The sequence below is a fragment of the Streptomyces sp. NPDC058371 genome, from assembly GCF_042723265.1.
Classification (GTDB): Bacteria; Actinomycetota; Actinomycetes; order Streptomycetales; family Streptomycetaceae; genus Streptomyces.
Map to the genome: position 1 here is coordinate 163,647 of NZ_JBHXJC010000015.1, position 87,472 is coordinate 251,118.

The following is an 87,472-nucleotide window of genomic DNA, read 5'->3' on the forward strand; positions in this document are numbered from 1 at the left end:
TCTTCTCCTCCCCCCCCCCCCCCCCCCCGGCTGTTTTTCGGGACGGTTCCCTCCCTTGGGTTTTTCTTTCCTTTTTGTCCTTCCGTTCCCCTCCCCACCCCCGATCCCCTGGGGTCCGCCCACGGTCGCCTGGCGCTCCGGGGCAGTTGGTCATCCGCCGCACGGGATCGGAACGTTGCCCTCGGTGTTGGCGTAGGCGAAGCGGACGAAGCCCTCGTACGTGCCCCACCCGCCGTGGCCGTCGTCGTGCGAGGTCTGGACGACCCACGCCAGGGTGGGGTCGTTGGGGTGGCAGCCGAACACGGACGCTTCGTCCTTCTCGCCCATGAGGCCCTTGATGTGCCCCCCGGCATCGCGGAAGTAGAGCCCCCCAGTACCCGGCTTCGGGTGGATGTCGATGGTGGGCCCCTCGTAGCCGACGTGCGTCGGGTCGGCCGAGGCTGGCGCGGCGAGCGTGACCCCCATGAGGCCGAGGGCGGCGGCGGTCCCGGTGGCGACTGCCACGCGGCCACGGGTGCGCCTCCGTGTGACGGTGGCGTCCTTGGCAGGTTCAGCGAAGCCGAAGTAGCCGCGAACGGTCATGATTTCGCTCCTTAGGTGAGGTGCTGGAGTGGGAAGGGGGGATCGCGGGGCGGTCGGTCCTCGCGCTGGTTCCGGAGGTTGCGGATCGCAGGGGTCGGCCGGGGCATGGCCCGGCCTCTCTCCCGAATGGGTTGAGTTGTTGGCCGCCCAGCGCCGGGAGGGTCCCGGTTGCACTGGGCGCGGGCATCCTTCGGGCTGGTCACGCCGACGCGTTGCCGGCACGGTTGCGGGCGGCGCGGCGCTTCATCGCGCGACGCGCGTCCTCGCTGTGGCCACCCCAGACGCCGGAGTCCTGGCCGGACTCGAGCGCCCACTGCAGGCACTGCTCCATGACGGGGCAGCGACGGCAGACGGCCTTGGCTTCCTCGATCTGCGGTAGCGCAGGACCGGTGTTGCCAATGGGGAAGAAGAGCTCGGGATCTTCCTCTCGGCAATGGGCGCTGTGTCGCCAGTCCATGGCGTACCTCCTGGGATCTCGTCTTGGGTCCGGTGCGGGTGCGCCGGAGGGTGGGCGATCGTGCGGTTGGCGGGGTGGCAAGGGCCACCAGCAGCCGAGGCCGTCGGTGCTCGCCGAGTTGAGGGCGCGGCAGGCATCGGCGAGGTGGGTTGCTGGTTCGTGTACGGCGTTGCCGCGCGGTGATCTCTAAACGCGGGGCTGCTCATCCCAGGGAGACCGGCTGGGCGTTGTTGCAGCTTCGAAGGTGGTTGCGTCGTTCCTTTGAGCCGGTTGCGCGGTGCGTCGTGGGCGTGGGCCCCTTCTCGGCCGGCTGGTCTCCACTCGCCTCGGCCGTGCGGTCACGGCCGTCTTGCTGCGGTGGATCACGCTATGGAGTTGTGGTGTTCCGCGGGTGGACCCGCGGTGTGTTGGTGGTATGACCCCGCCCTTGGGTTCGTGCCGTGGCGCACTGGGGCGCTCCAGCCGGGCGGGGCACAGCAAACGGGTGCAGCCGCCGACTTTCGGGGCTGTCCCTCGGGCGATGACAGTCCAGCAGAGTTCCGTAAGGAACTCAAGTAGATCCTTACGGAACGTTTCGCCGCTATGGTTCACGCGCCGTGGTGCGGCTTTCATCCCATGCCGCTGAGCCCCGTACGATCAGTGCCCCGATCGGAGAACTGGGAGGAGCGGCATGACTGACGCGTCGAGCGCACAGCGCGTGTATGTGAACATCGCTGATCAGCTCCGGTCGGACATCGTGGGGGGCATCTACGAGGACGGCGAGCGTCTGCCGGGGGAGGATGAGCTCGCCGCGAGGTTCCAGGTGGCCAGCCGGACCATTAACCGAGCGATTGACCTTCTCAAGGCTGACGGGCACGCCGTCGGACGGCGGGGATCCGGGGTCTACGTTCAGCGGCCGCTGACAATCCGGCACGAGCCGTTTCGCGCCCCCGATGCGCCCGGGTGGAAGGTCGGCTCTCGGGGCGCGGTCGAGATTCGCGCCCTTGACATCGACCAGGTCGCCGTCATCTCCGACCGGCCGCCGGCTGCCATCGCGTCCGCACTGGGGCTCGACACCGAGCAGCCGACCGTCATTTGGACGGCACGGTATTCGGCACCCAGGCGGCCTGTGAAGCTCACGCGTACGTATGTCCCGGCAGCGCTGGTTGCCGAGAACTCGACGGCGGGGGAGGATCCGACACCGCGTCGCCTGACCACGCTGCTGTCCGACTTGGGCCTATGGCCCGAGCACGGTTTCGTGGAGACCCGGGGGCGGGCGCCCGGCAGCGAGGACTGCGAGCTGCTCGAGATTCCCGTTGGCCGCCCCGTACTCGATTGCCGCCTCACCGTCTGGGACGCCCAAGGGCGCGCGTTGGCCGTCGAGCAGACCGTGATGGACACCGCTGCGTATGTGGTGGCCCACGCTGTCGATCTGCATGGAGTCCGGTAGCGAGGCACCACGCTCAGCCTGTGCCGACCCTCCCGGTGCCCGGACCGGTGCGTTTGGAGGCACGGGCGGCGTCGGTGCCGATCCCGTGCAACCGCCAGCCGCCGCCAGCGGGGATGCGTCCGAGCTTCTTGATATCGAGGTGGACGAGGTCGCCGGGGCGCTCGTGCTCGTAGCGGACGACGTCGCGCTCCCGGTTCAGGACCCGGCGGACGAGGATGCGGTGCACGGTGGCCGCCGCGAGAGTGATGCCGTGCAGACGCTGAAGGTCAGAGGCCAGCCGGGCTGGTCCGTGCTTGGTCTGCCGCGGTAGTGCCTCCACCAGATCAGCGATGTCCTCCGCAGTGCGGGCTGGACTCACGATGGGGATCGAGGAGCGGTCGAGTAGGTCGTTCTCGCCGTGCGCCCGTCATCGGACGTACCACTTGGCCAGGCAGCGGGGAGATCCCGGCTTCCGCAGCGACGGTCGCGATCGGATGCCCGGCGTCCACGCGCTCACATAATCGACGACGCCCGTCCGGCGTCAGTGGGGCGTTGGAGTGCCTCGCCATGTCCCGCCGCACTGCCCTGTGCTGCTGAACTGGGCTATGCCGGGGACTTCACGTGCCCTTTCACGCTGACTCATCCGGTCCCCCACGTCACGGTGTCAAATCCGTCGGTGATGCCGATGGTGAACGATGCCACTGACAACAATCCTTTGGTGCAGGTCAGGCGCTGGCGTCTATGCGGCGGTGCCGTCCGTGGTGAAGCAGCCGCAGCCGCCTTCGAGGCCAGCGAGAGCGGCCTCGTGTCGCCGACGGTGAGGTCTCGGAGGATCGACACATCCGTGCCAAGGAGGGCGCGCATCTTCGCCTCCGCTCGCTCGGCGCGGGCGTACCGCTCGGGGAAGACCTCCAACAGGCGGGCCCATTGGGACTGGCCGCCCTTGACGCAGGCGCCGCCGCAGTTGTTGTGTGCGAATCCGAGCCGGTACAGACGCGGGTCGAGCAGTCCGGCTGTACGGGCTTCGGCACGCAGCCGCTGCTTGTCGTAGTACGGCGGCTGGGTCGTAGGCCTCGACTGGACCGAGCCGCACCGCATCCCCGGCAACCGCGCCGGGTGGGTTCCCTGGCGCGTCGAGTACCCGCCGGAGGGCTTGACTTTCAGCTCCAGCGGGCATTGTGCGAGGCGGGCGTTGCCGAGCCACCGCTTGTCTACGAAAACGTCCCAGGGATCGCGCTCCTGGGTGTCTGCGACCCGAGTGATCGGAACGCCGAGCTGCGCGCTGGCCTGCTCGTTGAACGTGTAGAGGTCATCGTCCTCGGCGTTGGTGTCAGCGAACAGCAAGGTGGTGCTGGCGGCGCCGTGCTCAGCGACGACGTGACGAGCGGCCGCCCAGGAGGTGAGGCCTCCGGACCACATGACCACGTGATGGGACGTCAATCGGGGCTCCTTACCCCAGGTCACCCCAGGGCGACGCGGCAGCTCATGACGAATGACGTTGCACGGCGATATCCTGCAGGCCACGGCGGGGCGGAACCTGCTTCAAGGCCCGGCGATCCCGTCGATCTTGACGGTGGGCGCGTCGCTGTCGGCGTCGCACTGCGACTGCTCGAGTGATCAGGCGCTGGCGCGCAGCCTTACGCAGCCGTTCGTCTACGGCGGCGTAAAGGAGCGCCTCCGGAAGGGAATGCATATGGACAATCCCGTTCTGTGGCCTGGGGGTTGGGCCACTGCTGGCATCGATGCGTTGATCCGCGATTGCTCTCGGACTGTGCGGCATTGGCCGGTCGGCGCAGCGGGATCCACTGCAGTACGACTGACTGCTGCCAGCCTGTGTGCACCAAACAGTCCGATCTCACCGAGGAGGCCGAAAGATCGCGTGACGCGGGAAAGTACCTAATGCGCCGTCCCGCGGCGAGGGAAGGCGCCGGAAGGACCAGCTTCTCGGCGCTCAGTCTGCGTTGCCGTCAGGTCAGGCCCTGTGGGAATCGACGCCATGGCCAAGGCCTATGGTGCGCATGCCCGGCAGGGCCACGAGGCGCGATGACGGCCGCCACCGTGCGACGGGCCGAGGTCCAGCGGACAGGAGCCCGAGGCGCCACAGCCCCTATCCCCGCTGAGCAGCTCGAGCGGTTCTCCTGTGGAGGCCTTGGCTGCATGGCCAGCGTTGGGCGGAGGTGGGGGACGGGATCGGCCTAGAGGATCTGTACGGCTATCTTGAAACTCCACTGGCAGCCCGCGGATTCGGCCGCCGCAGCGCCGGCCGGGCGCGGCGGTCGTTCCTGTTGCAGGTGGTGCCCGTCGATGCGCCTACGGGCGTCGTGAAGAGCTCCGCAAGATCGGTCCGTTTGTGGAGTACGCGGACACGCTCCGGGATGCCGTGGAGGCCCACGCGGCGGTGCCGCATGATTTTGCGGCAGGGATCTGGAAGTTTGCGAGCCTCTCTAGGCCCCCTGAGCATCCATGGAGCCGGTGCTCGTTGCCGAGACCCGGTTCAAGTTGCTAAAGGGCACCGCACGAGCCGACTGGCAGTCGACAACGGTCCTGAGCCGCCGTGACGATCAGAAGGGTCGAATACCCGCTTTCCGGGGTCGGGAAAGTCGTGTCCCGGCCCGCCCGCCCACGCCGCCGAAAGCGACAGAATTCCTGGACGCGGACCTTAAAGCAGGGAGGGATGTTGACGACTCCGCGTCACGGCTGGCCCACCGATGAACGCACCGACCGTACCGGCACGAGCACCTCAAGTCCTCGTGTGTGCATGGCCGGCTGTCGAAAACAGTACGGACCGAGGTGCTCCGGCGTACGACGGCCGGGCTGATGTCACTGCGTGACCTGCGGATGGTCCTGCTCATCGCCGGAGAGGAAGAGTCCTGGTCGTCGGTGCGGGAGATGGTGATGACGGCGGTGGCGGCGACCCCGGCACACCAGGTCCTCCAGTTGCACGTCCAGCTCGAGATGTGGCCGCCGCTTGCCTTCACCGACACTTCCGGCGCCGCGCAAGCCCGGGTCGGCCTGCCCGGCCACGAGGTCACCGGCCCCGAACGCTGGGGCCCGACCAAGCAGCAGGCCCCCGACGCGGCGATGACCAGCCTGCTGGCCTCCTTGGTCGGCGCCACCGACCCGTTTGACGCCTCCTCTGTGCCGCCACCGTGCCACGAGCGGTTGGGCCGGGGCGGACTATGCGTGGACACCTTCGAGGTCCTGCTCGCGGAGGACATCGCGCCCTCTCCCCGGCCCCTCCTCCTGGATGACCTCCTCGGGCGCGCCGAGTCCGCGCAGTATCAGCACCGCCACATGTACGCTCTGCTCTTCACCGCGTCCGGAAGCGTCCACGTCACGCCTCATGCCTTCCACACCGACACGTTTCTGCTGCCATCCCACCCCACACGGTGAGGCGCACAGCCGGGAACCGATCACCAGTTCTAGAATCGAGGACGTGCGGGATAGCCAATCCTGCGCAGCGAGGACAGAAGCCATGACCAGCCCCACACCCCCGAAACAGAGCGCCGCACTGCTGGACTGCGCCCCGGCTCAGGTGGGCCCGTGCGCGAAGTGCCACGGTCCGACCCATCGCTACGGCGTCGGCGCCAGCCCGCTGTGCCCCACGTGCCTTGAACCGGTCCGGGCCACCCAGAAGAAGTAGCCTCGCCGGCTTCCTGGGGGATTCCGGATGTGCGGGCTGCCCGGCTACCGGGCGGATCACGGCCGTGATGCAGGCAGAAGCTGCAGCGCCGATGTGGTGCCGGGAGCGGCGGCCGATCGTAGGCTGGCGTTCTCGGGGTACGTCGCGGAGGTCTGCCATGCCCCGAACCATCTGGTCAGGCGCGATCAGCTTCGGTCTCGTCACGGTACCGATCCACGTGGTGAGCGCTACCGAGGATCACTCGGTCCGCTTCCACCAGTACCACCTCGAAGACATGGCCCGCGTACGCGTACGAAAGTACTGCGAAATCGAAGACCGCGAGGTCACACAGGACGAGATCGGCAAGGGCTACGAAGTCTCGAAGGACCAGGTCATCCCCGTCCTGGACGAGGAGCTGCGGGAGATGCCGCTGCCGACGGCGAAGGCGATCGAGATCCAGACGTTCGTGCCGGCCGAGAGCATCGACCCGATCCGGATCGGCGAGGGCTACTACCTCCAGGCCGACGGCCAGGTCGCAGCCAAGCCCTACAAGCTGCTGCGCATGGCGTTGGCGAGGTCATCGAAGGTGGCCATCGCCAAGTTCGCCTGGTCCGGCCGGGAGCGCCTCGGCTTGCTGCGGGTTCGTGACGACGTCATCGTGCTGCACGCGATGAAGTGGCCCGATGAGATCCGTGACCCGTCGGAGCTGGCGCCGAAGGCGGTGGAGCTCACCGAGAAGGAGCTGGAGGAAGCGCAGCTCCTGGTCGACCGCCTGACCACCGACGTCCTCGAGGGGCCGGAGTTCACCGACCACTACACGGAGGCGCTGGAGAAGGTGATCGAGGCGAAGCGTGAGGGCAAGAAGCCGCCGGAGATGCCGGAGCAGGAAGCTCCGACGGGCAAGGTGATGGACCTGATGGCCGCTCTGGAAGCCTCCGTACGCAAGACGCGTGAGGCGCGCGGCGAGAACGCCGACGTCCACGAAATGCCGAAGAAGAATGCCGCGAAGAAGTCCGCGGCGAAGAAGACCGCGAAGAAGGAGCCCGCGAAGAAGTCCGCGGCGAAGAAGACGGCCAAGAAGGCGCCAGCGAAGAGGTCCCGCCACAGCGCGTAACTGCGTGGGAGTACCTGGGACGTAGGCCACCGGCGTGGGAGTGGCGCCTCGATCCCGCAGGGCCATGCCCCACTGTTCGGCGCGTACCTGCTCGACTCCCCATCACGGTCGACTGTCCTGTGCCGGCTCGGCGGTGTAACCGCATGGACCCGCCTGCCGTTGACAGCGCGTGGACGATTACGAGCACATCGACCTGGGAGCCGTGGACTTCGCTCCCGTCGCGCGCACTGTCGAGCGCAGCGTCTCCCGCTGAAGAACCGGCCGTGCTCCACCGATGCCCGGTCCCATACGGCGACTGCGGAGCCGGATTCGCCGTTGTCGTGGCGGTCGATCTCTGTGACGGGCAGGGGCCCTCAGACAACTTTGCGTAGTTCTCTGAGGTCACCGGTTTTCGTAACTGTGGATCTCCAACTCGCGGCTGTGAGCTGGCAGTTTGAGGCACCGGTGGCCGCTAAGGTGAGGGCTTCCCGCGACAGCCTCGGAGGTGCCTGCCCGGTGTCGGACAGCTTTGTACACCTGCACAATCACACCGAATACTCGATGCTGGACGGGGCGCAGCGGCTGAAGCCGATGTTCGCTGAAGTCGAGCGGCAGGGCATGCCCGCCATCGCGATGTCCGATCACGGCAACATGTTCGGTGCGTACGAGTTCCAGCAGGTGGCCAAGGGCTTCCAGGGCGTGAAGCCGATCATCGGGATCGAGGCGTACGTTGCCCCGTCCTCGCGCCGGAACCGAAAGCAGGAGTTCTGGGGCCCCGGCGGCGTGCGGGCGATGTCGGACGATGGTGAAGGCTCGAAGGATGTCTCGGGTGGCGGCCGTTTCACCCACATGACGATGTGGGCGCAGAACGTCACGGGTCTGCAGAATCTGTTCTATCTGTCGACGGAGGCGTCCTACACGGGACAGTTCCCGGCCGGCAAGCCCCGTATGGACATGGACCTGATCTCCGAGCATGCCGAGGGGATCATCGGGACGACCGGCTGCCCCTCGGGCGCCATCCAGACCCGGCTGCGTCTGAACCAGTACGACGAGGCCCTGAAGATCGCCGGCCAGTACCAGGACATCCTCGGGAAGGAAAACTACTTCCTCGAGTTGATGGACCACGCCCTGGACCTGGAGCGCAACGTCCGCGGGGACCTGCTGCGACTGGCAAAGGACCTCGACATTCCGCTGCTCGCGACGAACGATGCGCACTACGTCCTCGAAGAGCACGCGGACGCGCACGACAACCTGCTGTGTATCGGCGTGGGCAAGAACAAGGACGACCCGGGCCGGTTCAAGTTCAACGGCACCGGCTACTACCTCAAGACCGCCGCCCAGATGCGAGAGCTCTTCTCCGAGATCCCCGAGGCGTGCGACAACACTCTGCTCATCGCGGAACGCATCGAGTCCTACGCGTCGGTCTTCGAGAACGTCGACGAGATGCCGAACTTCCCCGGCGTCCCCGAAAGCGAGACGCAGGAGTCCTGGCTGCGCAAGGAATGCCTCAAGGGCCTCGCCATGCGCTACGGCGACCCGATCCCTGCCGAGGTCCTGGAGCGGTTTGAGACCGAGATGTCGGTTATCGGCCCGATGAACTTCTCCAGCTACTTCCTCGTCGTCGCCGACATCTGCCAGTACGCCCGTGACCAGAAAATCCCCGTCGGCCCAGGCCGTGGATCGGCCACCGGCTCGATCGTCGCCTACGCCACCCGCATCACCGAACTGTGCCCCCTGGAGCACGGACTGCTCTTCGAACGGTTCCTGAACCCCGAGCGCATCAACCCCCCGGATGTCGACCTCGACTTCGATGACCGGCACCGCGACCGCATGGTGCGCTATGTCGTCGACAAGTACGGCGACGAGTTCACCGCCATGGTGAACACCTTCGGCAAGCTCAAGGCCAAGAACGCGATCAAGGACACGTCGCGGCTCATGGGCTACCCGTTCTCACACGGTGAACGGATCACCAAGGCCCTGCCGCCGGACGTGATGGGCAAGTCCATCCCGATCAGCGGAATCTTCGACGAAAGCCACCCCCGCTATGGGGAAGCCGGCGAGATCCGGCAGATGTACGAGAACGAGCCGGACGTCAAGAAGGTCGTCGACGGCGCCAAGGGCGTCGAGGGCCTGATCCGCAACACCGGCGTGCACGCGGCCGCCGTCATCCTGTCCAAGACGCGTCTCACCGACCGCATCCCGCTGCACATGCGGGCCAAGGACGGCGTCAAAATCACCGGCTTCGACTACCCCAGTTGCGAGGACATGGGGCTGGTCAAAATGGACTTCCTCGGCCTTCGCAACCTGGGCGTGATCGACCACGCCATCCAGAACATCCGAGAAAACCGCGGCACCAACATCACCACCGACACCGTTCCGCAGGACGGCGCCCAGCCGATCCCGCTGGATGACGCCACCACATTCCAGCTCCTGGCGCGCGGTGACACCTTCGGCGTGTTCCAGCTCGACGGCGGCGGCATGCGCACCCTCCTCAAGCAGATGGAACCCAGCCGGTTCGAAGACATCGCAGCAGCCCTGGCCCTGTACCGGCCCGGCCCGATGGCGGCGAACGCCCACACGAACTACGCCTTCCGCAAGACCGGCAAGCAGGAGATCCAACCGATCCACCCGGAACTGGAAGGCGTCCTGGAGCCGATCCTGGGCAACACGTTCCACCTGCTCATCTACCAAGAGCAGATCATGGCCATCGCCCGCTAGCTCGCCGGCTACACGCTGGGCGGCGCCGACCTGCTGCGGCGTGCGATGGGCAAGAAGAAGCCCGAAGTGCTTGCCGCCGAGTGGGACAAGTTCTCCACCGGCATGATCAAACAGAATGGCTACTCCGAGGAATCCACCAAGGCGCTCTGGGACGTCATGCTCCCCTTCTCGGGCTACGCGTTCAACAAGTCCCACACCGCCGGATACGGCCTCGTCTCCTACTGGACCGCCTACCTGAAGGCGAACTACCCGGCCGAGTACATGGCCGCGCTCCTGACCTCCGTCGGGGACGACAAGGACAAGGCCGCGATCTACCTGGCCGACGCCCGCAAGCTGGGCGTTCAGGTCCTGCAGCCGGACATCAACGAGTCCGTCGCCAACTTCACCGCCATCGGCGACGACGTACGCTTCGGGCTCCGCTCGGTGCGCAATGTCGGTGAAGGAGTCATCGAGTCCCTGGTCGCCTCCCGCAAGGCCAAGGGAAAGTACACCTCCTTCCCCGACTTCCTCGACAAGGCCGACATAGGAGCACTCAACAAGCGGGCCGTCGAGTCACTGATCAAGGCCGGCGCCTTCGACTCGCTCCAGCACACCCGCAAGGGCCTGTCGGCTGCGCACGAGGACGCCATCGACGCCGTCATTCCGGTGAAGAAGCAGGCCGCGATCGGACAGGACGACCTGTTCGGCGACCTCAGCGCTGACAGCGACGAGCCGGCCTTCGGCCTGGACTTCCCCATCGACGACAGCGAATGGCCCCGCAAGCAACTGCTGGCCGCCGAACGCGAGATGCTCGGCCTCTACGTCTCAGCCCACCCACTGGACGGCACCGAGCACATCCTCTCCCGCAACCGGGACACCACCATCACCGAACTCCTGGGCTCCGGCCGCACGGAAGGCATCGTGCAACTGTCCGGCCTCATCACCAGCGTGGACCGCCGGATGACCAAACAGGGAAACCCCTGGGCGATCATCAACCTCGCCGACCGTGACGGCGAGATGGAAGTCCTGTTCTTCCCTGCCGTCTACACCCTCGTCCAGCACGCCCTGCTCGCCGACTCCGTCGTCTCCGTCCAGGGACGCCTCAACGACCGCGACGGCGCCGTCAGCATCTTCGGCCAGGAGATCCAGGTCCTCGACGTTTCCTCCGCCGAACACGGAGGCAAGCCCCCCGTGCAACTCTCCTTCCGCGCCCACAAGTTCAACGAGCACACGGTCCACGAACTGAAGCGCATCCTCACCGCACACAAGGGTGAAAGCCCAGTACGGATGCGTGTCCAATCGCCCGCCAAGACCGTCGTCTACGAGCTGGGCTTCCTAGTCGACGCAACCTCGGTCGCCTCCGACATCAAGGGCGCATTCGGCCCGGATGCCTGGATGGGCACGGCATGAGCCACCCGGAAAATGAGATCCTCCTGAAACTCGCCGATCCGCCGGACTGCACCCGCTGCGGCGGCCCCGCACTGCTGCATGCGAAGTTCACCCACTCGTGGAAGAACACCCGCGGGCAGGACGTGAACGGCCTTCGAGAAGCAGTCCTGTGCTCCCCTTGCGACGGCGGCGCGCGGGCCACCGACGGCCTGCTGGCACTACTCGCGGGAGCCGACCAGATGGGGCTGCCCAACATCCAGGTTATCGGTGGTCTCGCAGCGGCATGGGTCGAGTCTGTACGCGTGCCGCCTGCCTTCGTTCACCGGATCACGAAGTACGACCCCGCCGACCGTGACGAACACGGCAGCTACCGGGGCGCGGAGGAGGCGGCCAGCGACCACGGGCCGGTCGAGGCCGCGTATCTGGAGGCGATCTCCACGTTCGCGGAAGCTGCGGGCATTGACCGGGATGGAGATCCGTGAGCCCTCCGTTGCCGGGCTCGTCCACCTCGGTGCCCAGCCGGCGGTCGAAGGGCACGGTCTCGGCGGGCTCTTCCCGGCTGACCTCGCCAGTTACCACGACGGGGCCGAGGTCTCGGGGTGCATCAGCCGCAGCCGGAACAGGACTTCCTTCGCCGCGTCGCGGTCGGTCATGTCGGCCGGGGTGGGATGGCGTCGAGCGCGGCCCGTTCGGTGGGCCACGGCCCGGGTTCGGCGTCCCGGCTCGGGTCGGTCGGCAGGGCCCACCACTGGCGCGGCGCGCGGCGTACGACCCGGAAGCGCCTGCCGGACCACCAGCGGTCCCGGGGGAGGATCATCCAGGTGTCCCGGCCCCGCGTCCACTCCTCGGTGCCGACCGTCTGCGCGATCTGTTCCAGCAGGTCGCGTCGACGGATGTGCGCGAAGACGATCTCGCCGTCGGACTCTTCCTTGAGGTACTGCGTCCAGACGGCAGTGGCGCTGCTGTCCAGGAGGCCCATGTACGGCTCCGCCGACCATAGAGGGATCCGCGACCGGTGGGCGTGCGTGACGACGAGCACCACACGCCGAGGTAGGCGTACTGCGTCTCCCGGTACCGCGTGCTGCGCGGGGACTGCCCGGTCATCGGGTCGGTGTAGCTTCAGAAGGTCTGCCCCGGATGTGTCAGTGGGCTTTCACTAGCCGCGGTGGAGCTGCGTGGTGCGCGGACCATGCTCTCTCTAGGGGCGCCGATCTCACCGCGCCTGGTGTTAGTGACGAAGCCGAGGCGTCGGTAGAACGCGTGCAGCCGGTCCAGGTCCCCACCGAAGGTGTCGCTTGGGCTGAGCGTCATCGGTACTCCACGTAGATCTGCCGCCGCGATGATGTGCTTCATGACGCGGGTGCCGAGTCCCTTCCTTCGCTCGCTCTCTGTGAGGAGGATCCAGAACAGCACAAGGTACGGACCGCGATCGATTCCGAGTTGAAGCCGCACGCCCGGGTAGCTGGTCTGCATCCCCTCGGCCAGGGCATCGGCCCATGACGTCGATGGTTGGTCCATCAGTGTGTCGGCCGCGTGTGGATGGGGGATGTGGACTTCCCCGCCATCGCAGTCGAAGGGGGCCACGCCGAGGACGCGCAGAGACCAGTCCTCGGGCAGCGCGCGCACCTTCATCGCGAGCGCGGCGGCCACGGCGGGCTGGTTTTCGGTGAGGCGCTGCCACAGCGTGTCCGCCGTGGTCAGCGCGTCGGGCGATAACGTCATGCCGGTTCCTTCCGGACGGGGTGGGCGGGGGCGGCCGCAGAGGATGCACTGCTCGTCCGCGCGGAGGTCGTTGTTGGTGTCGCAGTCGGCGCACTTCCAGACCGCCGCGTCGGGGCCGTCGGACGCGTCATATCCGTTCCTTTCGTGGGCGGTTGGTCAGAACTGGCGGCGCATCCAGGCCGGGAAGGGGCTGTTCCGGAAGCGTCACGCTGCCGCCGCCATACGGATCTGGGAGACGTAGGCCAGGCAGCGCTGGCAGGTCGCCGGAGCGTCGATCGGGTCCTCGTCCAACGCGAGAGGCTTGGCGCGGCCGGGCGTCTCACAAAGGGCGCGGCCCGCCAGGTGGCGCCGGCGCCGCCCGGAGAAGACCTCGCCGAACGGAACGACGTGCCGCAGGTGCTCACGGGCACCGCCACGGACCCGGCCGTACCGGTTCTCGCGGACGACGACCTTGACCAGACAGGTACGGACCGCGGTGACCCATGCGGCGGCCTCGGCGCGGTGGCGCTCGGCGGTTCGCTGCTCCCGCAGGGCACGGTTCGCTTCCGCGCCCAGCGCCCGCTCCACGATGGCGGCATGCGCAGCGCGTTGGGCGCGGGTGACCGGCGGCTCGGGCTCAGCGTCCATCGCGATGGCCAGCAGGTACATGGTCGGCCAGTCACCCAGGGAGAAGGCCGTGTCACCGACGATCGCCGCCGCCCACTCGCGGTTGTGGAAGGGCCGGGGGGCATAGACGACCTTCGGGTCCACGAATGGCCCGGCTTCACGGCGGGCGCGCTCGCGAAGGGCGGCGATCTCCGTGTCACTCAGTCGCGTCGGCCGGTCCGTGTCCGTGGCAGCGAGCGCGTCCGGTGATGCCGCGGGATCAGACAAGGGGAGCATCACTGTTGGTCCTTTCTCGGTCGTGACGGGCCAGGGCCGCTTAGCTGCGCAGGGTGTGGTCGGCGTCGCGGCCGGTGTCCAGGTGGGAGGCGCCCTGCTCGTCCGCCTCGTACGGCTGGAGGCAGACGTGGCACTGCTTCGCGCCGTCGTCCTCGTCCTCGTCGGCCGGGAGTGAACCGCCGTCCACGTCAACGAGCTTGACGCCGGGGAAGCCCTTCTCGAAGACGGAGTCCGGGATCCAGGACATGGACGTCTTGCCCGCGCCGCCGGGGTGCAGCCCCGCTGCCCGAGCGGCTCCCTGCGTGTAGGCGAGACGAGCGAAGGCCTCGCGGAAGACGGGGACGAGGTCGCGACTCATCACGTACGCCTCCGCCTTCTGCCACGACGGGTGATCCGGGTCGTCCACCTTCTCGATGGGCGCCGGGGTGCCCTCCGGCCACCAGCCCTCGCGCACTCCGCGCGGGACGGCGCGGGACAGAGCGACGGTGGGGCCGTTGAGCCTGCCGAGGACCGCGCGCAGCGTCTCCGCCTCCGCACGGCCGTCGCCGTCGACCACGACGAGCTGAGCAAAGGTCCGGGCGCCGGCGGGGAGCGAGCGGAGGTAGCGCTCGGCGCGCTCGGCGGACCACCCCGTCTCGACCGTGCTGATGGTCAGGTTCGCGCCCTGCTGTGCGGCCAGGGTGAGCACCTTCTCGGCGAATTCCTCGCTCGCGCCCTCAATGGTGATCTTCATGCGGGCCTCCGACGGATTCTTACCCGGTTCTCCGGGGTCTGTGTGCCGAGTCTGCCCCCTCGGACCACCCTCCGTCTACATCCCGGAGAAACTGGCCAGAAATCTAAACACGTTCGGGTGATGTGGCGGAACGGGGCGTCTCGCCTCGGATAACGTGCCATATCCGAGGCGATAAACCGGACACGGGCCCTCGCTCCCTTGCGTAACTGCCTGTCCCGCCAACTACTAGGCGCGTCAGCGCCATTCGCCACTTCCGCTACTTGCTTTGAAGCAAGTCGACGTGTCAGGCTCTGTCCTGACAGACACTCAGTGAGGCGCGGCCTTGCGCCGAAGAGGAAGGGGGCGGCATGAGCCTGGATGAACTCTGCACCAGTCCGCAGATTGCCAAGCGGATGGGCGTGAGCCGTCAATGGGTCGACCAGCTGGTGGAGAGCGGCCAACTGCCGCAGCCGGTGGGCCGCTCCGGGCGGACCCGCTTCTGGCGGGCGGCGGACATTGAGCTGGCACTGGCGGGCAGCGACCCGTCGACCGGCCGGTTGCCGACGCCCAACTGGGACACGGTGACGGTGCCGGAGGCCCCGTTGCGCCTGGAGGTCGACGAGGTCCTGACGGTGCCCGGTGTCTGGATTGCCGAGGCGCCCCGGGTACACGTGCGGATCTGGCGCGGACCGGCCGCGGGCACCCACCGCACCGTGGTGCTCTACGGCGCCCTGGCCGAGTCGCACGGCATCATCGTCAACTACGCCGAGGACGTCGCCCGCGCCATCGCCGCCAAGCACCTCGGCGTCGGCGAGGCCCGCAACGCCTGGTACTTCGGCTTCTGGCCGCGCGGCTTCCCCCGGCCGGAACTGCAGGTCCACTACGTCTCGTTCGCCTTCCCCCGCGCCTCCAGCGGCGGCCTGCTGGACACCCTGCTGCGGCGCGGCAGCAAGGACGCCTGGAACGGCGAGTTCGAAAACCCGGTCTGGAAGAACGTCGACCGCGCGGGACTGGCTCGCATCCTGGGCACCGAGCCCGACCTCGACTTCCCGCCCGGCACCTACACCGCGGTGGTCGTCACCGAGCTGGCCGCCGGACGCCGCCCGGCCGTGCTCGACTTCGACCCCCACGGCCTGGCCGCCCTACTGCGCCGGGTGATGCGCCTGCACACCTACCGCGCCGCGCTGCTGGCCGGCGACTACACCCGCCCGGCGCTGCCCGCGCTCGGCCTGCTGGCCGGCACCGGGCACGACGATGCGGCCCGCACCGCCGAGGCCCTCGGCATCGCGGTGCGGGCCCTGGTGCCGGGCGCCCTCGGGGCCGTGGAGGACTACCGCCGTCTGATCACCGTCGACGACCCGGGCGCAGGCCTGGTCGAGCGCCGCGTCTACCGGCCCGGGCCCGCCGAGAACGAACTGCTGGAGCGCTACGCCGAGATGCCCGACCGCGACCTGTCTGCCGGCGCCGTGCACCGGGCCCTGACATCGGTGCGCACCCTGGTCAGCAGCCTGGCCAACCAGGCCGCGACGACCGGCCCGCACGCCGACCCGGCACTCGGGGACGCCCTGGCGGCCGCCGAACCGGAGTTGGTCAGCATCCGCCACCTGCTGGACCCCGCCCTCGTCGACGACCCCGGCCCCACCCCGAGGGTCATCACCCCCCTCGGCGAGGCGGAACAGGCCTACCTGGCCACCGTGTCCTGGTGGGGCCCAGCCGCCGGCGACGCCCACCGGGCCGCTGCGCTGCGCGGCCACCTGTGGGAGAAGGACCTGGAGGGCCTGCGCACCGGCTACGACCCGTTCGGCCGCCTGGTCCTGCACAACCCCGCCGCCGACACCGTGGCAGTCGAACGTCCCCGCGCGCTGCCCGCCGCCCCCTACCCCGACGACGCCGAGGTCACCGCCACCCCCGGCAGCATGACCGCGTTCGTCCTGCTGCCCGACGGCCGCTGCGACATCCTGCCCACCGATCCGCGCTACACCTACAACGACATCACCTGGGGATACGGCGGCTCCGGCCCGGAGACCCTGGCCCGCGCTCTGTCCTTCGCCGTCCTGCCGCATCCCGACCCGGAGCACCCGCTCACCCTGGAGGACCGCCCGCCCGCCGTCGGCGCCCACCTGCTGGACCAGGCCAGCGGCCACCCCCAGCACGAACCCCTCTCCCTCACCGTCCGCGCCCTGCGCACTGCCGGGCAGTGAGCGCGGCAGAGCCCCACCGGCTCGCCGACGGACCCGGTGGGGAAGAGAGCCACTCGGCGCGCGTCCGCCAGCGAATGCGTGACGCCGTATCGGTGTCAGTACCCAGCGCTACCGTTTCCGACCAACCGTCCTGTCAACGAGAGGCCACTACCCCCATGGACGCCCGGACTTGTCGGACCGCCTCCGTCACCGGCCGGACCGTGCCGCATCCGGGCTGGGCGAAGGCCAGCGACGCCAAGACGTTCACGACCGTCGCCGCGGCGACGAAGTGGATGAAGGCGGGGGTCGATGCGGCCGCCGCGACCGAGACCGGTAGGGAGCGGGCGTGAGATACGAGGAATCGGGGCGTGACGCCGACTTGCCCGGCGGCCCAGTCAACTTTCCGCCGGTGCAGAATGGGCTCGACTACCTGCTCAGCGTCGTCGAGCATCTTGCAACAGAGAAGCCGCCCAGGCACGGAGCGCCTCGGGCGCCCGAGGACGCGACACCCCGCAAGCTGAAGTACGCCGTGCTGCACCTGCAAGCTGCAGTCGAGGTGTTGCTGAAGTACCGGCTCCAGCTGGAGCATTGGACGCTGGTCGTGCAGAACCTCGATCTGGCCCGGGCCAGGCCGCACAAGAAGATGACCCGCGCCCTGTTCGACCAGGGCAGCTTCGTCAGCTGCGGACCGGAGGAGACCGTGGAGCGGCTCCGCCACGTCGTCGGGGTGCACATCACCGATGAGGAACAGGAACAGCTGCTGGCCCTGGCCAAGTCACGCAACGCGCTCCAGCACTATGGGCTGACCGACGCGGACGGCACGATCGAGGCCCGCACCGTGGCGGTGCTCGAATTCTTGATCCGTTTTCTCCACGCGGAGCTGCTGCCCCGCCTGGACGATGCGGACCGCGAGCAGACCGACTGGGACATGGAATTGATTCGCGCAGGCCTCCGGCGGATCGAGGCCTTCGTTGCGGCGCGCATGCACCGGTTGGAGGACGAACTCGCACCGCTGAAGGACCACACCGTGCGGTGCCCCGACTGCCGACAGTGGGCCTTGGTGGTGGGTAACCCCACCCGGTGCCTTTTCTGCCCCTCGACCCCGGGTCCCTGGCAGGTAGCAGTGGACTACGCGTCCTACGTACTCCGTCAGGAGTGGCGTAGTCCTCCATCGACCGGCGATCCGTTCAGCCAGCCCGACCGACCTCCGGTCGATCCGTGCCCGGCCTGCGGCACTGACGCTCTGGTCCGCAGCGTCGTCACCGCCGCCCAGCCCGACCGTCCCACCGACCTCTGCTTCAACTGCGGCGCCGTCCGGGAAGGAACTCAGCTGTGACCACCTGGTCCACCACCACCCTCGTCCGCGTCGCGGACGATTACGACCGCGAGATGGGCGACAGCAACGCCTCGCTCGACAGTCGCTTCGGCAGATACCTCACCCAGAGGTTCGACGGCCTGGCGTGCCATGCAGCACGGTTCAAGAACGCGAACCGGCCGCGCTCTTCCTGCTCTTCTTCAGACATCGAACCCCCCGGTGTCGTCCCCGGCCAGGAGGGCATCAGCACCCCCAGGAGCGCGGTCACTTCGCCGTCGTCGTCGCTCATCAGCCGGGTCGAAGGGCGGCAGGTGCCGGGCGGGGACATGCCGCGAAAGCCACCACCTGTCGGCGTACACGTGAACGTCCCCAGCCTCGTACGGATGAAAAGGGACAGTTGCTGATGCGGTGAGCCCGAGGGTTCCGGCCCCGCCTCTCCTGTTCGTGAGCGGGACCCGGCGCGGGGAGGATGCACGCCGCGGGGGACGGTCGTGATTACTCCCCCCCGCGCCGGGAGTAGGTCCGCCTGGTGGTCACGCCGGACGTCATCCGGGCCACCAGGCAGGGTCTATATGCCGTGCGGAGCCAGCTCCTTCGTGAGCTCATGCAGGTCGACGACGCGGAAAGAACTCAATCGGCGGATGAGCTGCGAGGCGAGCAGGGTGGGCACGTTGGGATGCCCAAAGGGCAACGGCTGGTCGGGCGTCGCGGCGACCTCCACCTTGCCGTGCGCGTCAAGGCCGTAGAGGACGCCGTGGACCCCATACAAAGGGACACTCCTGGCAACGAAGACCACCGGGTCCCTTCCCAGGTGTGGGCAGAGCGCGGCGGCCGCCAGGGCATGCGGTGGGCACACGGGTGGCTGATTGGTGAGGATCGTCGGCTGAGTGGCGTCCTGATCCTTCGGCCCGGCCAGGAAGATGAAACCCAGAGGACTCCGTGCGGGCCCTGAGCAGAATTGGCAGCGCAGGTTGAGCATGGTCATCATCTGCCGGTAGGGGTGCATCAGCTTCCACAGAGGAGCCCCTGTCGGCTGCCCGTGCTCGTCCGTGTCATTGAATCCGCAGCGCGCCCACAGCACACCCCGCAGAGGGAGGGGCCGGTCCCTGGGGTCCTCGTCCCCGTAGTACAGCCGGGGCCCGGCCGCGTGCCGGCAGATCAGGAGGTTGTCCGGCGCTGCGTCCTCCCCCTGCCTTTGGGTGACGAAGGGGATCAGGCCCGGATTGACCGAGGGGCTCACGAAACGGTTCTGCTCTCTCGTCTCTCGGGGCGGGCTGTACTGGAGCGGATGAACGATCACGCCGCCTCCTTGAGGCACTTGGTGGCTGCCGGCCAGATGTCGCCCGGCAGCTTCAACGAGGGCACCGTGCGGGCTTGGTGCATGCGGCGGCTGACCAGGGCGAACGTGTGGGAGTGGGTGCTCATACGAGGTCCTGCTCCATCTGCGCGCGCTCACCGGCGGTGCCGTACTCGCGTGTGCCGTACGTACGGCGGCCTCGCACTGCCCACATCACGGCGGCGAGTGCCAGTACGCCGAGCAGGGCGACGGGTGCGTAGTTGAACGTGTCGACGGTGATGGGGGTGACCGGCGGCAGGCAGAAGAGGACGGTGACGAAGACGACCCAGACCACCGCTATCCAGCCGATGGGCCTGCTCCAGCGGCCCAGGTGCCACGGACCGCGTACGAAGTGCCGTCCTGCACGCAGCCGCAGGTAGATCGGGATGGCGTACGCCGGGGTAATTCCGACCACGTTGACCGACGTGATGGCGATGTAGGCGGTGGTGGAGCCGAGCGAGGGAAGCGCCAGCAAGAACGGCACAGCAACCGAGAGCCACACCGCGGGTACCGGAGTTTTGGTCCTGGGACTGAGCCGCCGCCACGTACGGGAGAACGGCAGGACGCCGTCCCGCGAGAACGCGAACACCATCCTGGACACCGAGGCCAGCCCGGCGTTGGCGCAGAACAGCTGAGCCACGATGACGACCAGCAGCAGAGCTTTCGCGGCGGACATTCCGAGCGCGTCAAGGAAGATCTGTGCCGGCGGGACACCGGTCCCGCTGCTGACCGTGCCGGCGTAGTCCTGGATCGCGAATAGCATGCCTGCCAGCAGGAACCAGCCCACGATCCATGACCAGAAGATGGAGCGGACGATGCCGCGGGAGGCGGCGACCTGAGCGTGCACGGTCTCCTCCGACAGATGGGCGGAGGCGTCGTAGCCGCTGAAGGTGTACTGAGCGAGCAGGAGGCCGAGCAGTCCGACATAGAGGGGACTGGCCCAGCCGGTTGCGTTGGTGTATTCGCCGAACACGAAGCTGGCCGACTGGTGGTGGTCGGGCACGATTGTCAGCAGGCCGACGATGAGAGCGACCCCGCCCAGGTGCCACCACACGCTGATGCTGTTGAGCAGGGAGACCAGGCGCACGCCGAACAGGTTCAGGGTGGCGAGCAGCAGGAGGACGAGGGCGAAGATGCCCAGGGTTTTGCCGGGGGTGGGGGTGAATCCGAACTGAAGGTTGAGCCAGGCCCCGGTGAAGAGCGCGATGCCGTAGCAGCCGCCGGCCATCCCGCCCAGCAGGCCGAGCAGGTTGAACCAGCCGGTGACGTACCCCCAGCGAGGGCCACCGAGTTTGGTGGCCATGAAATACAGGGCACCGGAGACGGGGTAGGCGGAAGTGACTTCCGCGAGAGCGGCGCCCACAGCGAGGACCATCAGGCCCACGAACGCCCAGCCCCACATCATGACGGCGGGGCCGCCGGTGTTGAGCCCGAAGGCGAAGAGTGTCATGCACCCGGACAGCACCGAGATGATCGAAAACGACAGGGCGAAGTTGCCGAACCCACCCATGCGTCGGGCTAATTCGGGCTGGTAGCCCAGGCTGCGAAGGGTCTCGTCGTCGGTGAGGGAATGGGCGGATCGTGAAGGGGACAACGGAAGTATCTCCAGAGACTCACAGGGATGGCACCCACGGCACGGCCGTGGCGGACAGGGGGCGAGGCGGGAACCGACGGGTTACCGACGGTGTGCTGCTTGCCGCGGACGGCGCGGAGGGTCGGGAGGGTCCGGAGGATCGGGAGTTCGCAGGTGACGGCGGCGGGCCCGGAGGAACTCCTCCTGCCACCGGTGTGGATCAGCGGCGACGTACCGCCACGGCAACGGGGTGGCGCACTCGCCGATCGCTTCGAACACGGGGGCGGTCCCCTCGGTGAAGCCGCCGGAGTGCATTGCTTGAGCCAGGTAGTTGAGGTCAAGGGGTGACCAGGTGGCACGGTCCGCGTGGTTGAACCACCAGGTGCGTGCGTGGCTCGTGTAGTAGGAGACCGGATCGGTGGTCCAATACATCGCGGTTCCTGCCCCGGCGCGCTGCCTCCGCCAGCAGACCTGGGCGTAGACGTACAGCGGCAGCACGGCGAGCGGGGATCCCTGCGGAGCCCGGGAGGCCACCCACCGGCCGAAGTCGGTGACGTCCTCCCCATAGGCGGTCAGGGCCTGGAGCATGCGGTGCCAGCCCTCCCGGTTGTCGGGGTGACGTTGGCAGACCTCGGCCAGCAGCCCCCACGGCCCGTGCGGTAAGAGCGGCTCCGCAGACGGCAGCCGATGTTCGGGACGCCGCCAATGCAGCTGAACGTCATCGACCTGAGCCAGCGCCAGTTGCGCCACCCACGGAACCGGGTCCGCAGGCCAGTAGCGGGTCGCTGCCCGGCAAGCGGCCCGCGCCTTGTCCGCTAGCGCAGCAGCATGGCGTTCCTTGGCGCGGTGGGCGTTGATAGCACGCTGCACGAGCACCCGGGCCCACATCATCAGCCAGTTGTGATCAAGTACTTCCCGGCCCCACGCCTCAACTGCATCTCCCTGCGCAGCGGCCGCAGCCAGCACTTGGCTTCGCGCTGTCCGCAACTCCCACGAATCCGTCGTAGCCAGCAGGTCACCCATCGCCCGCCAGCGGCCCGCGCGCACCTCCTCCAGCGCCGCGCGTAACTCCTGGTCAAAACCCGCAGGGTGATACTGCGGCTCAACGTCCGACATCAGCAGGCCCCAGCGTGAGCGCCGGATCCGTGGACGACGGCCGTTGGGCCTGGGTCAGGGGTCCTACGACGCACCGGCGGCGTGGAGGGGGCCGGGCGGGCAGTGAGCGTGGTCATGTCGTGGGCCTTCAAGAGGTGGGGGGGCTGGGGCAGAGCATGCGCGCGATGACGGCGTGCGCGGCTAACTCGTCCTTCGGGGCGAGAGCCGGGCGCAGTCAGACAGCGTCGGCGGTGGATGTCGTCATGGCTGCTCTCCTGCCGGCAGCGGGAGGCAGCACCAGGTGATGGCTCCGGCATCGCTGATGCCCCACCGGCCGCCGTTCGCGTGCACCAGGTGACCCACCAGAAGAAGACCCCGGCCCGACTCGGCGGTGTCATCCGGGTGCTGGGGCTGCACGGCGCCCGGCATTCCGTCACGGACCGCGATGCGCAAGCAGCTGCCCCTGACGGCGATGCTCAGGCTGATCTCCGTGGTGCCGCTGTGCTGTATCGCGTTGGTGAGCAGCTCCGAGACGATCAGCATCACGTCGTCCGACATGGCCTCCAGCCCGCAGTACCTGAGCCGGGCGCCGGCGATGCGCCGCATGACGCCTACCCGGACGGCGTCCTCGGCGCTGGGCGGAGCATGGCCTTCACGGGGGGCGACCTTGAGTCGCTCGTCCATCACATCCCCGCTGCGGCGGTGGGCCGCGCGAGGCACCAGTACGGCTGTCGTCGTCATCACGTCCTCTGAGGAGCAGGAGGGAGCGAGCGAAAGGAACTTCACGCACCGCCTGCTTGCTCGCGTTCAGTCAGCTAACTCCCGCTTCGGTCACGTGGTTAGGACGGTTGAGGGGCAGAACCCCTGTCTTCCCTAGGGGGATTTGACGTCTCGTTTGCCTGACCGTCGACCCTGACGGCGCTACGGTTCGTGCATGACGCCCACGGACAATGCGGCGCTCAAAGCGTGGATGACCGAGCACGGATATAGCTCCAACCTCCTGGCAGATGCGGTGAATCAGGCCGTCGGCGAACTCACCGGGAGGGTCGGGGGCCACGACGGCTCTTCGGTCCGGGACTGGAAGGCAGGGCGGGTCCGGTGGCCGAAGTCAGCCACGCGTGCGGCCCTGGAGCAGGTAACCGGGTTACCGGCCACCGCCTTAGGGTTCGTGCCGCGGGGTCGCACTGCACAGACCCCGGCTCCACCGCAGGAGGACCCCATGAAACGCCGCTCGTTCGTCTCGGGCGTGACCGCATCCGCCCTCACCAACACCGCGGCCGCTCCGGCGAGCAGCGCTCCCCACCGCATCGGGATGAGCGATGTAGAACGCCTGCAACGGCGGTTCGCCGAGGTCATCGCCAGCGATCACCGCTACGGCGGTCAGCTCGGCATCGAGCAGGAAGCCGCCGCACTGGCGGACCGCGCCCTCGCCCTCCAGGAATCCGGCCACGCCACGCAGCGCGTACGCGGGTACCTGTACGGATGCGCGGCCGCCTTCCGGTCCTCGGCAATGTGGGCCGCCATCGACGGCCGCCGCTTCGACGATGCGGCGGTGCACATGCGCGAGGCGCAGGCCCTGGCGGAAATGGCAGGCGATCCGGCGATCAAGTTCAGGATCTGGAGTCACGCGGGCACCATGTACCGGCACATGGGGCGCCCCACGCAGGCCCTGGCCGCCAACAACGTCGCCCGCGGGCTGCACATCAACCGCCGTGACCCGATGTTCGCCTCCCTGGGCCTGGCCCGGCAGATGGCCATCCACGGCGCTGCAGGAGACAACGCGGCTACTCAGCGGGCCTACGACGAGGCACAGAGCGCCATGGACCGCGCCAACCCCGGCGTGCACCGGCCCGTCTGGTTGAACGCCTTCTACGACCAGGCCGAACTGGACTCGCTCGCCCTGTCCGCCTACCTGGCACTGGGCCAGCACGACAAAGCCGAGTACCACGCCTACCGCTGTCTTGCGGGACTACGGCCTCACATGCGCCGCTCGAAGGCCATCACCACGACCCGACTCGCCCACGCCCAGCTCGAACAGGGGGCCCTGGAATGCGCTGTGAACACCGCCATGTCCGTCTCGATCGACGCAGCCATCCAGCATCCACGCGTCGCCCTGATGCTGCGAGACTTCGGCGCGCGGCTCACAGAGGTCGCCCCACGCAGTGTCACGGCCGAGACCTGGAGTGAATACGCCCGCACCACCTGGGAGAGCGCTGCATGACGACCGCACACGCCACCACCCTGCGCTCTTTCACCGAGCTGAACCCGGTCCGAGACGACGTGATCGCGGTCTACAGCGACGTACGAGCGGAGCTGTTGCACCTGCCCAACTACGCGCTCCCCGCGTTCACCGAGCGGTTGGACCGGCACGGTAGTGATCCTGGTTGGGCCGCCGTGCTCGCCTACACGCCAGACGGACAGCCGGTCGGCTACGCCTACAGCAACATCATCGAAGCCGACAACCGCTGGTGGAAACGCATCACCCCCGCTCCATCCAGCGCCTATACGCAGCATCCGGCCGTGGCCCTGAAGGAGTTGGGCGTATGCGTGCCGTGGCGGAAGACCGGCACGAGCAAGCGCATGCACGACGCGCTGCTCGCTGAGAACGTCACGGCGAGGTACGTGTCGCTGATGGTGAACCCGGCCGCCGGCGACGGCAAAGTGCAGCGACTGTACGAGTCGTGGGGGTATCAGAGCATCGGCATCAGCCGACCCTCCCCCGAGTCACCGATTCTCACGGCGATGATTCGCCCGATCTAACAGGAGGCCGCCCTGGTCGGCGAGCGCGGTCGCCAGGGCGTCCTCCCGGGCGCGACGGGCGGGGGCGTTGAGCTTCGAACGCTCCGGGTAACCGAGATCGGGGTACCAACTGTTTAGCTGGCGGCCGTCCTGGGTCCAGTCGTGCATGTCCCGATCCAGGTGGCGCGGCCCTACGCTTCCGCACACTCGTACGGTCCGCCGACTCCGATGCGGAAGGGGGGCGGGCCGGGCCCCGGGACAGTCTCGGCGTTTTCATCGGCCGACTCACTCATGCCGCCCACCCCGTATCCAGACGTGCTGAGCAGCGGGTGTCGTCAACACGGCGCACCGTCACGAGGGCAGGCCGTCGTTCGCTTCCAGAGGGCTGATGCACAGGAGTGGGTGCGGGATTCATGACGTTCCTCCATCTGGGCGGTGAAGTGGCACTAGTGCTCTAAGAACGCGTCGGATCGGGCTCCGCCACGGCTCATTTCGTGAACGCACATTCTGATCGGGCCGTTGGGGTGGGCAGGGTGCGGCGCGGGCATTGAAATTTGTTCGACGCGGTCGGGTCACTCCTTCGGGGGATTGCCGTGCGGGCTGGGATCCCGGTGTGGGGCATGGCTGACCGGGCCGTGGCGAGGATGAGGCACGGCCCTGGTGAAGAGCGGTAGATCAGGTAGGAGGCCGGTCGCGGATCATGCTGGGACAACCGTGAACGGAACGGCGGGAAAGCGGCGGCCGTTGACCTGGATCGCGAGGGTGTACGGGCCGGGAGTGATCTTCGTGGTGGCCGTCGAACGCAGCTTGTGCGGCTTGGCCAGAGGGAGCGGCCGGTCGGGCTGGACGGTGTTGCGGTTGAGGAAGTAGACCTTCTCGCGCGGCTTGCCGGTGGGCGTCGTGGTGGAAATCACGAACATCACATGCACCGGGACAGCCACGGTGGCGGTGAGAGCGGCGGAGAAGCTGAGCACGTCGCCGTCGACAAGCTCGGTGCGCTCCAGGACGAGTGGTGTCAGCTCGACCGGTGCGTCATGCGGGTAGCCGAGGAAGGCGTAGGCGTCCGGCCAGCCCTTCTTGAGTTTGCTCCGCAGGGCGGTCCGGGCGATGAACGCGAAGTGCTTGTCGGTGGCGCTGTGGGTGTCCTTCCACCGCCTCAGGGTGGTCAGGACGAGTTCGGGCTGCGTGTCGGCGAGGTCGTGGAGGTGGTTGGCGACAGAGGTCCGGACGTAGGTGCTGGAGTCGGCGTAGAGACGTTCGAGAACAGGCAGCGCTACATCGGCGGGCAGGGAGATGCGGGGCGCACAAGGCAGGAGGGGGCGGGTGGCTTCACTCGCGAGCCGCCGGGTTCGGTGGTCCTCGTCGCGAGACCAGGCGTCGACAGCCTTCATCGTCTCGTCAGGGAAGTCGTTGAGAAAATCTCGCACGGCGACCTCTGCCGAGAAGTACCGGGTGAAGCGCGCGAGGGCGTCGAGGGCTTGGTCCAGGTACTCGCCGCTGCGCAGGTAGCGGGCGAGAAAGTCGGAGTGCGGCGAGTAGGTATGCCACCCAAAATCGTTCGTCACGCCGGCGGCTTCGGGAGTCGGCGGCAGCGAGCGCAACAGTACGTCGAGGGCTTCGAAGCCAGTGACCGGAAGGTGGGTGTGCAGGGCCTCGCTGGTGCGAGCAATACGATCTTTCAGCTCCAGCCTGGGCAGGTCGGACATCACGTCCCGCACGAAGGCGCCAGCGTCGAACGCCGGGCACACTGCGTGTACTTGGCCTCCGATCTGGGTGATGCGCTCGAGGTTGAGGGCGGATTCCTTCTGGGGCACCTTCACGGCCTTCACGGTCATGGGCAAACCCTAGGGCTGGCGACAGACGCAGACCGCGTGTTCTCGCCGCCGGTCATCCGGCGGAGCCACTGGAAGCTGCGGGCTGTCGAACAGCGGCGCGATACAGCAGTCGGGACTGGCGGGAACTGTCGCACGGGGAGGCAGTGTGAAGGGTGGCGAGGTTGTCCCACACGACGAGATCACCCTGACTCCAGCGGTGGCTGTAGAGGTACGGCGCGCTGGTCGTGTGCTCCAGCAGCTCGTCGATCAGGGCGCGGCTGGCCTCCTCGGAGAGTCCGGTGACGCACCGGATCACCATGGAGCCGAGCAGCAACGAGCGGGCTCCGGTGACCGGATGGGTCAGGACGAGCGGGTGCTCGACTTCCGCATGGCCGGCCAGGCTCCCGGCCGCGACCGACGACTGCCCGCCGCTGGCCTGGCTTTGTAACGCGCCGAGCTGCTGGATGGAGTGCACTGCGCGCATCCCCTCGATCCGCTGCTGTACCGCCGGGTGGAGGTCGGCGTAGGCGCGGGTAGCGTCGGCGAAGCGCGTCTCACCACCCAGCTCGGGGGTGATGACCGAATACAGCAGCGTCGCGGCGGTCAGCTCTGGCTTGAAGCTGTTGTCGGCGTGCCACTCTTCCTCGTCGTCCCCGTCGTAGATGCCGACGTGCTTGCCGCCCTCGACGATGTTGCTGATGACGGTCAGCCCGGGAAAGCCGCCGACGGCGTACCGGCGGTCAACGCTCGTGTCCACTGTTCCGAAACAGGAGGCGACCGTCAGGAGATCGGCGTGGGTCAGGTGCTGCCGGGGCACGACCAGCAGCCGGTGCTCGTGCAGAGCTCGCGCCAGTTGGGGCGCTAGGTCTTCGGCGTCGCTCTCGAGGTTGCAGTCGACGACTGCGCCGAAGCCGCTGTCGTCGAGCGGGCGCAGCGACAAGGACATCGCGGCTCCTTTCCGGACGGTGATGGCGGTCAGAACTGGGCCGACTGCTGGAAGACGCTGATGTCCTTGATGCCGGTGGCGGCCATGCACAGCCGCTCGATGCCGATGCCGAGCCCGACGCTGCCGGCCGGCACGAGGCCGGCGTCGATCGCCTTCCACGCCAGGGCCTGCTCGTCGTCGTACAGGTCCACCGCGCGGGCCCGCTGAACGAAGGCGGCCTGGTCGGGCTCATCCTCGTAGCCGTGAACGACCTCGATGCCGTCGACCACGAGCTCGAACCGGTTGAGGACCGCTGCCGTGCCCGGAGTGAGGCGGGCGCACGGCTCGTCCCCGCCGACCGGATACTCGGTCAGGAACAGCGCGGCGTCCGTGCTCTGGGTCTCCAGCTCGCCCTCCACGAACAGCCCGAGCACCGTCTTGAACGGCATATCGGCACCCAGGTTCAGGTGGGCGGCCATCCGCAGGGGCAGATCACCGAGGGGCTCATGGTGCAGGTCGATGCCGAACCGGTCGCGGATGTGGCCGGCGACGGAGACCCGCTGGGGGGTGTAGCGGATGTGTGGAACGATCAGCTTCTCGGCCAGCGCGAACAGGAACTCGAAGTCCTCGTCGGCTGCGTAGAGGTCGAGCATCTGGAACTCGGACGCGTGCAACTCGTCCGGCTTCTCGGGCCGGAAGCACGGACCGATCTCGAAGACCCGCCGGTGGTGCTCCATGTTCACCCGCAGGGCCGGGCCGATCATCGCCCGCAGGAACCGCCCCCCGTCGAGGTCGACCGGGAGACGGCGTCCCGTGCCGAGGTCGGCCTTGCGCATCGTCGGGGTGACCACCTCGACGAAGGTCTCCGCGCGGAGCGTGTCGCGCAGGCTGAACAGCAGGTCGGATTTCATGACGAGGGCATTGAGCACGTGTGCTCCTCAAGGTCGGTGTTTCCGACGGCAGATGGAGGGAAGCCGGGCGCCACGGGACCTCGTGCGCGGCTCCTTGGCGGGGCCACAAGCTAGCCGCGGCGACGCGAGCAGCAGAACCCCTTCCACCGGCCCCGCAGCGTCCGACGGGCTCGATCTGCCGCTCGTTCAGGAGCAGACTTCCGCGTTTCCGCAGCTCAGTTGACGTGTGTGCGCAACGGTCACGCAACGGTCCCGTGCAACCGGCGCAACGCTCAGAGCCGTTGCGGCTCTCTCCGGCGCAGCCCTAGCGTGACTGGCCAAGCGCCCAGCGCGACCGTGCCACGCATCGCTCCACGGATGGAGAGGACGTGCTCCGGCGCGACCTTCTCCACCGGCGTGCGCCTGCGCCCCCGGCGTGCCGAGCCGACGTTCAACACCTCACCCGACTTCGGCCCGGCAGCTCCATCGCCCGATCACACGGACTCGCGGGTCATCCGCGACCGAAGAGGGAGAACTTCTATGATCGCTACCGCCGGAATAACCCCGGACACCGGCCTGAAGGCCGGCATGCGCCCGGACGCCTCCGATCTGAAGCTCGGCATGCGCCCCGACGCCCCCGTGCTGAAGTTGGGGATGCGTCCCGACGCCGCCAGCCTGAAGGCCGGCATGCGCCCGGACGCCCCGGAGCTGAAGCTCGGCATGCGCCCCGACGCCGCCGACCTGAAGTCCGGCATGCGCCCGGACAGCGCTCTCATCGCCGCCTGACCTGCGGCTGAACCACCCTTCGTCGTGCTCCGGCGCGCCCGCTAACGGCAGCCTCGACAGTCCGCTGCCCGCCCGCGGGCGTGCCGGAGCCCGGCACACCCCCGCCCGCACCGCATCGACTGGAGGACCTGATGGGCAGCCCTGCCGCCGGCAGGACCCGCAACGGCACCGGGGCCTCCGGCCCCGTACGCAAGGCTCTCGGGCAGCGGCTCATCGCCGACCTGGAGAGGCTCTGCGGACGCCCGACCATCGGCCTGCGGGACGTCGCCTGCGACCTCACCGCGATCGCCGCCGCGGCGATCGTCGGCCACATCATCGGCCACGGCGTCGGCCCACTGCTCGCCGTCTGCTACATCGGCGTGCGCCAGCGCCACCTGTCCAACCTCGGACACGAGTGCGTGCACTCCAAGCTCATGGCCACCCGCCGCGGCAACCGGCTCATCGGCTACCTCTTGACCGGCCTGCTCGGCGAGAGCTTCGAGCCGTACCGCAGTAGCCACTACGTGCACCACGCCAAGCTCGGCTCCGACGACGACCCGATGTTCCAGTCCTACCGCGCCGGCAACATCCGTGCCGCCGGCCGGGCGCCCACTCGCCGCGCGTTCGTCCTGCGAGTCATCGTGCGCAACGCCCTGTGGCGGCTGCCGAAGACCGCCGTGCTGACCCTGGTCACCCGCGCGCCGGGGGAGACCATGCGGGCACTCGCCGCCCGGGCCGTGCTGTGGGCGGGCGTCGTCGCCGTGCTGTGGCCCGTGGGCGGCGTTCCCTACCTCCTGCTCTACTGGCTGCTCCCCCTTGTCCTGGTGCGGCCCGTCGTCACCTGGATCACCGATCTCGGCAACCACGCTGGCCTGATCGAGAACGACGATGTCCTCCTGCAGACCCGCGGCTGGTCCTCCCACTGGCTCACCCGGCACCTGCTCGGCGGCCACCTCGATGACATGTTCCACCCCATCCACCACTGGTGCCCGCAGATCCCCTGGCGGCGCCTGCCCGAGGCCCGCACCCTGACCTCCCAGCACCTGCCGCGTTGGGGCGAAGTGCCCTGGTGCTCCGGCTACTTCTTCCGCCGGTGCTCCACCCCCGACCAGCCGTGCGTGATCGAGGACATCATCACCCGGCTGAACGCCGCCCCCAGCGCCGCCTGCACCCCGCACCAGCACGCCTCGGCCGCCTGACCCACCCCGAGCCCGCCCATCGAACCCGCACGGCACCGACTCTCCGGGGCGCACGCGCGCCAGGACGGGAGTGCCGTCGCCCGCCGCCGAGGAGGCGGCCCACCATGCCCCAGCCCATCTCTGCCCCTCCACCGGCCCTGAACAGCTACGACGAGTTCACGCGACTCAACGAGGCCGTCCTCGGGCGCGCTGAGCATTACACCGACCACCACACCGACACCTCGTGGCGGCTGTTCTTCTACGACAATGTCGCTCCCGACCTCGGCCGGCACGCCAGCCCGTCGGGGGAGGAGCTCCTGCCGATCCCCGCGCAGCTCGTCGACGAGCTCAACGAGGACATCGCCGGCCTGGACGACGCCCTGACCGAGTGCGGGGTGAACGTCCTGCGCCCAGCAGCGCCCGGCAAGGACGTCGGCATCCGCTCTCCGCACTGGGACGCACGGGCCACCCCGCCGCTCAACGTCCGCGACCAGAGCATCATCCTCGGCAAGACCATCGTGGAGACCGCGCCCCACGTGCGCGCCCGGATTTTCGAGAACGACCTGCTCAAGCCGGTCTTCTACCGCTACTACGAGGCCGGGGGCGCGAACTGGCTGACCATGCCCCGGCCCGCCCTGGCCCGCGACTCCCTCGACACCGGCTACTTCACCCGCCAGGGTCTCGACATCGCCCGCGCCACCGACGGCGAGACAGCCGGCGCGATCGAAGGCCTGGGCCTGGAGATGGTTTTCGACGGCGCGCAGTGCATGCGGCTGGGCCGCGACGTCCTGGTCAACGTCGCCAACCACAACCACGAACTCGCCCTGCGCTGGCTCCGGGACAACTTGCGCGACCTGCGGTTCCACCGTCTGGACGCCATGGCCGACAACCACATCGACAGCGTCCTGGTCCCGTTGCGCCCGGGCCTGATGCTGCTGCGCTCCCCGGAGTACCTGAAGTATCTGCCCGAGGCCATGCAGTCCTGGGATGTGATTTACGCCCCCGAGGCCGACGACATCAACTTCCCGGACTACACCGACCTTGGCTTCGTCATCCCCATCGGCAGCCGGTACATGGACATCAACCTCCTGTCCGTCGACGAGGACACCGTCATCGTCAACTCCCTCTACCCCGAACTGATCGACGTCCTGGAGCGCCGCGGATTCACCGTCGTCCCGGTCCGCCACCGGCACCGGCGGCTGTTCGGCGGCGGCTTCCACTGCTTCACGTTGGACACCGTCCGCCGCGGCGGCCCCGAGGACTACCTCATCTGACCCCGGGGCCCGGCCACCCGGACCCCTCCCTCGCAACCCCGATCACGTCAGCCTGCCTGACCGTCAGGAGATCCCAAATGAACACCTACGCCTGGCCGCCCGACCATGCCTTCTGGACCGGCACGTTCCCCGAGCACACCGCCGCCCGGACCACGCCCTACCTGTTCAAGGGAATCATCCCCGCCATCGCGGCCACCGCGGAGGACGTCCTGGCGGGGTTCGAGATCATCCGCCGGGCCCATGCCGCCGGCGCCGACATCAAGGCGCACGCGCGCGTCTACGTCGGCAAGGAACGTCGCGACGACCTCCTCCCCAAAGCGCTGACCGCCACCGCCTGGAGCGGGGACGCCAATGCCTTCGTGCCGTGGATGCAGGACCTCGTTGGCGCCGACCGGTTCAGCCTGGTCATCAACAACCTCGAGACGGTCAGCCCCACCCTGGCCGCCGGCCTCGGCACCTTCCTGAAGAGCCTCATCGACGGGTGGGGTCTGCCGCTGGGCGGCGCCGAACAAGTCGCCTTCGCTGGCAACTACGCCGGCACCGCCTTCGGAATCCACGAGGGTTACGAGGACGCCTTCCTCGTCCATCTCGGCCCCAACGCCAAGAACTTCTACTGCTGGCCCGCCGAGCAGTACGAGAAGCTCACCGGTGGCAAGGAGCCCACCTTCGGTGACTACCAGGCGCTGCTGGAGCAGGCCGAGCACTTCCTGCTGGAGCCGGGCGACGCGCTGTTCCTGCCCCGCCGGGTCTTCCACGTAGGCACCCAGGAGACGTTCTCCGTCTCGGTGGCCATGCCGCTCTACACCTACCCGTACGCGCAGATCCTGCAGAGCCGCATCATCCCGGACGTCCTCGCCCAGCTGGCCGGTGACGGGCCCGACGATCCGCTCAACGAACCCTCCGAGATGGCGGACTCGGCCGCGGGACCCGGTGCCGTCGCCGAGCGCCTGGCCGCCGTCGGCACATCCCTGCTGCACGTCGCCACCGGTCGAGTCCGCGGGGAGGCCCGCGAGCACGCCGAACAGCGGTGGGCCACGCTGCGCAGCAACGGAGGCTGGGAGCTGGTCGAGGGCGACCTCGCCCGCCAGGAAGCCGCAGACGCCTTCGACCCCCAGCAGGTCACGCCCGGCGCCGAGATCACCCTGATCGCCCCTTACCAGGTGACCACCATCCACGACAGCGTCGAATCCGTCCTGCTGCGCGGCCACCAGACGGGCATCGCCCTCGACGTCGCGGCCCTGGACCGGGACACCGTATCCGCGCTCAACGACGGCGCCACGATCGTCCTGCCCGACAACCAGGAACTCCTCACGGCCGTCCGGGCCCTGGGAGCCACCGGCGGCCTGCACCTGACCCCCCGCTCCGCCGACACGGAGGACACCGACGCATGACCCCCGACAACAGCCTCATCCACGCCTACCTCAAGACGAACCCCGAGACGCAGAGCGCCGTCCACGGCACTCTGCTCGGCCGGTTCACCTCCGGCAACGCCCTGGTCACGGCGCATCTGTCCCCGATGATCGACTGGGTCTACGGGAAGATCGCCGACCAAGTCGGCGCCGCCGAGCTCAACGAAGCCCAGGCCCGCATGTACATCGAGGAACTCTCGGTGTTCGCCCGCTACAACGCCCAGTTCCTCAAGGCGGCCGCCACCGGCGTGGAGGGCTTCTGCCCCGAGCTCGCGCACGAGCTGCGCCGCAACCATCTGGAGGAGGGCGGCGAGCGCGGCAAAGTGCCCGCGCACTACGTGCTCTACACCAACGCGCTCCTGTCCGACCTCGGGCTCCTGGTCAACGGCCACGTCCCCGCCCCCGAGACCGAGACACTGGTCAACCTGCACCAGTGGATGGTCGGCTCGCACATGCCCAGCCACATCGCCGGCGCCTACTACGCGACCGAGGCCGTGGCCATCGCCGAGACCGAGATCCTGCGGGACATCACCAACCGCTACGGCGAGCTGACCATCCAGCGCAGCGGCAGCGAGCTGAAGGCCCTGCACTACTACTACGAGCTCCACCTCGACGACGAGCACGAGGCCGCCCAGGTCGGCGGCCTCAGCGTCGAGGCCGCTCATATCGAGGGCCTGGCGAGGTTCATCAAGGAGAGTGAACTCTTCCACATCGACCTGCCGCAGGCCCTCGACGGCTTCCTGACGATTGCCGAGGGGATGACACACTGGTGGGCTCAACTCGCCCACCGCGCCCGGGAGATGAACTGATGAACGCCACCCCCGACATCGTCGCCGCAGCCCAGGGGCGCTCCGGCGGATGCCTGTGCGGACGGATCCGCTTCACCGTCAAGGGCAAGGCCGTCTACCCGCACACGTGCAGCTGTCCGCACTGCCAGAAGCTCGGCGGCGGGCCGATGATGTGGTGGGCCGGCTTCGCCCCGGACGATGTCACCTGGACCGGCGAGAGCGAGCCGACCTGGTTCGAGACGTTCGAGGGCGAGGCCAAGCGTGGCTTCTGCCCCAACTGCGGCAGCCGCCTCGCGGCGATCGACAGCGACGTCCCGGAGCTCGGCATCGTCGTCACGGCCCTGGACGACACCACCGGTCCCGACCTCGTCCCGGTCAACCAGTCCTTCCGCGACAACTCCGTGCACTGGCTGCCCCAGGTCCCGGACACCCAGAACAGTCCCGTCGGCTGACGCACGCGAGACCTCCGGGGGCCGGCGGCCTGACCTGCCGGCCCCCGGACCCCGTCCAGCCTGGGACCGTCTGCGCCGCGTCCGGCTTCGCCGTCCGACCCGTCCAGCATCAGTCCCAGGAGGACTCATCGTGCTCACCCCGCATGCCACCAGCGAATACGGCACCCTGCGCCACGTCGCCATGCGCTACGCCGGCGACGTCACCCCCGACCTCGACGGCCCCGACGTCCATCCCGTCCTGGCCCGCCAGAAGGCCACCAGCACCTGGAGGCCGTACACCCCAGCCACCGTCCGCGCCCAGCAGGACACCCTGATCCACCTGCTGCGCAGCCGCGACACGAAGGTGACCCTCCTCGACGAGGCGCCGGGCTGCTCGGTCCAGCACTACCCCCGCGACATCGCCGTCGTCATCGACCACGTCCTCGTCATGGCGCGCCTGAACTCCGAACACCGCCTTCCCGAGGCCGACGCGCTCGCCCCGCTCCTTGCCGACGTTCTCCATGTCGTCCACCTGGACCAGGGCACCATCGAGGGCGGTGACGTCATGCTGCACACCGGCATGGTCCTGGTCGGCCTCGGCGAGGAGACGTCCCCCACCGGCGTCCGGGCACTGCAGCGGGCACTGGCCCAACACGGCGTCGAACGCGAGGTCCGCCCGGTCCGCTTCGCCGTCGACGGCATCGTCCACCTCGACGACCACTTCACCATCGTCGCCCCCGACACCGCGCTCATCCACCGCGGCGCCTTCCCGCCCGGCCAACTGCGCTGGTTCGAGCAGCACTTCGACCTGGTCGACGTCAGCGACAACGAGGCCCGGGCCGTCCAGGCCAACGTCTTGGCGATCGCGCCAGGCACCGTGGTCGTCGCCGCGGGCAGCGACCGCATCGCCGCGCAGCTGACGGCGCGCGGGCTCGAGGTCCTCACCGTCGACTACTCAGAGGTCACCCGGATCCCCGGCTCCCTGCGCTGCACCACCCTGCCGCTGACCCGCGCCTGATCCGCTCCACTTCGCCCGGCCGCCGCGGCCCCCGCGCGGCCATACGTCCCCGACTCCTGGAGCTGCCGTGTCCGACCCGCTGCTGCCCTTGCTCCTCGCTGTCCCGGTCGTGGTCCTCGCCTGCCAGGCCGGCGGCCGCGCCGTCAGGCTGCTCGGCCAGCCGCCGGTCATCGGCGAGATCCTGGCCGGGATCCTGCTCGGCCCCTCGCTGCTCGGCTGGCTCGCCCCCAGCGTCCAGCACCACCTTCTTCCGCCCGCGGTCCTGCCCATCACTTCCGCGATGGGCAACCTCGGCCTCTTGGCGTTCCTCTTCCTCATAGGCCTGGAACTCGATCTCCGCTCCCTGGGTACCACCCGAGGCGCGGTCGTCGCCGTCAGCCTCAGCGGTGTCCTGCTCCCCATGGCCCTCGGCGCTGGCCTGGCCTCGGCCCTCTACCCGCACTTCGCGCCCCCCGGGGTCGGCCAGCTGCCGTTCACCCTGTTCGTCGCCGTCGCCCTGAGCATCACCGCCTTCCCAGTTCTCGCGCGGATCCTCGCCGACCGCGGCCTGGAGACAACGCCCCTGGGAACCTTCGCCCTGGCCTGCGCCGCCACCGACGACGCCCTCGCCTGGTGCCTGCTCACCGCCGCCGTCGCCCTGTCCACCTCCGGCACCGTCCTGTCGGCCCTGACCACCCTCGCCCTGACCGCCGCTTTTGCAGTCGGCCTCGCTCTCCTGCGGCCCGTGCTGCACGCCCTGCTCAAGCGTGCCGGACGCACCTCCGACGACCTCGTCCTGGTCCTGCTCTTCGCCGGACTGTGCCTCAGCGCCTACACCACCGACCAGATCGGCGTGCACCCGGCTTTCGGGGCCTTCCTGTTCGGCGCCGCCGCACCCCGCGGCCTCCTGGTCATCGAGCGCAGCGCCGCCCGCATCCGCGCCGTCGTCCTGCCGCTCCTGCTGCCGCTGTTCTTCGTCGACACCGGGCTGCACACCGACTTCTCCACACTGTCGGCCGGACAGTGGGGCTGGGGACCAGCGATCCTCGCGGTCGCCGTCATCGGCAAGTGGGGCGGGGCGGCCGGCGCAGCCCGGCTCACCGGCACCGACTGGCGCTGGTCGGCTGCGGTCGGCACGCTCATGAACTGCCGGGGCCTGAGCGAGCTCGTCGTGCTCGGCATCGGCCTCCAGATCGGCGTCATCACCGAGCCGCTGTTCACCCTCCTGGTGATCATGACCGTCATCACCACGGCCGCCACCGCCCCGGTACTCAAGCGCGTTGCCGGCGACGACCCGCGGATGGCCCCACCGAACCCGGCTGCGGATCCGCAGCACGACACCGCCAAGGGGGTCGCCGGATGACCCCGCCGCCGAACCCGGTCCTCAAAGCGGTCCTCAGCCGGCGCACTGCCGCCCGCCTGACCGAGCCTGCGCCAGACCGCGACGAACTGGAGCGCCTCGTCCAGGCCGCGGCCACCGCACCCGACCACGGACGACTGCGGCCCTGGCGGCTGGTCCCAGTGTCCGGAGACGAGCGGGCCCGACTCGGGGACGCGCTCGGCGAAGCCGCCACCTCACCAGAGCAGGCCCGCCGCGCCGCCGCGAAGCCTCATCGCGCGCCCCTGCTCCTGTCGATCGTGCACTGCCCCTTTCCCGACCACCCGAAGGTCCCGGACTGGGCACAACTGGCCGCCACCACCGCTATGGTGACGACACTGTCGCTGCTCCTGCACAGCCACGGCTGGGGTTCGATCTGGCGTACTGGTGCGGGCGTGCATGCGCCCCAGGTCCGCAAGTACCTCGGCCTCGCCGACGGTGAGCAACTGCTCGGCTGGCTGTACACCGGCACCTGTTCCACCTCCGGCGCCGTCCCTGAACGACCGCCGCTCGACCCCACAACCAAGATCACCTGGCTCGACAAAGCCAACGGCTGAGACCTCTACACATCCCCCGGCTCGGCAGAACGACCTGACAGCCACGCCCTGGCGCAAACCGAGCACCGGACAGGCAGGAGTACCACGGCTGATGGGCAGGACCAGTCGCAAACGTATTTCGGCACGAGCTGACGTGCTCGCCCGGGGCCAGGACAGGCGACCACCCGCGGATCATGTCCTAGAACCCTCGACCGGCCACAAACTCCCGGGGCGACGAGCCAGGGCCTAGAAATCGTGGAGTGGCTCTTCGGCACTAAGTCGGCTGAGACGTTCAGTGAGCCGCCGACTCATCAAATGCTGCGAAAGCTGGGCGGCACGCCGCGCCAGAACCCCGTGCTCGGCGACATCACCGCGCTGACGAGCCAACTCGGCGCCGGTGATTAGGAGTTCGACGGTGTCGCGAGTTCGGTCAGAGGGAAGGATCGACGCTTCCTTTAGCGCCTGTACTCCCTGCTCAGCCAGCTCGGCCACTGAGAACGCCCACGCCGCCTGCCCCTCCAACTCGCGGCGGTCGAACCACTCCAGCCAGGCCGGACCTGTGCCGCTCTGAGCGCGGCTGAAGAATTCACGGGCCCGCTTCACCGCGGCCACAACATGGTCAGGTTTTCCGTTGAGCGCCCATGCGCGAGCCTCAGTCACGCACGCATAAGCCCTGACCAGCCCGGGGGCTCCCTCAGCTGCCAATACCGCACTCCGCGCATGAGCCAGGACATCCGCCTGGCCGCCCTGCGTGGCGGCCAGGCGGGCCTGGTGGATATGGACCCGGGTGATGCGGGAGCGGTCGCCGATCGCCTGGGCCAGCCGCATCGCCTGGAGGTCGTAACGCTGCGCCAACCCAGGGAGCTGATCGTCATAGGCCATCGAGGCCATCGCGAGGACCGCATCCACCACGCTGCCGTAGAGCCTACGCCCGGTCCGTGCGGAGAAGGTCCCGTTCAGCATTGGTGCAGCATGCGTGTCCATCATTGAAGCGAACACGCCGCGAAACTTGCCGCCGCCGTGCTGGGAGTCCAACTTGCCGTACAGCCGCGTTTGTTCGTCCAACAGGTCGATATCCGCAGCGGTGACCTTGTGCGGCCCACATCCACCGATGACGGCGTCCGCGGGCATCACGAGCGCCTCTCGCGAGGCGGGTCCGAACACGCTCGCCGAGAAGGCGCTCTTGACGACGCTGCGCCGGCGCATGGCGTCCAGGGCCCATAGCTTCGACAGCATTCGCACGGCGTGGCTTACATCTAGGTACTCCAGCGACTGTGCCGCGACCAGATCCGTGTCGGCTGGCCACCCAAGGCTCTCGGGGGTGACCTGCTTGAGAAGAGCGGAAGAGAGCACGTGACAAGCGACGGCCGCGAGGGCCGGGCTCGGTGTGGTCTCGCCCGAACACCATCTGGCAGCCGTGCTAGGGCTGACCGTGTTCGGCAGCCCCACTGCCTCGCAACGCTTGAACACCCGATGTGCGAAGCCCCTGATTGACCAGCCCAACTGCTCCAGATGCTTGGCCAGCGCCTCGTTGCGACTACAGTCGCTTGCCCCGCGGGAGTGCGCCATCACCTTCACCTTCGTCGTTGTGAGAGCTGTAGCCGAAGCGGCCGCGCGTTGGCTGCACACCCGGGCCGTGCGGAGTCGAACAGGAGCGGTAAGGGCCGAAAGGCGGGGCCCTCGGCTTGTTCGTCGTCCGATCGATGAGAGCTCCGGCATAGGAGGCGGTCTCCTTGAGCCGTCACGACGGGACTTCGTGATGGCGACGCTCGGCGCCCCGGCATCGCAGTTGGACCTCACAGCGCTTAAGCAGACTGTGAATTGCCCCGTAGGACCGGGTCGTTGCCGCACAGATGTCTTTGATCGCGGCCTTGCGCTCTTTGTAGGCTGCGACGACCTTCGTCTGGAACTCGTGAGCCTCCTGTCCCTGCAGGCGGCGGTGTTTTGGGACGACGGGCAGGTCGAGTGGAGGATCGAATCGGGTCAGGCGCTCCGTCCCAGCCGGGATGGACGTGTTCAATGGCACAGGGACTCCGCTGACGGATGCGCCGGGCAAGGGACAAACATCAGGTGTTGCTGCAGGCTGAGGGCTGGCCTGACGCGAGGGAGTGTTGCCTTGGGCGATCACGACGCCGGTCGAGGTGGTCATGTGCCTGTCTCCTTGGAGGTGTTCGGGACGGCAGATTGGAGCGGAACGGTGCAGCAGATCAGCGGCTCTAAATGGTGGGCTAGCGCTCGGAGCTGCAGGAGTGCCAGCTGCCGTCCACCCTTCTCCTTGGCGGGGCGAACGAACTGCCATCCACAGACGCTCATGAGGTGGTCGAGCAGGTGCATGCGCATCGTGTCGTTGCGCGAGGGTGCGCCCGACGGAACCTCGCAGCGCACCCACGCCACGCCGAGGCGGGCGGCAAAGTCCGTTGCCCACAGCGTCATGAGACGGCCGACCAGGTCGGTCTTGCGGTCGGGTGCGGTGTAGGCAAGGGATACCAGCAGGGTGGGTTCGTAGATGTCGGCTTCCCAGTGCGGGAGGGTCGGCTGGCGATTCAGCCGCATGCACCCGACGGGATGCCCGTTCTCAAACAGGGCAACCGAGTCCACCCCTTGTTCCCGGTACAAGGCGGCCGGATCGCCCGGGTAGGGCGGGGTAAGCCACCGGTCATTGAGCCATCTGATGCGCTGCTCGACGAGCTCGGCGACCGCGTCACGGTCTTGTTCGGTCAACAGTGGACGCATCTCGTATGGCGGGTGACGGGCGTCCTGTGTTCCTGTTACCACGACATTGGCACCGGAAGTCGGATGGTGCTCCGCATGGGTCGCGGTTCCGGTCACCGCGCCGCTCCGTCGGTCTCGTTCCGGGCGTCGCCGGCGCTGGCGGACTTGCTGTCGCGTGCGCCGAGAAAGCCCCACGCGTGGCAGAGGCCGATCAAGTGGGTGTCGTTGTCGGCCCCTGCCTTGGCAACCAGGACCTTGATCGACGGACGGACCTCGGCCTCAGGGAGCCTCGCCAACCGGGCGATGTCGTGGGTTTCTGGGTGCAGAGCGAGAGCTTGCAGGAGCCGCCGCTCGGCGAGGGTGAATTCGGGGCTATCGGCGCGTGCCGGGGGCGGGTCGATCTGCCCGCTGACCAGCACAGCATGTGCACGGGCGGGCCTGCCAGTTCTGCTGGTGATCTGGAACTTCCGGCCGATGCTGCCGACGTGGCCGGCGAAGGTGCTAGTGCTCATTCCTAGGTCCTGCGCGCCTTGGATGTTGGAAGCGCCTGTGAGGAGGACTTCAGCAACCCGCTTTTCAGCACGGGTGAGTTGGGTGAGCGCGGCAGTGGTCGGAATCTTGACAGGCATCAGGCACTTCCGGTCGTGGGCTGAAGCAGAACGGGAAGGCCGCCAGGATGTGTCCCCCGGCCCACGACCGTCGGGGGGCAGCCCACGGTCCGGGCCGGCCCACCACTCGCGGGCCCGTCTAAGGGGTGGGGAACTCGCTCACGCGACATGGAAACGGTCGAAGCCCCGTGGAAGAAGGGGGAATTGGCGGCCCCGGAACTGCGGGGAGGAGAGACGACAGCGGGGAAGTCGGCATCGTCGGGTGGTTGGAGCGTCTGAAGCGCGGCGTGCAGCAGCAGCGGCGCGGTGAAGGCGCGCAAGCGCTCGTTGCCCATCCGTGCCCAGCGCAGGTGCTGCCCGGCGCCTGCGGAGACCGGTGGCAGGCAGAGGAGACCGCTGTCCAGGTGCTGGATGGGCTGCGGCCAATTCAGCCCACACCCTGAGCCGGGAGGAAGGATCAGTACCCAGTTGCCCATGTGGGCGACCGCGGCCCCCACCGGATGCGGCCTGTAGCGGTCAAGGAGTTGGACGAGCCGGAGGGCTTGGATCATGGGTACAACTGCGGCATCGAAGCCGTCACCCAGTCGCACTTCCACGGGCTGGTTGGAGCGGTGGACGGTGGGAAACAACTGAGCCAGGGTGGGGTTCATGCAGCCATCACCGGAACCTTCGCCGACTCCAGCTGATGCAGCAAGAGGGCACTGTCGACGAGGCCGATGTGGCTGAACGCCTGGGGGAAATTGCCCAGTTGCTGACCAGCCACCGGGTCGTACTCCTCCGCCAGCAGGCCGAGGTCATTGCATAGGGACAGCAGCCGCTCGAACAGCACCCCCGCTTCGTCCAGGCAGCCGATCAGGGCCAGGGCATCCACCATCCAGAACGAGCAGATCAGGAACGTTCCCTCGCCCCCGGGCAGGCCGTCCAGGCCCGCTTGCGTGCCCTCGGTCGGGTAGCGCTGGACGAATCCTTGGGGTGTCGACAGCTCGCTCCGGACAGCGGCGATGGTGCCGACGACGCGTGGGTCATCCGGCGGGAGGAAGCCGACCCGCGGGATCAGTAGGAGGGAGGCGTCCAACTCGTCCGAGCCGTAGGACTGGGTGAACGTATTGCGACTCTGGTCGTAGCCCTTGGTGCATACGTCGTGGTGGATGGCGTCACGTAACACCACCAGCTCCTCCAGGTCTGCCAATGGCATCACGCCGGCCTGGATCAGCTTGATGGTGCGGTCGACGGCCACCCACGCCATGACCTTGGAGTGGACGAATTGCCGGCGTGGGCCGCGTACCTCCCAGATGCCCTCGTCGGGCTGGTTCCAGTGGTCTTTCAGGTACGTGACCAGCCGCAACTGGAGGGCGGCGGTGTCTCCGCATGGGGCAAGGCCGCTCTGGTGGGCGACGAACAACGCCTCGCAGACCTCGCCGTACACGTCCAGTTGAAGTTGGCCGGCGGCGCCGTTGCCCACCCGGACCGGGGCAGATCCCGCGTAACCAGGCAGCCACGGGAGCACGCGCTCGGTGAGGTCACGCTCGCCGAGGATGCTGTACATGATCTGCAATTCGTCCGGATCGCCAGCGACCGCCTTGAGTAGCCAGTTCCGCCAGGCGCGCGCTTCGTCGCGGTACCCGGTGCGCAGCAGGGCGTTCAGGGTGATCGCAGAGTCGCGCAGCCAACAGAACCGGTAGTCCCAGTTCCGTACGCCTCCGACCTCCTCGGGCAGCGATGTGGTGGGCGCTGCGACAATCCCCCCTGTCGGGGCGTAGGTGAGTGCCTTCAACGTGATTAGTGAACGGATCACGGATTCGCGCCATGGGCCGTCGTAGCTGCACTGTCCGGCCCAATCAGCCCAGAACTTCTCGGCGTTCTCCAGCTCCTCCCACGGGTCGAGCTTCGGGGGGACGCTCAATGTGTACGCGGACTGCCAGGTGAGAGTGAAGGTAACGCGCTCGCCGGGGCCCACCGCGAAATCTGCGAAGGTCGTCTTCCCGTCGTTGTACGTCTCGGCGTCCGTGTCGAGCCACATCGCGTCGGGCCCGGCGAGCGCGACCGGACGTCCGTCGATCTGCTGGAGCCAGGGGGTCACGCGGCCATAGCCGAAGCTCATCCGCAGGGCAGACTGCATGGCCACGTAGCCGCTGACACCCTCAACGATCCGGATCAGCTGCGGCGCGTGACCGTCACGAGGCGGCATGAAATCGATGATCCGGACCGTTCCGGTCGGTGTATCCCACTCCATCTCCAGAATGAGTGATTCGCCGCGGTAGCGGCGGCGGGTGCTGGGCGGTTGGGTCTCGTTCGTGTCACAGACGGGGCCTAAGCGCCAGGAGCCGTGCTCTTCGGTTCCGAGCAGTCCGGCGAAGACGGCGCTCGAATCGAAGCGAGGCAGGCATAGCCAGTCGGCTGTGCCATCCCGGCAAACCAGCGTGGCGGTCTGCATGTCGCCGATGAGCGCGTAGTCCTCGATGCGACGGCTGGTCATATGTTCCATCTCTGGGAGGAGGCGCCCGGAGAGCCCGGGCAGGCGGGCGGAAGTGCTCACGGCTGTCGTTTCCCGCTGGCGAAGCGCGGCCTGGTCAGGGTCGCGGGGACAGGTAGCCTCCCCGCGGATACCAAGACCATCGAAGCGTGGAGGCATCGCTGCCCCTCGCAGACGGCGGGGGCAACTTCAAGTCGTTCCCACCGTCCCCACCGTCCCCTTCGGCGTGGGCGTGCTGGGATTCGTGCTGGCCCGAGGGACGTGAAGGAGGGATCGGCAGGCCCCTCCGAGCCGAGCTGGTCAAGGACTTCCTCTACGGACTGCGCGAAGTGGCGCAGGTGGACCCGAGCGGTCATGTAATCCGCGGAGGCATCTTCTTCCGCCAGCCGTTGTGCTTCGGCAAGGGCTTTGTAGAGCGAATTGTTGGTTGTGCCCCGGACTGCTGTGAGCGGTCCGAGCTGCATGAGATGTCCACGTTGCAGCATCGCCAGGTCGGTGACGTCCTGTGCGCAGTCGAGGACGGGTGCCTCTTCATCAAGGACCAGCGCGACAGTCTCCTCAGCCGCACGTGTCGCGAGTCGGCGAGATGAACTGCCCGCGGAGTTGTGAGTCACGATCCTGCTGCATCGTCGGACGTTCATGACAGCGGCGCCCTTCGGCCGCGGGGAGCGTCGAGCTCGAGCCAGACCGTTTTGCCAGAGCCGTCGGGTTCCGTGGTGGCCCCCCAGCGGTCCGCGACCGCGTCAACGAGGCGAAGTCCGCGTCCGTCTTCGCAGTCCACGCTGGCGTGCCGGCGGTGCGGAACCTCGGGCGAGGGGTCCGTCACGGTCACCCACAACTCGGTCGGGGTGCACCAAGCCGTCAAGGTCACTTTGTGCGTGCCGGAGGCGATGCCCCGGCAGCCATGCTTCACCGCATTGGTGAGGAGTTCCTGGGCCGCAAGCGCTACATCGTCGGCGATGGGCTCAAGCCCCCAGTCCAGGAGTCTCGCGCGAAGATCGCGACGTGCTGCCCGGACAGCAGTCAGGTCTGCCGCCAGCGTGGTCTGCAAATGTGGAGAGGATCCGCTCGGATGGACTGAGTCGGAAGTCGTCCTTCCGCCGGCGTCATAATCCATCAACACCGCACATCCTTCTCGGGAGTCGAGGTAGACCCCGTAGCCAGGGCCACTGCGGGCCGCAAGGGACCGCCCAGCATCCGGCGAGCGCCTCGTCCGCTGTTGGAGTTGGTTCATCAGCAGTTCCTCCTCGCCGCGATCGAAAGCGACGTGGGTACGCAGAGGGGCGCCGGCCTGTGGTGATGAGTGGCCGATTTCCTAGCTGCGTACGGCTGTTGGGGAATATCGTCTTGCAGAGCGAACCGTGAATTGAGGCCTGCGGGTATCCCGCCGATGCCACAGGCACTGCTAACGCTGCTAAAGATCGTTTCCTGAACGGGGGCCGCGACATGGCGCGGACACGTAACAACTTGTTGGCAGCCGTCATCCGCGAAGTGGGCTGGTCGCAGGAACAAGTGGCCGCCCACTTCCGACGCGTGGCCGCCGAGTGTGGCGCCCCTGATCTGCTGCGAGTGACTCGCTCGCACATCTCTCAGTGGGTCCTGGGGTCCATACCGGAAGGCCAGGCGCCCCGTATCTTGAGCGAGACGCTCTCGCGAGGAGTGGGGCGCGTCGTCACACTGGCGCAGATCGGGCTCGCCCCGGCGGAAGCGGTGATGCCGACGACGCCCGGCTGGGACGTCGAGACGGTGGCCGCGCTGGTAGACCTCAGGGACAACATGAACATGAATCGTCGACAGGTGCTGACCACGTCGGCCTACTCTGCCGTCGGGACCGCACTGCCCCCAGAGAGCTGGTGGAACGAGACCCTTCGACGCGCCCAGAGCCGCGGTTCGGTTTCCCGAACGACCGTCACAGCCACACATGTTGAAGCCGTTCACGAGGCCATGCGGTTCTTTTCCCAGCAGGATCAGCGCCTGGGCGGCCAAGCCGGCCGAGCAGCACTGATCACCTATATCAAGAACGACGTCGCTGGCTACCTCGCACGCCGCTTCCCATCCGAGACGGTGCGATGCGCGCTCTTTGCCGCAGCTGCTGAACTGGTCTACCTCGCCGGCTGGACGGCATTCGATTCCGGCGACCATGGCGCGGCCCAGGCCTACTTCAACCTCGCCTTCCGCATGTCCGCCGAGGCTGATGACGCCCCCCTTGCCGGGCACATCCTTCGCGCCGCAGCCCACCAGGCCGTCGACCTCGGTCACCCCACGCGCGCACTCGAGCTGGCCGAAGGGTCTCTCGCACAGCGCCGCTACACATCGGCTAGCCCCCGCGAGAAGGCCCTCCTTGGAGTCGTTCACGCCCGGGCCCTCGCTGCGGCGCAGAGGAAGCCAGAAGCTCGAGCAGCACTGCGCCGAGCCGAGCACGACCTGAGCAACGCCAACGCGGCGGAGGCTCCGGCCCGCGTCTTCTTCTTCTCGGAGGCGAGCCTCGCCCACGAGACCGCCTGCACGCTGCGCGACTTGGGCGACTTGAAGAGCGCACAGACCGAATTTCAGCGCAGCGTTCGAACCCGTGCGCTTCCCTTCGCACGAACGCATGCCGTGACGCTCGGGTACCTGGGAGACGTCCAGGTGCGTCAGGGCAATGTCGAGGCAGCGTGCGCAACCTGGTCCCACGCCCTCGACACGATGGACGGCATCCAGTCCGGCCGGGTCCGCGACACCGTGGTCCAGATGCGTCGTGCTCTCTCTCCGGTACGGGCCCGCGGCGGCCGCACGGCCACCGAGCTCGACCAGCGCGCTCAGGCAGTCCTCCGCGGCGTAGGCTGACCGCGCCATGGCGAGTGAGGTGCCCGACACATCTCCTCGCGGAGCATCACGACCAAAGAGAACGAAGGGGAATCTGTGTCTCCACACTCCATCGAAGTCCCAGTGATCGGCAGAGTCGTTGGCGGCCACGCCGGACGCCTGGACGACTACAAGGGAGACGTGGAGTCGATCATCCGTCTCCGACCGGAGTACCCCGTCGAGACGCTGAAAGGAATCGAGGAATTCTCGCACCTGCAGGTCATCTGGTTCTTCAGCGAGGGGTCGCCAGACGATGTTGCGCTGCATGCACGTAGCCCTCGCGACAACCCGGCTTGGCCAGCAACGGGAACCTTCGTGCACCACAATCATCGTCGCCCGCCGCGCTTGGGAACGTCGTTTCCCAGGCTGCTGCGCGTCAACGGTCTCGATCTGCATGTGACGGACCTGGACGCAGATGACGGAACACCTGTTGTTGACCTTGTAGCTGTGTTCAAGGAGATGCTTCCGCGCAGCGTCGTTACGCAGCCGACTTGGCCGACCGAGATGCTGGAGAAGTACTGGGCACCGGCAAGCGACCGACCGCAGTAGACGCACATCGCCACGCACCCTCGCGCAACTGGACGCAGAGCACATGACTGCTGCCAGCAACCTGCCTCTTCCTCGCCTCACCGCGGCAACGCAAACGCGATCGACTCCGAGCTCGTACTCACGAAGAGGCCGCGAGGCGCCAAGGAAACTTGCTTCGTCGACGGTTGCCGCCGCGCTTCGCACCGTCGGCGCATCGCGTCCGACCAGGAGCACGGGCGCTGGCACGGTTCCAAACACCAAGGCCCCCTGCAAAGTTGCGTCGGCGGACATCGCACTCAGGCCGCTGTCTGATCGTTCTGCGGCCGTGGCAAGAGTCTGGGGTCGACATAGATCGACATGCATCGCTGAGGCGATATCGCTACAGCGATATCGATCTGCGCATAGCTCGAACTATGAGTGAGTTCGCCTAACTCGGTACGACAGGTGCTGCCATGAAGATGCCGATCCGCGTGTGCGGCAGGTGCGGGAACGCACTGAGTCAGTACAACCCCGACCTTGTGTGCGCGCCCTGCTCACGGGCCGGAACCGTGCCCACGGTCCCTGACCGGGCGTGGCGCGACGATCAGGTACAACGAGCCCTGGCTGCTTGGGACTTCGGTGAGCTACTTCGCTTGCTACGTCGTCGTTCTGGGCTGTCCCAGATGGACTTACGCGCCCTAACCGGGCTCACTCAGTCCTACATTTCCGACCTTGAGAACGGCCGCAAGCAGCTCGGAAGCCGCGACTCCATCATCGATCTGCTCAACGGACTTGGCCTTCCCTCGGACTTGCGACCGCTTCTCCTCACGCCGCTTTGGGACCGGGATCGGTCAACGGTTTCGGACACACTCGATCCCGCGATGCCGTGGACAGCGGACCGTATGGTGACGTCACTTGAAGTTGCTGTCGGAGGTCCCATGAAGCGTCGAAGCGTGCTGACCGCCTTGAGCGGAGCCGGTCTTACTCAAAGCATCCTGCAGTCGGCCATTGCCCCTAGGGAGGCGCTGGCCGCGGGCCCTCGCGACGGAACGCGGGTGACCATTCCGCTCCTCGCCTCACTGCAGACCACTACAGACGCACTGAGGCAGCTGGACGCGAGCAGCGGCAGCGGAACTCTGGCCAGTACTGCCAAGCAGCACCTGCAGGTCCTGCTAGGGCTGATGAAGACCGGAACTTTCGACGAACGGACGGGCCAACGGCTCGCGGCAGTAACCGCCGATACAGCCATCCAGACCGGCTGGTACACGTTCGATGGCGGCAAGCACGAAGAGGCCCAACGCTTCTTTCTGGGCGCACTGCGTGCAGCTCACGCATCGGCGGACTCAAGACTCCGCGCGGCCGCACTCTCCTTCCTGGCCATCCACGGCTACTCGGTCGGTGACCCCCGCGAAGCGGTAACCGCGGCGCGGACAGCGCGCCAGATCATCAGTGATCAGGACGCGCCAGCGCTTCACGCCATGCTCCTTACACGGCAAGCCAGGGGCCACGCTCGCCTCCGCGAGGAGCGCCACGCGCTGGCGGCCTTGGAGGAAGCGGAAGCGCTGTGCGCCAAAGGACCCGGCGAGGACGACCCGCACTGGCTGTACTGGATCAATCCCGGCGAGATCCTCGGCCAACGTGGCAGCTGTTTCCTTGAACTAGGCCGTCCCATCGATGCCGCCACCGCCTTCGCGGCAGCCCGCGGCATGCTAAGCCGAGACGAAACGCGCACGAGGGCCCAGTTCCTCTCCCGCGCAGCAACAGCGCAGATGCGAGCGGGTGACGCCGACGCCGGCTGCGCTACCGGACAGGAGGTACTCACCATGGTGGACGGAATCCAGTCCGCTCGTCTCGACGAACACCTGGGCTCGATGCTGCGCGAGGCTCGGCAGTTCAACAGCGCGGCGCCCGCAGGTCAGCTCCTCGACCGGGGCGAAGCTCTCCTCAAGGATCGGGCTCGCGTGTGATCTTGGTTCTCTGGGACATCGATCGGACGCTGCTATACGTCGGTGACACCGACCGCTTGGTGTACCGCGAGGTGTTCCGCAAAATAGTCGGCCGTAGCGCACAGCAACTCCCCGCCAGAGGGACCGGCGTCACCATGCCGCTTGCGGTGCGAGAACTCCTATCCGCCAACGGAGTCCCCGAATCGGAGATCGATCACCTCGCCGACCTGATGGTTGACCACCTGCCCGGACAGCTCAATCGGCATCGCGAGGCATTGCGTTGCGACGGACACCTGATGCCAGGAGCTGTCGAAGCCCTCGTGGCCGTTCGTCACGCGCAACTACTCGTCCCGACGGTTGTCACCGGCAACCTCAGAGCGAGTGCAGAGATCAAACTGTCCGCTTTCTCCCTCCAGGACTACGTCGACACGACCGTAGGAGGGTATGCCTCCGACGACTCCCATCGGCCTGCCCTGGTGCGCATTGCCCAGGCCAGGGCGGAGGCGGTTTACGGCCACGCTTTCAGCCGTGAGAACACTGTCATCATCGGTGACTCTCTCCAGGACGTCCGTACTGGACAAGAGGGAGGGGCGAGAGTCGTCGGGGTTGCTTCGGGAACGACCTCGGCTGAGCATTTGATCGCCGAAGGAGCCGACCACGTGATGCCGGATCTGACGGATGCAGGACGACTCGTGGAACTGATCCACGCGATCGCAGGGCGTGTCGCGTAGTAGAGGTTGGCTGGGCAAGCTCGCTCGTGACCCTTCATGGTCTGCCCGCAGGCGAACGACTGGCTGGACAACTCGCTTGCTGTGCTCGCTGTTGGGAGCCTGGTTCCCGAACCTCGAGAAGAGCAGCCGCTTCCCGCGCCCGAGTCGCCGCCAAGGTGGTGACGCACGGCTGTGAAACGCCCCAACCCCCCGCTGCGACCAGCAGGAGGGGGGAGAGGCCGGAAGCCGCCTGACCAGTGAGTGAGCCATACGCCCGGCCTGGTCACGGGCTTTGTTACAAGCCGTTGGCCAGCCACGATTACAAAGGCCCGGTCTGGCCTTGTCATATGAGCGTTCCCTACGCTGAGACCGGACTGGGCAGCAGAACTATGAATACAGCGCCGGTGGAACACCCGTCCCCGGTGAGCAGCTAGTCGAAGTCAGGAGCCGAGCATGGTGATGGCCACCCTTGGGGAGGTCGTCGCGGTCTACCGGACCCGAGCCGCTCTCGATCCCTCACAGGTGGCAGAGCGGGCAGGAATCTCCGTAGCCCAGTACCTGGCTCTCGAACGGGGCACCGCTTGGCCGGGCATCGCCGTGGTCGAGGCCGTGGTCGACGCCCTCGAAATCCCCGACAGCCAGCGTGCCCGCCTGGCGCTGGCCAGCGCTCCACTGGACAAGTACCTGCAGCGCATGCTGCATGGCTATGACATTCCTGCACTCATCGTGGACAGCACATGGTGCACGGTGGAGGCCAACAGTTTCGCCCGGGCACTGCTGCCCGACTCGGCTCTGCCGGGGTGGAACCTGATGCGCTGGATCCTGCTCGATCGCAATGCACAGCGACGACTAGCCAACTGGGACGACGTTGCCGGAGGCTTCGCCAGAGTGCTTCGCGATGGCAGCACAGCTGCTCCTGACAACGCGGAGCTACGCCACATCCGTGATGACGCCGACCAACTACAGCTGGTCGGCGCGCCCTCGACGGACTGCCTCGACGGGCAGGTATTCGTCTGGCGCACGGACAGCGGTCGCTACGCGATCTCCGCCTGTCTGGTCACCGTTCCCAGCGGGCGACCGGACCTGAGGCAGCTCACCTTCGTTCCCAGAAGCACCCAGTCCGTGCCTGTCTTCGTGAGCGCACAGGCGCCTCCCACACCCTGGGAGGGGCTCCTGCTCGCAGATCTGCTGTCCTGCGGCCTGTGCGGTCTGCTCCTGACGGGCGGCGGCCAACCAACTGCCTTCAGCTGTGCCACGGGGTGCCTGCCTGAGCTCCCCGCGGACGAGCTGGAGATCCGCATCTCCGAGCAGGTGCTGCCGCGTGCGTTCCCGCCTCAGGCCTGTCGCGAGCTGGGTGTCGCACAGGAGATCCTCGCGGCCGACGGAGTCGAGATGGACCTGAATGTGCCCGTCTCACCCAAGCACGCGCTGCATCAGTGGCAGCGCTCGATGACCAGCACTCAGCGCCGGGGCATTCTCACCACGACCTTGAAATCAGTGAAGGTCTACCCGGCATTGATTTCAGCGGCATCCCCCGAGGTTGACCTCGCTTACACCTGGCGGGACCCAACCTGCCCGTGACAGTGGACCTGCCGGCATGTGATCCCCAGTTGTCAGTATGAATCCCGGTGACAGTCGTATCCCTATTTCGCTGCCGCGGATCGAGGGAGACCAGCAGCGCCTGCAGGACTGTGGTCGGCCCGGCCGCCGCGCTGCGCGTCGCGCCTGTTGCTCGCGCACCCACCTCTCGAAGCAGGCCACCGCCTTTCCCCACCTCAATCGCGTGTCCGCTGCAGCAGCCCGGAGGAGCCCCGCGGCGCGGCAAGCCACCGCGCCCCATGCCTGCGGAACTCGCGGGCCGTGCGACCGTCGGCGCTAGCGCTGCGCTGGCGAGGTCAGGATGAACCTGACGCTAGCGAAAGGGAGTTGCACCGCTCGTGATCCGGGCGCGTGATGCTGCACAGTGCAGCGGCCCTCACATTCCCAGCTGGATCTGTTCGTATTCGTGGAGCACGGTGGCGTAGCCGTCCTGCAGCGTGCGGGTGAGCCGGTGGAGGCTGTTGACCTTCTCGTAGAACTGCACGTTCTCCTGCACCGGCCGTGCGAGCGTGCTGTTGGAAGCATTGCCGATCAGGGCGTACCGGTACGCGTCGCCGTACTCGTCCTCGCTGTCCAATTGGACCAAGACGCTCATGGTCTTTGAATCAAGAGATCGTTCCTGACAGCCGTCCAAGTGCCCCACATAGGTGTTCAGGCGTTCAGCCAGCTTCTTGATGTTGTGGGTCTGGAGCTTCTTGTTCACCTTGTCGGCTCTGAGGTTCTCGTCACCGTCATAGCCGCAGCGCAGGGCGCAACGTGCCGTCAGGCGGATCAGCCACTTCAGTGTGAGTTCGATGCTGTGCCGGTAGAGGTAAAGGGTGGGGATGACCAGCCCGTCGTCCGGCTGTGCCAAAAAGCTCCGGGCCGTGGTCTCAGCCGCCGCGGCGTAGCCGCAGGCGATAGTGAAGTCGTCCTCGCTTGTACCGCCGAGTACAGCGATCTCGTGGGCCGGCTGGGCTGGGCGAGGCAGGTTCAATACATCGTCGTCACTGTCGTTCATGCCCGCCAGGGTGCGGTTGCCCAGCTATGGGCGGCAAGCGAATAACCTGACCATATGTTCGCTGTAGCGCCATGGGGTGCGGATCGAACACTTGCGCTAATACCGGGGTATGGTGGATACCTGAAGAGGTGCAGGCCGGGCAGGGGGTGCGCGAGCGACAGGAGGTGCGAGGCGATGGATTTACTCACGTGCACACCGCCTCCGGGTACTCGGCGCGCTACGGGGCCTCTCATCCCCGGGACCTGGTGGCCCGGGCGGCGGAGCGCGGGATGAGCGCCCTCGCGCTCACCGACCGCGACTGCGTCACCGGGGCGATCCGCTTCGTGAAGGCCTGTGCCGCCCACGGCGTGCGGCCCATCTTGGGCGTCGACCTCGCCGTCGACGCCCAAGCTCCTGCCGATCCTGACCGCAGGCGTCGTACGCCGGTGAGGGGCGGGGCGCACGTCGTCGAGCCGCTTCTGCGGGTCACCCTGCTCGCGCAGACGAAGGAGGGCTGGGCGCGGTTGTGCCGGCTGGTGTCCGCCGCGCACGCTGCGGCCGCGGGCGGTCCTCCGGTGCTGCCCCTGTCCTCGCTCGCAGAGCACGCCGGGCCGGGCCTGGTCGTGCTGCTCGGCCCGATGTCCGAACCGGTGCGCGCCCTGATCGCCGGCCGGCCGGACATCGCTGAGCAGCTGCTCGTTCCGTGGCGGGCGCTGTTCGGCGAGGGGCTGCGCCTGGAGTGCGTGTACTACGGACTGTCGGGGACCGGACCCGGGTCGCTGCGGCTGGCGGCGCGCACGCTGCAGCTGGCCGACCGTACAGGCGTGGCGGCGGTGGTGACCAACGCGGTCCGGTATGCCGACGCCGCCCAGTATCGGCTCGCGGACGTGCTGGACTCGGCCCGGCTGCTGCGGCCGATTGACTTCCGTCGCCCGGGCCGGCTCGATCCGGGCGAGCGGTGGCTGAAGGGGCCCGCGGCCATGGCCGAGGTCGCCGGGCAGATCGCGGACGCGGTCGGCGCGGGAGCGCAGCGCGCAGACCGGCTGCTCGCGGAGACTGCGGCGACCGCCGCGTCCTGCACTCTCGATCCGGTGGCCGACCTCCAGCTGGGGCAGCCTCACTTCCCCGAGCCCGAGGTCATCGGTGCCGGCGGCGGCGCGGGGGAGGCGGACCGGCTGCTGCGCGAGCGGTGCGAGGCCGGGCTGATCCAACGCGGCCTGGGCCGGGACCCTGCCGCCCGGGAGCGGATGGGCGAGGAACTCGCGGTCATTTCTCAGCTCGGTTATGCCACCTACTTCCTCACCGTCGCCACGATCGTCGCGGACGTGCGGGAGATGGGTATTCGGGTCGCGGCGCGTGGCTCCGGTGCCGGGTCCATGGTCAACCACCTGTTGCATATCGCCACCGCCAACCCACTCGATCATCACCTGTTGATGGAACGCTTCCTCAGCGTGCGGCGTACGTCGTTGCCGGACATCGACATCGATGTGGAGTCCGCTCGCCGATTGGAGGTCTACGACAAGATTTTCGACCGGTTCGGAGCCGAACGGGTCGCGGTGACGGGCATGCCGGAGACCTACCGTGCCCGGCACGCCCTGCGGGACACCGGGCTGGCCCTGGGTATCGCGCCGCAGGAGGTGGACCGGGTGGCGAAGGCCTTCCCGCACATCCGCGCGTGCGACATCCGGGCCGCACTAGGCGAATTGCCCGAGCTGAAGAAACTGGCCGCGGAGGCCGGCCGGTTCGGGATCCTGTTCGAGCTCGCCGAGGGCCTGGACGCGCTACCACGCGGAATGGCCATGCATCCTTGCGGCGTCATCCTCAGCAACAGCAGTCTGCTCGACCGGCTGCCCGTGCAGCCCACGCCCGGCGGCGCGTATCCGATGGTTCATGCGGACAAGGAGGATGTGGAGCTTGACGGTGGTTTCGGCTTCGGCCTGGTCAAGCTGGACGTCCTCGGTGTGCGCATGCAGTCGGCGATGGCGCACGCCGTCACCGAGATCGAGCAGGCAACCAGCCGCCGCATCGACCTCGATGACCCGAAGCAGGTGCCGCTGGATGACTACTTCGCCTTCAAGCTCATCCAGGACTCCCGAACCATCGGCCTCTTCCAGCTGGAGTCATCCGGGCAACAAGATCTTTTGTCCAGGCTGCAGCCGCGCGACGTACAAGACGTGATCGCCGACATTTCGCTGTTCCGTCCCGGGCCGGTGGCCGGCGGCATGCCCGAGCAGTACATCGCGGCCCGGCACGGCGCGACGCCCGTCTACCCGCATCCGGACCTGGAACCGGTCCTCAGGGATACGTACGCGGTGGTCATCTGGCACGAGCAGATCATCGACATGATCAGCGTACTGACCGGCTGCGACCGGGCGCTCGCCGAACTCGCCCGCCGCGCCCTCAGCGACGCCGAACGCCTGCCCAAGCTCCGGGCCTGGTTCCTCGCCAAGGCGACCAACCGCGGCTACGACCTCGCCATGCTCAGCGGAGTGTGGGAGACCATCGAGGCCTTCGGCGCATACGGATTCTGCAGAGCGCACGCGGTCGCCTTCGCAGTCCCGGCCCTCCAATCGGCCTGGCTCAAGGCCCACTTCCCAGCCGCCCTCTACGCGGGCCTGCTGGAACACGACCCTGGCATGTGGAGCAAAAGGATCATCGTCGCGGATGCCCGCCGCCACGGCGTGCCCGTCCTCGGCGTCGACATCAACCACTCCCGCCCGCACCACACCATCGAGCAGACCGACGACGGCACCTTCGGAGTGCGTCTGGCGCTGAGCGCCGTAAAGAACATCAGCGAAGCGGACATCACCCGCATCGCCGACCACCAGCCCTACACCTCCCTGCAAGACCTGTGGCACCGCGCCCGCCCCGCCCGACCGACGGCCGAACGCCTCGTCCAGATCGGCGCCCTCGACGCCCTACGCGGCACCCAGACCCGCCGCGACCTCCTGCTCCAAGTCACCGAGCTGCACCGACACGCCCGCACCCGCACCACCACCGGCCAACTGCCCATCGACCACGGCCAAGACCACACACCGGCCCCGTCCGGCCTGCCCGAGATGACCAGCCGCCAGGCCCTCGGCGCCGAACTCGAACACCTCCAAATCGACGTCACCCAACACCTAATGGACCACCACCATCAACTCCTGCGCGAACTCGGCGCCGTCCCCGCCGCCCACCTCGCCCGCCTGCACCCGGGCCAGCAGGTCCTCGTCGCCGGCGTACGCGCCTCCACCCAAACCCCGCCCATCGCGAGCGGCAAGCGCATCATCTTCGTCACCCTCGAAGACGGCACCGGCATGACCGACCTAGCCTTCTTCGAAGACAGCCACGACACCTGCGCCCACACGATTTTCCACTCCGGGCTGCTCCTGGTCCGCGGACAAATCCAGCGCCGCGGCCGCCGCAACACCCTCACCGGGCAACGAGTCTGGGACCTCGACGAGCTCGCCGCCGCCCGCCGCGACCACGGACCCGAAGCCGTCACCCGCTTCCTAGGCGACGACCTTCCGCCCGCCACGCGCCCCGCCCGCCCACGACCGCAGCGCACGCTGCCCGTGGAAACCGGCGCCACACTCCACCCCTGGGCAGACCTACAGCCCGCCGGCACCCGTTCCGCCGACCTCACCAAACTCGGCCACACCAGCCCGGGAAGCGCGGGATGAACCCCATGACCACCCCAACCACGCCACCACCACGGCACATCGCGCACGTCCACTACCACGGCCTCACCCCGGCCGATCCACGCTACCCACAGGTTCTTGACCTCCTCGCCACCATCAGCGCCCGCCTCCAGGCGCTCGCACCCGACGCCGCGCTCGCCGACATCAGCGGCGCGGAGAAGTACTTCGAGCGCGGCCCCGAAGGCCTCACCCAACTCATCCGGCTCCGCACCCTGGCCTGGACCGGCGTGACCACCACGATCGGCGCCGGCTCCAGCGTCATGCTCGCCGCCATGGCGGCCGCGGTCACAGAGCCCGGCGGAATCACCGTCATCCCCGACACGGACGAGGCAATCGTGGCCTTCCTCCACCCACGCCCAACCGCCGCATTGCCCGGCGTCGGACCTGCCACCGCGCGCACCCTCGCCCACCACGGCCTGGAGACCGTCGGCGACATCGCCCGCACCCCGCTCGCCACCCTGCAGCGCCTCCTTGGCGCGGCCGCCGGCCGCCAACTTCATGAGCACGCCCACGCACACGATCCCCGGACCGTCGTTCCACACTCCCTGCCCAAGACCACCAGCGTCAGCCACGGCTTCGACCGCGACGAACTCGACCCGGACCAGCACCACCGCGCCCTGCTCGCCCTCACCCACCAGCTCGGCGCCCGCCTGCGCGACGATCAGGTCGTCGCCCGCACCCTCACCCTCACCGTGCGCTACGCCGACCGCACCACCACCAGCCGCACCCGCACCCTGGCAGAGGCCACCGCACACACCCTCGCCCTGACCCGCATGGCCACCAGCCTCTACGAGGCCCTCGGCCTCCAACGCGCCCGGGTGCGCGGCCTGTCCCTGACCGCCGAGCTGACCGACGCGGCGGCCGCCGTCCATCAACTCACCTTCGACCCGGGCGACACCAAGGCCCGCTGCATTGAGTCCGCAGCAGACCGTGCCCGCCAGCGCTTCGGCACAGACGCGGTGGTTCCTGCCGCCCTCGCCGGACGCCGTGGCCGACGATGAACCGAGAGACAACGGTGCAGACCAGCTACCTCGCCCGGCTGCAGTTCGAGGCTGACGGCCCCACCGTGGAAGGCGAATGGGCCCTACGGAAGAACGCACACGACCGGTACACGGAGTGGGGCGAGCTCTACAGCAAGGATCCAAAGGTCGTGGTCTGCCTCATCGAAAGATCAGGCAGCCGGGAGCGCGTGCTTCGTACGTGGACGCCGCAGGGCGACACCGGAGCCTAGAACAACGCCTGTCCACCCGGACGAGCCGGTCACGCTGTCGAAGTGGACCATCACAAGCGGCAAGGGATCGAGTGATCTAGACCTGTCCAGGTGCCATCGGGCCTGGCGACAAAGCCGGGTGCCGGCGTTCGGTTCCGCGGACGTCGGACGGGATTACGCAGTCTCAGGTTTGGCCGGTCCACCGGTGCTGGCTCCAGGCGGGCCGGCCTCGATGATCTTCTTTCGGTAGGCGGGGTCGGTGCCCCAGACCGTGCGCGACTTGGTCTGGTGGTATCCGTTGGTGCACTCGCCGAGCCAGCTGCGGCCGATCCGTTCGATACCGCGTGACCAGGCATCATGCCAAAGGTAGGGGCCGGCGGCCGCGTCCTCCTCACTGCCGTAGGCCGACTCCCAGCCGGTCCACAGCGCAGTCAGCTCCGCCACTACGGCGCCGTGCTCCCACCAGCAGGCATGCGGGAGCTGCTCCGTGGTCAACTCGTACACGTCGGCCATGCGAATAACCCATGCGGTGAACTCACCCCACAGCTCCGCGCGTTCGTCCTCCTTGACCTTGTGCCACACGATGGGCGCGCCCGGGACGCGCTTACTGTCGCTGTCGCCGTCCTCACCGGACGCGCCCTGTTTCGATGCACCGCGCACGGCCCCGGCATCCTCAAGTCGGGCCAGGCGGGCGGCGAATCCGGTGAGTTCGCCGTTGATGCTCTCCAGAGCGTCGAAGAGCGGGCCGAGAGGATCAGGCACGGGGCTCCGCCCTTCGCACCCGGCGGCTTCGCACAGCACAGACTGCCGCAGCGGAGGTCCTGGGTGAGATCACCAGCAGGGGGATACGGGGCCCGCAGTCCTCGAGCTGGGCCGGGCGCTCGGCGAAGGCGGTGACTTCGTCCGGACAGTGGGGCCGCGCAGGACCGGGGTAGCGGACGTCCTCGAGGCGGATGGGGCAGGCGTGGAAGTGGTGTCGCTCGCGATGGAGATCGAGGACGTCGCAGAGAGGCCCGAACGCATCCTTGTCCTGGCGGAGGGGCTGACCGGGCTTGGATGAGGAGTCTTCCTCCAAGCGGGCATTGCGTTGCGCGAGGCTGAGCAGCCCTTCACGGATGGACTGCAGGACGCCTTTGGACCACTCAGCTGGTGGCGGCATGGCTGTTCACCTTCTTCAGGGCTTCCTTTGTGGCCTCGCTGATCTCCTTCGCACGGGGACCTTCGTGGATCCGCTCGAATTTGACCCGGGTGACCGGTGTGCGGCGGTGCACGACCAGGCCCTCGCGCTCCTTGATCTGCCGGATGTCGCCGGGCTCGAGCACGGCCCGGCGCCGGGTGGAGATGCTGATCGAGGCGCGGTCGCCGTCGTCGGACACACTCTCGGTGTCCTCCTCGAACTCGCCTGCGAGCTGGGAGTAGGTTTTCAGCTCCTGCTCGTCCGAGACGCCACCCAAGATGACCTTGATGGTGGCGGCCGCGAACATTTTGCGGACGCCCAACTCCCCCCAGCGCTCGTGGGCTTGAGCGAGGTTCTGCAACACGGCGACCAGGAAGATGTTCTGCGAGCCGGAGACGGACATGAGGCTGGGAATCTGAGGCAGCGGCGCAACATTGGCCAGCTCGTCGCCGAGCAGCGCGAGGGGCGGATCGAGGCGGCCATTGGGCATCCGGGCCGCGATCACCTTGGCGGTGTCGAGGATGGCCCGCGAAAAGGCTGCCAGGATGGGCGCAAGGCTGGAGCCCTCGTCTTCCTCGCCGATGAGGAAGACGGTGCCGCCCTCGATGAGCCACTTCGTGATGGAGAAGTTCTTCTCGTCGCGGGCCGATTCGCCGAAGATCGCGGCGACCTTCTGGTCGTAGAGGGCGAGGATGCTCTGCTCAGCCGTGCGCCAGCTGGCCGAGCGCTCTTCGGGCGCCGCTGCATGCTGGGCAGCCAGGGCGCGAGCGAGGTTGGGCTGGTTGTGGGAGGCGAGGATGTCTACCGGCTGGCGTTCGGTGGGGGCGGTGGCCCAGCGCAGGATGTCCATCCCGCTCAGGCCCTCGAGCGCGGCGGCGTGGAGCCAGCACGTCATGAGCATCTGGGCGTTCATGACGAAGTAGCCGCCGTTCTTGGTACCTTCATCCGATTTTGCAGTTCCGGTGAGGGTTTCTGCGCGTTTGCGGGCGACGGTGAAGTCCTCGCAGCCGTCCGTGATGGCCCACTGCAGCTGGAGCGGCCAGTTCGACAGGCCTGTCGGATCCAAGACCATGACGGGCCCGTACTTCTCGCGGCTCTTGGCCGTCGCGTACAGGACGTCGGTCTTGGAGGAGGTGGCCAGCACACTGCCAGGGAAATCGAGGATCCAGGGCATGATCAGCTGGGATGTTTTGCCCTCACGGGGAGGGGCGACGATCAAGACGGTCTCCTCCAACGGGATGTACAGCTTGATGCCCGTGGGAATCGCGGTGCCGCAGAACACCGCGACCTCGGTCACCGGCACATCGGTCGCCTTCACCGGCGCGCTGGAGCGCCACGGCAGTGCCCGGGCGGATCCGGCCGTCTTATCGAGGGAGGGCCTTGGTGTGGCCAGGCTCGGGCGCAGCGCCCCGAGTCGGGAGAGGGCCTTGGCCTCGCCCATGGCCTCCTCCAACTGGTAGCTGGTGGCCAGTCCGTCGGTGCCCTCGTCCCGCATCGAGCGCCAGCGCCGCCATCCGACGCGGGCTCCCCAGCAGGTGCCGACAGCCGCGGCGAGGAAGGGCGGATAGAAGGCGAACGGGCCGCCCACCCCGGCCCGGGCCTGGTAGGCATTCTGCGGTTGCAGTGGATCGGCCAGCAGGGCGGGAATGGCAGCCGCCGTCTCGTTCCACGACACCAGGGCGGGGCTGGCGTGCGCGAGCAGACCGGAGAGGACGGCGGCCGCCCAAGTCCAGAGGGTGAGGGCAACTGCGGTGAAGCATAGGGCAATCCACCAGGCGTCCTTGTAGACGTGCATGCGGTTGCCTGAGTGCGGGGTGACGACCTTGGCCACTACGGTGCACCCCCACGGGTGGCTATCGCGCGGCCCCCGGCGGAACGGACCACGCTGGGAGTCGTGCTTCGGCGCCAGGTGCGGAGATGAGTTGGAGGGAAGGGCCGCCGCTGGCGGACGGTGAGGATCGAATCGGTCATCGCGCGGCGCTCTTTCGCATCGAGATGAGTGGTGCCGCGGGTGATTGGCCCCCCGAACTGGCCTCGGTCATCTTGAGGTTGGTGTTGGTCAGCTCGGACTCGGCGGCGCTGCGGATGTGTTCCACCAGGTGTATCCGGTTGCCCACCTGCCACACGGCCCGGCCCGGCGAGCAGCGGCTGGCGCCGTCGACCAGGGCTTCGCGTGCCCAGTCGGCCAGCTGTAGGTAGTCGGCCGTGATATCGGCCTCGGCTTTGTCCATGTGGTACAGCACCCGGGTGGCGGTGAGCTTCAAGATCGCTGCCGCTTCGGGGGCCTCCTCGACCATCAGGTCGCCGAGGTGATGCAAGATCGCCCAGAACGACAAGCCGAGGCGCCGACCGTAGCGAACGAATTCCTCAAAGAGCCTGGCTACAGGGCGGTGAGAGAGGATGTGCCAGGCCTCTTCAACAATCAGCGTGCGTTTGATGCTGTCACCGGTCTTGATCCAGGCGTAGCGCAGCCAGGGGCCGATCACACTCATCAGCAGCGGCATGGCCTCGCCTTCACGCGGAAGCCGCGTGAGGTCGAAGACGATCAAGCGTGCATCGAGGTCGATCCCCTCGGTGGTGGGCCCGTTGAACAGCCCGGCCATGTCCCGGCTCGGGCTGCACAACTGGTCCATCGCCAGGCTGACCGGCTGTCCCCAGACGACCATCTCCTCGACGCCGATCTGGCGCTTGCCGAGCATGGCCGGCTCGGGATTGGTGAGCGCATCGTGGATATCGGACAGAACCGCGACGCGTTCTTCCGCCCCGGCGCGCACCTGGGCGGCGCTATGGGCAACAGAGAGAGCAAACTCGCTTTCGGAGGTGAGCGGGCCGCCGATGATCTCGACCATGGAGCAGAGGATCTTGAACTGGTACTGCCCCGGGATCCGTGGGTCCAGCGGGTTAAGCCGCACTCCCTCGCCGTCCTCACCGCCATACACGAGACGGATCGGGGTGACACCCAGGGCTCGCGCAATGCTGTCCCACTCTCCGACGCCGTCCTCGCCCTGGGCATCGAGAATGCAGAAGGACCGGTCCCGAAAGCGCAACTGCCGTAGCACGTAGCACTTTTCGAGGCTCGACTTACCAAAACCCGACTTGCCCAGGACGAGCGCGTGGCCACTGGGTAGCCGCTCGCGGGCGCTGGGGTCGTAGAGTACGAACGGGTCGTAGATGTAGGCCTTGCCGGAGTAGATCTCTCGACCGATGATCACCCCGCGCGGATCCGAGGACGGAGCTCCGACCGCTGGGTACAGGCTGGACGCGGTGGCCGTGGTGGTGCGCAGTGCGCGGCGCCTGGTCTGGGACTGGCGGCGTACGAGTTCGAGCATGGCGCCTCAGTCCTTCAGCAGTCCGGTGACCAGGGGCAGGGTGTTGGCGAAGGCGCGGTACTGCTCGGAGTCGCACCACTCCAGGGCCAGCTGTGCCTTGACCGCGGCCGCCCGGACGGTGTTGCGGTGCTGCACCAGAAGCTCAGGGTCGGGCGCCGTGACGGTGACCCACCCCGTCAGCCGGATACCTGCGGCTCCATTGGCCAAGGCGTGCATGGTGGAGGCCGCCGCCCCCAACTCGCGCTCCTCACGGGGGTCGGCGATCTTCCCGGGGGTGTTGTCGGCCTGGCCTGCCTCGTTGGTCACGTCAGCCATCGCGTCCCCGAGGGCCTCGTCCGCGGGCAGGAGCCGCATCGTCACGCCGACCGTCAAGATCACGTCGGACACGTAGAGCAGCAGCGGGGCCAGGAAGTTGATTCCGACGGGCAACACCGGGAACTGTTTGATCCACGCGGTGCTCGTGTACCAGGGGTCGGCGCCCTCCCAGCTGCGGGCAGCCATGCGGGTGGGCTCTCGGGCGTCCATTTCGGCAGGCCAGCACGTCGCGCGGTCCATGCCCCGGGTGTCGTTGATCCAGTGGTCGGGTGCGTATGTGTGGTGGATGAGTGAGGCGAGCCCGGCTTCGTCCAGGTTGCGGACCCACCGCAGCTGCGCACTGGACAGGGCCCGGATGAACTGCTCGACCTCCTTGCCCAGGACCTCGGCGTACCCGGCGTGCAGGGTCTGGTAGTGAAGGGCTTCTGCGGCCAGATCCTGCGTGTAGGGGATGCCGAGCACGAGGAAGAGGCGCCGGTCCTCTGCGTAGACCGAGACCATGTCGACCAGTTGGTCGTAGGAGTCGCTGAGCCAGGACGGCGCTGCCGGCTCCCGCCGGGCGGCGGCGTCGTGGGCGTGCGCGTTGGGGTCGGTGGGAAGCAGCCGTGCCAGCCACTGCACGTACTGAATGCGGCCGCCGGACTCGGCGGTTTCCTTGAGGAGGTACTCGTAGGCGCCGATCAGTGCTTCCTTGTCCGCGCCGTCTAGCCCGCCGAAGTTCTTGGCGCCCTCCACCTCGATGCAGGTCACGAACATGCTCTCGGTGGGCTGGAGCAGCACCGCGATGTCGCCGTAAGCGGTCTTAGCCGTGATCCATTCCAGGGACTCAGGCACACCCACGGGCTGGGCGACCGGCGCCGGTGTGCCGTCTCGGCGCCGGCCCGACAGCGGGGCCGTCGACTGGTAGAGGAGCTTGCCGTCACGCAGCAGGCGCCGGTAGGAGCGGCGGATCTCAAACCAGCGCAGGAAGGTGCGTCCCTTGTAGGGGACCATCGTTGCCCAGACGCAACTTCCCGCGGAGCCGAGGCATCCGAGGATCTTCAAGGGGACCCCGGGCAATGCGGCAAGTAGGCCGACAGACAGGGCGATCCCGCCGAGGAGCACCAACTGCTCGTCCATCTCGAAGCGGCGCCCCAGCAGACCGCGTGGACGCGGTCGGGGGAACGAGAAGACGCGGTCCATCGTGATCCCTTTCATGGAGTGTGGGAGGAGGGGCCGCTACCGCCCTGGAGGCGGCGGCGAAGAAGGCGGCGGAGATGTCTGTCCGCCCGGCCGCGGCGGGGGAGTGGGCGGCGGTGGCGGAGACCCCGGCCGCGACCCCGGCCGCGGAGGCGGAGGAGGCGCCGGGCGCCAGGCAGCGCCCGACCCGCCGTTGCCTCCTGCCCCGGAGCTGCCGCCCTTGCTGTCGCTGCCTTGCTGATCGCCGTCGCCGGAAGCATTGTTGGCGCCGTCCTGTGCCGCTTGGATCGTCTGGTCGCGCACGGTGTCAATGGCCTGCTTGGCGGCCATGGCGCCCGCCAAGGCCGGGCCTCCTGCCGCACCGGCCGCGCCAGCACCGATGCCACCAGCCGTAGCGCCACCGGATCCCGCGCCGGCGGCGCCACCGCCGGCAGATTTCTTGTCGGCTGCCCGGGTCATCATGTCGTCGTGCTTCTGTCCCACCGCCGTGGCCTGCTGCACAGCTTCACCCTTGACCTGGTGCATGGCTTGGATCTCGTCACCAACGAACGGCAGCCACTTGGCGATTTGGAAGGGCATGAACAGCGCTATGCCGAACAAGGCGAGGAAGGTGATGCTGCCGCCGATCGCCTGCGGCAAAGTGGCGTGTTTGTAGTCCGTCGCGCCGCCGAGAATCGCTCCGGCCAGGGCCAGCGCGAGGTAGATCCCGAGTTTGCTTGCAATGAGACCGCCCATGATCCCGACCCATTTGCGGGTATGGCCCCACAAATCCTTGTCCACCAGGCCGGAGAAGACCAAGGGGCCGAAAATCAGCCCCATCATGATCATCGCGCTGCGCACGACGAGCATGATCCACAGACCGAAGAGGGCGAGCAGCAGCATCAACAGGATGGGTATCGCGATAATCAATCCGAAGCCAGTTGACGCGATGAGTGAAAGGAGTACGAATATGGCCAGGCCGCCGACAAATACTTCGGCAATGTATTCACCAAGAATTGCCTCCGCGGCACTGTCCACGAAATCGACCGTGTAGGCCACCAATACGGGAGCAAATGCCGCTACAGAAACCGACATTAGCAAGTAGCCCACGTTCTCCATCGCAGCCTGACCGAGGGGCACGCCACGCACCACCCGCTTCACGACCGAGACCAGCCACATAACCATGGTGAATACCGTAGCGAGCCCGAAGACGAGCCCGTACAGGCGCAGGAATCCGGAGTTTCCCCAGTCAATCGCCGTCCCGGTCAAAATCACAACTATTCCCCCTCGTCCTTCCCTGCGCCCTGGCCTTCCTCTGACGTGTCGGGCTTTTTGCCCGTCAGCGCCTCGCCAAACGCCTCGAACATCCCCTGCGTTCCGGATCGCAGTTTCTGCTCCATGTAGCCGAGCGGGTCAGTGGCGAAATCGACAACCCCGCTGACGCCCTCTACAAGAGAGTCGGCCCCGGATTTGTCATACAGCCAATCGGCGCCCTCCTCTGCCTTGTCGCACACATAACTACCGCCCGGTGCGTTGCACGGATTGAGCGAGTCAGGAATGGCCTCTGCCTTGGGGGCCAATGGCCCGACGACGACGATCGAGGCCGCGAACATTGCGGCAATGACCCCCTGCGCAATTCGCCGCCGTGTGAAATCAGCCTGCATAGCGCGGAGCATCGAATTCCTCATTCGCCAGCCGCAAGTCGCTGGTAGACGACGGAGACGAATCGGCGGCGACCAGCGGGGTGGGCCCGTCTGCCTGGTCGATCGTGGCGACCTTCCAGTCGCCGTCCTGCCACTGCAGAATCAGCGTGTAGGTCGACCAGGTGCCCGCCACGGGCATCTGCGACTTCTCGGTGGGGACCCCGACGACCTCGCTCATCCAGACCCGGACCGTCGCCGTGTCGCTCGAGTAGGAGGCCACGCTGGATCCGAGGGAGGCGGCACGCATCACCATGTCGGGCGCCGTCTTCGCGGTCACCCCGAGCGACGCCATCAGGCCCTCGGCCATCTGATCGTCCTGCTGTTGCTGACCCGGCAGCGCCGCCAAAGTCATCACGGCCTTGAGTACCTGCTGCCGAAGCGCTGCGTCTGTGAAATACCCCGGGGTCGACCGCGCAACCTGGTAGTTGACTGCGGCCGCCGCAGCACCGTCTTTGGTGCGCGGATACCCCACTGGGACGCCATTCTTGACGGAACTCGCCCTGGCACCGGGACCGCTGCCGCCGGCCTGGGACGTAGACGTGGACCCCGAGGGGGGCCGGGACGATCCTTTGTCGTCCGTACTCCCCCCACCGCCGCCGAACAACGTGAGCGCCAGCCCGAGCGCCAGGACGACACCGAAAATGATCGCCCCGATCTTCGCCCTGCGCCACGGGGATGCTGTTCCGACCCCGGGAGCCTCCGACGCCCTCGCCGTCAGGCTCCGCGTACCGGTCTGTTTCTGATTCCCGGCCATTAGATTCCAAACCCGTAGACGATGGTGAAGAGAGTTGCCATGGACGCGATGGTGAACAGGCCAAGAAGAGAGCTAGAGACCATGGTCTGCCCCTTCTTGGTCTCCATCGTGTTGTGCTGCTGACCTCCTACCCGGATATGAACAGCACCCACTACTGCGCTTCCAAGCAGGAAGAGAATGGCGCCGGCCATAATCACCCCAACAATGATCCTTGCCTTCGTCTGCAGTGCACCAAAGGGCCCCCAGTCTGGGGATATCCCGTTGACGAGGCTGCCGATTCCGCCGTCGGCGGCCAGTTCAACTACCTGCTGTGTTACCTGCACGAATCCCTCCCAGGCTGCGAAAGCCTGCCCCAGTCCGTGTGAAGGACCTGGACATCCGGTCGTCGACAGCAAGAAGCGTCCACGGCGCAGCGAATTTTCTTCAGCCGAATAGCGGGAGGCGGCTAAAACGCCTCCCGCGCCGATGCCTTGACGCATCAGCTACCCAATGCCTTAGAATTCAGCGCGAGTTGTCGATTCCCTGCTGCTTTCACTCGGCGCAGACGCTAGCCGCGCAATCCACGGCTATGCAGTGGCGCATTCGCAGCCCTGGGACGCCCGGTGGATCGGGCCCACCCCATGGCACGGGAATTGCGGTTTCCGTCCCTCGTGGCGGGATGCGCATCGACGACTGGGGATCGAAACATGAGCACAGCCATACGCGTTGCCGCGGGTGGTGTCGCGGCGATGTGCGCTGGAGTGTTCTGCCTTCCGCTCCTGCTGGGCGCCGGCGGGCCGAAGGGCGGACCAGACTGGGAGGACTCCTGCACACCCACCACCTCGGCCATGCAGGTAGCCAACAAGGAGGAGGCCACACCAACCCCCGCGCCCGGGGGGCAGGTCACCGTGCCGCTCAACCCTCAGGGCAAGCAGCAGAGCGTCAACTGGAGCGCTGAACAGAAGCAGAACGCCAGTGTCATCACAAACGTCGCGCGCAGCCGCGGCCTGCCGCCCCGAGCGGCCGTCATCGGCGTGGCCACCGCAATCCAGGAATCCATGCTCCGCAACATCCGGTACGGAGACCGTGACTCACAGGGCCTTTTCCAGCAGCGCCCCTCCCAGGGCTGGGGCACGGTCGCGCAGGTCACGGACGCCGTCTATGCGAGCAACTCCTTTTACGAGCGGCTGGAGAACGTCGATAAGTGGCAGACCAAACCGCTGACCCAGGCCGCCCAGAACGTGCAGCGCTCCGGACTCCCCGAGGCGTACGCCAAGTGGGAAAAGGCCGCAGGTGAGTTGGCGGTCAAGAGCTGGGGCAAGGGCGCCGTGCTCTCCACCACCTCTGGCTGCGAGGCGGTAGCGAACGCAGGCAACGCCACCGACGCCAACCGCAGGGGTGCCTGGTCGCTCCCCGTGGAGAACTCCCGCGTCAGCACCCCCTACGGGACCGGCGGCGGCATGTGGTCCTCCGGCAGGCACACCGGCATCGACTTCCCGGTGCCCACTGGCACCCGCGTCCAGGCTGTGGGCACCGGCACGGTCGTCGAAGCCGACTGGGGCGGCGCATACGGCAACAACGTCGTGATCAAGATGAGCGACGGCAAGTACACGCACTACGCCCACCTCTCAAAAATCACCGTGACCAAGGGGCAGAAAGTCAAGGCTCGCCAACAGATCGGCGTCTCGGGCGCTACCGGCAACGTCACTGGCCCGCACCTGCACTTCGAAGCCCGCAACGGGCCGGCGTACGGCTCAGACATGGACCCCGTCGCCTATCTCCGCAGCCACGGACTCTCTCTCTGACTCACCCGAAGGAGGTAGTGCCCGCAGCACCACGCTGCGGGCCGAACGCCATGCACACCAGCCCGCGCTACCAGGTCCACATCAGCCAGGACGGCCAGCTCCACATCGACAACGAACCACAGGTTGTCCCCGATGGAGTTGATCCCTCACAGGTCGTCGTTCACGTCCTCCACATGGAGGCCGCCAGCGGCGGCCTGCCGGTACTCGTCCAGGTCCGGGACGAGCGCAGCAGCTCCCACTTCGCCATGCAGGTGATGCCCGACGGCACCACCCAGGCCGCCGGAACCGAACCTGCAGCCCTCCAGCCGGTGCCAGCTGCGCAGAACGGCACCCTCTTCGACCGGCTCGCCGCTGCCCAGGCCGCCGGCCGCGCCCATGACTTCGACGCGGCCATAGCCGCTGCCGACGACATCCTGCGGCACCTCACGGCCGGGCAGGGAGAAACCGCCCCCGGGACGCTCGAGGCCGCACAGTTCCGGGCCGACCTGGCCTATCTGAGCGGCGAGTACGCCTTCGCCACCGCCTCATGGAACTGGCTCGCCCTCGCCTGGCTTGACCGCCTGGGGCCGGGCAGGCGGCGCACCCAGGTTGCCGCGCAGAACGCGGCCCAGGCGTGGATGCAACTACCTCTGCACGAGGCCGGACCACTCGCCTCCGACCTAGTCAACATGCTCTTGGAGGTGGCCAGCCCCGAACGCACCGCAACCATGCGCGCCCAGATCGCCGAACGTCTCGGAAACCTCAGCAACTAAGGGAAAGTCAAGGCCCGTCGGACCTTGACAACCTCCACCCTCATCGGACTGCTACAGTCCCTCTGTCGCGAGCACAACAACCGCAACCTGCGCAAGAGCTTCGACGGCAGAGGAGGTGGGATCATGCGCGCCCTAACGGTGCTCTTCCAGGTCGTCCTCACCCTCGGCGCCGTCGTCATGTTGCTGGCCAGTGGCATCCTGCTCGTCGCCCACGATGGCCCGAGCGTCGAGCTGGCCAAGGCCCTTGGCCTCCTCGTCATGTTCCTCGCGCTTCTGCTGATCACCGAGCGCCTGACAACCGGCCGCTGGACCAGGTGGTCACGCCGCTGAGGCCAGCCCCGACAGCGCGCCGTCTCGCCAGGCCGCAGCTGCCCAACTAGAACTAGAGCCTGTCGTTTGGATCAGCTCGGCTGCAGTTGCGTCGCAGCAGAGCCGAGCGGGGTCTGGTGCCTTCATGTGCAGGGCGGAGGGGGACGGCGAGTGACGACAACGCAGCAGATGCGCGTGCCAGGGCCCACGACGCCGAGCTGATCCAAACGACAGGCTCTAGCCCTCCCGCGGCGCCGCTGCACTCACGCTCTCGCCCGCCTGCTCAGTCCCCGCTAGATCCGGGAGATGTCGGTTGTGCTGCTCCCTGCACCGCAGCCTTCAAGCTCTCCTCGAGGACGCTCAGCGAGATCTTCTCGCCGGAAGCCCGCACGACGAAAGGTTGCTCACCCGGCTTGGTCACCGTTACTTCGACCGATCGCTTCTGATCCCGCTCCAGCCACACCTTGATCAGGTTGACTACGGCGGAGCCGGCACGGGATGACGTGAAGAGGAGTGCCAGCTCGGTCAGCGCACCCTTGTCACCTGCGACCGGAGCGACGCGCTCCTCGACAAGGAGACCGGCTACGTCGTCGGCGTCTTCCCGGAACTCGGCTTGAGCCTGTTCGACCAACGAATGATCGGGATCGACCCCCTCCACGGCCAACTGGACAACCAGCTCAATGCTCGACATCACTCGCCCCTCTCACCCTCGCCAAGCGAGTACGCTGAGCCGATCATAGGGGGCGGGAGTGCCATGTACCGGGCCTTGCTGGTGTGCAATGCAGTCTTTCCACTCGAACCGACACGCTTGCCGAGGCTGAACGGGCCGATACGGGACGGGCTGGCGATGTGGTCTGCTCTCACGGACTTCGAGACGGGACTCTTCACACCGGAGAACGTCGAAGTGCTGTTCGATGCGGACAAGGATGAGATCTCCCGAACGACCGAGAGGTTCTTCGGTGGCTGCAGCCCTGACGACGTGGTGCTGTTCTACTACAGCGGACATGGGAAGAAGGGGCGGGCGAACGTTCACCTCTGTGCCCGCAACACCGCACTTCATGAACTGAGATCGACCAGCTTCTCGGGTGAGGATCTCACGGACATGCTGGACAGTTCTCCAGCACGCAGCCGCATCGTGATCCTCGACTGCTGCCATTCCGGTGCGTTTAAGGGGGACACCTCGAACGTCACTCCCAGGATGCTCGACGGCAACGGTAAAGGCCGTTTCGTCATCACGGCATCCGGCGCCACCGAACCAGCACGCGACGCGGAGATGCACGGCAGCCCAAGCCCTTTCACCCGTGCACTTGTTGAAGCATTGAGAGAGGCTTCGCCGAGGTCGCCGCACGCCAACTCGGTTGCGGTGAGGGACGTGTATATCCACGCTCTGGACATCATTCCGGAAGGCGTGCCGAAGCCGCAGTCCTCACTCAAGGGAGTGGGGGACGAGATCATCGCCAAACGCCCCACCCGTCACGCAGACGAGGCGGGGGCGGCACACAGCCCGGGGCAACCCATTTCGCAAGTGGATCAGACGTCACAACTGTCGAAGATCCTGTCGCAACGGTTTCCTGGCATCATCTCCGCCAGCCCTCAGGCGGACGGTCCGTCATTGGGTGACCGGCGCCCTTGGAGAATGACCCTGGTCTCGAGTTTGCTGGTGGGGTTGTTCTCCTGGCTCGCATGGAGGGCCTGGATCAACGACCCGTTTGCACACGACGATTTGGCTTCATACGAGAACGATGAACCCTTCTTCCAGATCTGCGGTCTTGCAGCGCTCCTGCTCGCAGCAGTCTGCACAGGTGAATCTTTCACCTCCGATTCCTCGTGGTTGCGTCGAACGCTCAAGGGCATGCGGATCACCCTCGGATTCGCATTCGGCCTCCTGTGGCTTGTTTCCGCGTTCGCCATGAACCTGAGCTGCTGGGAGCAGACCATGCTGCAGAGCACCATGGGCTTCCTCTTCTTCGCAGCGATCGCCTGCCGGCTCCACGACGCAATGTTCCTTGCCGGTTCCGTGGTGTCATTGCTCGGAACATTCACTTCACCGGAGTATCTGGGTTTCGATAAGTTTGACGGCCTGCCAGTCGTCCAATGGATCATCTGTGCCGCCATGCTGTGGCTCTGGTTCCGTTGCGCCATCGACTGGGTGCTCGGAGCCGTCAGCGCGCTCACGCTGCTTCCAGCCGTGATGAGCTTTGCAATCCATGGCGACCTCCCTGCCTTAGCCCTGTACGGAGCTGGTCTTGCTCTGATGAGTGCCGCACTCGGTGACGGCACTCGGCCGGCTCACGGGGTTCCCTCTCTGGCTTCTCGCACCCTGCTCACGCTTGCCGGCGCCTTCGCGGACGCAGTTCAGCGACCGCTGCGCATCGTCGACCGCCGCAATACGTGACGAGGCGTGAGAACGGCAGAGCCCAGCACCTGGGGCGTTTCGTTTAGATCCTCGGATCGTTGGCTCAGTTGCGTCGGTGACTGATGCGCAGCGGGCGCGATCGAGCCGTTGCTGCCAGACCGGACGCCGGTGCGGGGTAGTTGCAGGAGGGATCACCGAGAGGCGATTGACGCGATCGCGTTCAAGTCACACACAGGGGCTCAGCGGGTGTATCTGCCCTGAAAAAGTACGGCGTTTACGACCGGTTGCGGATGTGGGCCGCCGACGGCAACCAGGGAGCGGGGTGTTCACCGTGCTGATCATGGCTCAGGTCGACGCCGACGAGGACCTCGCCTGGGGGGTCTCGTGAACTCCACAACCGTGCGGGCATCAGCACGCGCCCCGGGGGCCGCAAAACCCTGCCATCTCACCAGCCCCTGGGGGTCGGCCCCCAGGCAGCCGTCGCGTGCCGGGGAGTCGGCACGCTGGTAGGTCAGGGGCGCCTTGCGGCCTCAACTCGGCTGGAACAGACGTGTAGAGCTCGTGGCGGAGACCATCCTCGTGGCCTGCGGCTTTCCGTCAGCCCCAGGCCGCGTCGGACGTTCGAGTCTCAAGGCCGTGGGCCGGTCGGCGGTCCGCCCTGATCGGCGCGAACCGTCGAGCCTGTGACTTGCGCTGTCTCACGACCGGTCTCGCATCCGACGGCGGTCCGACATCGGTCGTGAGATGCCAACACGAAGTCTGAGGGCATCCAAAAGGAGAGACCAGCCATACCCGCACCCGCGAAGGCGCAGGATTTGAGTGCTCAACTCGTCGGATGAGCTTATGAGATGGCTGGTCCCGCAACCAGTTAAGCACACCTTCCGCGCCGGCCGTCAGACCACTGGTGCGACCGAGACTCATAGATGGCACATGGAGCGCGCCGGTTGGCACATCGTGGCGTGTGAGCGGATTGCGACGCGTTGACCTGCCGCGACGGCATCTCCGCTCTGTCGGCGGAGGCAAGATCTGCCAACTATCCCTCTCAAGATCCGCCAACTAGCCTTCTCGACACACCCTGTGACCTGCACGGATATACACCCGTCTTGCCAACTACCGTTCTCGGTCCCAACTGGCCCCAACACCCTCGTGAACCGGGTCCGCTGGGGCCAGCCGGATCGCCGCGATCATGCTCAATTCCCGCCGGGTGGGACGCACAACGAAGTTTCCAGACCCGGTGCACTCATCCCCTGGACCGCGCTCCGATTCCGGCTTGTTGGCCGGTGGGCAACGGCGCAGCCTGCATTCAGTCCACCGTCCTCGTCGAACGGAGCCGACCATGGCCGAGCCCGGCAACACCACCCTCACCTGGGCCGAACGCATGGAGCTCCTCAGGGACTCGGCACAGCAGCGGGTCCTAAACGCACCGATGCCCACCGCGGCGATGGAGCAACTACTCGCGGACGGAAAGGCCAATGCTCTCGGCCACTTCGAGGGCAGCCCCGTCCGCTATGTGGACCGTTGGTGGCGGGTCAGCGAACTGGGCTGGGTGGCCCTCGACGAAGATGCATCCGCCCAGGTTGACCTCCACGCCGAGCGCTTCCGGGCAGCAACCGCGGCCACGGCGGCAGAGAGAGCGTCTGGACTCCGTCCCGACGCGGAAGCCGAACTGCAGCCCGCCCGGTTCGAAGCGGGGTCTGCGTGAACAACGATCAGTTCGGGGCGCCGCAGCACGAGCTCAACGTCCTCAGCAGCCTGCTGCGCGACAAGGCCGCAGTGAACCAACTTGTCGACTGGAACCGCTCGGACCCCCAGCCCTGGCTCAGGTCCGACCACTTCAAGACCGCCTGGCTCGGTGACGCCTACCAGGCACTCTTGTCCGGCGGCCTCAGCGACATCGAGCAGCGGCTGCAGGCTTTCCCCCGGGCTGATCCCGCGACGGTCACTGCAGATGCCGTCATGGCCAGAATGGGGATCCTTTACCAGCAGCGGGCCGCTGCCGGGGACCTCAGCGCGCAGGCGGCTCTGAACAGCTCGGAGTACTGGGCGGGGGTCCACAATGCCGTCCGTCAGATGGCACAGCCCACATGGCCGAGCAACGCAGACCACACACGGCACGACGCCTACGTCACCGCCCGCTCAGCACAGCACCCCTCCACCACCGAAAACGTCCCGTTCGAACTCGCCCGCGGACGTGGCTACGACCGTGACGCGCGAAAGAAGGAACTGGCAGTCATCGGCGCCATCCTCAACGACCCGACCCGGGTCGTGCAGTTCCGCTACACGCCGTCCTCCCCCGACTCCTCCGCCTACTGGCTCCAGCCCCAGGACTTCGGGGACCCGGCGACCGCCGAGATCTGGGATGCCCTGGTCACCGGGCCCGACCCAGCCATAGCCCTCCCCGCAGCCATCGACCCCACCCTCATGCCGGAAGAGCGGGCCGCGGCGATGATCCAACACATCACAACGCGCCTGGACTACAACGATTACCACCGGTCCACCGGTGACCCGGCGGCCAAGGAGCGCCTGGACGCAAACGCCAACGCCAACATCGCTACCTACCTTGCGGAAGCGAGCGCTCCGGACTACAGCCCGAACCCCGACAACGCAGCCGGGTACGCGGTCAGCTTCATCCTCGAGCCGAGCATTCCCGCCGCCGTCGAGGACCTGGCAGGACGCGTCCGCGACTACGGCCTGTCCGATGCCTCCTTGTACCAGGTCGGGCTCGATCTCCGCACCAACGAGTACGTCCTCAATCAACTCGCGGAGCGTCTTGACCAGGCGCCACGCAACCTCGCCGGCTACAGCACACCCGAACAGGCTGCGAAGCCTGCACCTGGGAAGAACGAGGAACAGCCGAGCTACACATCCCAGGTCACCGAGCGCCGTGTGCTGATCTCGCTCATGCAGGAACCAAGCCAGCTGCACCGGGACGGCCCCAGCCGGTCCCTTGCCGAACAGGACTTCACGCAACGCGAGCACCGGTACCTCTTCAACGCCATCAAGTCGCTGCCCCCGCATGCCGCTCAGGATCCCTGGCTCCTGACTAACCAGGCGCACCAGCTGGCCCGTTACGACGGCGCTCCGGCACTGGACCTCGAGGAGCTCAACACCATCGGCTACGCCGCGCGCACGCTGCAGGTGCCCCCTGCCGACCAGGCGGCCGGCCACCTCGTCACCATGACGGTCCGCCGCACCGCACGCGACGCCAGCACCGCCGTTCAGGCGGCCGCGCAGGAGACGCTCGATCCGCGTGTTCTCATCGACCAGAGCCGCGAGCAATTCCAGCAGGCAACCCGCGAGGCGCTCCGTTATCACCAGCAGTCCGTGCCGGAGCCCAGCCGGTACGGCACGCAGCAGGCGAACATCGCATGATCCCGGCAGGCGCAGCCCAGAGAGCACCCCGTGGCTGCTGACGAGTCCGACGCTCGGCAGTCGGCCGGCGACGCCGACCGGCCGCCCGAAGACAACGTTCAGAACGCCATCGAGTGGTTCACCACGGACCACTCCCGCACCCGCCAGATCCTCGAGCACCCCGACGGCCCGATTGCCCCAGGGCGACTACTCGACTCAGCCCGCTTCGATGCTCAGGTCAACCGGCTGTTGGACGGGGAAGGCGCTGAACAGGCCCAGGCCCTCGTCCATGCCCAGGCGGAGTGGCTCATCGGGCGGATGCCGAGCGACCATATCCCGCTGTCCCTCGACAGCGCGCAACAGGTCGGCCGCGCCTGGGGAATCCTGATCACTGCCGACACCGAGGTCCTGCCCGAACAGGACGTGCTGACCGAGGTGGCCGCACGCACCGGGATCTCCAGGCGTGCCGCGGACGAGATCCGCAACCAGGCCCGAAGCACCAGCGCAGCGTACAACCGAGCCGACCTGCTCATTCCGTACGACGACGCCAAGGAGAATGTCCTCGTCGGCGACTGGAACAGCCTCGCCGCCTGCGGCCCCGAATTGCCAGAGGCCGCCGAACGGGCCCAGGACGTTCTCGAACTACTCACCGCACGCGTCACCGGCGCCCATGACCACAACTGGATGGATGCCGCCGCGCAGCACGCAGCGCAGGTCTACGCCAGCGTCATCCGCGCTCAGCCGCTCCTTGCCTCCGTTGCCGCAGTAATCCCCAAACGGAACCAACCCGACGCCTCAGCCGACCAGGCACGCCTCATCGCACTCGAACAGGAAGGCCTCCTGACCGCCGCTGCGACCGCGGCAGCGCGGGCGGGGGCAGTGCAGGAATGGGCCGACCTCAACAGCGCGGCCGAACAGGACCGAACCAGAACAGTGGAAGCGGCGGCGCCCGGAATGCGCACCTTGATTCGCCTGAACGAGACGCTCGCCGGCCTCGACCCGGTTCACGGCCAGTCCGCCTTCACGGCACTGGACCCGCTTCGGGTCGCCCAGGTCGTCGAAGGGATCGGTCAGCTGTCAGTCAAGATGAGCACGGTCCTGCGCCCGGCCAGCACCTTCCCGGTGGCGACAGGGGGGCAACACCCCCCGCAGCGCCCTCAGCGCCAGCATCCCCCCACGCCTGGCCAGAGCCCCGGCGGCAGCCCGCCCCGGGCTGCGCCGTGAACCGCCACGGAGCATGCCGGGGGGCCACCAGGCCGGCCCCCCGGTCCAAAAAGTTGCCTTCAGTGCAATTTGATTGCACTGAAGGCAATTTTTGGGCTAGGGTTGTCGCATGCCGACCCTGGAGACACCGAAGAGCACTCTTGAGATCCTGAGGGGATCCGTCGAACTCCTGCTCACCGTCGCCGGCCAGAAGCAGAACCAACTGGCCGACGGCATCGGCCTGCCCACGTACGCCGTAAGTCGACGCCAATCGGGCCGCTCCCCGTGGAGCTTCGACGAAGCCGACGCCATCGCCCTGCACTTCGGCATTCCGACACTCGCGCTCCTCGCCGGAGCGGAGACCGCCTGCGAGGCCTACGCCAGCAGCCAGGGAAGCACGGTGACGGAGCTCGTCTCCACCTCAAAGAAGACCGCGAGCGCCGCCGAGCCGACACTGACCGACCCCGAGCCCACCTCCACCGAAGCGCCGAAGTCACAGCGTGCCGAGTCTGCGCCCTATGCAGTTGATGACGTCGCCGAGCTGCCGACACCGGAACCCTGTGTCCTGTGCGGACTCCCGGCCACCACCGCACTCGAAGGGTTCCCGCAGCATGTATCCGCCGACGACTGCGAAGCGGCGAAGGCAGCCGCCCAGGCGCGGACATCGCCGATTGATGTCACGGCGGACCAGGAGCCGCGCGACCTCGAACCCTCACCGACCTTCGCCCCGGAGGTACCCCGGCAGCCGCGCACCTCGCGCCCGGAGCGGCCCGCCCGACCGCGCCAGGAACGCAGCGACACCAAGGACGCGGGCGTGGCATTCCTCCGAAACAACATTGAGAACGCCCTGCAGAAGCACGACGGTGACATCGAGGCGGCGCAGGCCTTCCTGATCCGCAAGGCCATCCCCCACGCGATGGAACTGCTCGACATCACCCGCAAGGGCGGCCGCTACGACGTCGTGGCTTTCCCGTGGCTGCCGGAGATTCTCAACAAGCCGACGAAGGACAAGCCCGACCAGATCTGGGAAGCCCGCCCCAAGTGGAGCCGCGCATGGGACAGCCTGCCACCCGGCAGCCACACGGTCGACGAACTTGACGTTAACGGCGCCTACTTGAGCGCCCTCAAGACGCATCTCCCGCTCGGAGAACTCGTCCACAGCGAAGGCCCCATCGACACGGTGAAGCAGAAGAGGTCGGGGCTCCACCTCGTCACACCGGGGGAGTGGACGCACGCACACCTGCCTAACCCCCTGGGCGCCCGCGAAGAGGAAGGCTCACTGTGGATCACAGAAGCCACCCTCCGACTGCTGAACCGTGCGGCCTCCGAGAAGTACGGCCGACTGTGTGCCCCTCCGGAGATCCATGAGTCCTGGACCAGCGGAAGCACGGAGCACCTCCTGGAATACGTACGCGCCGCTCTCACCCAGGTGCGGGCCGAGGCGATCACCGGCAACGACACGGTGGCCCTGGAGTACGTCAAGGCGATGTATTCCAAGCTGGTGTCGACGATGGGCGACTCGAACTACAACCGCGACCTGCACCGCCCCGACTGGATGCACATCATCCGCTCGGCCGCGTTCTCCAACCTCTGGGAGAAAGCGTTCAAGGCGAACGCAGCCGGGCTGCACGTCGTTAGGGTCATGGGCACCGACGAGCTCCACGTGATCGGCGACTGGCGAGCAGCCGTTGACGCGCGGGGACGCAGGATTTTCCCCGAAGGACGAGGCGTGACAGAGGTCAAGCTCAAGAACCAGCGCACGTTCACGATCGGCTCGGAGGCGTAGCAGTGCCCGGCAGGAACATCGACTTCGGCCAATACGGCGCGAGGGGCGTGCGCAGCAGCCTCGCTGCCGCGCACGTCCTGGACACCCTCGGGGGCGGCATCACCTCTCCGGTGACAACACGCCGCGGCCTCGCCGCCCGCCTGCGCTACATGACCCGCTCCCAACACGCCCGCAACCTCATGGTCAGCGAAGGGCTCAACCCGAGCCCCAAGACCCTGACGAATTGGCTGGACGGTACCCAGGAGCCCAAAGCGTCCAACCTCGCCCTGATCGACCAGACATACCGGCGGATGCGCCGTCACAACGTGGCCCGCTACCTCCTCCAGCGACTCAACGCCGGCGGCGGCACCCGAGTGGAAATCCACCCCGCCGACGACACGTTCGTCCAACGGCGCTACCGGCGCCCCGACAAGAACATGCGCAAGATCAACATCAGGCGCTGGGACCACATCGTCGCCGCCTGGGCCGACGGGGCCTGGGAGAAGGGAAGCGAGACACCGCTCGACGACGCCTGGATCAACGAACTGAGCGACGCCATCGGATCCGACTGGGGCGCCTACGAGTACTCCAAGTCGCTCGGCTTCAACGCCTGACACCGCCCCGTCCGGGCACGACCGGCACCACCCACCGACCGGCACCACCAACCCGCCGCCGAAGGACCCCCGCGCCATGCTCCTCACCCGCATCAGCGCCCACTTGACGGCCCGGCATCTCGACCTCCACATCCCCGACCAGTTGGCGGCCGCGCTCGCCGAACTCGGCCGCACCGAGCCGATCCCGTGCGCCGTCGGCCATGCCTTCGCCCACCCCCTGTGGCGCTACCGCTTGGCCTACCGAGCCACGTCGGTGATCCTCGAGTGCGCAACCGCATACAGGCGTCACGCGGCAAGCGGCACCGTCGATCTCGAACCGCTGCTTCGAGCCAGCGGTCTGGCGTACGACGACATCAGTCGAGCGCACTGGATGCGTGGCACGATCCCCTTCGACCGTCGCCACCGGGTCAACGCCGTACGTGCCCACGCTCGTCGCGTAGTAAGCCGAGTCCAGTGGGCCGAGACAGGTCTGGACGCCGACCCAGCCGCCAACCTGCCCGCTCACGCCAGCCGGTGGCTCACCATCGCCGACCGATACATGGAGTGCCGCATCGGCGCGCTGCTCGACGACGTTGAGTGGTCTGTTCCGCGCGGCACGTAGGAGCCAGACCCGCCGCTCCACCGAAATCCACGCCAGACACACGCCGCAGGCCCCGCCGATACAAAGCACGGCCTGCGACTTTCGCGCCCCTCCCCGGCCAGAGCGGCATGAGCAAGGCTGGCCGCATCGAGCTCAGGTGTCGACCGTCCGCGACGATGCGCTCGGTCGTCCGCACATCCCTCCTCCCCGTGATGTCCCGCCCGGATAGCCGAAGCCTGCGATGCCCTCGACGGCACTGGCGGCGCTAGCTGTGCCATCTCATGAGGTTGGTGCCGCTCATTTTGAGTGCGGACATGAATCAGCCCCGACGGGTCGGCGTCGGGGCTGATCGGTTCTCCACACCCTCTCAGTGGTCGCCGGGGCGCCCCGGGTGGACGGGGCACGGTCCGTATGCGCCGGGGTGGTTCGGGTCCTCGGGGTGGACGTGCGGGCTGCCAGAGAGGCCGCACGCCGTCTTCGGGTCCTCGTTGCAGTACTCGATGCAGGTGCAGTCATCGATCTCGTCGAGGTCCTCGCGGGGCAAGGCCTCTACCGCCGGCTCGATCTTCATCAACATGTTCAGCTCCTTCGTGGTCCGCCTACCCCGAATGTACATCGCGTCTTCATGTACATCAAGCCGCGATGGTAATCTCGTCTCCATGGACACAGAGAAGGAAGATCAGCCCATCGCTGAAGCGCGCGCCAACATCTCCAAGCTGCACAACGCCGTGCAGCTACTCAGGCGCGTCTACTTCCTGACCAGCAGGGGCACCCGTGAAGCCGCCGTCGTCCCCGTCGAACTCGGTGAACTGGTTCAGCAAGTCGGGGGCCCTGACGCGGCCGTGGCGATCCTCAAGAAGCACGTGGGTGCGCCGTAATTCCCAACAGGATGCCAACGATGATGACGCTGCCGCGTCCGACGGCCGCCGCACCGTCGAATGGTCCTGCCGCTGGCCCGTCCCGCCCTACCGCCGCCAGACGTGCACCAACCCCCACCTCCACCACGACCTCAACGACGCGCCCAACAGTTCCACCAGCACCGCGAGGACATCGTCCCCTTCACCATCAAGGGCCCCAAGGACAAGCCCCTGAAGGTCCCAGGCGGCACCACGTTCACTTTCGGCACCGACCACTAACCTCCGCCCCGCATGGAAGGCAAAGGCCCTTTGGCCTGCGGACCTGTATCCCTGAACTCGCAGGGGTACAGGTCTGTTGTCGTTCGCTTTATCCCGGTCCCGGTCCCGGTCCCGGGGCCGCCTCATGCCCGTGCGTCTCGCGTGCGTCTGCATGTGGGCGGTCTTGCCCGGCGTCTGTTGTGCCCGTCCCTCCGCACGGTCGGTGCGTCGTGTTCCTCGCTGCCGGCCCCTCGGCGATCCGCGGCGAAGTTTGGTTGTCTGTGCCCGGGGGTTGTGGGGCTAACAGCGCCGCGCTTTATGGTTGACGTATCTCACGAAGGAGCCCGTGATGCCCCGCATCCGCTACCTTGCCGAAGGCGAGCGCATTGTCAAAGAGCTCTACCAGGCGATTCGCCAGGACGAGTTCCCTCCTGGCACACCGCTGCCATGCATTGAGGAACTCGGAGCTCGGCACGGGACGGATGAATCGTCTGCCCGCGCCGCCGTGGAGTGCCTGTTCCAGCAGGGAGTTTTGGCCTTTCCGCTGGAAGGGGACGGATACTACTTCGTCCGGTTCGTGCCCACCCGCGCGTCTCGCTTCCGCCGGCGGGCTCGGCCGGTACGTAGTTTCCGCCCACTCGTGCACCTGCACCGCCCGGCCTACCAAGAGTGGAACGTCGAGCGGCCTGCCGAAGCCAATTCGCTGTGCGGGATGAGCACCGACCTCGCGGACGGTTCCGGCCGCGCCACGGATCCGGCGGAAGGTACCTGCCCGGCATGCCGGAAGGTGTACGCCGAGGGAGGCAACCTCCTCGGGCCACACCGGCTCTGACCTTTGACCCGTGAGCACACGCAACGGCCGACGTCGAGGTGACCATCCATGATGGCATCCTGAAGTACGGCATCGACCCGGCCGCAACCTTCACCCACAGCCACCCTGGCGGCGAGTTCGGCTGGTCCCAGACCTTCACCGCCCGCGAACTCGACCGCTACCTCTCCGAGATCTGGTCCTGGCAGGGCTTCCAGATCGGCGACGTCCTCCTCGAAGCGGCTCGTACCGGCGAGTGCGATCACCAGTCTGGCTACGGCCTGAAGACCCGCATCGCCCGCGCCTGACTGAGTTCTGCCGTAGTCGACACCGGCGCCTCGGCCCGCAGCAGCGGCCCGGGGCGTCCGCGTTTCCTGGCCGCCCCCGCGTCTTTCGCCCGTCGGCGCCAGCCCGTCACCCGACCGCCGCGTCGGGACCCGGCCCGGGCGCCCGCCGCGCGCCCGCCTGGCACCGGGAGCCGGTCGGCTGGCCCGCTGTCTGGGGCTGGTTGGGCTAACCCGGCCGTCTGCGAGAGTCACATCAGCCGGGAACGCCCGCCACGAACCCCTTCGTGCGCTGTGAGCGACCGGCCCGGCCGGGTCGGGCCGTGTGATGGATGCGGATCCCCCTCCTGTCCCGCGCGGCCCGGCCACACCCGTCGTCCACCACACCAGGAGCCCGACTGTGACCACACCCCGCCCGCGCCCCGCAGCCGTCACCGCTCGCATCGAGGACACTTCCGGCGCCGACACCGCGCCTGTCGACTTCTTCGTGCCCGGCGCCCGCTACTACGACGGCGACGGCTACAAGGCGCCCGAGCAGACGCATACCTTCCAGTGCGAGTACGTCACCACCCACCCTCGCCCCAGCGCCGGCCAGCGCGCCTTCGGCTTCCTGCGCAACAACGCCCCCGACTCCGATTGGTTCTCCTCCGCCCTGGGCGAGGACGACTTCGCCCGGTGGACCCGCTTCTCCGATGCCCCCACCGCCAAGACCGGCGACGTCATGCCGACCGGCCCCGCCACCCCAGGAAGGGAAACCCCGTGATGGAACTCCCCATCGACATTGCCGACTTCGCGTTCAGGGACGCCGCGCGGGTCAGGGAGTGGTTCGACGCCGATCTTGGTCCGGAGACCTACGTGGAGGTCGAAGGCATGGGGTACACCGTGTGGATCGACTTCGCGCAGGTCTACGAATACTGGGAAGAGAACACCACTCCGTCCCGCGTGGCGAAGGCGTCGCCGACTCAGCACCAGGCCGTGGAGGCTGCGGCGACCACGGCGCTGGGTGACTGGGTCCGTGAGACGGGCCTTTAACCACCGTGGCAAGGCGCCGTCTGTCCTCTGCTCAGTCCGCCACGGATTCGGCCTCGGTTCCGCTCTCGCGGGCCGGGGCCGCTTCATGTCCCGCCCGGTCGGCTGGGCGAGGACGGGCTTCGCCCGGTGGACCCGCTTCCCCGACCGCCGCCCGTCGCACCGCGAGCCGGCCGCGGACGGGGTTGCGGGGCTTGCCCGGCCCCGCCCCACAGTGCGTCACACCACCGAGGCGACCGCCCGCCGTACAGCCACACCGGAGATGACCACGTGATCACCCGCCCGCAGACCTTCCAGATGGCGTCCTGCTTCACATACGAGCCTGGCCAGCAGGTGTTCGAGCCGCATGATGCCGAGCGCACCCCGGCCAGCGTCGTGCACACCATCTATGGCCCCGGCGGGCGTCGACCGACCGTCGTCCTCCAGCGCCACGGACAGAAGACGACACGCAACGCCGACCCGCACCACCTGGTCCGGCTCGACGAGGAACTCCGCCCCACCCGCATCCAGCTCGAAGAGTCATTCGCCCAACTCGCCGCTTCCGTTGACGCGCACACGGCCGAATGCCCTTCCTGCCAGCGTCAACGCGTCTGGTGGGGTACCTGCTACCGGTGCCTGATCGGCAAGCGGATGATCGACGCCGCAGGCGGCCTGACCTACTACCGGGACAACGTGCTGCCGTGGCTCACCGGCAAGTCGGTCGACCCCGCACGCGTTCGCGGAGGCCAGCACGTCACCGTCCGCCCGGCCGATGGTCCCGGGCACGAGGCCAGGATCTCCCAGATCGCCGTTGGCGGCCGGTGGCACGAGCCGGGCGAGGACGGCCTGATCTGCGTACGCATGGCGCCCGACTGGAAGCCCGTCCTCTACCCGGTTGCTCAGGTCTTCCACCAACCATGACCGGCCTCCTCCGGCACCCGGGCCCCGCTGCCACGGCGGGGCCCGGGGGGCTGTCGGCTTGCCCGCCATGCACCCGCCGCCCCGCCGTGCCATGTCCCTGTCGCGCACGGCTGTTTGACTGCCTTGCCGGCCGCGGCCCCGGCCCCGAGCCCCACCGTCCGTGTGGGGTCTGGGGCCATCCGCGCGCCGGCCGTGCCGCACGCTTGCGTACCTTGCCCTACGCCCGGCCACGGTACGGACCACCGGCCGGGAGGAGTGAGCACTTCACTTCCCCGACCCACTCCACACCTCCGTCCACGTGACACCCAAGGAAACTCATGACGTCCGCAATCACCGTCGCCCGCATCGCTGAGGCTGCCGCTATTCGGCTCGGCCACGGCTGGAGCACCGATCCCAGCACCTGGGGATCCACCGCCGAGTTCATCGGCCCCCACGACGTGGGCTTCTCCCTCATCGAGGACTACGAAGGCGACCTCGTCCTTGAGTACGACCGCCAGAGGTTCCCGGACAGCATCGAACTCCCCGAGGGCGTCGAAGCCTTCGACGGCGGCGTCTACCTGCCCCTGGCCACCCCCGCAGATGGCCTGGACGCCCTCGCTCAGCGCTGCGCCGACGCGATCCGAGCTATCACTCACCACTGACCGCTCGGCCCCGGCTCCGCGCATATCCGTGCGCGGAGCCTCGTCCTGGTGTCGGCCAGCTCCCTATCTCCGGGGCCGCGTCATGCCTGCTGCCCGCCGTGCCGAGGTGAGGCACGTCGGATCCGGCCTCTCCCTGCGCCTTCGGGGCTCGGGCCGGGGGCCGTTGCAGGTCCGCGGACCGCCTGCCTTGCCCCGTCCGACGACGTCACGGACGGCGGCATCGTCTTCCGCAATGCTCCGGTCGCGACCGTCTCTGCCGACGCCGAGCCGAGGGCACGAGTACTCCGGCCGCATCTTGCCCTCCCGCGCCCCGGCCCGTACCACAACAATCCGCCGCCTGAGCAAGGCGACCCGGCTCGTCTCCCGCACCTGACCTGCACCGTGCGCTACCTGACCGGCCCGCCCCCGGCACAACCAGAGGCGGGCCGCTTCCACGTCACCGCCCCCAACCGCCCCCGGGGTTGCTGCTCCTGACCCCGGGGGTTGCCGGGCTTGGCCCATCCCGGGTCAGTGTGCGGGCATCGAGAACGCGGTTCCCACCCCGCCGGGCGTCCGGCAGGTGTGGTCGAGCCCCGACCGGCGAAACGCCGGGCCGGACGCGTTCTCGCACTCTTCCCGCCACCCCTGCACAGGAGTTGCCATGCCCGCGCCCGCCCATACGATGACTGCCGCCCCGCTCACCGCCCTGTACGCCGTTCCGCGCAGCGTCCCGGCAGCGCCCGATCCGGTGCCCTACGACGGTCCCCGCGCGGTGGCCGCCGACTTCTTCATCCTCGCCCGCGGCGGCCGGGCGCAGACCGCACCGCCGCCCTTCCGCGACGGCGACAGCGTCTGCTGCCCCCTGGGCAACGAGTGGTTGCGCTACGACGGCCGGTGGATCGTCCCGGGCCGGCCGGGCGGCCTGTCCCTGACCGACCGGACGGTCGCCGGCTGGTGGCAGACCCGGCACAAGCCGGGCAGCAGGTTCGCCCTGGTCCACCGGCTCGCCTGCCAGGAGACGGACCTGATCACCGGCGACCACTACATCAGCTCCCACCTCACCGGCGACATGTTCTCCCAGGACCCGGTCTCCGGCCCGTGGCTGCGCTCACTGGCCTGGCAGGCCGCCCGCACCCGCACGTTGAGCGTCCACCTGGAGCTGCCCACCGGCATCGTCACCCTCCACTCCCGGCTGGTCGGTGACGTGTTCTTCCATCCGGCCACCCCGGCTCTCTGGAGCTGACAACAGCTCCGCTCCGCTGCCGCTCGACCCGGCGGCGGGGCGGTCGGCTGTCGCGAACCTTCTGATCCCTCGCGCGCCCCCCGGCGCCGACTCCAACGGGCGAGCGGGCTTTCTAGACACCGCGGCCGGAGCCCATTGACCCGCCAACGAGCTGCTGACCGACGCTCGGCCCCTCCAACCGATCCCATGTTGCCACCAGGAGCGACCCTCATGACCCATGAAGGACTCACCCCTCAGCAGGACAGCCCACCGGAGCCGACCGGCATCACACTGTGCCCGGCAGCGGCAGCGCTGTTGCACGAGATCGCCGAGCACGACACCGGCGCCGGTGTCCACTTCGACCACTTCCGCGGCGGCCGAGTCCGTCACCCGAACACCGGGCGCCCGTTCAGCCGGTCCACGTTCCGGGAACTCGGTGCGCAGGGACTCGTCGAATTCCCGGCAGCACTCACCTGGCTCGTACGGATGACCGACACGGGACTGGCTTGGATCGGACCGACCCTCACCGTTAGTGAGGTTCCGGAAGACGGCGCGATCTGGTTCGAGGTGCTCGCCCTGGGTGAGCGCATCGGCTACGCGGAGGTGGCCGAGTACGGCGCTGGCTACTGGTTGCACCAGGTAAGCGTGGACCGCCACCGCCGCCACGGGCACGGCACCCGACTTCTCACGGCCGTGATCGAACGCCTTGGCCATGACGAGATCGCCCTTTCCTGCGACCCCGGCAGGCTCCGTCCCGGTTACCCCACCCGGGAACAACTCGCCACGTGGTATGGCCGCCATGGCTTCCGACCCGACGACGACCTCGACACCCCACACCGCATGGTCCGTCCGCCCACCCCACCCAACTGATCCGCTCGGCTCTCCAGCCACTCCACCAGGTACCACCTCACCCAGGAACAGCTCACGCTGTCCAACGCCCCCGGCGCTGAGGGCCGTCGCCCGCCCGCCCTGCGGCGGTTGCGCCTCTTGCCCCGTCCTCAGCCATGTTTGGGTCAGCGGCACGGAGGGAGCGGTGACCACCTCACCCGCCCCTTCGGGCCGCCTCAGCCCGGCAGCGTCCGGCACGGCAGACGCACGCTTTCCCCGTCCTGGACGGGCTGCGGGAGACCGCAGGCCAGTGCAACAACCCGGCGCGCCTCACCTTCGTGACCTCCGCGATCACCGCGTTCGAGGAGGAAGGCCCGGACGCCGCACCCCTCCTGGACGGCTGCCCCCAGGCCGCCGCCCGGCTGATCTTGGAGGAAGTCACCGAGGCGTACATCACCGCCGAGCAAGCCACCCGCATCCAGGCCCGCAACAGCACCCTGGTCCGCGACTTCCAGCTCCCCTACACCAGCCACCGCCGCGCCCAGGCCCGCCGGGCCGAGCACGAGCGCCGCGGCCGCAACGCCACCGGCCTGGACCGGCTGCGCCACCTGCTGACCATCCCGGCCGCCTGACCAACGTTTACGCCCACCGGCCCCGAACCTCCGGCATTCCGCCCGGGTTCGGGGCCGCCGCACGCCCGCTGCCCGGCCGCGTCGGCGGGGCCGGAAGACGCTCCCGCCCCCCTGACCGTGGGGTCGGGGGCGGTCCGACGCCCGCCGGGCCCCGGCTGCTCACCGACCTCAGCCGAGACTGCTGCGGTTGCCGTCCTTGCCCCGCGCCCCACCACAGTACGAAGCACCAGCCGCGGGGAGCAGGTGACCACCACCCCACCCCGGGGCGGCCCCCACTCACCATCAGCCCGTTGAACGGAGCCCGGCTCATGCGCACCTACGCCACCGCCCAGCACACCGGAACCGCCCCCGGCCAGTGCGACGCCACCGCCGTCCGCAGCACCCCGGACGGAACCCGCGCGTACGTCCTCCTGGACGGCATCGGCCGACGCGAGACAACCCACCGGTGGGCCCTCGGCGCTGCCCGGCAGATCGCCCGCACCGCCGCCCGCCGGCGCGACGCCGAGGCCGGACTGCGGCACGTCTACAACCTGTGCCGGGACGACGCCATCCACTACGGCGGCGGCCACAAGGCAGCGGCCGTAGTCGCCGTCAAGGCCCCCAAAGAGCCCTTGACGGTGGCCTGGTGCGGCGACTCCCGGGCGTACCTGATGGAACGCGGGATCGCGGTGCGCCTGACCGAAGATCACAACAAGCGCCGCGTCTACCCCCCGACCGCCACCTATCCGTACGGCGGCAACCGCAACCACATCACCTCGTGCCTCGGCTCTCACCGCACCGACGAGGACGTACGCAACCTGTACCGCCACCCCGCAATCGAGACCGCCACGCGAGAGATCACCGGCCCCTGCCGCCTGCTGCTCGCCTCGGACGGCGCCTACGAACCCCACGAGGACGCCCGGCACTGCCTGTTCACCGAATGCGACGGCGACGACCTGATCCCCACCGTCCGGGACCTGGTGAACCTGGCTGTCGACACCGCCGTCAAGACCAGCCGCGCCCTGGACCCGAACCAGGTCTACGCGGACAACGCAACCGCCCTCCTGGCCGACCTGGCCCCCTGACACCCCGACGACCACACCGCCCCAGCGCCCCGGCCCCGAACCTCCGGCATCCCGCCCCGGGTTCGGGGCCGCCGCACGTCCACCCGGCCGCCGGGCCTTGCGCGGCTTGACCCCGCGCGGGGCAGTGTTGGTGGGGCCGGAAGGCCGCTCCCACACCATCCCCCGAGGTTGTGGTCGAGCCCCCGGCCGCCGGGCCGCCCCCACCCCCCGGGACGGCCCGGCACCCCCAAGCCCCCAGCCCGGCCCCGGCCAACACCGGGACCGCGGCCCGCACCGCCCGCCCCGGCGCCGGCCCCGCTCGTCCGCGCCCGCCCCCTGGCGCGAGCTGTACCCGACCCGAGGAACCGCCATGACGCTCTCCCACACCACCACCCCCGGACGCATCCACGTGCACGAGGCCATCGCCCACGACGTCCCCGGCATGAAGTTCATCCGCGTCGCGTACTGCCGGAACGGCACCATGACCATCCACAGCACCGAGGTCCTCTACGGCGGGGGCGGCCTGCTGATCGCCGGTGACGCCGAAGCCCAGCTCGCGCCGATCATCCGCACCCTGGACACCGCCCTGCAGCGCGGGGTGGCCCTGCTGGAAATCGTCACCGAGCCGGTCGCACCGACGGACCGTCTGACCATCCAGCGCTACTACCTCTACGGTGGCCGCCGCCGCACCAACGCAGCGTCCGACGAGGAACGCTTCGGCCACGACCCGCACCGGCTTGCCGACGCCGAGCGATCCCGGCGAGCCAGCCACGCCGCCGCCCTGCGCCGCGTACAGCACGAGGTCGACGAGCGGGAGGCGGAAAGGGAACGCTCCGCCGCGCGCATCGCCCCCCTGCTGAGGACCCGCGCCTTCTGGCTCCGCAGCCACCGTGACCACCTCGCCATGGCGCGCGGCGCCCGTCGCGCGGGCGAGCACAGGTGGCACGCCTACGCCCTCAACGCCGCCGCGTTCGACCGCACCCAGGCCGCCGTCCTGCCCGTATAGATCCCGGCCCGGCCCGCCGCCCCTGACCACGCCCGGCCCCCGGATTCCCGCCCGCACGGCAGGAGTTCGGGGGCTGCGTCATGCCGGTCCGGGCGGGCCACCGCCTCAGCGTCACCACTGCGCCCACGACCCGGCCCCGGCCACCCCGCCCGGCCGCCCGCCGGGCCTTGCACGGCTTGACCCCGCCCCAGGCAGTATCGGTCTGGCCGGAAGGACGCTCCCGCACCACCCCTCACCGTGCGGTCGAGCCCCCGGCCGCCGGGGCGCCCCCCCCCCCCCGGAAGGCCCCGCCCCCCCCCCCCCCCCCCCGCCCCCGCCCCCCCCCGGACCCCGGCCCCCCCCCCCCCCCCCCCCCCCCGCCCCCCCCGTCCTCTCCC

General features: G+C 68.0%; 83 protein-coding genes and 1 pseudogene. 50 read left to right on the forward strand and 34 right to left on the reverse strand.

The genetic code is table 11. From position 1 onward, the window contains the following. Positions 1-150: 150 nt before the first annotated feature. Positions 151-582 carry a hypothetical protein gene (locus ACFWM2_RS33090; protein WP_383287625.1) on the reverse strand — a complete coding sequence of 144 codons (432 nt, stop codon included), beginning with the start codon at positions 580-582 and terminating at the stop codon, positions 151-153. 199 nt (positions 583-781) lie between these two features. After that, positions 782-1,039: a WhiB family transcriptional regulator gene (locus ACFWM2_RS33095; protein WP_383287627.1), complete on the reverse strand. Its 258-nt coding sequence runs from the start codon at positions 1,037-1,039 to the stop codon at positions 782-784. A gap of 670 nt (positions 1,040-1,709) precedes the next feature. Between ACFWM2_RS33095 and ACFWM2_RS33100 the strand changes: the two genes are divergently transcribed. Next, on the forward strand, positions 1,710-2,468 hold the full coding sequence (locus ACFWM2_RS33100; protein ID WP_383287629.1) for a GntR family transcriptional regulator: 759 nt from the start codon (positions 1,710-1,712) through the stop codon (positions 2,466-2,468). Positions 2,469-2,481: 13 nt separating this feature from the next. Here the strand turns inward: ACFWM2_RS33100 and ACFWM2_RS33105 are convergent, their stop codons facing one another. Both ACFWM2_RS33105 and ACFWM2_RS33110 read right to left on the reverse strand, forming a co-directional pair. Beyond that, on the reverse strand, positions 2,482-2,826 hold the full coding sequence (locus ACFWM2_RS33105; RefSeq protein WP_383287631.1) for a hypothetical protein: 345 nt from the start codon (positions 2,824-2,826) through the stop codon (positions 2,482-2,484). A gap of 260 nt (positions 2,827-3,086) precedes the next feature. Beyond that, positions 3,087-3,872 carry a hypothetical protein gene (locus ACFWM2_RS33110; protein WP_383287632.1) on the reverse strand — a complete coding sequence of 262 codons (786 nt, stop codon included), beginning with the start codon at positions 3,870-3,872 and terminating at the stop codon, positions 3,087-3,089. A 1,392-nt stretch (positions 3,873-5,264) separates the two neighbouring features. Here ACFWM2_RS33110 and ACFWM2_RS33115 point away from each other — a divergent pair. From ACFWM2_RS33115 to ACFWM2_RS33130, 4 genes and pseudogenes are all read left to right on the forward strand, one after another. Beyond that, positions 5,265-5,840: a hypothetical protein gene (locus tag ACFWM2_RS33115; RefSeq protein WP_383287634.1), complete on the forward strand. Its 576-nt coding sequence runs from the start codon at positions 5,265-5,267 to the stop codon at positions 5,838-5,840. Between the two features lie 407 nt (positions 5,841-6,247). Then, positions 6,248-7,183 (forward strand): Ku protein, encoded by a 936-nt coding sequence (locus ACFWM2_RS33120; RefSeq protein WP_383287636.1) that lies wholly within the window; start codon positions 6,248-6,250, stop codon positions 7,181-7,183. A 495-nt stretch (positions 7,184-7,678) separates the two neighbouring features. Beyond that, a pseudogene (gene dnaE, locus ACFWM2_RS33125) lies at positions 7,679-11,269 on the forward strand (DNA polymerase III subunit alpha). Beyond that, complete coding sequence (locus tag ACFWM2_RS33130) at positions 11,266-11,730, forward strand: DUF6300 family protein (protein ID WP_383287638.1); 465 nt, start codon at positions 11,266-11,268, stop codon at positions 11,728-11,730. The pseudogene dnaE and the gene ACFWM2_RS33130 overlap by 4 nt, the downstream one beginning before the upstream one ends. 167 nt (positions 11,731-11,897) lie before the next feature. Here the strand turns inward: ACFWM2_RS33130 and ACFWM2_RS33135 are convergent, their stop codons facing one another. The 4 genes from ACFWM2_RS33135 to ACFWM2_RS33150 form a co-directional block, all read right to left on the reverse strand. Continuing rightward, a complete protein-coding gene (locus ACFWM2_RS33135; RefSeq protein ID WP_383287640.1) occupies positions 11,898-12,227 on the reverse strand; it encodes a hypothetical protein in 330 nt (109 codons plus the stop codon). A 140-nt stretch (positions 12,228-12,367) separates the two neighbouring features. Continuing rightward, positions 12,368-12,970, reverse strand: coding sequence for a GNAT family N-acetyltransferase (locus tag ACFWM2_RS33140; protein ID WP_383287642.1), 603 nt, complete (start codon positions 12,968-12,970; stop codon positions 12,368-12,370). 204 nt (positions 12,971-13,174) lie between these two features. After that, positions 13,175-13,852 carry a hypothetical protein gene (locus ACFWM2_RS33145; RefSeq protein ID WP_383287644.1) on the reverse strand — a complete coding sequence of 226 codons (678 nt, stop codon included), beginning with the start codon at positions 13,850-13,852 and terminating at the stop codon, positions 13,175-13,177. A gap of 40 nt (positions 13,853-13,892) precedes the next feature. Beyond that, positions 13,893-14,585: a hypothetical protein gene (locus ACFWM2_RS33150; RefSeq protein ID WP_383287646.1), complete on the reverse strand. Its 693-nt coding sequence runs from the start codon at positions 14,583-14,585 to the stop codon at positions 13,893-13,895. A 347-nt stretch (positions 14,586-14,932) separates the two neighbouring features. Between ACFWM2_RS33150 and ACFWM2_RS33155 the strand changes: the two genes are divergently transcribed. From ACFWM2_RS33155 to ACFWM2_RS33170, 4 genes are all read left to right on the forward strand, one after another. Further along, complete coding sequence (locus ACFWM2_RS33155; RefSeq protein WP_383287648.1) at positions 14,933-16,765, forward strand: helix-turn-helix transcriptional regulator; 1,833 nt, start codon at positions 14,933-14,935, stop codon at positions 16,763-16,765. A 155-nt stretch (positions 16,766-16,920) separates the two neighbouring features. Further along, the gene (locus tag ACFWM2_RS33160; protein WP_383287650.1) at positions 16,921-17,094 is read left to right on the forward strand and encodes a hypothetical protein; all 174 of its coding nucleotides are present in this window, start codon (positions 16,921-16,923) and stop codon (positions 17,092-17,094) included. Next, positions 17,091-18,080 carry a hypothetical protein gene (locus tag ACFWM2_RS33165; RefSeq protein WP_383287652.1) on the forward strand — a complete coding sequence of 330 codons (990 nt, stop codon included), beginning with the start codon at positions 17,091-17,093 and terminating at the stop codon, positions 18,078-18,080. Before ACFWM2_RS33160 ends, ACFWM2_RS33165 begins: the two co-directional genes overlap by 4 nt. After that, positions 18,077-18,463: a hypothetical protein gene (locus ACFWM2_RS33170; protein ID WP_383287654.1), complete on the forward strand. Its 387-nt coding sequence runs from the start codon at positions 18,077-18,079 to the stop codon at positions 18,461-18,463. Before ACFWM2_RS33165 ends, ACFWM2_RS33170 begins: the two co-directional genes overlap by 4 nt. A gap of 164 nt (positions 18,464-18,627) precedes the next feature. Here the strand turns inward: ACFWM2_RS33170 and ACFWM2_RS33175 are convergent, their stop codons facing one another. The 5 genes from ACFWM2_RS33175 to ACFWM2_RS33195 all read right to left on the reverse strand — a co-directional run bounded on the left by ACFWM2_RS33175 (position 18,628) and on the right by ACFWM2_RS33195 (position 22,804). Then, complete coding sequence (locus ACFWM2_RS33175; RefSeq protein WP_383287656.1) at positions 18,628-19,299, reverse strand: hypothetical protein; 672 nt, start codon at positions 19,297-19,299, stop codon at positions 18,628-18,630. Between the two features lie 56 nt (positions 19,300-19,355). Then, the gene (locus ACFWM2_RS33180) at positions 19,356-19,484 is read right to left on the reverse strand and encodes a hypothetical protein (RefSeq protein ID WP_383287658.1); all 129 of its coding nucleotides are present in this window, start codon (positions 19,482-19,484) and stop codon (positions 19,356-19,358) included. Further along, the gene (locus tag ACFWM2_RS33185; RefSeq protein ID WP_383287795.1) at positions 19,481-20,905 is read right to left on the reverse strand and encodes an amino acid permease; all 1,425 of its coding nucleotides are present in this window, start codon (positions 20,903-20,905) and stop codon (positions 19,481-19,483) included. The genes ACFWM2_RS33180 and ACFWM2_RS33185 overlap by 4 nt, the downstream gene beginning before the upstream one ends. 165 nt (positions 20,906-21,070) lie before the next feature. Continuing rightward, positions 21,071-22,084 (reverse strand): hypothetical protein, encoded by a 1,014-nt coding sequence (locus ACFWM2_RS33190; protein WP_383287660.1) that lies wholly within the window; start codon positions 22,082-22,084, stop codon positions 21,071-21,073. Positions 22,085-22,324: 240 nt separating this feature from the next. Beyond that, entirely contained in the window at positions 22,325-22,804 is a 480-nt protein-coding gene (locus ACFWM2_RS33195) for an ATP-binding protein (RefSeq protein ID WP_383287662.1), read from the reverse strand. A 478-nt stretch (positions 22,805-23,282) separates the two neighbouring features. Between ACFWM2_RS33195 and ACFWM2_RS33200 the strand changes: the two genes are divergently transcribed. Together ACFWM2_RS33200 and ACFWM2_RS33205 are read left to right on the forward strand one after the other, a co-directional pair. Further along, the gene (locus ACFWM2_RS33200) at positions 23,283-24,284 is read left to right on the forward strand and encodes a hypothetical protein (protein WP_383287664.1); all 1,002 of its coding nucleotides are present in this window, start codon (positions 23,283-23,285) and stop codon (positions 24,282-24,284) included. Then, the gene (locus ACFWM2_RS33205; protein ID WP_383287665.1) at positions 24,281-24,823 is read left to right on the forward strand and encodes a GNAT family N-acetyltransferase; all 543 of its coding nucleotides are present in this window, start codon (positions 24,281-24,283) and stop codon (positions 24,821-24,823) included. The genes ACFWM2_RS33200 and ACFWM2_RS33205 overlap by 4 nt, the downstream gene beginning before the upstream one ends. Positions 24,824-25,500: 677 nt before the next feature. Here the strand turns inward: ACFWM2_RS33205 and ACFWM2_RS33210 are convergent. From ACFWM2_RS33210 to ACFWM2_RS33220, 3 genes are read right to left on the reverse strand one after another with little or no spacing between them, the layout of a single operon-like run. Further along, positions 25,501-26,637 (reverse strand): hypothetical protein, encoded by a 1,137-nt coding sequence (locus ACFWM2_RS33210; RefSeq protein ID WP_383287667.1) that lies wholly within the window; start codon positions 26,635-26,637, stop codon positions 25,501-25,503. Between the two features lie 52 nt (positions 26,638-26,689). After that, on the reverse strand, positions 26,690-27,562 hold the full coding sequence (locus ACFWM2_RS33215) for a TauD/TfdA dioxygenase family protein (protein ID WP_383287669.1): 873 nt from the start codon (positions 27,560-27,562) through the stop codon (positions 26,690-26,692). Between the two features lie 29 nt (positions 27,563-27,591). Further along, complete coding sequence (locus ACFWM2_RS33220) at positions 27,592-28,470, reverse strand: amino acid--tRNA ligase-related protein (protein WP_383287671.1); 879 nt, start codon at positions 28,468-28,470, stop codon at positions 27,592-27,594. Positions 28,471-28,971: 501 nt separating this feature from the next. Between ACFWM2_RS33220 and ACFWM2_RS33225 the strand changes: the two genes are divergently transcribed. From ACFWM2_RS33225 to ACFWM2_RS33265, 9 genes are all read left to right on the forward strand, one after another. Beyond that, positions 28,972-29,217, forward strand: a complete 246-nt coding sequence (locus ACFWM2_RS33225; protein ID WP_383287673.1) for a hypothetical protein — start codon at positions 28,972-28,974, stop codon at positions 29,215-29,217. A gap of 131 nt (positions 29,218-29,348) precedes the next feature. Further along, complete coding sequence (locus ACFWM2_RS33230; RefSeq protein WP_383287675.1) at positions 29,349-30,395, forward strand: fatty acid desaturase family protein; 1,047 nt, start codon at positions 29,349-29,351, stop codon at positions 30,393-30,395. Between the two features lie 104 nt (positions 30,396-30,499). Further along, a complete protein-coding gene (locus ACFWM2_RS33235) occupies positions 30,500-31,648 on the forward strand; it encodes an inosamine-phosphate amidinotransferase 1 (protein WP_383287677.1) in 1,149 nt (382 codons plus the stop codon). Between the two features lie 77 nt (positions 31,649-31,725). Continuing rightward, positions 31,726-33,039, forward strand: a complete 1,314-nt coding sequence (locus ACFWM2_RS33240; protein ID WP_383287679.1) for a JmjC domain-containing protein — start codon at positions 31,726-31,728, stop codon at positions 33,037-33,039. Continuing rightward, positions 33,036-33,866, forward strand: a complete 831-nt coding sequence (locus ACFWM2_RS33245) for a DUF3865 domain-containing protein (protein ID WP_383287681.1) — start codon at positions 33,036-33,038, stop codon at positions 33,864-33,866. Before ACFWM2_RS33240 ends, ACFWM2_RS33245 begins: the two co-directional genes overlap by 4 nt. Then, complete coding sequence (locus ACFWM2_RS33250) at positions 33,866-34,297, forward strand: GFA family protein (protein WP_383287683.1); 432 nt, start codon at positions 33,866-33,868, stop codon at positions 34,295-34,297. Before ACFWM2_RS33245 ends, ACFWM2_RS33250 begins: the two co-directional genes overlap by 1 nt. Positions 34,298-34,427: 130 nt before the next feature. Continuing rightward, on the forward strand, positions 34,428-35,294 hold the full coding sequence (locus tag ACFWM2_RS33255) for a dimethylarginine dimethylaminohydrolase family protein (RefSeq protein WP_383287685.1): 867 nt from the start codon (positions 34,428-34,430) through the stop codon (positions 35,292-35,294). Between the two features lie 67 nt (positions 35,295-35,361). Next, complete coding sequence (locus ACFWM2_RS33260; RefSeq protein WP_383287687.1) at positions 35,362-36,636, forward strand: cation:proton antiporter; 1,275 nt, start codon at positions 35,362-35,364, stop codon at positions 36,634-36,636. Then, a complete protein-coding gene (locus ACFWM2_RS33265; protein WP_383287689.1) occupies positions 36,633-37,208 on the forward strand; it encodes a nitroreductase in 576 nt (191 codons plus the stop codon). The genes ACFWM2_RS33260 and ACFWM2_RS33265 overlap by 4 nt, the downstream gene beginning before the upstream one ends. A gap of 225 nt (positions 37,209-37,433) precedes the next feature. Here the strand turns inward: ACFWM2_RS33265 and ACFWM2_RS33270 are convergent, their stop codons facing one another. The 7 genes from ACFWM2_RS33270 to ACFWM2_RS33300 form a co-directional block, all read right to left on the reverse strand. Beyond that, positions 37,434-38,756 carry a transcriptional regulator gene (locus ACFWM2_RS33270; RefSeq protein ID WP_383287691.1) on the reverse strand — a complete coding sequence of 441 codons (1,323 nt, stop codon included), beginning with the start codon at positions 38,754-38,756 and terminating at the stop codon, positions 37,434-37,436. A gap of 172 nt (positions 38,757-38,928) precedes the next feature. Beyond that, the gene (locus ACFWM2_RS33275; RefSeq protein ID WP_383287693.1) at positions 38,929-39,336 is read right to left on the reverse strand and encodes a helix-turn-helix domain-containing protein; all 408 of its coding nucleotides are present in this window, start codon (positions 39,334-39,336) and stop codon (positions 38,929-38,931) included. Beyond that, positions 39,333-40,016 carry a hypothetical protein gene (locus ACFWM2_RS33280; RefSeq protein WP_383287695.1) on the reverse strand — a complete coding sequence of 228 codons (684 nt, stop codon included), beginning with the start codon at positions 40,014-40,016 and terminating at the stop codon, positions 39,333-39,335. The genes ACFWM2_RS33275 and ACFWM2_RS33280 overlap by 4 nt, the downstream gene beginning before the upstream one ends. Continuing rightward, entirely contained in the window at positions 40,013-40,528 is a 516-nt protein-coding gene (locus tag ACFWM2_RS33285; protein WP_383287697.1) for a LuxR C-terminal-related transcriptional regulator, read from the reverse strand. Before ACFWM2_RS33285 ends, ACFWM2_RS33280 begins: the two co-directional genes overlap by 4 nt. Positions 40,529-41,153: 625 nt before the next feature. After that, a complete protein-coding gene (locus tag ACFWM2_RS33290; protein ID WP_383287797.1) occupies positions 41,154-42,992 on the reverse strand; it encodes a glycoside hydrolase family 15 protein in 1,839 nt (612 codons plus the stop codon). 47 nt (positions 42,993-43,039) lie between these two features. Beyond that, positions 43,040-43,621, reverse strand: a complete 582-nt coding sequence (locus ACFWM2_RS33295; RefSeq protein WP_383287699.1) for a DUF6415 family natural product biosynthesis protein — start codon at positions 43,619-43,621, stop codon at positions 43,040-43,042. After that, positions 43,618-44,214 carry an ATP-binding protein gene (locus ACFWM2_RS33300; protein WP_383287701.1) on the reverse strand — a complete coding sequence of 199 codons (597 nt, stop codon included), beginning with the start codon at positions 44,212-44,214 and terminating at the stop codon, positions 43,618-43,620. The genes ACFWM2_RS33295 and ACFWM2_RS33300 overlap by 4 nt, the downstream gene beginning before the upstream one ends. 401 nt (positions 44,215-44,615) lie before the next feature. Between ACFWM2_RS33300 and ACFWM2_RS33305 the strand changes: the two genes are divergently transcribed. The 5 genes from ACFWM2_RS33305 to ACFWM2_RS33325 all read left to right on the forward strand — a co-directional run bounded on the left by ACFWM2_RS33305 (position 44,616) and on the right by ACFWM2_RS33325 (position 50,568). After that, positions 44,616-45,806, forward strand: coding sequence for a Tat pathway signal protein (locus ACFWM2_RS33305; protein WP_383287703.1), 1,191 nt, complete (start codon positions 44,616-44,618; stop codon positions 45,804-45,806). Between the two features lie 75 nt (positions 45,807-45,881). After that, positions 45,882-46,373, forward strand: coding sequence for a TrmO family methyltransferase (locus tag ACFWM2_RS33310; protein WP_383287705.1), 492 nt, complete (start codon positions 45,882-45,884; stop codon positions 46,371-46,373). 431 nt (positions 46,374-46,804) lie between these two features. Then, positions 46,805-48,298, forward strand: coding sequence for a helix-turn-helix domain-containing protein (locus ACFWM2_RS33315; RefSeq protein WP_383287707.1), 1,494 nt, complete (start codon positions 46,805-46,807; stop codon positions 48,296-48,298). After that, complete coding sequence (locus ACFWM2_RS33320; RefSeq protein ID WP_383287709.1) at positions 48,295-49,008, forward strand: HAD family hydrolase; 714 nt, start codon at positions 48,295-48,297, stop codon at positions 49,006-49,008. The genes ACFWM2_RS33315 and ACFWM2_RS33320 overlap by 4 nt, the downstream gene beginning before the upstream one ends. A 432-nt stretch (positions 49,009-49,440) precedes the next feature. Then, positions 49,441-50,568 (forward strand): helix-turn-helix domain-containing protein, encoded by a 1,128-nt coding sequence (locus ACFWM2_RS33325; protein ID WP_383287711.1) that lies wholly within the window; start codon positions 49,441-49,443, stop codon positions 50,566-50,568. Between the two features lie 394 nt (positions 50,569-50,962). Here ACFWM2_RS33325 and ACFWM2_RS33330 read toward each other — a convergent pair whose 3' ends face one another. After that, positions 50,963-51,586, reverse strand: coding sequence for a hypothetical protein (locus ACFWM2_RS33330; RefSeq protein ID WP_383287713.1), 624 nt, complete (start codon positions 51,584-51,586; stop codon positions 50,963-50,965). Between the two features lie 188 nt (positions 51,587-51,774). Between ACFWM2_RS33330 and ACFWM2_RS33335 the strand changes: the two genes are divergently transcribed. Genes ACFWM2_RS33335 through ACFWM2_RS33345 form a run of 3 tightly spaced genes read left to right on the forward strand, consistent with a single transcriptional unit; the run spans position 51,775 to position 56,479 of the window. After that, positions 51,775-55,230 (forward strand): DNA polymerase III subunit alpha, encoded by a 3,456-nt coding sequence (locus tag ACFWM2_RS33335; RefSeq protein ID WP_383287715.1) that lies wholly within the window; start codon positions 51,775-51,777, stop codon positions 55,228-55,230. A 5-nt stretch (positions 55,231-55,235) separates the two neighbouring features. After that, on the forward strand, positions 55,236-56,249 hold the full coding sequence (locus tag ACFWM2_RS33340; RefSeq protein ID WP_383287716.1) for a helix-hairpin-helix domain-containing protein: 1,014 nt from the start codon (positions 55,236-55,238) through the stop codon (positions 56,247-56,249). Next, positions 56,246-56,479, forward strand: a complete 234-nt coding sequence (locus ACFWM2_RS33345; protein WP_383287718.1) for a hypothetical protein — start codon at positions 56,246-56,248, stop codon at positions 56,477-56,479. The genes ACFWM2_RS33340 and ACFWM2_RS33345 overlap by 4 nt, the downstream gene beginning before the upstream one ends. A 153-nt stretch (positions 56,480-56,632) precedes the next feature. Here ACFWM2_RS33345 and ACFWM2_RS33350 read toward each other — a convergent pair whose 3' ends face one another. From ACFWM2_RS33350 to ACFWM2_RS33385, 8 genes are all read right to left on the reverse strand, one after another. Then, positions 56,633-57,220, reverse strand: coding sequence for a hypothetical protein (locus tag ACFWM2_RS33350; protein ID WP_383287720.1), 588 nt, complete (start codon positions 57,218-57,220; stop codon positions 56,633-56,635). Between the two features lie 380 nt (positions 57,221-57,600). Then, a complete protein-coding gene (locus ACFWM2_RS33355) occupies positions 57,601-59,466 on the reverse strand; it encodes a type IV secretory system conjugative DNA transfer family protein (RefSeq protein ID WP_383287722.1) in 1,866 nt (621 codons plus the stop codon). 136 nt (positions 59,467-59,602) lie between these two features. Next, positions 59,603-60,964, reverse strand: coding sequence for an ATP/GTP-binding protein (locus ACFWM2_RS33360; protein WP_383287724.1), 1,362 nt, complete (start codon positions 60,962-60,964; stop codon positions 59,603-59,605). Positions 60,965-60,970: 6 nt separating this feature from the next. Further along, positions 60,971-62,461: an SCO6880 family protein gene (locus tag ACFWM2_RS33365; protein WP_383287726.1), complete on the reverse strand. Its 1,491-nt coding sequence runs from the start codon at positions 62,459-62,461 to the stop codon at positions 60,971-60,973. Positions 62,462-62,497: 36 nt separating this feature from the next. After that, positions 62,498-63,712, reverse strand: coding sequence for a hypothetical protein (locus ACFWM2_RS33370; protein ID WP_383287728.1), 1,215 nt, complete (start codon positions 63,710-63,712; stop codon positions 62,498-62,500). Between the two features lie 2 nt (positions 63,713-63,714). Next, positions 63,715-64,101, reverse strand: coding sequence for a hypothetical protein (locus tag ACFWM2_RS33375; protein WP_383287730.1), 387 nt, complete (start codon positions 64,099-64,101; stop codon positions 63,715-63,717). Then, positions 64,091-64,612, reverse strand: a complete 522-nt coding sequence (locus tag ACFWM2_RS33380) for a hypothetical protein (RefSeq protein WP_383287732.1) — start codon at positions 64,610-64,612, stop codon at positions 64,091-64,093. The genes ACFWM2_RS33375 and ACFWM2_RS33380 overlap by 11 nt, the downstream gene beginning before the upstream one ends. Before the next feature lie 281 nt (positions 64,613-64,893). Further along, positions 64,894-65,373, reverse strand: a complete 480-nt coding sequence (locus tag ACFWM2_RS33385) for a hypothetical protein (RefSeq protein ID WP_383287735.1) — start codon at positions 65,371-65,373, stop codon at positions 64,894-64,896. Positions 65,374-65,580: 207 nt separating this feature from the next. Between ACFWM2_RS33385 and ACFWM2_RS33390 the strand changes: the two genes are divergently transcribed. From ACFWM2_RS33390 to ACFWM2_RS33400, 3 genes are all read left to right on the forward strand, one after another. Next, entirely contained in the window at positions 65,581-66,678 is a 1,098-nt protein-coding gene (locus ACFWM2_RS33390; RefSeq protein WP_383287737.1) for a M23 family metallopeptidase, read from the forward strand. A gap of 17 nt (positions 66,679-66,695) precedes the next feature. Next, a complete protein-coding gene (locus ACFWM2_RS33395; protein ID WP_383287739.1) occupies positions 66,696-67,430 on the forward strand; it encodes a hypothetical protein in 735 nt (244 codons plus the stop codon). A gap of 123 nt (positions 67,431-67,553) precedes the next feature. Then, the gene (locus tag ACFWM2_RS33400) at positions 67,554-67,760 is read left to right on the forward strand and encodes a hypothetical protein (RefSeq protein ID WP_383287741.1); all 207 of its coding nucleotides are present in this window, start codon (positions 67,554-67,556) and stop codon (positions 67,758-67,760) included. A gap of 262 nt (positions 67,761-68,022) precedes the next feature. Here ACFWM2_RS33400 and ACFWM2_RS33405 read toward each other — a convergent pair whose 3' ends face one another. Further along, positions 68,023-68,430: a hypothetical protein gene (locus ACFWM2_RS33405; protein WP_383287743.1), complete on the reverse strand. Its 408-nt coding sequence runs from the start codon at positions 68,428-68,430 to the stop codon at positions 68,023-68,025. Between the two features lie 63 nt (positions 68,431-68,493). Between ACFWM2_RS33405 and ACFWM2_RS33410 the strand changes: the two genes are divergently transcribed. The 7 genes from ACFWM2_RS33410 (at position 68,494) to ACFWM2_RS33440 (ending at position 77,629) form a co-directional block, all read left to right on the forward strand. Further along, complete coding sequence (locus tag ACFWM2_RS33410) at positions 68,494-70,134, forward strand: caspase domain-containing protein (protein WP_383287745.1); 1,641 nt, start codon at positions 68,494-68,496, stop codon at positions 70,132-70,134. A gap of 1,297 nt (positions 70,135-71,431) precedes the next feature. Continuing rightward, the gene (locus ACFWM2_RS33415; RefSeq protein WP_383287747.1) at positions 71,432-71,797 is read left to right on the forward strand and encodes a hypothetical protein; all 366 of its coding nucleotides are present in this window, start codon (positions 71,432-71,434) and stop codon (positions 71,795-71,797) included. Next, a complete protein-coding gene (locus ACFWM2_RS33420; protein WP_383287749.1) occupies positions 71,794-73,467 on the forward strand; it encodes a hypothetical protein in 1,674 nt (557 codons plus the stop codon). Before ACFWM2_RS33415 ends, ACFWM2_RS33420 begins: the two co-directional genes overlap by 4 nt. A 30-nt stretch (positions 73,468-73,497) precedes the next feature. Further along, a complete protein-coding gene (locus tag ACFWM2_RS33425) occupies positions 73,498-74,670 on the forward strand; it encodes a hypothetical protein (RefSeq protein WP_383287751.1) in 1,173 nt (390 codons plus the stop codon). A gap of 109 nt (positions 74,671-74,779) precedes the next feature. Next, positions 74,780-76,435 (forward strand): hypothetical protein, encoded by a 1,656-nt coding sequence (locus ACFWM2_RS33430; protein WP_383287753.1) that lies wholly within the window; start codon positions 74,780-74,782, stop codon positions 76,433-76,435. Between the two features lie 2 nt (positions 76,436-76,437). Next, entirely contained in the window at positions 76,438-77,028 is a 591-nt protein-coding gene (locus ACFWM2_RS33435) for a transcriptional regulator (RefSeq protein ID WP_383287755.1), read from the forward strand. Positions 77,029-77,104: 76 nt separating this feature from the next. Then, positions 77,105-77,629 carry a hypothetical protein gene (locus ACFWM2_RS33440; RefSeq protein WP_383287757.1) on the forward strand — a complete coding sequence of 175 codons (525 nt, stop codon included), beginning with the start codon at positions 77,105-77,107 and terminating at the stop codon, positions 77,627-77,629. A gap of 346 nt (positions 77,630-77,975) precedes the next feature. Here ACFWM2_RS33440 and ACFWM2_RS33445 read toward each other — a convergent pair whose 3' ends face one another. Next, on the reverse strand, positions 77,976-78,185 hold the full coding sequence (locus tag ACFWM2_RS33445; RefSeq protein WP_383287759.1) for a hypothetical protein: 210 nt from the start codon (positions 78,183-78,185) through the stop codon (positions 77,976-77,978). Positions 78,186-78,267: 82 nt separating this feature from the next. On the opposite strand from ACFWM2_RS33445, the gene ACFWM2_RS33450 reads away from it, so the two are divergent. From ACFWM2_RS33450 to ACFWM2_RS33505, 12 genes are all read left to right on the forward strand, one after another. Continuing rightward, a complete protein-coding gene (locus ACFWM2_RS33450) occupies positions 78,268-78,486 on the forward strand; it encodes a prevent-host-death family protein (RefSeq protein WP_383287761.1) in 219 nt (72 codons plus the stop codon). A gap of 586 nt (positions 78,487-79,072) precedes the next feature. Continuing rightward, entirely contained in the window at positions 79,073-79,555 is a 483-nt protein-coding gene (locus ACFWM2_RS33455) for a hypothetical protein (protein ID WP_383287763.1), read from the forward strand. 38 nt (positions 79,556-79,593) lie between these two features. Beyond that, positions 79,594-79,839, forward strand: coding sequence for a hypothetical protein (locus ACFWM2_RS33460; RefSeq protein ID WP_383287765.1), 246 nt, complete (start codon positions 79,594-79,596; stop codon positions 79,837-79,839). 376 nt (positions 79,840-80,215) lie between these two features. Further along, entirely contained in the window at positions 80,216-80,578 is a 363-nt protein-coding gene (locus ACFWM2_RS33465) for a hypothetical protein (RefSeq protein WP_383287767.1), read from the forward strand. Beyond that, positions 80,575-80,847, forward strand: a complete 273-nt coding sequence (locus ACFWM2_RS33470) for a hypothetical protein (RefSeq protein WP_383287769.1) — start codon at positions 80,575-80,577, stop codon at positions 80,845-80,847. Before ACFWM2_RS33465 ends, ACFWM2_RS33470 begins: the two co-directional genes overlap by 4 nt. A gap of 267 nt (positions 80,848-81,114) precedes the next feature. Then, complete coding sequence (locus ACFWM2_RS33475; RefSeq protein WP_383287771.1) at positions 81,115-81,744, forward strand: hypothetical protein; 630 nt, start codon at positions 81,115-81,117, stop codon at positions 81,742-81,744. 317 nt (positions 81,745-82,061) lie between these two features. Further along, positions 82,062-82,385, forward strand: a complete 324-nt coding sequence (locus ACFWM2_RS33480) for a hypothetical protein (protein ID WP_383287773.1) — start codon at positions 82,062-82,064, stop codon at positions 82,383-82,385. 640 nt (positions 82,386-83,025) lie between these two features. Then, positions 83,026-83,607 carry a hypothetical protein gene (locus tag ACFWM2_RS33485; protein ID WP_383287775.1) on the forward strand — a complete coding sequence of 194 codons (582 nt, stop codon included), beginning with the start codon at positions 83,026-83,028 and terminating at the stop codon, positions 83,605-83,607. 210 nt (positions 83,608-83,817) lie between these two features. Next, positions 83,818-84,456: a GNAT family N-acetyltransferase gene (locus ACFWM2_RS33490; RefSeq protein WP_383287777.1), complete on the forward strand. Its 639-nt coding sequence runs from the start codon at positions 83,818-83,820 to the stop codon at positions 84,454-84,456. 296 nt (positions 84,457-84,752) lie between these two features. Beyond that, entirely contained in the window at positions 84,753-85,046 is a 294-nt protein-coding gene (locus tag ACFWM2_RS33495) for a hypothetical protein (RefSeq protein ID WP_383287779.1), read from the forward strand. A gap of 308 nt (positions 85,047-85,354) precedes the next feature. Beyond that, positions 85,355-86,110: a mucin-2 gene (locus ACFWM2_RS33500; protein WP_383287781.1), complete on the forward strand. Its 756-nt coding sequence runs from the start codon at positions 85,355-85,357 to the stop codon at positions 86,108-86,110. A 349-nt stretch (positions 86,111-86,459) separates the two neighbouring features. After that, the gene (locus ACFWM2_RS33505) at positions 86,460-87,095 is read left to right on the forward strand and encodes a hypothetical protein (RefSeq protein ID WP_383287783.1); all 636 of its coding nucleotides are present in this window, start codon (positions 86,460-86,462) and stop codon (positions 87,093-87,095) included. Positions 87,096-87,472 lie beyond the last annotated feature (377 nt).

Bases quoted from the DNA above. Each gene is read 5' to 3' on its own strand.
- ACFWM2_RS33090 (WP_383287625.1), bottom strand. From the start codon at position 582: ATGACCGTTCGCGGCTACTTCGGCTTCGCTGAACCTGCCAAGGACGCC.
- ACFWM2_RS33095 (WP_383287627.1), bottom strand. From the start codon at position 1,039: ATGGACTGGCGACACAGCGCCCATTGCCGAGAGGAAGATCCCGAGCTC.
- ACFWM2_RS33100 (WP_383287629.1), top strand. From the start codon at position 1,710: ATGACTGACGCGTCGAGCGCACAGCGCGTGTATGTGAACATCGCTGAT.
- ACFWM2_RS33115 (WP_383287634.1), top strand. From the start codon at position 5,265: ATGTCACTGCGTGACCTGCGGATGGTCCTGCTCATCGCCGGAGAGGAA.
- ACFWM2_RS33120 (WP_383287636.1), top strand. From the start codon at position 6,248: ATGCCCCGAACCATCTGGTCAGGCGCGATCAGCTTCGGTCTCGTCACG.
- ACFWM2_RS33130 (WP_383287638.1), top strand. From the start codon at position 11,266: ATGAGCCACCCGGAAAATGAGATCCTCCTGAAACTCGCCGATCCGCCG.
- ACFWM2_RS33135 (WP_383287640.1), bottom strand. From the start codon at position 12,227: ATGGGCCTCCTGGACAGCAGCGCCACTGCCGTCTGGACGCAGTACCTC.
- ACFWM2_RS33140 (WP_383287642.1), bottom strand. From the start codon at position 12,970: ATGACGTTATCGCCCGACGCGCTGACCACGGCGGACACGCTGTGGCAG.
- ACFWM2_RS33145 (WP_383287644.1), bottom strand. From the start codon at position 13,852: ATGCTCCCCTTGTCTGATCCCGCGGCATCACCGGACGCGCTCGCTGCC.
- ACFWM2_RS33150 (WP_383287646.1), bottom strand. From the start codon at position 14,585: ATGAAGATCACCATTGAGGGCGCGAGCGAGGAATTCGCCGAGAAGGTG.
- ACFWM2_RS33155 (WP_383287648.1), top strand. From the start codon at position 14,933: ATGAGCCTGGATGAACTCTGCACCAGTCCGCAGATTGCCAAGCGGATG.
- ACFWM2_RS33160 (WP_383287650.1), top strand. From the start codon at position 16,921: ATGGACGCCCGGACTTGTCGGACCGCCTCCGTCACCGGCCGGACCGTG.
- ACFWM2_RS33180 (WP_383287658.1), bottom strand. From the start codon at position 19,484: ATGAGCACCCACTCCCACACGTTCGCCCTGGTCAGCCGCCGCATGCAC.
- ACFWM2_RS33185 (WP_383287795.1), bottom strand. From the start codon at position 20,905: ATGGGTGGGTTCGGCAACTTCGCCCTGTCGTTTTCGATCATCTCGGTG.
- ACFWM2_RS33190 (WP_383287660.1), bottom strand. From the start codon at position 22,084: ATGTCGGACGTTGAGCCGCAGTATCACCCTGCGGGTTTTGACCAGGAG.
- ACFWM2_RS33195 (WP_383287662.1), bottom strand. From the start codon at position 22,804: ATGACGACGACAGCCGTACTGGTGCCTCGCGCGGCCCACCGCCGCAGC.
- ACFWM2_RS33200 (WP_383287664.1), top strand. From the start codon at position 23,283: ATGAAACGCCGCTCGTTCGTCTCGGGCGTGACCGCATCCGCCCTCACC.
- ACFWM2_RS33205 (WP_383287665.1), top strand. From the start codon at position 24,281: ATGACGACCGCACACGCCACCACCCTGCGCTCTTTCACCGAGCTGAAC.
- ACFWM2_RS33210 (WP_383287667.1), bottom strand. From the start codon at position 26,637: ATGACCGTGAAGGCCGTGAAGGTGCCCCAGAAGGAATCCGCCCTCAAC.
- ACFWM2_RS33215 (WP_383287669.1), bottom strand. From the start codon at position 27,562: ATGTCCTTGTCGCTGCGCCCGCTCGACGACAGCGGCTTCGGCGCAGTC.
- ACFWM2_RS33225 (WP_383287673.1), top strand. From the start codon at position 28,972: ATGATCGCTACCGCCGGAATAACCCCGGACACCGGCCTGAAGGCCGGC.
- ACFWM2_RS33230 (WP_383287675.1), top strand. From the start codon at position 29,349: ATGGGCAGCCCTGCCGCCGGCAGGACCCGCAACGGCACCGGGGCCTCC.
- ACFWM2_RS33235 (WP_383287677.1), top strand. From the start codon at position 30,500: ATGCCCCAGCCCATCTCTGCCCCTCCACCGGCCCTGAACAGCTACGAC.
- ACFWM2_RS33240 (WP_383287679.1), top strand. From the start codon at position 31,726: ATGAACACCTACGCCTGGCCGCCCGACCATGCCTTCTGGACCGGCACG.
- ACFWM2_RS33245 (WP_383287681.1), top strand. From the start codon at position 33,036: ATGACCCCCGACAACAGCCTCATCCACGCCTACCTCAAGACGAACCCC.
- ACFWM2_RS33250 (WP_383287683.1), top strand. From the start codon at position 33,866: ATGAACGCCACCCCCGACATCGTCGCCGCAGCCCAGGGGCGCTCCGGC.
- ACFWM2_RS33265 (WP_383287689.1), top strand. From the start codon at position 36,633: ATGACCCCGCCGCCGAACCCGGTCCTCAAAGCGGTCCTCAGCCGGCGC.
- ACFWM2_RS33270 (WP_383287691.1), bottom strand. From the start codon at position 38,756: ATGGCGCACTCCCGCGGGGCAAGCGACTGTAGTCGCAACGAGGCGCTG.
- ACFWM2_RS33275 (WP_383287693.1), bottom strand. From the start codon at position 39,336: ATGACCACCTCGACCGGCGTCGTGATCGCCCAAGGCAACACTCCCTCG.
- ACFWM2_RS33285 (WP_383287697.1), bottom strand. From the start codon at position 40,528: ATGCCTGTCAAGATTCCGACCACTGCCGCGCTCACCCAACTCACCCGT.
- ACFWM2_RS33290 (WP_383287797.1), bottom strand. From the start codon at position 42,992: ATGGAACATATGACCAGCCGTCGCATCGAGGACTACGCGCTCATCGGC.
- ACFWM2_RS33295 (WP_383287699.1), bottom strand. From the start codon at position 43,621: ATGAACGTCCGACGATGCAGCAGGATCGTGACTCACAACTCCGCGGGC.
- ACFWM2_RS33300 (WP_383287701.1), bottom strand. From the start codon at position 44,214: ATGAACCAACTCCAACAGCGGACGAGGCGCTCGCCGGATGCTGGGCGG.
- ACFWM2_RS33315 (WP_383287707.1), top strand. From the start codon at position 46,805: ATGAAGATGCCGATCCGCGTGTGCGGCAGGTGCGGGAACGCACTGAGT.
- ACFWM2_RS33325 (WP_383287711.1), top strand. From the start codon at position 49,441: ATGGTGATGGCCACCCTTGGGGAGGTCGTCGCGGTCTACCGGACCCGA.
- ACFWM2_RS33330 (WP_383287713.1), bottom strand. From the start codon at position 51,586: ATGAACGACAGTGACGACGATGTATTGAACCTGCCTCGCCCAGCCCAG.
- ACFWM2_RS33340 (WP_383287716.1), top strand. From the start codon at position 55,236: ATGACCACCCCAACCACGCCACCACCACGGCACATCGCGCACGTCCAC.
- ACFWM2_RS33345 (WP_383287718.1), top strand. From the start codon at position 56,246: ATGAACCGAGAGACAACGGTGCAGACCAGCTACCTCGCCCGGCTGCAG.
- ACFWM2_RS33360 (WP_383287724.1), bottom strand. From the start codon at position 60,964: ATGCTCGAACTCGTACGCCGCCAGTCCCAGACCAGGCGCCGCGCACTG.
- ACFWM2_RS33365 (WP_383287726.1), bottom strand. From the start codon at position 62,461: ATGGACCGCGTCTTCTCGTTCCCCCGACCGCGTCCACGCGGTCTGCTG.
- ACFWM2_RS33375 (WP_383287730.1), bottom strand. From the start codon at position 64,101: ATGCAGGCTGATTTCACACGGCGGCGAATTGCGCAGGGGGTCATTGCC.
- ACFWM2_RS33385 (WP_383287735.1), bottom strand. From the start codon at position 65,373: ATGCGTCAAGGCATCGGCGCGGGAGGCGTTTTAGCCGCCTCCCGCTAT.
- ACFWM2_RS33390 (WP_383287737.1), top strand. From the start codon at position 65,581: ATGAGCACAGCCATACGCGTTGCCGCGGGTGGTGTCGCGGCGATGTGC.
- ACFWM2_RS33400 (WP_383287741.1), top strand. From the start codon at position 67,554: ATGCGCGCCCTAACGGTGCTCTTCCAGGTCGTCCTCACCCTCGGCGCC.
- ACFWM2_RS33405 (WP_383287743.1), bottom strand. From the start codon at position 68,430: ATGTCGAGCATTGAGCTGGTTGTCCAGTTGGCCGTGGAGGGGGTCGAT.
- ACFWM2_RS33410 (WP_383287745.1), top strand. From the start codon at position 68,494: ATGTACCGGGCCTTGCTGGTGTGCAATGCAGTCTTTCCACTCGAACCG.
- ACFWM2_RS33415 (WP_383287747.1), top strand. From the start codon at position 71,432: ATGGCCGAGCCCGGCAACACCACCCTCACCTGGGCCGAACGCATGGAG.
- ACFWM2_RS33430 (WP_383287753.1), top strand. From the start codon at position 74,780: ATGCCGACCCTGGAGACACCGAAGAGCACTCTTGAGATCCTGAGGGGA.
- ACFWM2_RS33440 (WP_383287757.1), top strand. From the start codon at position 77,105: ATGCTCCTCACCCGCATCAGCGCCCACTTGACGGCCCGGCATCTCGAC.
- ACFWM2_RS33445 (WP_383287759.1), bottom strand. From the start codon at position 78,185: ATGTTGATGAAGATCGAGCCGGCGGTAGAGGCCTTGCCCCGCGAGGAC.
- ACFWM2_RS33450 (WP_383287761.1), top strand. From the start codon at position 78,268: ATGGACACAGAGAAGGAAGATCAGCCCATCGCTGAAGCGCGCGCCAAC.
- ACFWM2_RS33455 (WP_383287763.1), top strand. From the start codon at position 79,073: ATGCCCCGCATCCGCTACCTTGCCGAAGGCGAGCGCATTGTCAAAGAG.
- ACFWM2_RS33480 (WP_383287773.1), top strand. From the start codon at position 82,062: ATGACGTCCGCAATCACCGTCGCCCGCATCGCTGAGGCTGCCGCTATT.
- ACFWM2_RS33485 (WP_383287775.1), top strand. From the start codon at position 83,026: ATGCCCGCGCCCGCCCATACGATGACTGCCGCCCCGCTCACCGCCCTG.
- ACFWM2_RS33490 (WP_383287777.1), top strand. From the start codon at position 83,818: ATGACCCATGAAGGACTCACCCCTCAGCAGGACAGCCCACCGGAGCCG.
- ACFWM2_RS33500 (WP_383287781.1), top strand. From the start codon at position 85,355: ATGCGCACCTACGCCACCGCCCAGCACACCGGAACCGCCCCCGGCCAG.
- ACFWM2_RS33505 (WP_383287783.1), top strand. From the start codon at position 86,460: ATGACGCTCTCCCACACCACCACCCCCGGACGCATCCACGTGCACGAG.